This is a genomic window from Actinophytocola glycyrrhizae, assembly GCF_042653545.1.
In the GTDB taxonomy this organism is placed as follows: Bacteria; Actinomycetota; Actinomycetes; order Mycobacteriales; family Pseudonocardiaceae; genus Actinophytocola; species Actinophytocola glycyrrhizae.
Genome location: NZ_JBHSIS010000024.1, coordinates 1 through 111,880, shown reverse-complemented (window position 1 = coordinate 111,880; position 111,880 = coordinate 1). Strand labels below are relative to the sequence as shown.

Genomic DNA, 111,880 nt, shown 5'->3' with positions numbered 1-111,880 from the left:
GCCGCTGCCGCCCTCGCCCGGTGGACTGGCGGGCCGGGTGCCGCCCGCGCCACCCGGCAGCCTGTTCGTGCTCGCCGCCGACGGCGGGTTCGCCGCACCGCCCCGGCCCGCGTTCGAGGTCGTCTTCGGCCGCAAGGAACCGGACGTGCACGTGTGCATCGGCCCGGACGACCCGAGGATGAGCCGCTTCCAGGGCCGCATCACCCGAGGCGGCGGCGAGTGGTGGCTGCGCAACGACGGCAAGCTGCCGATCCGCCTTCCGCAGTCCCGCTTCCTGCTGTCGGGCAACGAGATCCCGCTCGCCGAGGGCTACAGCCCGCTGTTCATCCGCACGTCCAGGCGCCGCGAGCACCTGCTGGAGGTGCGGGTGGTCGGCGCGGGCCGCCGGGACACACTCGTGGGCGCCGACGACCCGACCGACACGGCCGAGCCGGAGGGCTGGCACCTCGACGCCACCGAGCGGCTGGTGGTGACCGCGCTCGCGCTGCGGTACCTGCGGCAGGAGCCGCACCCGCAGCCGCAGTCGTGGAAGCAGGTCGCGATCGACCTGAACAACGCGGTGGGCACCCGGTCGGACTGGACGCACAAGCAGGCGGCGAACGTGGTCCTGAAGGTCCGTGAGCGGCTCATCCCGTACGTGGCGGGGCTGCGGCTGGCGGACTGGGGCGACCCGGCGGGCAACATGGTCAACCACCAGCTGATCCAGGAGCTGCTGCAGACCGCGACCCTGCGTCCCCCTGACCTGCGCCTCCTGGAGACCGGCGCGGACTGAGATGGCTACGCTGGCGCACGATGGACACCGACCCGGACACCACGCCGGACACCAGGCCTGTTCGCAGGCTGCCGCTCGCCCTCGGCATCGCGGCGGTCGTGCTCGTCGCCGACCAGGCCACGAAGTTCTGGGCGGAGCGCACGCTCACCGGCCGCGACCCGATCCCGGTGCTCGGGGACTTCATCCAGTTCCGGCTGCTCTACAACCCCGGCGCGGCGTTCTCCATCGGCGAGAACGCGACGTGGCTGTTCACGATCATCGCGGCGGGCGCCGTCGGCTGGCTGTTCTGGTACCTGTGCAAACCGCTCCCGGTGAGCCACGCGGTCCCGTTCGCGATGCTGCTCGGCGGCGCGACCACGCACCTGCTCGACCGGCTGTTCCGCGACCCCGGGTTCGCACGCGGTCACGTGGTCGACTTCATCGACTACAACGGGTGGTTCGTCGGGAACGTCGCGGACATCGCGCTGACCCTCGGCGCCATCCTCGCGATCATCGTGACCGCGCGGCAAAAAGACCCGGCCGGGTCCTAGAGCACGGGGCCTGCGCCGTCCCGCCACCACGTGAGCAGGTCCTCCCGCGTGTAGCCCTGGAAGGCGAGCCCCAGGATGTCGGTCCGGTCCGAGGTCCAGATCAGGTAGAGGTTCTCGTGGGGACCGGTGCCGCACTGGAGCCTGCCGGTGTCCCCGCCCCGCGCGTAGGGCGCGTCGGCGGCGAAGCCCGGCGGGTTCGCGAGGCAGTCGCCGCCGCTCACCGTGGACTGCGCGGTGTGCGACGCGTCCATCGACGCCTTGTCCGGGAACTGGTAGTAGAAGACGATCGGCGCGCCGGGCGACGGCCCGCACACCACGGCGGCGGTGGCGCCGGTCGCCTCGTTGGTCTCGACCTGCCCGGCCGAGGGCCGCATGCAGTTGTTGCGGGTGTTGTCCGGGACGTGCGCCAGCAGCGCGGACTCCGCGGGCCGCGGGAACGGCGGCGTCGCGGTCTCGTTGACCGCCGCGACGATCGCGGGCAGCGGCAGCCCGTAGGTGCGCTTGAACCACCGCACCAGGTCCGCGGGCGTACCGCTGCCGGTCGCGCGGACCATGAGCCGCAGGGGTTCGAGCGTCCACTCCAGCACCGGCGTGTCCCGCGCGCCCTGGTAGCAGAGCATCGAGCCGAGGTCGACGCTGCGCAGGTCGTATGGCCGGTTGCCGAGGAAGTTCGGCGGGACCTCCGCACCGGTGCAGTCCACGCCGGTCGGCGCGTTCGCGGTCGCGGCGTGCTGGTCGTGGGTGCGCCGCAGCGCGTCGACGGTGCTGAACCGGAAGTAGGACACGGCGGCCGCGCCGTCGCTGACCGGGTCGCAGTCGATCGCCGCCCGCAGGTCGCGGAACGTGGCGAGCGTGCCTGCCCGCGTCCGTTCGCAGCGGCTCAGCTCGACCAGGTCGATCAGCGACTGCTCGGCCGGGGTCGGGAACGCCGGGATCGCCGCCCAGCCCTTCCACTCGTCGACGAGCCGCTGGTCGTCCGCCTCGCGGATCTCGGCCTGCGCGACCGTGCGCCGCTCGTCGTCGGTCCACACGAGACGGGTGGTGCCGCCGTCGGTGTGGCACAGGACGCGGCCGGTCTGGTCGCCCGCGTTGGGGTAGCGGTGTTCCGCGCCGGTCGCGACCGTGCAGTCGCCGCGGTCGCTGGCGATGCCCGACTCCCCCACCAGCCCGCCGTACGCGTTGTCCATAGTGGACCGATCGGGGAACAGGGTGAACCGCACGAACCGGTCGCCGTCCCGGCAGTCCAGCGCCGTCTCGCCGCCGGGCAGGGCAGCGGAGGTCTCGTCGCAGTCCCCGCGCAGCGGCGGCGGGACCCGGAAGACGGGGCTGGCGCCCGCGGTCCCGCCCGCGCCGTTCACCACGAACACCACCGCGGCGGCGACCACCGCGGCGGCCGCGGCGATCGCCGCCGCGGGCTTCCAGTTCACCGTACGGCGCGGTGTTCCGCGCCGCCGCGCCCCGCGCACCCGGCCACCGCTGACCGCGGCGGCCAGCTCGCCGGCCAGCTCCGTGCACGACGCGTACCGGTCCGCTGGCCGCTTCGCGAGTGCCGTCGCCAGCACCTCGTCCAGCGCGGGCGGCAGTTCCGGCCGCACCGACGTCACCGGCGGCGGGTCCTCGTGCCCCTGCGCCCACAGCAGCGCGTTCGTGTCGGAGTGCTGGTGCGGCGCGCGGCCGGTGAGGCACTGGTAGAGCACGACACCGAGCGAGTACACGTCCGCGCGCGGGTCGACGGGCGCCGCGTCGGCCTCGCCGCCGGGGATCAGCTCCGGCGCGAGGTAGCCGGGCGTGCCGACGCGCCTGCCGACCTCGGTGAGCCGCTCACCCAGCACCGGAGCGGCGATCCCGAAGTCGCACAGCCACACCCGGCCCGTCTGTCGTTCGACGAGGATGTTGCCGGGTTTCACGTCCCGGTGCACGACCCCGTTGGCGTGCGCGAAGTCCAGCGCCGACGCGACCGACCGGATCAGGTGGACGGTCCAGGCCAGGTCCGGCGGGCCCGCCTTGAGCAGGTCGCGCAGGTTCGGTCCGTCGATGTAGGGCATGACCAGGTACAGCAGCTCGTCGTCGGCCGGCGCGGAGAAGACCGGGACGATGCCGGGATGGCTCAGGTTCGCGGCCGACAGCGTCTCCCTGCGGAACCGCTCGCGGAACGCGGGCTCGTACGCGAGCGCCGGCGCGATGACCTTGAGCGCGACCTGCCGGTCGCCGAGGTGTTTCTCCTCGGCGAGGTAGATGACGCTCATCCTGGTCTCCGCCAGCTTCCGGATCAGCCGGTACCGCGGCAGTTGCTCGGACAGCTCCGGCTGGCTGGGAAACTGGTCGTCGGTCATGTCGTCCAACCAGACAACTCCCCCCGAGGAGACAGGACTCGCCGTGCCGATCCATGATGCCAGGCGGCTCGTCGCCGTCTCAGCGCTGTCGCTGCTGCTTTCCGCGTGCACGAACGAGGTGGCGGGTGCGCCGATCGGCACCGGGCAGACCGTCGGCTCGAACCCGGCGACGAGCGCGCCGGCCCCGTCCGGCACGGCCGAGCCGCCGCCGACGAACGAGGACATCCCGCCCGCGGCCGACGGCTCGGACGTCAGGGCCTGCTACGACGGAACGTGCGAGGTCGAACTGCGTGCGCCGGTGACGATCCCGTTCGACCCCGGCACCGGTCTCGCGCAGCTGACCCTCACCAGGGTGGACGGCGTGGACGGCGCCCAGCTGTCCGGCACGACCGTCGGTGGCGGCACGGTGTCGGTGTCGGTGTACGCGGACCCCGGCTTCTCGTCGACCGCCACCGTCAACGGTTTCACGATCACGGCGCTGTACACGGTGGACGGTGTGGCGGTGCTGCGGATGTCACCGCCGTCCTGAACCTGCCACCGGTTTCGGGCGCGTCGTCGCGAGGTAACCCGTGGGAATGGCGTTGGCTCCCCACGACAGTTCTCCCGGCACCGAGTCCAGGGACGAGCAACTCGCCCGCAACGTCAGCGAACTGCTGCAGGAACTACGCGTCGCGCAGGCGGGTGTGCAGTTCCTGTTCGGCTTCCTGCTCGCCGTCGCGTTCACCCAGCACTACGCGCGGGCGTCCGGGTTCGAGCAGATCGTGCACCTGGTCGCCGTCGTGTTCGCCACCGCCTCCGTCGCAATGCTGACCGCACCGGCCGCCTGGCACCGGCTGCTGTTCCGGCAGGGGCAGCGCCCGCAGATCCTGCGGGTCGCCAACCAGCTGATGGTGGCCGGGCTCGCGTGCCTCGCGACCGCGATGACCGCGACCGTGCTGCTGCTGTTCAAGGTCGTCGCGGGCCCGGTCGTCGCGGCGGTGTTCGCCACGCTGGTCGGCGTGATGTTCACGCTGCTGTGGTTCGTGCTGCCGCTGCGCGCCCGGGCCAACGGGAACGGCGGCGAGCCCGACGAGCCGTCATCCTAGTTAGCTCGTCAGGTCGTCGTACCACTCGCTGATCGAGTCGCGGTCGACGTCCGGGGCGTCCTCGAGGGTGTCGAACAGGCCGTCCGCGTCGTCGTCCGCGTCGTCGCGGGGCTCGTAGCCGGAGTCGTCCGTCATGCCGGAGTCCTCGGGGGCCACGGGGTCCTCCGCGCCGTCGTCACCCGGCGTGGTCGACGTGTCGTCGCCGCCTTCCGGGTCCGCCGCGGGCTCGTCGGCGCCGGGCTCCGCACCGCCCTCGCCACCGCCCTCGCCACCGCCCTCTTCGTCGCCGTAGGGCTCGTAGCCGTTGTCGTTGTCCGGCTCGGCCGGCTCGACCGGGGTGTCGACCGGCACGTCGTCCGTGCCGGTCGGCGCGGGGGACGGCTGCGGCTCCGGTGCCGGGTCCGGCTGCGGCTCCTGCGTGGTCGGCTGCGCGGCGCCGCCCTGACCGCCGGCGTTCCAGGTGCCCAGGCCGGTCGGGTCGTTGTAGGCGTCCTCCGCGATGCCGTCGTCGTCCCCGTCGAGCAGCGCGGTGTCGGCGACCCCGTCCCCGTCGGAGTCCCACATGACGTCGTCGACGCGGCCGTCACCGTCGAAGTCCAGCGCGACACCGTCCGCGGTGCCGTCGCCGTCCACGTCGACGTCGGCCTCCGAGTGGTGGACGTTCGGCGCTCCTTCTCCGGTGCCGAAGCTGTACTCGATGTCGGGCATGTGCTCCCCCGGGGCTGCTGGTCTGGATCTCGGAAGGTAGATGCGCGGGCCGCGCCGGCGGTTCCGCCGGAAGTCTGCCAGGTTCGGTTTGCTTCGGCGAACAATCCACCTCGGCCGGGAACGGCCGTTCCGACCTCCTCGTCGCAGGGCCGATCATGACCAGGAGGTACTCCGTGACCACACCAGCGGGCTTCGACGACCTGCACCGGCTCGCGGGGGACGCTGCCCGTTTCGCGCGGATCTTCTCCGTCGAGCAGGACGCCGGGCACACGTTCACCGGCCACGACGCGACCGAGCGGGTCGCCGTGTCGGTGACCGCCGACGGCCAGGTCACCGACGTCGAGCTGGCCAGGGACTGGGACCGGGAGATCGACCCGCGCAGCCTCGGCGCCGCCGTCGTCGAGGCGGTCGGCGCCGCGACCGTGAACCGGGTGTCGGCGTGGGCGGACCGCGTGCCCGGCGCAGGCGACGAGCCCGGGGAACCCGCACCGCCCCGCACGCGGGAGCCGGTGACGATCAACCCGTCGACCGCCGCGATCGAGGACCTGCTGTACCTGCTGCACCGCGTCGGGCAGGAGACCGCGCCGCCGGAACGCGGCCGCCGACGGGACCCCGGCCCGGCGCGCCCGGCACCGACGAAGGGCAAGAGCGAAGGCGGTCACGTCGTCGTCGTGCTGAACGGCACGACCGTCGCCGAGGTGCGGGTCGAGACGAACACGATGTGGATCGGCGGCGCCAACCACCTCGAGGTCGCAGGCGAGCTGCGCAGCGCGTTCGAGGCCGCCTACCTGCGCGCGGAGGAGGAGGCCCCAGCCCGCGATGCCGACAGCGCGGTCGCCGAGCTGAAGGCGCTCACCGCCGACCCGCAGGAGTTCGTGGCGAGGCTCTTCGGCCTCGACCGCTGAAAGCACGAGAGAGGGAGGACTCTCCGATGGCCCCGACCAAGGACCAGTACGAGGTGGCGCTGGCCGCGTTGCGCGACGACGCGACGACGTGGACCGGCTGCGCGGACGACCTCGCCGCCGCGAAGTCCACAGCGGACGGTCTCGACCTGGAAGCACTGCACTTCTCGTATCTCGCCGACAAGTGCGGTGTCACGCAGCTCTACGCCGACTTCCAGAGCAAGTTCGTCCGCCTGCTCGGCGAGGGGGAGACCACGTGCCACGCCGTGTCCGACGCGTTGCTGGCCGCGGCACAGACCTACCAGCAGGAAGAAGAAGCGGGCGTGCACAACTTGAACAACGTGTGGTGAGGGAGACATGGGCGGGGTACTGAGCGACGCGGAGTTCCAGGACATCCTCCGGCGGGTAGGGGAGGCACTGAACAAGATTCCCAAGCAGTTCCAGCGGTTGATCGACAACATCAACTCGGTGCTGGACTGGCTGCCCGGGTTCCTGATGGACAGGATCAACGACGCGCTGGGGGCCGTCGGCGACTTCGTCGGCAAGATCCTGACGGAGATCGGCAAGATCATCACGCAGCCGGGGGTGCCGTGGACGCTGTGGACCCACGGCACCACGTGGACCGAGCAGGTCGGCGGCAAGGCCAGCACGTGGCAGGACGTCTTCCACGTCGGCTCGCTCAGGACCGACGACGAGTGGAAGGGCACCTCGGCCGACGCGTACCGCAACATCCTGCCGCTGCAACAGAAGGCGCTCGGCGCGGTGAAGTCCGCGGCCGACGAGATCGACGACCTCCTCATGAAGCTGGCGGTCGCGATCGGCGTCGCGTGGCTCGCGATCGTGGCGGCCGTCGTGTCGTTCGTGATCGAGCTGACCGCGGAGGCGGGTGCCGCCGCGACCGGCGTCGGCGCACCCCCGGCGGCCGCCGCGGCCGGGGTGTCCGCGGCGAAGGTGTGGGGCATCATCGCGGCCGCACTCGCCGTGCTGGAGGCGTTCGTGGCGGGCTCGCTGCTCCCGTCGATCAAGGACCTGAACCAGCGCATCACCAACGACGAGGGCTTCCCCGGCGGCCACTGGCCGAGCCTCACGACCGACATCTCCGACTCGAGCCACCGGGACGACAACGGGCAGAACGCCCCGTGGGAGATGTCCAAGGCCTGAGCGGGAGCACGAGGTGGCGGCCGCCGTGAAGGCGGCCGCCACCTCTGTGAACGGACCCCGGTCGTCCACGAGGGCGCCACCACGTCGCCCGGAACTGTCGGTGCCCGCGTCTACACCGGACAACGGGGACTCGCGGCCGCGAGTTGTCCACAGCCGCCCCGGTTGTCCACAGTCAAGATCGACATCCCCTGACTGCCGGTGAACACTGGTAAACTGGCATGGCGGGACGCCCCCGGGTTCGGGTGGGGGTTGCGTTCCGGCCGGTTCGCGGATTCGGGCGGGTTGGTTCGGCCCGTTTCGTTGCGTTCACGCCACCAGCAGGTGGTTCAGTTCCGCCAGTCGCCGGGTCACCGCTATCACCGCGTACGCGGGCGGCAGCGCCTTCCCCGGCGCGGGCGGCTCGACCCACCGCCACACCTTCCCCGCCGACACCCCGGGGTCGGTCGGGATCACGACGTGGCTCCCGTACGGCGCCACGTCCACTCGCAAATGGGAGAGATCGGCGGTCGTGTTCGGCCGCAGCCGGTCGAGTGGCTTGGTCAGGAAGGTCCAGCGAACGCCGTCCGGGTCGGTGACGACCGGTCCGGACAGCATCGCGATCCCCATTTCCGCGCGCACCCGCGCACCCAGCGTCGCAGGCATCGTCACCGCTTCCACGGTGTGCCCGATCGCGACGATGAGCACCCTGTTGCCCACCTGCACAGAGACCGGCCAGCCAAGTAGTTCCTCGTACTCCGCGCGGCCGTGGGCGAGTTCTCGTAGCCACGACGGCGCCGGCCGGTTCGTGATCGAGATTGTCATGGTCTTCCCCGTAAATTCGAGTCGCACCGGTGAAACCGGCACGAACTCAGACTTTCACGGCACGGATGACCGACGCTGGAATCGGCGTGGAATTCGAGCCCGGGAATTTCGCCGCACGTCACGGCACCCCGCTGACCTGCGCCGTGGCGTGCGTCACACGCCAAAAACCGACCGATGGGTATGTCAATACCGACCGGCCGGCCCTTTTCGATACGAGATCGAACTGCGGTCAGTGAGCAAAGCACCCGTTCAGATCACCGTGCGTCAACACCGCGTCCGTGCCGCCGTACGTCCCGTGAGCGAGGATCTCGGCCGCCGCGGCCGACACGAGCGAGTACGCCGCCACCGCGATCGCGGGCCCCACGCTCACCCGCCGCACCCCCAGCCCGGCGAGCGCGGCGACCGACGGCGCCCCCGGTCCGGCCATCACGTTCACCGGCGCCGGGATCCGCGTCACCAGCTCGGCGATCACGTCCGGGTCGTGCACCCCCGGCACGAACACCCCGTCCGCACCCGCGTCCACGTATACCTTCGCCCGCGCCACCGTCTCGTCCACCCCGCCCGCCGACAGCAGGAACGTGTCGATCCGCGCGTTCACGAACAGGTCCCCGCCGGCGGCCCGCGCCGCCGCGATCCGCTCCGGCGCCGCCACGCGCCCGTCCTCGACGTTGATCCCGGCCGCACCCGCGTCCCGCACCAGCCGCACGGTCCGCGCGACGTCGCCGTACCCGCTCTCGATGTCGGCGGTCACCGGCACGTCCACGGCACGCACGATCCGCGCCGCCGCCGCCACCGCCGCGTCGGCGTCGAGCCGGTCCCCGTCCTGCGCCCCGAGGCTCCACGCGACCCCGGCGCTGGTCGTGGCGATCGCCTCGGCGCCGGCCCGCTCGATGATCCGCGCGCTGGCCGCGTCCCACGCGTTGGGCAGCACGAGCGGCGCGCCGGTGAAGTGTCGTTCCCGAAAGGTCATGGACAGGAACTCCACCAGCGGACGAGTCACCCGTCCGGCAGTTTTCGGACATGAACGTGTCGATGTCCGAAAACGGCCAGCGAGCACCCGCGCGGCCGGGCACGGTGGTGTCATGCGCACGCACACCGTGATGGACACCCCCGTCGGCCCGCTGACACTCGTGGCGAGCGACGGCGTGCTGTGCGGGCTGTACATGGACGAGCAGCGGCACCGCCCGGCGGCGGAGGTCTTCGGCCCCCGCGACGACCGCCACTCCCGCGACGCCATCGAACAGCTGACCGCGTACTTCGACGGCGACCTGAAGGACTTCGACGTGCCGCTCGCCCTGCACGGCACGGAGTTCCAGCGTCGCGTGTGGACAGAGCTGGCCACCATCCCGTACGGCGAGACCACCACCTACGGCGAACTGGCGGAGCGCCTCGGCCACCCGACCGCCGCCCGCGCCGTCGGCCTCGCGAACGGAAAGAACCCGGTCAGCATCATCGTCCCGTGCCACCGCGTCGTCGGCTCCACCGGCAACCTCACCGGCTACGGCGGCGGCCTGCCCCGCAAGCGCTACCTGCTCGCGTTCGAACAGGGCACCCCGGTCCTGCTCTAGCTGGTGGGCGGTCGGGTGCTGGGAAGGCGCGTTGACGGCGTGGCAATGCCCTGAAAGGCGCGTTCAGGGCGCTGGGCGCCCTGAACGGCCCATTGACGACACTTCACGGGGATCGGTCGTCTAGAGGTACTGTCCGGTCCCTCGGATGTGCGGGCCCTCCGGCGTCTCGCCACCGGCACCCGGCGGCAGCCCGCGACGCATCTGCTCCAGCTGCACCCGCGCGGCCATCTGCTGTGCGAACAACGCGGTCTGGATGCCGTGGAAGAGCCCTTCGAGCCAGCCGACGAGCTGGGCCTGCGCGATCCGCAGCTCGGCGTCCGATGGCGTGTTCTCCTCGGTGAACGGCAACGACAGCCGCTCCAGCTCCTCCTGGAGCTCCGGCGCGAGCCCTTCCTCCAGCTCGGCGATCGACCGCGTGTGGATCTCCCGCAAACGATTGCGGGACGCCTCGTCCAGAGGTGCGGCCCGCACTTCCTCCAACAGCTGTTTGATCATCGTGCCGATGCGCATGACCTTGGCGGGCTGCTCGACCATGTCGCCGATCTGCTCGGCGTTCTCGCCGTCCTTCATCGCGGCGGCACCGACGGGCGAGCCGTCCGGGCCCATCACGACCACGTGCTGCGGCTGCTCGTTCTCCTGGCCAGGGTTCATCTGCACGAGTCCGAGGGTAGCCGTCACGAGCACCCCCCAAACGAGCCCCCCGCGCGGCTCCGTACGGTGTGGTGCCATGGCGTTCGACGTCGCTGCGATTCGGGGCTGGTTCCCCGCGTTGGGTGATGGCTGGATCCACCTGGACGCCCCGGCCGGCATGCAGGTGCCGGAGCAGGTCGCCACCGCCGTCTCCACCGCGCTGCGCGCGCCCGTGTCCGGGCCGGGCGGTGTGTTCCCCGCCTCCCAGCGCGCGGAGGCCATCGTCGACGCCGCGCGCCGCGCCATCGCCGACCTCGTGGGCTGCGACCCGGCCGGGGTCGTGCTCGGGCCGAACCCGGCGGTGCTGCTGCAGCGGCTCGCGGAGGCCGTCGGCGCGGGCTGGGTCATCGGCGACGAGGTGGCCGTGTCCCGGCTCGACCACCAGCAGAACATCGCGCCGTGGCTGCGGGTCGCACAGCGGGCAGGCGCGACCGTGCGGTGGGCCGAGATCGACATCGAGACGTGCGAGCTGCCCGCGTGGCAGTACGAGAGCCTGGTCACGCACCGCACGAAGGTCGTGGCCGTGACCGCGGCGTCCGGCGTGGTCGGCACCCGCCCGGACCTGAACAAGATCACCGCGCTGGCCCGCGAGACGGGGTCGCTGGTCGTGGTGGACGCGTCGTCGGCCGCGCCGTTCGTGCCGATGGACATCAAGGCGCTCGGCGCCGACGTGGTCGCCGTGAACGCGACCGCGTGGGGCGGTCCGGCGGTCGGCGCGCTCGCGTTCGCCGACCCGTCACTGCTGGACCGGCTGCCCGCGTGCGCGCTCGGCCCGAACCAGACCGGGCCCGCCAGGATGGAGCTGGGGCAGCACGCGTACCCGCTGCTCGCGGGCCTGGTCGCGTCCGTGGACTACCTCGCGAGCCTCGACGACGCCGCCACCGGCAGCCGCCGCGACCGCCTGCAGACCTCGATCGGCTCGGCCAAGTCCTACCAGGCCGGGATGCTCGGCAAGCTCATCTCCGAGCTGCGCGGCCTGCTGCACGTCACGGTCATCGGCGACGCCATGCGCCGCATCCCGGCCCTCGCGTTCACCGTCACCGACGTCAAGGCGGCCACCGCGATCGTGCACCTCGCCGACCGCGGCATCTGCGCGTTCGCCGACGACGTGCCCAGCGGCGTGTTCGCGGCGCTCGGGGTGGCCGAGGTCGGCGGCGCGGTCCGCGTCGGCCTCGCGCACTACACGACGGCGGCCGAGATCGACGCGCTCGTCGAGGCCGTCGCCGCCCTGACCTCGCTCAGTTAGGCATCCGCAGCAGCAACTTGCCGAACACGTCGCCTTCCTCGAGTTTGCGGTGCGCCTCGCCTGCCTGTTCGACCGGCAGCACGTCGTGCGTGACCGGCCTGACCTCGCCGGCCTCGATCAGCGGCCACAGCATGGCGACCAGCTCCTGGCAGATCGCGGTCTTCTCGGCGACCGGCCGGTACCGCAGGGACGTCGCGGTGACCATGCCGTTCTTCGCCAGCAGCTTGCCGATGTTCAGCTCGCCCTTGACCCCGCCCTGCATGCCGATCACGACCAGCCTGCCGAGCCGTGCGAGCACGTCCACGTTGCGGGGCAGGTACTTCGCGCCCATGTTGTCGAGCACCACGTCGGCGCCCCGGCCGTCGGTGGCTTCTCTGACCGCTTCGACGAAGTCCTGTTCGCGGTAGTTGACCAGGATGTCCGCGCCGAGCTCCGCGCACCGTTCGAGCCGCTCCTCGGAGCCCGCGGTCACCGCGACCCGTGCGCCGAGCGCCTTCGCGACCTGGATCGCGTGCGTGCCGATGCCGCCCGCGCCGCCGTGCACCAGCAGCGTCTCGCCCTCGGTCAGTCCGGCCACCATCACCACGTTCGACCACACCGTTGCGGCGACCTCGGGCAGCCCGGCCGCGGTCACAACGTCCACAGTGGACGGAAGCGGCATGACCTGCCCGGCTGGCACGACGACCTTCGTCGCGTACCCGCCGCCCGCGAGCAGCGCGCACACCCGCTCACCGACCTCGACACCGGTCACGTCGGCACCGAGCGCGGCGACCGTGCCCGCGCACTCGAGACCGGGCACGTCCGTGACGCCGCGCGGGGGCGCGTAGTTGCCCTGGCGCTGCAACAGGTCCGCGCGGTTCACGGCGGTGGCGGCGACCTCCAGCACGACCTCGCCTGGGCCGGGTCGCGGATCGGGTTGCTCCGTCCAGTCCAGTACTTCCGGTCCACCTGGCCGCGTGATCGTGATCGCATGCATGGGGAAACGGTAATCGGTAGTCCATAACGGTACGTGTGCAGGGCTTGACCGGTCCGGAGTTCCCGACAAGGCTGCGCACGCCGGGCGCGGCGATCGAGTTCGGGACGATCCAGGCGCCGGTGTCTGAGCCAGAGACGAGAGGAACCCCTTCATGCCGTCCGCCAAGACGACACTCCGCGCCGGAGTCGCGTTGCTCGCGGCCGCGACCGGCGTCGGTCTCGCAGCCGTACCCGCAGCGGCAGGGCCATCGGCGCTGCCCGCCGTGCCCGACGGGCCCGCGCTGGCCCGCCAGCTGGTCAACAAGGTCAAGGTGGCGAACACCAACCGCCACCTGATCGCGCTGCAGCGACTCGCCGACCGCAACGACGGCAACCGCGGTGCGGGCACCGACGGCCACGTCGCGTCGGCCGAGTACATCGCCACCAAGCTCGAGGCCGCCGGGTACACCGTCGAGCGGCAGGAGTTCCCGTTCGTCTACGACGAGACCCGCGGAACGTCGCTCACCGTGGCCGGGACCGAGTACCCCGTGATCCGGATGAGCTACAGCGAGTCGACGCCGGAAGGCGGCGTGACGAGCACGCTGCACGTGGTGCCGCCGGACGCGACCCCTGGCTGCGAGGCGACCGACTACGCGGGCGCCGAGGGCAAGGTCGCGCTGATCAGCCGCGGCGCGTGCACGTTCGGCGCGAAGGCCGCCGCCGCCGGTGAGGCCGGCGCCGTCGCCGTCGTCATGTACAACAACACCCCGGGTGCTCTGAACGGCACGCTCGGCGCGCCGCTGCCCGGCAGCGCGCCAGCCGGTGGGGTCACGCAGGCCGAGGGCCAGGTCCTGGCGACGCAGCACGGCGCCGAGGTCAGCATCGACCTGCAGGGCTTCATGGAGGACCGCGTCTCGTACAACGTCGTCGCGGAGACCCAGACAGGCCGCCACAACAACGTCGTCATGGCGGGCGCGCACCTGGACAGCGTCGCCGACGGCCCTGGCATCAACGACAACGGCACCGGTTCCGCGGCGCTGCTGGAGACCGCGCTGCAGCTCGGCGGTTCCCCGAAGGTCAACAACGCGGTGCGGTTCGCGTGGTGGAGCGCGGAGGAGCTCGGCCTCGTCGGGTCGGAGTACTACGTGCAGAGCCTCGACTTCGAGGAGCAGCTGAACATCGCGCTGTACCTGAACTTCGACATGATCGGCTCGCCGAACGCGGGCTACTTCACCTACGACGGTGACGACTCCGACGGCGTCGGCGCCGGTGCGGGCCCGTACGGCTCGGCGCAGATCGAGCAGGCCTTCGTCGACTACTTCGACTACACCGGCGTGCCGCTGGAGGGCAAGGACTTCGACGGCCGCTCCGACTACGGCGAGTTCATCCTCAACGGCATCCCGGCCGGTGGCCTGTTCACCGGTGCCGAGGTCGTGAAGACCGAGGAGCAGGCCAACAAGTGGGGCGGCGTCGCGGGCCAGGCCTTCGACCCCTGCTACCACCAGGCGTGCGACAACCTGGGCAACGTCGACCGGGTGGCACTGGACCGCAACTCGGACGCCATCGCGTTCGTGCTGGGTTCGTACGCGATCTCCACGGAGGACATCAACGGTGTCCCGCCGCGCGCGTCCCGCGCCAAGACCCGTGCGGCAGCCGCCCGCGCCGCGACCGTGTCGGTGGCCAAGGCCGAGCCGGACGCCCACGACCACCACGGCGTACTGATCTGAGCTGAGTGAGCGAGTGGAAAGGGGCCGCACCCGACGGGTGCGGCCCCTTCGTTTTGTCGAAGTTCAGTGGTGGTCCGAAGCACCCGGACTGGCGTGGACCCTCTCCGGACAACCAGAAAGGCCTGCCCTGACGGAGAGATCAACATCGTCGAGGCGCGCGGGAGGTGCGTTGTGCGCACTCGAGCGCCCGAACTCCGGCACTACTCCGCAATCGCGACCGAGCCGATGCTGTCGGCTCAACCGCGGGGCCGCAGTGAGCTGCGGTCCACCACCCCCGTTAACTGCATTACCACGGCACCACCTGCCCTTTCCCGGCGGGCCTGCTCAGCCGGCCGTGCCCTCAAGCATGCACCCGTATGCCACCGGTCACAACCCCACAGCACAGCCCTGAACTGGTGAAACTCCCGATCACTGTCCGAAGCGGACAGCAACGCCACACACACGGGGGAAGTCCCCGCAACCCGCCCACCAACGCCCGCTACCCTGCAGTACAGGGAGGCGTGGCAGAGCGGCCGAATGCACCTGTCTTGAAAACAGGAGACCTTCACGGGTCCGGGGGTTCAAATCCCTCCGCCTCCGCAGTGTATGACCAGGTAAAACGTCCCTCGCTGGAGTGTGCGCCAGCCTGGCTGGGAGTGCAGGGTCTCTTTTAGGGTCTCATTCGCCGCCACCGGCGGCTTCCCGTACATGAGCGTCAAGGTGTCCGGCCACCTTTCCTGGCGGTTGCTGGTGCCACCCCATCGGGGGTCGCACCAGTAGCCTGTAGTCCGTCTACTCGGTGTGGAAGGCCAGAACCCAAGAGCGCGACGGCGTCGACCAGCGTGACCAACTTCGACAATGCCATCGACGTCACCGCCGCGACTTCGACGCCTGATCAGTTTCCCTTTCGACGTCGCCGTTTTCGCTGCCTGCGTGAGCCGCGCGCTTGCGCAGGAGCGACTGCTTTCCCTGCCGGCGGGGCAGCAGGCTTCTTTTCGGGCGGTGTGGGCGGATCGATTTCCATGCGGAAGCGCCAGTCACTGAGACGCACACGACAGCCGTCGCGAATGGCACGGTCGAGAGCGCGGGCCCGAAACCAGTAACGCAGCACGAGAGCGAGCGGGACGCAGATTCCCGACGAGACTGCGACGATCAACCCAGAGTTCGCGGACAACCACAGCAACACGGACGCGCTCCACTCTCCGAGTCGGCTTGGCGCTGCTGGGCTCAGCACTTGCGCAACGAGGAGTCGTGGTCGGTCGTGTCGAAATTAGCTGTCGAGCTGTCCTAGATTAAGGCCCAGAAATATGACTGATTACCCGTTCGACGTGCATTGGACCCAGGTGAAATAAGTCACTGACTGAAGGCATCGCGCCTTACTGTCTGGACATCGCGTCCAGCGCCAGCAACCCACCACTGAGTCACCGTTTCGAAGCCTATCACGCACACAACTCGCCCATGCGGTGACACGCAGGTTGCACGGTCCACGCATGACCGACACGACCACCGGTAACCCAGCCGACCCCGTCGGCAGGCGACCCCGCGCCCGCGCAACCCCGCCTGCACCACACTCCGCTCCCGGCGCCGCCCGCGACCGGGCAGCCTGCACCGACCGGGCAGCCGCCTACCGCGCTGGGCGGCGAGAAGACGCTGACGGTCACCCAAACCGAACTCGACGCGATGATCAACGGACGCCTCGATCGGCAGCGCGAAGCGATCGAGAAGTCGTTTGGCGACAAGCTGCTTGGCCTGTTTGGTGAAAGCCTGCGGAGGGCGACGGCAAGGCGTCCGCCGACGATGTGCTCGCACAGGCGCGGCAGATCGTCGTCAGTCGGGCGTGGGATCGATTACGACGGTGATCCCACGCCTGCACCTGATCATTGGCCCCATAGCAGGGTGTTGATCTGTGCCGCGGCGTTCACCTGAATCGAACTGATCACGTGCTGGTAGCGCTTCGCGACCATGGCGTTCGACCAGCCCGTGATCTCCATGACCACCGGCAGCGGTACGCCGAGCAGCAGGAGCACGGTCGCAGCCGTGTGCCGCGCGTCGTGAAGCCGGGCGTCCCGGACGCCCGCGTCAGCCAGTAGCGCCTTCCACTCGTTGTGGTCTGAGCGTGGATCGATCGGCTTGCCGTTCGCTGGGTGAACATGAAGTCGCTCTCGTGCCACAGGTCGCCTGCCAGCTCCCGTTCCGCGGCTTGGGCCTTCTCGTGCTCCAAGAGGATGTCGAACAACTGGTCCGGCAGCCGGACACCGCGCGGCCTCTCCGAGACGACGACCGCTCTGGTGGACGCCGCTCTCAGACGCGAAATCAGCAAGCGCGCGGAGAACGGCCCGTTGGCCGGCCTGAGCTGCATCGCTGATGGCGCAGACGCCCTGTTCGCCAGGGCGATCCTGGACCACGCCGGCACGCTCCACGTCATCGTGCCAGCCCACAAGTACCGCGATGGCCTACCGGAAGAACATCACCCCACCTACGACGCGCTGATCGCGAAAGCTGCGGAGATCATCCGTCTGGACTACGTCGAGTCAGACTCGGCTGCACACATGGATGCCAGTCTGTGCATGCTCGCCGACGCGGACGAGTTACTCGCCGTCTGGGACGGCCAGCCTGCGCGCGGCTACGCCGGAACAGCAGACGTAGTGGACGCAGCCCGTGCCCAGGGCGTGCCGATTACGGTCGTCTGGCCCACAGGCGCAACACGAGACTGAGCGACACCCGCTGTCTCGGTAACGTCGACAGTGTCGATTGCTCTCCTGGTGGAGGGGGTGCTGATCAGTAACGTCCATAAGCAACTGAGGGCGGATGATCGGGTAACCGCTGCGCTGTCAGTTTATCGACCACGGGTATGGTTAGCGCAACGGTACCCGATCAAACATTGCGACCTGGGTGGTTACCGCAGTCGCCGTAGTTGCCCCACATCTATTGTGGTGAGTTGGCTTGAGCTATGAACCGACAGTTGCATGAGCGCGTTCGCCGCGCGTGAAGGTCATGTTCTCGCCGGTGTTCCGGGCCTTCGGCTCGACCCCGGGTCGCCTCGTCGGGCTCACCTTCCTCAAGTGCACGCTCCCGGTAGTGAAACCTGACGAGAATGCGGGAGTAATGTAAGCTTCGCTATAGGCGCGCCAACGTCAGGAGAATTGATCTTGAACTTTTGCAGCTGCGGTCGGAGTAGTAGCGGGCAGTGTCAGAGTTGCGGAACATTACTTTGCGTCGAATGCTTGGCGCCGCGAAATCCGACAATCAACGGCCAGGTGGTAGACTACAAACTCGGCGAGGAGGACATTCGATACAGTGCCTTATTAGCGGGATACCGTAGACGAGGCGACAATCGGGTGTTCTGCCACGAATGTCGCCAGCGCTTTGCGGAGTACGAGCTATCTATTTTGACTACATTAGACTGGCCGACTGATCCCTTCTCGCGAGTCATGGCTCAGCAGGTGCGCGGATATCGATATCGAGACATGCCTAATGAAGTCACCTCTCAACAGTTGATTGAAGGTTGGATTAACTTTGCCAGCCTTGCAAACTATCCTTCCCAGTCGATCGAGCAAATCGAAGAAGTGCAATCGATTTGGGGTCGCACAAGGACAAGACTACGAATGGTCGAAGCGTGGGAGATTTACCGATCTGAAAGCGATTGGGGTGCTGTCACTAGCGCACATATCACATCGGAAGCGCGGTTGCTGGATTGTCGCAGAGTGATCGAGCTAAACTCATCGGCCATGCACCGGATACATCACATGCTTTTCAATAGTGTTAGCACGATAGTTTTAAGGTTTCCTGACCTATACACACTTTCATAAGTGCGCCCCGGTCTACCGGTCAGAGGTCGGTAAGCGGTCGGCTGGTGATGGCGTTGTCGGCATGCACTTGCCAGCATCCAATCGTGCCCACCGGAACCCGAATCGCCGACATCCCCACTCACATCGACCAGCTCATCGACCGTGACCAACCAGTCACCGCCAAAGCACCCATCGGCGCCCTGGTCGCTCGCGTCAAGATCGTCAATTTCACCCACTTCCTCCCGATGATCCGGGTCCACCTTCCGCTCGTGAGGGCATCGCGATATCGCTGGTGGATCTCGGCCCTGCCTACTACACAGTGCTGGTACGACATGACTCGGATCAGTCGCCGTGGTCCACTGCCGCGCTGTCGTCGCACGGCTGGGTCCTCGGCACGGAAACCGGGGCGCTGCTCCTCTGTGGCGCAGGCTCCCTCAGTCGTTGGACGCCACAGCATTCTCAGCACCGCCGCCTGACGGTGACGCCTGGCTGGTACAGCGTCACGATCCGGGGACACCAGCAAGCTGAAGGTCCGGACGACGCCGCGTACGAGTTTGCACTGACTTCCGCGTCGACGCGGCCTGTCTTTCATGCCGACCTGGATCAACCGGTCAGAATCAACGACGACGGCCGTTAGCTTCGATATTCAACTGGACGTGTCACTCCTGCCACACACGTAATGAGACTCGGCATTGGCCTGCCAGCCGGCCGTTTCTCCACCGTTAGTGACGACGGCCAGGACCTGAGCCGGTGCTTTCCGAGACAGTTGGCGACGCCGTGGTCAGGGAAGCATCGCGATGGTGATCGTTTCGGTGCTGGCGAACGGAACCGAGATCTGAACCAGTTGAGCGACTGAGCGGGCCGACTCGGGGTAGCTCGTCGATGGAATTCCCCGCATATTTCCCAACCTGCTCCATTGCGTGCGGTCGATCATGGTCGGGCTGCGGTCGATGCTGGAGGCATGACCGGCGATTTCCGGTGCTTGCGGACCACCGAGCCGGGGGCAAGCGTGCATGGCGCACATCGTGCCGAACGGGGTGGTGCTGGAACCCGGCTCGGCGGTCAACCTTGAACCGGTCAGCGCGTGCTGCGGACTGGTGTTCGCGCCATGAACGATCGGATCGTCGCGTGGGGATCGGTGTGGTCCCAGTACACCGGGAAGCACAGGACACGACGCTGCGTCTGAGTGCGTCCCATGAGGACGGATCTGCCTCGATGGTGTTGTTGGAAAGGGTTTTCGCAGCACCGGATACGACTGGGTGTGGGGTGGCGGGGCCGATGGGTGACGCGACCTCACCGAGCTTGAGCGCGCCGAGAACCTGGTCGCGAGGCAGGGCATCAGCCAGCGCCGGGGCCAGCCGCGCACTGTCGCACCCGGACCTGAACCGTCACGCACCAGACCCCCTTGCCGACAGGCTCTTCATGTTTCGCAGGCAGTGCCGTCGCCGTCCCGGTCCAGGCCGGCGCGGTAGCCGGGCTCGCCGCGGTGGAGAGGCGCGGCGCCGGCCGCTCGGGCCGCGTCGCAGTTCTTGTAGTAGGCGTCGGCGGGTTCCGCTGGTGGTGGCTCGGCAGGGGGAGGCGGCTCGACAGGCGGAGGTTGGACCGGCGGCGGTTTGGGTGCTGGCGGCTGGACGGGCACGACGGGTTCGGTCGGCGGCGGCGGCGGGGGCGGCGGCGTGGTGGTTGTCGTCGTTGTGGTGGTCGTGGGTGGCGGCGTGGTCGTCGTGGTGGATTCGGGGGAGGTGCTCGGGCTGGTGCCGGAGTCGGTGCCACCGCACGCCGTCAGTGCGGCGAGGAGAACAGCGGCCAGCAGTGCGCGCTTCATGCTGGTGACTCGCCACGCCACGCTGTCCCGTTAACGGCTGGCCAGTTGTTGTCATGTCCGTCCGCCGGTCGTGGCACGCGATCGTGGACGTGGTGGGGCAGCGGCCGCAGGAGCTAGGACGGTCGGATGGGAGCGCTCCCATCTTCCGCGGTTCTCCAATCCTCCGGTGTTCGGTCCCTGTCGGGAAGCGGTGACATTACGGGCTGGATGTTGTCGGTGACTCGCGGTACCGTTGGGAGCGCTCCCAGATCGTGTCCCCACTCTGCTCCGAGGAGCCGCACCATGTCGCGACGGCGTTGTCGCCCGGTCACCATGCTGGCCGGTCTGCTAGTTCTGGCCCTGTCCGCGCTTCTGTTGCCATCGGTGGTGGCGGCCGGGACCGCCGCGGCCGGCGAATCCCATCACCGCTCGGTGCCGCTCGCCGAGCTGACCGTGGTGTCCGAACAGGTGGCGTCCGGTCTGCGGCGCCCGATCGCGATCACCGGGCTGCCCGACGGCCGGATGCTGATCGCGGAGAAGAACGGCACGGTCCGCGCCTACCACCCCGACACGGGTCTGGCGGCCGAGCCGGTGCTCGACCTGACCGACCGGATCGACGCGTCGGACAACGAGCGCGGGCTCCTCGGCATCACGCCCGCGCCGAACTTCAGGCGGACCGGGGTCCTCTACGTGGCCTACACGAGCCTGCCCGCCGGTGCGCTGACCCTGGCGCGGGTGCCCATCGGCGCTCCCGGGCAGGTGCAGGTGCTGCTCACCCAGGAACACGCCGAGTACGGCAACCACAACGGCGGACAGGTGGCGTTCGGCCGCGACGGCTACCTCTACTGGTCCCTCGGCGACGGTGGCCACGCGAACGACCCGTTCAAGGCCGGTCAGAACCTCGGCACCCTGCTCGGCAAGATCGTGCGGATCGACGTCAACCGCACCTGCGGGGCGCAGCCCTACTGCGTGCCCTCCGGCAACCCCTTCGTCGGCGTGCCGGGGGCACGGCCGGAGATCTGGCTCTACGGGCTGCGCAACCCGTGGCGGTTCTCCGTCGACCCGGTCGACGGCTCGCTGTGGATCGGTGACGTCGGCCAGGGCCTGGTCGAGGAGATCAACCACATCCGCCCGTGGCAGGGTGGGGCGAACCTCGGCTGGTCCTGCCGCGAGGGCACCCCGGTGTTCGACCCGCAGCAGTGCAGGCCGGGCGTGCGATACACCGACCCCGTCTTCGAGTACGACCATTACAACGACAACTGCTCGGTGACCGGCGGCGTCGTGTACCGGGGGTCCCGGACCCCGGAGGCGTGGGGCACCTACGTCGCGAGCGACTACTGCTCGACCCGCGTGTTCGCCGTGCGTCCCAAGTCCGGCGGCGGCTACGAAACCGCCACGATCGGCAACCTCCCCACCCAGCCGACCGCGATCGGCACCGACGTGCACGGCGAGCTGTACGTGCTCAGTGACCTCCCTGGCTGGCTGAGCCGGGTGCGGTTCGAGCGGGTCCAGGCGGCGAGCCGCTGAGCCCGGATGCCGAAGCCGGCGGGCCGCGCGTGCGGTCCGCCGGCTTCGGGCCTCCTAGCGTTCCGGGTGGCCCAGGTGGTCCAGCACTCGTTCGAAGATCTCCGCCAGTGCGGTCTGATCGGTGGGTTTCAGAAGGTCGATCAGGTGCGCGCGGACGCCTGCGACATGCGTGGGTGCGGTCTCCCGCAGCCGGTCCCTGCCCGCCTCGGTGATCTCCGCGAACACGCCGCGGGCGTCGTCACCGCATTCGACGCGCTGGACCAGGCCCGCGGTCTCCATGCGGGCTATCTGGTGGGAGAGCCTGCTCTTCGACGACGCGACCTCGCCTGCCAGGTGGGCCATGCGCATGCGGCCACCGTCGTGGTCGGACAGTCTGACCAGCACCTCGTAGTCGGCGAGAGCCATGCCGTGACGTTCCTGGAGCTCCCTGCCGAGCTGCTTCCGCAACAGTTCGCTGGCGATGACGTACGCGCGCCAGGCCCGCATCTCGCCGTCGTCCAGCCAGCGCGGTTCTCCTGCGGTCCCGGTCACAGCACCAGGGTAGATCCTTCAACGACTTCCGCGGCAATCCGCGGTCGAGACGACCGCTGGTCACCTCGGCTGTCACGGCTTGCGGTAGATGGAGACGTGCAGCTCGGACTTGGGGCCGAACGGGGTGCCTTTCCAGTCGCTCCAGCGGGCTTCGCGTTCCAGGCCCGCCAGCTGGGCCATCAGGTCCATCTCGTGGTGGGGGACGCTCCTGCCGCCCAACGGGTAGAACCTGGTGCCCGACGGCTCGACGACCATCCACATGCCCGAGTAGTTGCCGGTCACCGGATCGTTCGTGCCGCCGGCGAGGGTGACCCGGTCGGCCTCCACCTTCACCACCGACAGCTTGCCGCGGTCGTCGCTCGGTGGCTTGATCACCACGGTCTCGAGCACGAACCGCCCGCCCGGCCGCAGGTGCCTCGCCGCGTTGCGGAACAGCTCCACCTGCTCCTCCTGCGACTCCAGAACGAAGATCGAGTTGAACGCGATGAACGCGACCGCGAACTCGCGGTCCAGCGACACCGTGGTCATGTCGCCCTCGACCGTCGTGACCTTGACCGTCTTCGCCTTCAGTTTCGCCAGCATCTCGGGGCTGATGTCCACCCCGACCACCTCGACGCCGCGTTCGGCCAGCGGCACCGCCAGCCTGCCGGTGCCCACCCCGAACTCCAGTGCCGGACCGTCCGCCGCGAGATCGGCCAGTGCCGCCACCGCGCCCTCGTCGTCCATCAGGCCCTTGTGCCATTCGTCGTACTCGTCCGCCCAGCGCGCCCCGTACAGGCGCGGATCGAAAGTAGCCATGCCGCCCAACGTGGCAGGGGCGCGGGCGGTCCGCCAATGGTTTCGGGGCGGAACGAAAACCGCGGGGCCGTTACGCCTGGTTTCGTAACGGTTCGGGCGTCGATCCCGGCTGCCCCGCGTTGTTAGAGTGGCTCACTTTCACATGACTGGGGATCGGGGTGTGAGATCTGGTGAGCTCACGCGTTCTCCCTGAGGACACGGCGGAACCGGGCTCGCAGCCACGTCAGGCGACCGATGCCCCGGCGCGGCCGTTCGAGCAGGTGTACCGGGACCACGCAGCACGCGTGTTCCGGTACTGCCTCTCGCAGGTGAGCAACCGGGGAGACGCGGAGGACCTGGCGGCGGACGTGTTCGCCGCCGCGTTCCACGCCTTCGCAGGCGCCGACGTGCCCCTGGAGGCCGAGCCGGCCTGGTTGTTGCGCATCGCGCGCAACGCCGTGATCGACTACCGGCGCAAGCACTCCAGGCGGTCGGCGCTGGTGGCGCGGTTCTTCGGCGGGCAGTCGGAGGCCGACCCGAGGGTCGACGTGGAAGGTGAGGTCGTCATGCGGGACGAGGTGCGCCAGGCGCTCGCCGCGATGGCCCACCTGTCCGACAAGGACCGCACGATCCTCGGTCTGCGCATCGCGGCCGGTCTGAGCTACGCCGAGGTCGGCGCCGTCGTCGGCCTGTCCGCCCACGCGGCGACGATGGCGTGCAAGCGGGCGCTCGCCCGGCTCCAGCGGCACCTGGGGGTGACGCTGTGAGCAAGCACATCGACGAGGACGAGCTGCGGAAGCTCTTCGCCGGGATCGACGCGCCGCCCGGCCTGGACCGGTGGCGCGAGCGCATCGCCGACGTGCACGCCGAGCACCACGAGACCGCCACCGGTGCGGACGGCGCCGTGGTCACCGAGCTGCGGCCACGAACGCACAGGAAACGCTCCCTGGCCGTGGCCGCCGCCGTGGTCGCGGTCGTCGGACTCGGCGGCGCGGTCGTCACGAGCAGGCTCCTCGACACGCCGTCGGACTCCACGATGATCATCGACGGGCCGGAGCGCGCCACAAACTCACCGTCACCGTCACCGCCGACGTCGTCCTCGTCGGCGACGGAACCGCGGCCGTCCGCGGCGAACACCGGCGTCCCGCGGGGCACGACGCTGACCGCGCACCGGGGTGACCTGCGCGTCACGACCGCCGGTCAGGTGGTCACCGGCCTGCGGGTCACCGGCACGGTGATCGTCGAGGCCCCCGGCGTGACGTTGCGCCGCGTGGCCGTGGTCGCCCCGGCCGGCACGCCCGCGCTCCGGCAGCTCGCGGCCGACCTGACCGTCGTGGACAGTGAGCTGTCCGGCGGCGAGTCGTTGTCGCAGCAGGCGAACGGGCTCGTGGTGCACCGCAGCACGCTGACGTCCGGGGTGACGGTCACGAGCGGCGCCGAACTGTACGACAGCTACCTCGCCGGTTCGGCCGTGCGGATCACCGCGGGCACCACCGGGGTTCTGCTGCGCCACAACGTGATGGGCCGGGTGACGATGTCCGTCCCGGACGGTCCCATCCGGGACGTGACCGTCGAGGCCAACGTGCTCACCCAGGTCGACGCGCCGACGGAACCCGGTTCGACCGGCATCCACGTGCTGGACAACCGGTTCCTCGGCGGCACCCCAAGCACCGGCTGGGCCACCGGCGCAGGAGACAACCGGTGGTCCGGCAACGTGTTCGACGGCACCGGCGCGGCCGCGGGCCCGTGACCGGTCAGACCGCGACCGCCTCCTCGGGGCCGAGCGCGGCCAGCAGCCGCTCGAGCACCACGTCCGGGGCGGCGGTGTGCGGCAGCCCGCGCAGGTCGACGGGCTGACACCCGGTGTGCCGGGCCTGCGCGACCAGCTGCCGCAGGTTGTCGGCCATGGTCGCCCGGCCGCTGTCGGTGACCCCGCGCCACGCGGTGATCGGGGTCTCGCGCCGCGCCGCGCGCTCGAACGCGGCACGGTCGGGCCCGGTGAGCTCCAGCGCGTCGGCGAGCAGCCGCACCGAGTCGCGCCGCGGCCTGCTGACCCGGCCCCGCTCCAGGTTCTGGATGCTGCGCGGACTGAGCCCGGACCGCTCGGCGAGGCCCTCCTGCGTCAGGTTCGCCAGGTGCCGCCACCGCTGCACCATGGCCGCGAACGTCTCGCCTGCCGTGCCGACCAAGTCCCCACCCATCGCGCCCCTCCATGAGCTGCCCGAACGCATTTCCTAACCGGTAGTACGCGCGAGCCGGCGAAACCTCACACCTTGGTTCGGACCAATGCGGCCGGTGACGAGAAGTTCGTGCCCATCCGGCAAACGGGTGAATGCCCATGGTCGTTTCTGAGTTAGGGTGCCGCGCGTGCGCAAGTTGCAGATCAGCCGCCGGACCGTGCTCGCCGGCGCCACAGCCACCGCGGCCGCGACGGTCGTCGCGTTCGACCCCGTCAACCTCGGCTGGCTGACCAGCGCCGACGCCGAGACCGACGGCATCCGCGTGCCGCACCTCGACGGTGAGCTGGTGATCGACGAGGAGTCCCGCGCCGAGGCCGCCGACGACTACGGCCACATCGTGCACCGCAGGCCGATCGCCGTGCTGCGCCCGGGATCCGTCCGCGACATCGCCACGGTCATCCGGTTCGCGAACGCGCACCGCCTCAAGGTCGCGGCCAGGGGCCAGGGCCACTCCACGTTCGGCCAGGCACAGGCGGGCGGCGGCGTCGTCATCGACTCCCGCACCCTGGCCACCATCCACCGCATCGGCACCGGCCACGCCGTGGTCGACGCGGGCGTCCAGTGGCTCGACCTGATCAAGGCCACCCTCGCCGGCGGCCAGACCCCACCCGTGGCGACGGACTACCTCGGGCTGTCCGTCGGCGGCACCCTGTCCGTGGGCGGCATCGGCGGCGCCACCTCCCACCACGGCATGCTGGTCGACAACGTCCTCGCGCTCGAAGTGGTGACCGGCACCGGCGACATCGTGCGCTGCTCCCCGTCGATCCGCCCGGACCTGTTCAACGCCGTGCTGGGCGGCCTCGGCCAGTTCGCGGTGATCGCCCGCGCCACCGTGCGGCTGATCCCGGCGGCCAGCACAGCGCGGGTGTACCACCTGTTCTACCCGGACCTGGCGGCGATGACCGCCGCACAGCGCACCGCGCTCGCCGACCGCCGGTTCAGCTACCTCGAAGGCCAGCTGACGCCCACGGAGACCGGCTGGACGTACATGCTCGAAGGCGTCACGTACTACACCCCGCCGTCCGAACCGGACGACGAGGCACTGGTGGCGGACCTCGCGCCGGCCAGTACCGAGATCACGGACATGCCGTACTTCGACTGGCTCAACCGGATCTACGAACTGGTCCAGCAGCTCATGGCGCTGCGCCTGCCCGGCCCGTGGATCAACATCTTCCTGCCGGACGAAGCCACCGACGCGTACGTGACGGAACTACTGGACGAGACCACGCCCGCCGACGCGGGCGGGGTCGTGCTGCTCTACCCGGTGCCCCGCGCACTGATCCGCAGGCCCTTCGTCCGAGTACCCGACAGCCCGGTCGTGTTCCTGCTGGCCCTGCTACGAGCGGTCAGCCCACCCAACGAAGCGGAGACCCAGCGCCTGATCGCGGTAAACCGCGCCCAGTACGACCGAGCCGTCGCCGTCGGCGGCACCCACTACCCGGTAGGTGCCATCCCCCTGACGGAATCCGACTGGAGAGCCCACTACGGCGACCGCTGGCCCGCCTTCCGCGCCGCCAAACACCAGTACGACCCGAGGAACGTCCTCACCCCCGGCCAGGCGATCTTCGGATAGCCCCCACACCCGGCCGCAACCCCCTCGGTAACATGTCCGCACGGGCCGTTAGCTCAATTGGTAGAGCTGCGGACTTTTAATCCGTAGGTTCTGGGTTCGAGCCCCAGGCGGCCCACCGATTCAGTCATTGTGCGAACCACTCCGTTCGGGGCCGTTTCCGCTGGTAGGGTGGGTGCGGCCCCGTCGTTGTTGCGGGGGTTGGGGGATGCGGAAGATTGGGATGAGCCGGTCGGGTCCGGTGATGGTGACCTTGGCGACCAGGGCTTCGACGAGGGCCTTGGTCTGGTTGTGGGTGCCGCTGGTAATGATCTCGGCGATCTGAGCGGCCACCGCCGCCACGGTAGCGGGCTCCGGCGCGGTCGGTTCGTCGTCCAGGGCGAACGCGAGTTCGTCGCGGCGGACGCGGAGGTGCTTGGTCTTGGCGCGTAGTTCGGTGAGTCGATCGGCGACGAGTTCTTCGTCCATGGTGCCGCGCTCGAACGCGGTGAGATAGCGGTCGATGGCTTGTCCGGTCTTGGTGATCTCGTTCTCGACGGCGGCGAGTTCGGCGTTCCGGTCGGCGTTGGTCGCTTGGTGCTGGGTCTGTTCGTGAGCGATGGCGACGGCGATGAGGTCATGTTGAGTGCGGTAGAAACCGGCCAGCGCGTCGAGGACTGCCGCGTCCACAGCGTCGGCGTTCAAGCGCTCGAAGTCGCACTTGCTGGCGTCGTAGCGGGCGAGGTTCCAGCAGGTGTAGTAGCGGTAGGTGCGGTTTCGTCCGGTGGCGCGGGTGCCGATCATGGCCTTGCCGCACAGGGGGCAGCGCAGGCGGCCGGTGAGTACGTAGTCGGAGCCGGACGCGGCGCGGTGGGCGTGGGATTCGCCGCGTGCGTCGAGGATGGCTTGGGCTTGCTCCCACCGTGTGAGGTCGATGATGGGTGCGTGGGTGTCGGTCACGGTGGTCCCCCGGAAGGTCAGCTCCCCCAGATACACGCGGTTGTTCAACGCTCGGTTCACTTGGTAGCCGGACCCATAGGCGTTGCTACGGGGGTTCCGGTCTGTGCGGTGTCGATCAGAAGCGCAGCATGGGGACGGCGTTGAGGTCGATGCCGTAGCGCGCGTAGATCTTGATGGTGTTCTCGCCGGTCAGGTTGTCCTCGGTGTAGCCGAGCAGTCCGGCGACCCTGATCACCTCGTCCTTGGATCCGGCTTCGATCTCCAGGTACGGAGGAATCTGGGGCCAGGTGTCGATCTCGACCTGTGCGGCGTCGAGGATGAAGCTGGTGCGCTTGGTTTCCTGGTAGGACTTCGCGGTGAAGCCCATCACGCCGAGCAGGGCGTTGGTGGCGGCGAAGTCGTCGACGCTCACTTCGATCTCGTGGGTGCCGTCGATGGCGTCGCTGGTGATCTGCTTGACGGTCAGGGTGATCTCGTCGCCGGTGTCGCGCAGCCTGATCCACTTGGACCGGTCGCCGGGGGTGATGTCGTAGACGTAGCGGCGCATGAACCGTTCGCCGAGCTTCTGGCCGCCCTTGTCCAGAATCAGTCGTTCCATGGCTTCGGGGTCGATGTCGAGGATCTTGGCTTCGTGCTCGATGGGCACCGCGGGGCTCCTTCCGAAAGGTGATCGGTGGTTGACGTTATCCGGCACGCCGTGTGGCGAGCCGCTGGTACTCGGCTTCACGCAAGGACAGGATCTCGGAGCGAAGGGGGCTGTTCAGGAACTCGTCAAGGGGCAGGCACAGGTCCATGCGCTGGATGCACACGCCGACCTGGTAGCGGCCGGTGCGGTCGTAGTACAGCCGCACGCCGTAGAAGCCCTCCTGGCAGTCGGTGTCGTTGTTGAACCGGCAACCCGCGCACGTCTCGGGCAGCCGCACCGGCCGGATCTGTTTGAAGAACGACCGCCGCCCGTCGGGCAGCCGGTAGGCGGTGCGCGCGCCAGAGACGCCAGCGGTGATGTAGTGCGCCTCGGCGACCGCGCCGCGCTCGGAGAGAATCCGTTCAATGGCCTCGATCGACACGGTGCCGTGGTCGAGTGAGTTGAGCAGCCGCACCGACAAGTGCGGTGAGTACTCGTCCAGCAGCCTGTGTACGCGCCCGGCGTGACTATGGTCGAGCACAACGATGTTGGCGCTGGCCTTGATGCCGTGTGTCTCGCAGGCGGCGATGGAGCGTTTGAGGGCGTCGAGCTTGCGTTCGGCACGTTCAGGGTTGCGGTAGCGGGCGTGCTGGACCTCGGCGAGTTCGGCTGCGGTGGTGCCGAAGATCGAGAAGTTCACCCGGTCCAACCCTGCGGCGGCGCACTCAGGCAGTACCCGGTCACCGCGTTCGCCGTTGGAGGTCATCCCGACCCGGAATCCGGCGTCCACCGCTATCTTCGTCAGCCGTGCCACGGCGGGATGCAGGGTCGGTTCACCACCGGTCAGGTGCACCTCGGTGAGATCCAGGGCATCGCGCAAGGCGGCAAGGGTGTGGCCGAACTCCTCGTCGTGGGGGATCGCGGCGGGCAGGAACGCCGCGCTGTTGGTCGCGGCGTAGATCGACACGCGCCCGCTTGGGCCGGCAGTGGTGAAGTCACCGAGCAACCGGCGGCGGTTGTCCACCACGACCGGAGTGCCCTCGTTGTGACAGAAGGTGCAGGTCAGGCCGCACGGGTCATGGATCTTCGCGCGCAACGTGGTGTCTTTCTCGACGTGAACCGGGATGCCGCTGACGTACATCGGGACCGCGTCCCTTCGTTGGTTGTGGTCGGTGCGGCGCGGGATGGCGCACCGCGTGCCGGGTGCGGCACGCCGAGCCCGGTCGGGGGTACGGGCGGCGGTCGTGCCACGCCTGGGTGCTCCGGCGGCGCAGGGGGCCGAGGGCGGGAGGTGCCGCGCCCTGCGCCGCCAGAGCGGTCAAGCGGTCTTGTCGGTCGGAGCTGGGTGGTAGAGCTGGGTGTCGGCGTCGTACCGGGCGCGCAGGGCGTTCACGGGCTCACCCGTGCGATGACGGGCAGTGGTGCGGCGCTCGGCGAGTGCGGCGTCTACCTGTCGGCTGCGCTGCGCGAGCCGATCGGCTTCGCTGCGACGTCGTCCCTCGATCTCGCCGTAGGCGATGATCAAGAGCTGGAGAAGCACCGTCACGGAGACGAGTTGCCAGCCACACACGCACATCGGCGCGTCCTTACCCGTCCCGTATGACGTCGTAGTGCGGGCCGATCACGCCAGCCCTGCCGTCTCGATCACCGCGCGGGCCGCCGCGACGACGGCGGTGAACGGCGGCAGCGACGGGCCGTCCAGGGACGGCGGGACCTGCCAGCTCACGACGCCGGACTCCACACGACTGGAGGGCAGCGGGACCAACGTGCCGCAGCGGTGGGGCCACCGCGCCTCGGGCACGGAGCCGGACGAGGTCGACCGGGGTGGACTCGTCAGCGGACTGGGTGAGCAGCAAACAGCGGCGAGGTGTGCCCGGCAGGGCGATCACCGGTCCGGCGAGCAGCCGCACCGTGAGGTAGTGCTGCACCTCCGCACCGAGCGCGGCGGGCAGCTCCACCGCGCTGATCTGATCATTGGTGGTCAGCAGCAGCCGATCACCGGCTGGCAGGACCAGCCACCCCCAGCGGTCGTAGTGGACGGCGGTCGCGGTCAGCCCTGATGCTGGGGGCTGTTGGCGGGACTCATGGGAGTCACCACCGCCCTGTACGGCGGTGATCGTTGGCATGGCCATGTCTCGCCTCCTGGCAACGGTCGGTTGTTGATCCGTCACCACAAGACAAACCCCCAGGTCAGCCCGATAGCAGTCAGGGATACGTTGCACTGTGTCCGCTTGGCATCCGGGGGTCTCACTGGGGTCCCGCTTCGCTCGCGGGGCTTCACACGGCGTCGTCGGTGCGCCACGATCGACTACGGCGAGCAACAGAACACCTACGCAGGATGTGACCGGATGGGCCGCGAAGGCCAAGCGCATGACAGCAACCTCGCGCTGCGTGCACTACTGGACGAGGCGGGGATGAGCAACGCCGCGCTCGCGCGTGCCGTGGTAACGGCGGGCGCGGAGGAAGGCGTCCACGTCGGCACCAACACCACCTCCGTGAAACGGATACTCGACGGCTCCCAGCCGCGCTGGCCGGTGCCCCGGCTCGTCGCCAAGGTGCTGTCCCGGCACCTGCACCGTGAGATCAGCGTCACCGAGTGCGGGTTTGCCGACAGAACTCCCGCATCCGATGATCGCTACGACGGGCTCCAGTGTTCAGGCACACTGGACGGCACAATCCGTACGGTTGTTGAGTTGTCGGGACGGGACATGGATCGGCGCAAGTTCCTGCTGGGCTCCGCCTTCACGGCGGCGGCCTTCTCGGAGCCTGCTCTGTTCGCGCTCACCGTGCCGCCCGCCGAGAACACCGCGCGGGTCGCGGGCAGGCGCATCGGGATGCCCGATGTGGAGATCATCACCGAGAACATCGCCCACCTGCGGCGACTCGATCACCGGTACGGCTCGGGCCGCGTCCGTGAGCAGGTGGTGCAGTTGCTGCATCGTGAAGCCAGCACCGTCATGCACGGCAGCTACTCGGAGAAGACCGGTAAGGCCCTGCTCGGCGCGATCGCCCAAGCCTCCTGGCTGGCCGGTTCGATGGCCGCCGACGTAGGCCGCCACTCGCTGGCCCAGCGCTACTACATCCAGACCCTCAACCTGGCCATGAGCGCAGGCGATCGACTCTACGCCGCCAACGTCCTTTCCCACATGAGCCGCATGACGGTCCAGATCGGCCACGGCGCGATCACCGAATACGATCGGCTGCGTCACGCTCGCCAAGCCATTGCGCTAGCACGCGCCGGTCACCACGTCGCCAACGGCAAGGCCACCCCGGTTCTGTCCGCCCTGCTCCACGCCGTCGAGGCACGCGGGCACGCCCTTCTCAGCGATGGCAACTCCACTCGCACGGCGGTGCTGCACGCCGAACGGTGCTACGAACGCGCCCGAGGGGGCGACGAGCCCGCCTGGCTCGGCTTCTATACCGAAGCCGAACTCGCCGCCGACCTCGGTCGCTGCCTGCGCGACGTAGGCGAGCCCGAGCAGGGCACCCGCCTGATCACACAAGCGATGGACACCTACGAACCGTGGCGGGTCCGCAGCCGGTGCTTCGTGCAAACCGACCTGGCCACCGCGCACCTCGCCGGACGCGACTACGAGCAGGCGGCAGCGCTGGGCCGCGACGCCGTGCGCACCGCCGTCGACGTCAGCTCCACCCGCACACTCGACCGGCTGCGCACGCTGCAACGCCATGTCCGCCCCGTGCGGACCAGCTCACCACGCCTGGTTGAGTTGGACGAGCGGATCACCGACCTGCTGACCCGCAACCGCGCCCGCCGAGACGAGGACCCCGCCGCCTGATGACCAGCGACATCGACTTCGACCGGATCGACTTCGCCGGAGCCCGCGTCTACGCCATCCCTATGCGCGCCCGGTTCCGGGGCATCACCGTGCGCGAAGGGATGCTGATCGAAGGCCCCGCAGGGTGGGGCGAGTTCTGCCCGTTCGCCGACTACGACGACACGGTGTCCGCCTCCTGGCTGGCCACCACCATCGAGCAATGCACCATCGGCTGGCCCGAACCCGTGCGAGACCGCATCCCGATCAACTGCACCGTCCCGGCGGTCGGCCCTGAACGCGCACACGACATCACCGCCTGGTCGGGCTGTCGCACAGCCAAAGTCAAGGTCGCTGACCACCCCGAGTCCCTCACCGAAGATCTCGCCCGCGTCGAAGCCGTCCGCGACGCGTTGGGGCCGAATGGGGCGATCCGAGTGGACGCCAACGGCGTGTGGGACATCGATACCGCCGTCGCGCACATTCGCCAGCTCGATAAGGCCGCGAGCGGACTAGAGTACGCCGAGCAGCCCTGCCGCACCATCGAGGAACTGGCCGCCGTCCGCCGCCAGGTCGACGTGCGCATCGCCGCCGACGAGTCCATCCGCCGCGCCGAGGACCCGATGCGGGTCGCGGTCGCGGGCGCAGCCGACGTAGCGGTGATCAAATGCACTCCACTCGGCGGCGTGCGGCGGTCGCTGCAAGTCGCCGAAGCCGCCGGGCTGCCGTGCGTGATCTCGTCAGCACTGGAGACCAGCGTCGGACTAGCCGCGCAACTCGCCCTCGCCGGGGCGTTGCCAGAACTCGACTTCGCCTGCGGACTGGGCACACTGTCCCTGCTAGAAGGCGACGTGGTGGCCGGTGCCGCATCGCTGCGGCCGGTCGACGGATACCTCCCCGTTCCCTGTACCCCACCGGCACCCGACGCCACCTTGCTCAATACCTACGAGCCGACAGACACCGAACAGGTGGCCTGGTGGCGCGACCGGCTAGCCCGCGTCCGAGTCGAACTCGACCGCGCCTACGCTTCCGACTGAGCGCTACATCAACCCGCAGCGGCACCGGTCAGCTCCGGCAGCCGACCGGTGCCGCCGTGGCCTCGTCGGGTTCCGGCTCGTCCTGCCCAGGGGGTGTCTACGGTTGGCGTGCCGATGAGACAGGAGATGCGATGCACATGGTGGGCGACGTCGACCAGCTGCGTGGCGACGTGCAGGCCATCCTGGACGAGCAGTTCGACAGGTCCGAGGCCGGCGAAGCGGCCGTACCCGCTGCCGACCAGGAAGTTTCGGCCACCTTCGGAGTGGATGTGGCGGGCGTTCCCCAGCGGTGCCAGCTTGTCGACGTCGGCCTATGCGGTACACGCCGGGGCGCGATGCGCGGTTGGGCCTGCAACGACGCCAGTGGATCGCCGCCCTCCAGCATCAGCGGGCAGCGCGTAGGCGGCGACGGCGTGGTGGATCTTGCTGGGCGCAGTGAGCAGGGTCTCCAGTCGCGCCCCGCGAGGGATGGGGCCACAGGCGCTCGGAGTCGAGGTTTCCAAATCCAGCAACAGGATTCGATCGTCGGCGTCCACGACCGCCACGTCGCCGGAAGCCGGGCGCGGGGCAGCACGAGCCGTCGTCCGGCGTCGTGCTGGGCATGATTGCTCTCACGCTGCGGTCGTACGGTGGTGGAGGCCGGATGGTCGGCTGCATGTGATCGTTTCGTCGGCGCGTTCATTCCCGGCGTTTCACACATGATCGCCATCAAAGTGTCGGTCGCTTCGGGCAGGATGTTCGCAGCCACACCCATGAGCGAAGGAAGTGCATGTCCAAGACTGCGGTCGCCCCCGTCGTCCCCTCCGCAGACCTGTCGGATCTCCCCGCCGTCGAGAACACGTCGACTCGACTCACGAGCGTGGAGCTCTTCGCCGGTGCGGGCGGGCTGGCTCTTGGATGCCAGATGGCGGGGTTCAAGTCGGTGGCCACAGTGGAACGCGACAAGTGGGCATGTGACACGGTTCGGGAGAACAAAAGGCGAGGTCACGAACTCGTCGCCGACTGGAACGTCTACGAGGGTGACGTACGCAAGTTCGAATGGTCGGTGGTGACCGAAGATGTCACGCTGGTAGCCGGTGGGCCTCCTTGTCAGCCGTTTTCCACAGGTGGCCTGGCCAAAGCCGCAGATGATCCTCGGGACATGTTCCCCGCGACTGCGGAGATCATCGCTGGCCTGGAGCCGCAGGCTTTCATCATCGAGAACGTCCGAGGGCTCACCCGCACGGCCTTCGCCGATTACTACGAGTACATCCAGCTCAGGCTTGCGCTACCGACCGTGACCGCCAAGCGGGGCGAAGAGTGGATCGACCATCTAGAGCGGCTGCGCGCGGCGATTGAGAACCGTCAAAGCTACGACCTCAACTACCACGTCGTGCCGACGCTCGTGAATGCGGCAGACTACGGCGTACCCCAGCAGCGACACCGGGTCTTTATCGTAGGCTTCCGTGGGGACCTCGACGTCGAGTGGAGTTTCCCCACCGCCAGCCACTCCAAGCGGGCCCTACTTCATTCACAGTGGGTTACCGGCGAGTACTGGGAAGAGCACGAAGTTCCGAAGAGCAAGAGGCCGGAGCGTCCAAAGCTGCAGGTTCCCCAGTACCTCATTGGTGACGAACCGCACCAGCGCTGGCGCACGGTGCGCGATGCCCTAGCGAATCTGCCCGAGCCAACCCTTGGGCGGTCGCAGACAGTCCTTAATCACGAGCTTCAGCCGGGAGCCCGGTCTTACCCAGGTCACACGGGCAGCCCGCTGGACATGCCCGCCAAGGCCCTAAAGGCGGGCGGCCATGGCGTGCCTGGCGGTGAGAACATGCTCAGGAACGTCGACGGCTCGATTCGGTACTTCACGGTCCGTGAGAGCGCCCGCCTCCAGACGTTTCCCGACGACTACGAGCTTCACGGTTCGTGGGGAGAGGCGATGCGTCAGATCGGCAACGCGGTCCCCGTGCTGCTCGGGCAAATTGTCGCCGAGAGCGTTTACAAGGCGTTGATCAAGGAGGAGATCGCCTCATGACTGGGGCTCGGCCCAGCACGCTCAACCTCATGCCGTCCCCGCGGATCCTGGAGATGATTGCCGAGGTCGACCTGCAACTACACCAGTGTCTCGGCGAGTTGGTCGACAACGCGCTGGACGAACTGGTCGAGGCGTCGGCCGAGGATCCGACTCTGGAGCCGCGGATCGATATCACCCTGCCGACCTCCAGCGTCGTCTCCAAGTCCTCGGAGATCTCGGTGGGCGATAACGGGCGCGGCATGTCGCCGGAGCAGTTGCAGGACGCGCTCAGCGCTGGCACGTCGGGTAAGCAGCGCTTCGGCAGCCTCGGTCTGTTCGGAATGGGCTTCAACATCGCCACAGCGCGGTTGGGAACCATGACCGAGGTCAGGACCGGGAGAAGGGGCGATGGTCAGTGGGTCATCGCGGCCATCGACCTCCCGGCGATGCAGCGCCAGTCCACCTACGAGGTGCCTCTGCGTTACGAGGACAAGGCGCGCGAGGAGCACGGCACTCTTGTCACGGTCACCAACCTTCGCGAGGACATGGTGACGCGGCTGAGGAGCACGCGCGCGATCAAGGAGACGATGGGCCACCTCGGGCGCATCTACACCTACATGCTTCGCGACCCCCAGGGCGGTCACTCAGGTGCGGAGTTGATGCGCGGCGCCAACCAACGGTTGTACGTGAACAAGCGCCCAGTAAGTCCGCATCTTCCGTGCATCTGGGATCCGAGCCGCTCGGTGACCTATAAGGGCGGCGAGGTCCCAGCTGTCGCCGACATCGACATCCGGCTCACCAACGCCTTCGCCTGTATGAACTGCGGCCGCTGGTACACCTCGGCCTACGAAAGGTGCGTCGAGTGCGAGAGCACCGACATCGAAGAACGCGAACGACGGATCTGGGGCTGGCTCGGCATCCAGCGCTACGCCGATAAGTCGGACTTCGGTCTGACGTTCCTGCGTCACGGCCGAGCGATCACCTACCAGGACAAGTCCCTGTTCGACTGGGAGACCCCGGACGGCGACTTCGAGCTCGAATACCCGATCGAGCTTGGCATGGGCAGGATTGTCGGCGAGATACACCTCGACCACGCGCCAGTGAACGTCCGGAAGAACAACTTCGACACCTCGTCGCAGGAATGGCGCTTCATGGTCGAAAAGGTCCGCGGTCCGGAGCCTCTGCGGCCGCAGTACGCGAAGCGCTTGGTCGGGCACGAGAACACCTCGCCGATGAGCCGCTTCTTCAACGCCTACCGAGAGAACAAGCCCGGACTTCGTTACCTCGTCCCGGGGAACGGCGAGTCGTCGATTCACGAGGCCGTCAAGTCGTGGGGCGTGAAGTTTCGCAACGGTGATCCCGAGTACCTGACCGACGAGAAGTGGTACGAGGCGGCAGCGAATCACGATCGGATCAAGAACGGCCCGCCACCCGCGCCGCCACTACCGGACGATGACGACGGCTGGCTGGACGAGGAAGGCCTACCCCACCTGGGCAAGGACGATGAGGACTCCGGCGGCGCGTCTGGCGAGGAGCACGAGGCCGACGAGCCGGAGCCGATCAAGCCCGAGACCGAGGAAGAGCGCTTCGCGCGATATCAAGCGGCTGCGACCCTTCTGCCAGACACCGACCGCGAAGTGCGAATCGGGAACGCGCAGCCAGTGCTGCGCGTTTACGTCACGTCCGGTGTCGAGTTGACCAGGGACGGACAGAAGCAGCCGTACGCGATTCGGATCGTCGCCGGCGAGGTCGAGATATACGTCGATCGAGGCACCACCCTGATCGCTCACTACGGCTGGTCACCGATGAACGTCGCGCTGGTCTGCGCGGCTCCCCAACTGAAGAACGTGTACTCGGTCGACGGACCGATCGATCAACTCGTCACGTCGATTCTCGAACAATTCCCCGACCGCCGCGTCAACTCCGCCGCCGTCCGAGCGCGGGCCGACTCGTTGCTTGATGACATGCGTGAGCGTCTTGCTGACCTCGTTTCGAAGGACTCGAACACGTACTGGAGCACCCTGTCCAGTGAGTCCCGCCGGGCTGCGGAAGTCAACGCCGTGAGCATCGCACCAGACATCAACTGGAGCGGCGCCGTAGTGAGCGGAGAGTTCGCACGGTACCTAAGCGCGCAGGGCATCCACGACCTCGTGACGAACAGCCCCAGACTCGTTCTGGACGGTGCGTTGTTCCGGACCACCTACGCGTCCCTCGGCGAGGACACGCGGGCAGACCAGGTGGCGCGTCTCGGAGCGCTTCTCGCTGATCTGCGGCGGATGGCTGCGGGATCGCCAGCGCTTCAGACGCTGGAGTTGGGTCGGCTGCTTCTAACCGCCGACCTGCTCGACGCAGAGATCGTGTCCGCATGACAACCTCGTTTCTCGATCCGCCCTTCCTCGTAGAGGAAGGGCCGAAGGGGTTCACGCGGCAGCTCGAGCGGTTGCTCGGATTGATGGCCTTTACCGACGTGGTAAACATCGACGGCCCCGGTGACAAGGGCGCCGACGTGATCGGTCGACTAAAGGGTGCGGATTGGATCTTCCAGGCGAAGTGGAAGATGTCGGGGTCCGTCGACGCAGACGCTGTGGACGAGGCGCACGCAGCGATGCAGCACTACGGCATCCATCGTGCGGTGGTGGTCACGAACCGGGTCTTTATCCGAAAAGCGCAGGAGCGTGCCCAAGCGTTGCGTGACGTTGGCATCAATATCACGCTCTGGGGTGGGCGCCAGCTGTCAACCCTCTACGAACGTGTTCCGGACAGCGTTAAGCCTTTCAACCTGCACCTTTATCAGGAGCGCGCGGTCGAAGAGTCATGGCGAGCGCTCAGCGACACCGGTGAGGCGCTGGTTTACCTCGCCACCGGGCTCGGTAAGACCGTCGTTGCCGGCCGGGTACTTAGGCGCTTCCTGCTGGCAAACCCAGGTGCGCAGGTGCTGGTCACCGCACATATGGTTGACCTAGTCGAACAGCTCGAACGCGCAATGTGGCGTGATGTTCCAAAGCACATCCCCACGCGCCTTCTGCACGGAACGTCTAAGCCGAATTCGCTCCCGGGAGTGACCTTTGGTGTCGCTCCGACCGCCCGCGACTACATCGAGGCCGGCTACTCACCCGGGCTCGTCATCGTCGACGAGGCGCACCATGTCGGAGAAACCGGCAACTACGCCACGATGCTCGACCGCCTACCGGAGGCGAAGCGGCTCGGCGTAACCGCGACGCCATGGCGAGGCGACAAATACGACATCGAGCAGACCTTCGGTGAGCCGGTCGTACGAGTGTCGATCTCGCAAGGTATGAAGCTCGGCTATCTAGCGGAGGTCAAGTACCGGGTGTTCGCGGACAACATCGACTGGGACTTCATTCGCGATGCCTCAGAGCACGGCTACACCATCAAGGACCTGAACAAGCGTCTCTTCATCCCCGAGCGGGACGACGCCGTCAAGGAGCGCCTGGAGAAGGTCTGGGACCAGACGACGAACCCACGCGCCATCATCTTCTGCCAAACCATTGAGCACGCGGAGCGGATGCGCGATCTGATCGCACTCCGCCCAGGGTGGGAGCGGACCGCGACTCTCCACGCGAACCTGAAGAGTCGAGAACGGCGGGAGCGGCTCCTGAATTTCCGCTCCGGTGAGGTCCCGATCTTGGTGGCGGTGGACATCCTCAATGAAGGGGTCGACGTCCCCGATGTGAACATCCTGTGCTTCGCGCGAGTCACCCACAGCCGGCGAATCTTCGTCCAGCAGCTCGGGCGTGGCCTACGACTCCGTAAGGGAAAGACCCACGTAGAGGTCCTCGACTTCGTCAGCGACATCAGACGACTGGCGGAGGTCTACGACATGCGCGAGCAAGTGTCCGAGGATGAGATCGAGCACGTCTCGATTGGACACAACCAGTTCGTCTTCGAGGATCTGCACGTGCGCGATCTGCTCGAACAATGGATGGCCGATGTCGGTGACCTGGGCGGTGCCGACGACAACGTGCGACTCGAGTTCCCGCCGATCGAGGGGGTTTAGTGGCCAAGGTCCCGGCCGACGTGCGCACTGCGGTCATCGAGGAAGTAGTGCGACGGCTCGACGTGGCGCGATGGGAGGAAGTGTCCTCGAGCGCCGCTAGCGAGATGTACGACCGCTTCGTGAAAGACCCGAAGATCGGGGGGCGGCTGTCGCCGTACATGCCAGCAGAGAAGGTCAGGGTCTGGATCAAGGATGGCCCGGCTAAGGAGTACCGGCGGGCGTTGGAGGGGATCGGGCCGATCGCGTCCTTCACGAAAAGGGCGTATCCCGGACCCGAGTCCGTGGTGCGCCTCGCGCTCGGAGATCAGTGGTTGCCTAAGCCAGACACCATCGAGGAGAAGCCCATGAGGTGCTTCGCCGAGTGTCCCGATGGCCAGTCGATGTTCGTGATCTGGGGGCCACTAAGCGCTCTCCAGGGGCTGATCTGGAACTCCTGTCTGGTCCGTGCCGGGGACTCGTCGAAGCCAATCACCGTCGTCGTCACGAAGCCGAACAGCGCGCGGCTGCCCGCCGACGACTGGAAGTTGGTAAAAGCGCTATGCGACATCGTCGGCGCGGACTGCGAACAAGTCACGTATGCGGTGACACGGAAGCCAGGCTTGTAGTGCGATGGGTGGCTTCGTGGACCGCCGAAGAGATTCGGTTGGCCACGGTCACGGGATCTTCGTGCTCCCAGAATCGAAGTACTAGCCAGCCCGCTGAACTGAACACTTCCGAAGATTCGCGGTCCCGACGCTGGTTGCCTTCGATCTTGTCGGCCCAGAACCGGCTGCGGCTGCCTGTCGCTGGGCGGTAGTGCTCCGGACAGCCGTGCCAGAAGCATCCGTCGATCAAAACTGCGATCCGCTGTTTGGTGAACACGATGTCGACTGTCCGTCGAACTCCAGGGACTGGGCGATAGTTCACCCGATACCGCAGCCCCATCCGGTGAAGCGCGCGACGGACCGCCATCTCCGGAGAAGTGTCGCGTCCACGGGTGTTCGACATCCGCGCGCTCACGGCGGGGTCAACGGCTGGAGGCAAGCTCACCAGCCCATGGTGCACTACGCCGACGTGGGTTTCGAAGTCACCTCGGACGAGGGGTATGCCGGGTCCAACCGCAGCGGTCGTTCGTCAAGGCTGCGTGGGCCGCCGATGGCGGGTGGCAGGTTCCCAGCTTGCTGCCACCTGTGCAGTACCTTCCGGCCGTAGTTGTTCTTACCCGCGATCCGGTCCAGTTCCGCTCCGGTCGGCGCGTGGCCCTTGCTGGTCACCCGCGCGTCGACCGCGATGATCGACTGGGCGTTCCGGGAGCGGGGCATGCACCGGGTGGAGTGGCGGTGCCCGAGCGCGAACACGCGGAGCAGCGCTGTCGCGCGCCGGTTGGGGATGACCAGGGAGGGGACGCTGCGGGAGGCGTTCTCGCTGCACGGGGTGCGGCACGACGTGGAGGTGTGGGCCGTGCTCGCCTCCGAATGGCCCACCGACCGCTGACCGCGACCGGACACCGTCTTCGCCGAAACCGCCCGGAAGGCAGCCCCCACCCGAACCCGGGGGCCACCCGCCTTGCCAGTCTACCGGTGTCCACCGACAGCCGGGGCGTTGTGGATCTTGCTTGTGGACAACTGGTGCGGCTGTGGACAACTCGCCGCGCGAGGGCCTTGCGTGGCGAGCGGGTAGGCGGTGCCGCCTGGATCGATCATGGGCTTGACCTGGCGGGGTGGTGGCGTCCAAGCTGGCTCGCGCTCTCCCTGCTCCGGTGAAGGACGACACCGCGATGACGTTGCCACAGTTTCCTGAGGGGTTTCTCTGGGGCGTGTCCAGTTCGGCCTACCAGATCGAGGGGGCGGTCGACGAGGACGGGCGTGGTCCGTCCACATGGGACACCTTCGCCGCCGTGCCCGGGCGGGTCGCAGGCGGGGACACCGGGCGGGTCGCCACCGACCACTACCACCGGTACTCCGAGGACGTGGCTCTCATGGCGGAGCTGGGGGTCGGGGCCTACCGCTTCTCCGTCTCCTGGCCACGGGTCCTCCCCGCCGGGCACGGGGAGGTCAACCGGAAGGGCCTCGACTTCTACGACCGGCTCGTCGACGAGTTGTGCGCCAACGGCATCGCGCCCGCGGTCACGCTCTACCACTGGGACACGCCGCAGGCGGTCGAGGACGCCGGGGGCTGGCTCGCCAGGGACACCGCCTTCCGGTTCGCCGACTACGCCGACGTCGTGGCCGCGCGGCTCGGGGACCGGGTGCGGATGTGGATGCCGCTCAACGAACCCATGGTGGTCACGCTCTTCGGGTACGCCGTCGGGGCGCACGCGCCGGGGCGGGAGCTGATGTTCGAGGCACTTCCCGTCGCGCACCACCAGCTGCTCGCGCACGGGCTCGCCACGAGAGCGCTGCGGGCGAACGGTGCCACGAGCGTCGGCATCGCCAACCACCACGTGCCGGTCTGGCCCGCGTCCGACAGCCCGGCCGACCGCGGTGCCGCCGACCTCTACGACGTGCTCGTCAACGACATGTTCGCCGCGCCGGTGCTCACCGGCCGGTACCCCACCGACGAGCTGGCCGCCGCCATGCCGGGGCCCGTCGCCGAGGACCTGGCGATCATCGCCGAGCCGCTGGACTGGTACGGCGTCAACTACTACCTGCCCAGCAGGGTCGCGGCGCCCTCGGGCCGGGAGACCGTCATCGACGGGGCCGTCCTGCCGCCTGGGCTGCCGTTCGACTTCCCGGCGATCGACGGGTACCCGGTCACCGACTTCGGGTGGCCCGTCGTGCCGGACGGGCTGCGCCAGACGCTCACCATGCTCGCCGACCGCTACGGCGACCACCTGCCGCCGGTCCACATCACCGAGAGCGGCTGCGCCTACCACGACGAGGTGCACGACCAGCGCCGCGTCGACTACCTCGACGGGCACGTGCGCGCGCTGCACCAGGCGATCGCCGACGGGATCGACGTGCGCGGCTACTTCGTGTGGTCCATTGTAGACAACTTCGAGTGGGCGGCGGGGTACTCGCAACGGTTCGGGCTCGTGCACGTCGACTACGACACCCTCGCCCGCACGAAGAAGGACTCCTTCCATTGGTACCGAGACCTGATCAGAGCACAGCGTTGACGGAACCGACGGTCCCCGTCCGGCCGAGGTGGACCGCCCTCCTCTCGCTGGCCAGCCTCGGCCTCTTCACCGCCTTCTACGGGCCCATCCAGGTCCTGCTCGGGCTCCAGGCCCAGGAGCTGGCGCCAGAGCACAAGGAGGTCGCGCTCGGTGTCGTCTCCGGGCTCGGTGCCGCGTGCTCGGTGATCGCGAACCCGCTGTTCGGCGCCATCTCCGACCGCACCACGTGGCGAATCGGCAGGCGGCTGCCGTGGACCGCGATCGGTGCGGCGGGCGGTGTCGCCAGCCTCGGGATCCTCGCCGGTGCGCCGAACATCGTGATCATGGCGCTGGGCTGGTGTGCCGCCCAGCTCACGCTCAACGCCATGCAGGCCGCGCTCTTCGCCGCCGTGCCCGACCAGGTGCCGCTGCGGCAGCGCGGGATGGTCGGCGGCTGGCTCGGTGTGGGGCAGACGCTCGGCATCGTCGTGGGGTCCGGGCTCGCGGCCGCGGTCGGCGGGATCGCCATGGGCTACCTCGTGTGCGCGGCGTTCCTGGTCGTCACGACCGTGCCGTACCTGTTGCTGCGCAAGGACACCACGATCGAGGCGACCGAACGGCCCCGGCTGCGGGTCCGGGACTTCTGGATCAACCCGGTGCGGTTCCCCGACTTCGGCTGGGCCTGGTTCACGCGGTTCCTGCTGAACCTCGGCAACTCCGTCGCGATCGTGTACCTGCTGTACTTCCTGCAGGACGAGGTCGGTTACGCCGACCCGGACAGCGGTGTCTTCGTGCTCACCGCGATCTACGCGGCCACCCTGCTGTCCACTGTGGTCATCGGCGGGGTCTGGTCGGACCGGGTCGGCAGGCGGCGGGTGTTCGTGTGCTGGGCGGGGAACGTGATGGCGGCGGCGTCGCTGGTGCTCGCGTTCTGGCCGACCTGGACGGGCGCGATCGTCGCGGCGGCCGTGCTCGGGCTGGGCTTCGGTGTGTACCTGTCGGTCGACTTCGCGCTCATGACCGAGGTGCTGCCCGCCGCGACCGACCGGGGCAAGGACCTCGGGGTGATCAACATCGCGAACTCGCTGCCGCAGGTGCTCGCGCCCGTGCTGGCAGCACCCATAGTCACCCACCTCGGCGGGTACCCGGTGCTGTATGTGCTGTCCGCGCTGGTGGGAGTGGCCGGGTCGGTCCTCGTGTACCGGATACGGTCCGTGAACTGAACGCGGAGATTCCACCTTCTGTTCACGCGCTGTTAGAGTTCGCTGAATCATGAACGGAACACACAGTCGCCAGGGCACCACGGCGGTCGACCAGGACGGGGTCCGGGTCGACGCCGGTCAGAAGTCGGTCGTCGACGTGCTGTTCGAGGGCCAGTGGACGTGGTCGTTCAACGCGGAGCGGGACACCCGCCTCGAGAACGGTCACCGGCTCGCGCGCTGGCCGGTGAACCTGCGCCCGTTCCTGCGTGGCACCGGCGAGGTGACGGTCCGGGAGCGGTTCGGCGAGAAGGTGCTGTTCACCGGCGACGTCGCGTTCGACGAGTCGGACCAGCGGGTGCGGATCGTCGACGGCAAGGGCAGGCCACTGATCGTCGACAAGGCCGGCGACATGCAGTGCGGGTTCTCCGAGCGCGGTGAGGCGACCCGCGAGGCGCTGCTCGACGCGATCGAGGACGTGCTGGCCCGCCTGCGCGACGAGGGCGGCGTCGACGCGTTCCTCGCGTTCGGCGCGCTGCTCGGCGCGGTCCGCGACGGGCACTTCATCCCGCACGACTCGGACGCGGACGTCGCGTACCTGAGCCGCCACACCAGCCCCGTCGACGTGGCGCGCGAGTCGTTCGCCATGGAGCGCGTGATGATCCGCGCCGGGTACTGGACGTGGCGCTTCTCCTCCGCCGACTTCAAGGTGATCGTCCCCGACCCGGAGGGCGGCCGCGCGATCGACGTGTTCGCCGGGTTCGTCGTGGACGGCACCTTCTACCTGATGCCCGAGGTGCACGCGAAGGACTTCGACCGCGGGGTGATCCTGCCGCTGGGCGAGGTCGAGCTGGAGGGCCGCCGCATCGCCGCGCCCGCCGACCCCGAGGCGCTGCTGGCGATCACCTACGGCCCGCACTGGCGGATCCCGGACCCGTCGTTCAAGTTCGAGACCCCGCACTGGGTCCGCCGCCGTCTCGACGGCTGGACCAGGGGCAACACGCAGAACCGCAACCACTGGTGGCCCTTCTACTTCGGCCGCGCGCAGTCGACGGTGTCCGAGCAGCCCTCGCCGTTCGCCGAGTGGGTGCACGAACGCGAGCCCGCCGCGCGGGACGTGGTCGACATCGGCTCCGGCACCGGCCGGGACTCGCTGTGGTTCGCGCGGCAGGGCCGGGACGTGCTGGGCTTCGACTACATCCCGGCCGCGACCGAGCGCGCGGGCAAGGCCGCGAAGGCCGAGGGGATCCCCGCGCGGTTCCGCACGTTCAACCTGTACGACACCCGGCAGGTCCTCGCGGCGGGCGGCGAGCTGGCGCACCGCGAGACCTCGCCCACGCTGTACGCCAGGTTCCTGGTGCACGCGCTGGAGGACGCCGGTCGGCACGCGCTGTGGCGCATCGCGAGCATGTGCCTTCGCCGGGGCGGCCGGTTCTACCTCGAGTTCCGCACCGACGAGAACGCCGCCGCCGAGAAGGTGTACGGCGAACACTTCCGCAAGTACCTGCCGGGCGACCAGGTCGTCGCGGAGATCGAGTCCTGGGGCGGTGCCATCGAGCACCGCGAGGAGGGCTACGGGTACGCCGTCTACAAGGATGAGGATCCGCACGTATGCAGGCTGGTGGCAACATGGAAGCGGTGAAGTCGCGGCTGCGTGCCGTGGTGGCGAAGCAGGGCCGCCGGGTCGCGCGGATCGTGGGCGTCGATGACGAGATCCGTCACCTGCACGACCGGATCGCGGTGCTGGAACGCGAGGTCCAGGAGGCCAGGCGGCTCAACCAGCGCATGGCCGAGCTGACCGACGTGGTCGCCGAGGTCCTGGTCCCGGCAGCCGACCGCGACGACAAGGTGCTGGCCGAGAAGCTCGCGACGTACAACCGCGACTCGTTCTAGACGATCGATTCCGTGAAGATCCTGTAAAGCGGCTTGGCGTACGGTCCCGTCATCAGGGCCGATGCCGTGAAGGCGCGTTCACGGCACAACAAGTGTCGTCAATGGGCCGTTCAGGGCGCCCAGCGCCCTGAACGCGCCTTTCAGGGCATTGCCACGCCCGCGCAACCCCAACGGTGGCGTCAGCCCACCACCAAGGGGCTTCCTGCCCGTCCGCGAGGACAAACCCACAACGCCAACCGCAGCCGCCCACCCGATCAATCGTCCAGGGTCGGTTCGCCGATGCCGAGCAGGTTGCCCTCGCTGTCGCGGAACCACGCGGCGCGCTCGCCCGTGCCTGCCGACGGGTAGTTGCCGTCGACCTCGGCGATGCCGCCGACCGTGCGCAGGCCGGGGACCTCGACGTGCTCGAACGTCACGCCGCGGCCACGCAGCTCGGCCACGACCGCTTCGAGGTCGTCGACGGTCCACGCCATCTGGGTGTGCTCGCCGGAGGGCCGCCCGCCCGAGGTGAACAGCGCGAACCTCGTGCCGCCGCACCGGTACAGCAGGCCGCCGGGGCGTTCCTCCGACGGGGTGAGGCCGAGCTTCTCGGCGTAGAACGCTCGTGCCCGGTCGAGGTCCTGCGCGGGAAGGCGGGTGGCGGTCTCGAATCGGTCCAGCATGCCTCCGATCGTGGCGCGGTCCGGCCGCCGGCGCCAGCCCCTTCCGGAATGGACCCCGAGCGGAACTCAGGGAATTCACCCGATCCCCGAATTCGTTCCGGCGGCGATGCTGGTGGCGGGAGAAAGGGGAAGGCTGTGGAGATCACGGGACTCATTTCGGCGATCGTCTTCGGTGTCGCCATCGGAGGGCTCGGGCGTGCGGTGGTGCCGGGGCGCCACCAGCTCTCGCTGGTCGTCACCATCCTCGTCGGCATCGTCGCCGCGGTGGCCGGGACCGGCGTCGCCGGGCTGGCCGGGGTGGCGGACACGGCGGGCATCGACTGGACCGAGATCGCGCTGCAGGTGATCTTCGCGGGTGGTGGCGTTTCGCTACTGGCCCGTTCCCGAGCGCACACGAACGCGAACTAAGCACGCAATTTCGGCCGTTTCGGTCCTGTGCTGCCTCCCCACCTGGTTATAGTCCCCCCGCGACGGTTCAGCGGGTGCCGTCCGGGTGGGGAGGCAGTGGCACATGGGCGACTTCGTCGAAGCCGCGCTGTCCTTTCCCGCCGTCATCTTCACGTTCCTGCTCGCGGCCGTGCTGCTGTACTGGCTGCTCGTCCTCGTCGGCACCCTCGACATCGAGATCGGCGACCTGGACGTCGGCGACGGTCTCGGCCTCGGCGGTGTGCCGGTCACCGTGACCGCGTCCGTGCTGGTCGTCGTCTCCTGGTTCGTCACTCTCGCGGGTGGCGTGGTCACCGAGGGGCTCGATCTCGGCACCGTCGTGACCGTCGTGCTCGGGTGCGGTGTGCTGCTGGTCGCACTGATCTGCGGGCTGTTCGCCGCCCGCCTCGTCGCCGTGCCCCTACGCAGGCTCTACGCTCCCGGTGGGGAGGCGTCCCGCAACGACTTCGTCGGCCGCGAGTGCGTCATCCGCACCGGCACGGTCACCGGTGAGTTCGGCCAGGCCGAGGTCACCGCGCTGGACGGGTCGACCGCGATCGTCCAGGTGCGACAGACCGGCGAACACGAACTGGCGTACGGCAACCGCGCTCTGATCTTCGACCACGACATCGACGGCGAGTTCTTCTGGGTCGCGCCTGCCTGAAAGGAAAATCTGGATGGAAACCATTCTCATCGCGGGCGGCGTGGCACTCGTCGTGCTGCTGATCGTGCTGATCGCCATCAGCCGCCTGTTCCGCAAGGTGGAACAGGGCAAGGCGTTGATCGTCTCCAAGGTCCGCAACGTGCACGTCACGTTCACCGGTGCCGTGGTCCTCCCCGTGCTGCACAAGGCGGAGACCATGGACATCTCCGTGAAGACGATCGAGATCACGCGGACCGGGCAGGAAGGGCTCATCTGCCAGGACAACATCCGCGCCGACATCCGGATCACGTTCTTCGTGCGGGTCAACAAGACCAGCGAGGACGTGATCAAGGTGGCGCAGGCGATCGGCACCCAGCGCGCCAGCGACCAGGGCACGCTGCAGGAGCTGTTCAACGCCAAGTTCTCCGAGGCGCTCAAGACCGTCGGCAAGCACCTCGACTTCGTCGACCTGTACACCAAGCGCAACGAGTTCCGGGACCGCATCCTCGCGGTCATCGGCACCGACCTGAACGGGTACAGCCTCGAGGACGCGGCGATCGACTACCTCGAGCAGACGCCGATGTCCCAGTTGGACTCCAACAACATCCTCGACGCGCAGGGCATCCGCAAGATCACCGAGCTGACGGCGATCGAGCACGTGCGGACCAACGAGTTCCAGCGCACCGAGGAGAAGGAGATCACCAAGCAGAACGTGGACGCCCGCGAGGCGATCCTCGAACTGGAGCGCCGCCAGGCCGACGCGGAGAACCGTCAGCGCCGCGAGATCGAGACCATGAAGGCCCGCGAGGAGGCCGAGACCCAGAAGGTGCAGGCCGAGGAGCGGCTCAAGGCCCAGCAGGCGAACCTGCGCACCGACGAGCAGCTCGGCATCCAGGACCAGAACCGGGCCCGCGAGGTCGCCGTCGCCGAGAAGAACCGCGAGCGGGTCATCGCGATCGAGACCGAGCGCATCGAGAAGGACCGCATGCTCGAGGTCGTGGCGCGCGAGCGGGAGATCGCCCTCGCCAACGCGGCCAAGGAGAAGGAGGTCGAGGTCGAGCGCCGCTCGGTCGCCGAGGTCGTGCGTGAGCGGGTCGCCGTCGACAAGACGGTCGCCGAGCAGGAGGAGAACATCAAGCGCCTCCGTGCGGTCGAGGAGGCCGAGCGCAAGCGGCAGTCCACGATCATCGCGGCCGAGGCGGAGGCGCAGGAGCACCTGGTCAAGGACATCAAGGCGGCCGAGGCCGCGGAGGCCGCCGCCAAGCACAAGGCCCGCGAGGAGCTCACGCTCGCCGAGGCCCGGCAGCAGGCAGCGGACCTCGACGCCCGCGCCAAGATCCGCCTCGCGGAGGGCATCCAGGCCGAGACGGCCGCAGCGGGTCTCGCCGACGTGCAGGTGCGGGAGCGGAACGCGGACGTCATCGAGAAGGAGGGCCGCGCCGAGGCCGTCGTCATCCGCGAGAAGGCGCTGGCCGACGCGGACTCGATGCGCGAGAAGCTGAAGGGCGAGGCCGAGGGCCTCACCGAGAAGGCCGCCGCGATGGCCGCTCTCGACGACGCGTCCCGTGGGCACGAGGAGTTCCGCCTGCGGCTCGAGTCGGACAAGGAGGTGCGGCTCGCCGGCATCCAGGCGCAGCGCGAGGTCGCCGAGTCGCAGGCCATGGTCCTCGCGGCCGGGCTGGAGAAGGCCGACATCGACATCGTCGGCGGCGAGAGCATGTTCCTCGACCGGCTCATGGGCTCGATCACGCTCGGCAAGAGCGTCGATGGGTTCATGAACGGCTCGGACGTGGCGAGCAAGCTCGCCGGCCCGTGGCTCAACGGGGAGGCGAACTTCGCCGACGACATCAAGGAGATCCTGTCCTCGTTCGGCAGCGACGACGTCAAGAACCTGTCGGTCTCGGCCGCGCTGATGAAGATGATGAAGGAGGGCGGCCCGAACGCCTCACGCATCCAGGAGCTGCTCTCCGGCACGCCCGTCGTGACACCGGCACCGGTGGAGCGGGTGCCTGAGATCGCGCAGAAGCCGTGACCTCCACCGTCGACGCGCCGGCCCCCGCCAGCGGGCCGGCGCAGGACGGGCTCGACGCCCGTACGTACGAGGTGCTGCGGCAGCGGCTCGCCGAGCAGGCCGAGGAGCTTGCCCGGCGGGCCGAGGCCCTCAACACGCGGCGCCTCGAGGTGTTCGGCAGTACCGAGCTGCGCCTCGTGGGCGCCGAGCGGATCCGCACCGAGAACAACTGCGTGCCGCGCGACATCGTGTCCATCCCGGACCCCGACGGGGACGCGAGCGGGCTGATGCTGTTCGGCTACAACGTGTTTATCGGTCTCAAGCCGGAGACCACGATCGACGACGTGTTCTCGCTGCACCGGTTCACCCGCGAGGGTGAGGCTTTCCGGTTCGAGGACGCGCCGGGTGAGCGGCCGGAGCTGCTCGGCGACGAGCGGTTCCGCCGCGACTTCACCGAGCTGTACCGGTACTACCGGGAGACGCGGCTGCTGCAGCTGCGGCCGGTGGAGGGCAAGCTGCTCGCGGTCTTCCAGACCGGGCCGCGCACCGAGGACATCAAGGTGCTGCGGTGGACGGTGCGCGCGGACGGCACGCTGTCCTATGTGGACAACGCGGGCGAGCGGGACCACGTGTTCCCGTCGTCGCACGACTTCGAGTGGACCGAGACCACCCGCGACGACCACGTGCTCGGCCGCCACCCGCACATCTCGATCCAGAACGAGGTGTTCATCGAGACGGTCAACGGCAACCTGACCGTCAAGGTCGAGAACAACACCGAGGCGGGCGAGGGCGTCTACACCGAGCCGGTCGACGAGCCGCTGCAGAGCCTCGCGGACGCGGACGTCCGGTACGCGCGGATCGGCCCGCTGATCCTGCTGCGGGTGCTGCCCTACAACGAGACGACCCACCGCTACCTGGTGTTCAACACCCGCACCAAGACGGTGGTGCGGCTCGACGGGATCGGCCAGGCGTGCCAGCGGCTGCCGGAGGACCAGGGCATCATCTTCCCCGGCGGCTACTACCTCGCCACCGGCGTGTCCCGCACGTTCGAGAACACCGTCACCGACGACCTGGAGTTCGAGCGGGTCATCCGGTCGCCCAACGGCGAGGACGTGGTGTACGCGTTCCACGCCCGCCGGGAGGGCCGCACGCTCCTGCTGCCGTACAACGTGATCCGCAAGGAGGTCGCGAACCCGCTGCCCTGCCACGGCTACTCGCTGTTCGAGGACGGCACGCTGGTCGCGTTCCGCGCCACGTCGGAGGAACCGACGCGGGTGCACCCGATGCAGGTGTGGCAGACGCCGTACGTGTCCGACTCGTTCGCGGCGGCCCAGCCCGTCGGCACCGGGCCGCTGGAACGGGTCGGCAACGCCGACCTCGTGCGCGGCATCTCCGACTGCCTGTCCGTCAAGCGGATGATCGACGAGATGGCGCCGTCGACCGCCGTGTTCGAGGGCCTGATCGCGGCGTGCGCGCGGGCGTTCGACAGCTACCACTGGCTCGGCGACCAGGAACTCGGCGACCTGCGCTCGGCCATCACCGACGTGCGGGCGACGGCGGAGCAGGTGCTCGCCGAGTTCGAGAACGTCCAGTCCCTGACCGACACCGCGGCCACCGAGCTGACCAGGGCGGGCGAGGAGATCGCGTCGCTGGTGCGGCGGGTCCGCGGCGAGGCGCCGAAGTCGGCCGACGAGTGGGTGGGGCAGCTCGCGTCGCTGCGCCGCGCGCAGGGCAGGCTCGTCACGCTGCGCGAGCTGCGGTACGTGGACACCACGCGGATCGACGAGCTCGGCACACTGCTGGAGTCCGAACTGGACAGTGCGGCGAAGCGGGCCGTCGAGTTCCTGCGCGGCGCGAACGCGTTCACCGGCTACCACGAGAAGGTCGACGCGCTGGTCGCCGACGCGGCCGCCATCACGACCGTGGCCGAGGCGGGCCCGGTGGTCGAGCGGCTCTCGGAGCAGGCCGCCGGGCTGGAGATCGTCACCGAGGTCGTCGGGTCGCTCGACATCGCCGACGCGACCGTGCGCACGCAGATCCTCGAACGGATCGGCGAGGTGCTGGGCGGTGTCAACCGTGCGCGCGCCACTGTGGACGGCCGGCGCCGCGACCTGCTCGCCACCGAGGGCCGCGCCGCGTTCGCCGCCGAGTTCGCGCTGCTCGGACAGTCGATCACGGGTGCGCTCGCGGTCGCCGACACCCCGCAGCGCTGCGACGAACAACTCGGCAGGCTGCTGCTGCAACTGGAGAACCTCGAGTCCCGGTTCAGCGAGTTCGACGACTTCCTCGCCGAGCTGACCGCCAAGCGCACCGACGTCTACGAGGCGTTCTCGTCGCGCAAGCAGGCGCTCGTCGACGAGCAGTCCCGCCGCGCGGACCGCCTGGTCAGCTCCGCGGAACGGGTCCTGACCAGCATCGCGCGGCGCGTCGCCACACTGTCCACACTGGACGACATCAACACCTACTTCGCGTCGGACCCGATGGTCGCGAAGGTCCGCTCGGTCGCCGGGGAGCTGCGCGCACTCGACGACTCCGTGCGCGCCGAGGAGCTGGACGGCAGGCTGAAGGCGGCGCGCCAGGAAGCGGGCCGGTCACTGCGGGACCGCGCCGACCTGTTCGGCGACGGCGGCGAGACCGTCCGGCTCGGGCGCCACCGGTTCGCGGTGAACACGCAGGCCATCGACCTGACGTTGGTGCCGAAGGACGGCGGCATGTCGCTCGCCGTCACCGGCACCGACTTCCGCACCCCCGTGCGCGACCCGGGTTTCCTCGAGACGAAGCCGTTCTGGGACCAGCTGCTGGTGTCGGAGTCCGCGGAGGTGTACCGCGCCGAGTACCTGGCGACGACCGTGCTCGACGCCGGGGTGCCGGAGGACGCGGACCTCGTCACGCTGGTGCGCACCGTCGCCGAGTCCCGCTACGACGAGGGCTACGAACGCGGTGTGCACGACCACGACGCGGCCGCGATCCTCGAGGTGCTGCTGCGGTTGCGGGCGGGTGCCGGGCTGCTGCGGTACCCACCGGCGGCACGCGCGCTGGCGCAGCTGTTCTGGACGTTCGGCGCGCAGGAGGACGCGCGGAAGGCGTGGACCACCAGGGCGACGTCCCTGGCCAGGGCCCGTGCGGCGTTCGGCCCGGTCGCGGCCATCGCCGCGCTGTGCGACGAGCTGTCGGCGGCGATCGCCGGGTTCCCCCTGGCGGACGGGGACACCGCGCTGGCCGCGGAGTACCTGTTCGAGGAGCTGGCCGCGACCCCGGCCGGGTTCGTGACCAGCGCGGGCGCGCGGCTGATCGTGGAACGGTTCCGCCGCGAGCTCGGCGGCCGCCGCGAGTTCGACGACGACCTGCGCGCACTGGGTGCGGACGTGGTGGCCCGCCACCAGCTCGCGACCGCGTGGCTGACGGCGTTCGTCTCCACATCGGACGAACTGCCGGTCGAGGAACTGCCGGAGGCGGTGGCGCTGCTGCTGTGCGACCTGCCCAGGCACGACTCGTCGGCGGCGGTGTCGGCCACCGTCGAGGGCCTGCTCGGCGCGCACCCGCGCGTGGTGGACCGCAAGCTGACGCTGCGGCTGGACGAGGCACTGGCCAGGACCAGGAGGTTCCGGCTGGAGCGGGTGCCCGCGTTCCGCGCGTACCAGAAGCAGCGCAACGAGCTGCTCGACCGCGAGCGCGCACGGCTGCGGCTGGACGAGTTCAGGCCGAAGGTGATGAGCGCGTTCGTGCGCAACCGGCTGCTCGACGAGGTGTACCTGCCGCTGATCGGCGACAACCTCGCCAAGCAGCTCGGTGCCTCCGGCGACGCGAAACGCACCGACCAGATGGGCCTGCTGCTGCTCATCTCCCCGCCCGGCTACGGCAAGACGACGCTGATGGAGTACGTCGCGAACCGGCTCGGGCTGGTGTTCGTGAAGGTCAACGGCCCGGCGCTGGGCCACGACGTGACCTCGCTCGACCCGGCGGACGCACCCAACGCGACCGCGCGGCAGGAGGTCGAGAAGATCTCCTTCGCGCTGGAGCTGGGCAACAACGCGTTGCTGTACCTGGACGACATCCAGCACACCAACCCGGAGCTGCTGCAGAAGTTCATCTCGCTGTGCGACGCGCAGCGGCGGATGGAAGGCGTGTGGGACGGCCGGACCAGGACCTACGACCTGCGCGGCAAGCGGTTCGCGGTCTGCATGGCGGGCAACCCGTACACCGAGCAGGGCAAGCGGTTCCGCATCCCCGACATGCTGGCGAACCGCGCCGACGTGTGGAACCTCGGCGACGTGCTTTCCGGCCGCGAGGACCTGTTCGCGCTCAGCTACATCGAGAACTCGCTGACCTCCAACCAGGTCCTGGCCCCACTGTCCACCCGGGAGCGCGGCGACATCGAGTTGATGATCCGCCTCGCCCGCGGCGAGGAGGTGCGGTCCGACCAGCTGTCGCACCCGTACTCGGCGGTGGAGCTGGACCAGGTCACCTCGGTGCTGCGCAAGCTGTTGCGGGTGCAGGAGGTCGTGCTGGCGAACAACCAGACCTACATCGCGTCCGCGGCGCAGGCCGAGTCGTCGCGGATGGAGCCGCCGTTCCAGCTGCAGGGCTCCTACCGCAACATGAACAAGCTGGCGGAACGCATCGTCCCGGTGATGAACGACGCCGAACTGGAGATGCTGATCGACGACCACTACCAGGGCGAGGCGCAGACCCTCACGTCGGGCGCGGAGGCCAACCTGCTGAAGCTGGCGGAACTGCGCGGCAGGCTCACCCCGGAACAGGCGGCCCGCTGGGCGCAGGTGAAGACCGCGTTCCTGCGCGACAAGGCACTCGGCGGCGCGGAGGACGACCCGATGGTCCGCGCGGTCGGCGCACTCGGCCTGCTCGCCGACAAGGTGGGCGGGGTGGAAACCGCCCTCCGCGACCGGTAACCCCGAATGCCCTGAAAGGCGCTTTCGGGACGCTCAGCGCCCCGAAAGCGCCTTTCAGGGCACTCACCAGGTGACGGCAGGACGTCCACACCGTAGATGCCGCGGCCGGTGCAGAGCGGCACTTCCTCCGGCGGGACGGCCAGCCGCAGCCGGGAAACCGGTTCAGCCGTGCGGAGAACCCGATCCGCAGCTCGAAACCCAGAACCTACGGTTTCATGATCGACCGTCACCGTCGTCCGCGGTCGGGAGCCAGCTCGGTCAGCGAAGGCCGCTTTAGCCGTCACTGAGCAGGCTATATATTCGATCGCAGATGAAGACGCGCCCGTAATTCCTGCCGGTGAGCTCACGGAGATAACCTGCTTCCACGAGCTTCGAGATGGCCTTGTTGGCAGTCGGATAGCTGACGTCTAGATCACGTCGAACTCGCGCAACCGTCATCACAGGATATCCGATCAGGTTGGTGGCGAGGTTAGCGACAGCAGCACTTCGCGCTCCCGTCTGCTTCATACGCTCAACAACCTCGTTGGAGAACGATATGAGGTTGTTTATCGTATTGGCTGCAGCTTCCGCACGCGCGCGAACAGCTTGAGCAAAAAAGTGGACCCATGGATCAAAATCACCCGTCTTGCTCACGTTGAGTAAATGATCAATGTAATCGTCTCGTCGAGGTTCCAGCCAGGGAGAGAGATTCAAGATCGGATGGGTGATAACTTTCTCTTCAATCAACTGGAGAGTGATGGCCAAGCGGCCGATCCGCCCGTTGCCGTCACTGAAGGGATGGAGCGTCTCGAACTGATAGTGACTGAGCGCAACCTTGACCAACGTCGGCATCTCTTGCTCGGAGTTGATCCACTTTTCCCAGGCGCTGACGCCATCAGCCAGATAAGTGCCATTCGGAGGAGGAACAAACCGGGACTGCTCTACCCCTCGCCCACGATCGCCGATGCAGACCAGTCGCCTACGCAACTCACCCGCGTCGTAGCTATCACCGCGAGTTCGCGAAACCAGTATTTTTTGCAGCTGAGCGACTGTGTTCAAGCAGATTGGTCGGTGCTTTATCAGCTTTAGTCCATGAAGTGCAGCTTCGACATAATTGCGAACCTCGCGAACCTCAGCAGATGGATCCCTGTCGGTGTATTGAGCTTCCAGGACGTCTGCGTACGGCGCGTATGTGCCTTCGAGAGCCGAGGTGCTGACCGCCTCACGAGTCAGGGACGGCTGCACGAGCAGACGAGGGTTCGGCAGCTGGGCCACCCTGGCATCCATCGCCCCAAGGGCCCGGTCGGCCTCACTGATCGCCTTGTAGGTCCCGGGGCGAAGGTCTACTCGCGTGGGCAGAGGATGCGGGACATACGCCCAGTGTCGGAACGTCTGACCGGTACGGGGATCGATCCCGCTGATCGGAACGAGATCGCCGACAGTCGAGCTGCGGAAGTCGTCTACCTGCACTTTTAAAGTCTACCAGCGTTCACGTTACATCGTCCCGGCAGACTGCAAGAGTGTTTGAAACCCGCCTGGAGATTGCAAGGGAACGGCCAAACTCTTTAAATTACAGCCGTGGAATTAAAGGGGTTCGCAGCCAGTTGGCAACTGCGCTAGCCCGTGTCGACTACTACATGTGGTGGTTGATGGTGTCACGACCTACAAGGAGCGGTGTCCTGCCATCCAGTCGACCTGGCGTAGCCCGATCGCGCCGAGTCAAGCGGGCACCTTCCTCCTGGCCGGCGCATTGGGCTGGGTCCCCCCTTGACGCGGTGCGATAGTCCTTGCGGAGGTCGACGGGATGGCAGGACGTTCCCGACGAACCCCGTGGGCTGCGGCAAGGGGACGTGTCAGACCTTGTCCAGCGCCTCCGCGAAGTCGGTCAGGAGGTCCTCCGCGTCCTCGATGCCCACGGACAGGCGGATGAGGTCGTCGGTGATGCCCGCGTTCTCGCGGTCCTCCTGGGACATGCCCGCGTGCGAGGTCACGGCGGGCCGGGTGATCAGCGTCTCCACCCCGCCGAGGCTCGGCGCGACCGCGGGCACGGTCAGGGCCGCCAGGAATGTCTCCGCGGCCCTCACCCCGCCCGCGAGCCGGAAGCTCAGCATGCCGCCGTACCCGCTGAGCAGCTCGCTCGCGTGCGCGTGGTCCTGGTGGTCCGGCAGTCCGGCGTAGTTGACGTGCGTGATCTTCGGGTGGCTCGCCAGGAACTCCGCCAGTGCCTGCGCGTTCGCGTTCTGCTGCCGGACCCGTACGCCGAGGGTCTTCAGGCTGCGTGCGAGGAGGTAGCCCGCGTGCGGGTCGAGGCTGCCGCCGTACAGGTTGAGCGTGTGCCGGACCTTCTCCACCAGCTCGGCCGAGCCCGCGACCGAACCGGCCACCAGGTCGGAGTGGCCGTTCAGGTACTTGGTGGCGCTGTTGAACACCAGGTCGAAGCCCGCGACCGCCGGGCGGAAGTTCACCGGCGACGCGAAGGTGTTGTCCACCACGCTGACGATCCCGTGCTCCCTGGCGAACGCCACGATCTCCCGCAGCCTCCCGACGCGCATCAGCGGGTTCGTGATGGTCTCGACCAGCACGGCCTTCGTGTTCTCCCGCACCTCCCACGACGCCGGGTCGTACGGGTCGATGACGGTGTACTCCCAGCCCAGCCGCTGCGCCTGACCGGTGATGAAGTCGTGGGTGCCGCCGTAGAGCACGTCGTTGACCAGCAGGTGGTCGCCCGCGCCGAGCAGGGTGTGCAGGATCGTCGTCACCGCGGCCATGCCCGACGACGTGGCCACCGCCGCCTCCGCGCCCTCCAGCGCGGCCAGCTTGTCGTGCAGGTACGTCTGCGAGGGCGTCGAGTTCAGGCGGTGGTACTTGATGTCGTGGTAGGACTCGCCCGGCTCGCTGGTGAACACCGTGCCCTGGAAGATCGGGAACACCACCGAGCCCTCGGGACCCGGCACCCGCTCGCCCCCGTGGACCGCGAGAGTGTCGAAACGCATGAAGACCTCCTCGTAGCGGCTGGCCACCCAGCCACGGCCGAGCCTACGTCGGCTTCGAGGCGGTTCCCGGTGGCTGACGACCGCTTGACAGAACGGCCGCGGCCCTGGCCGCCGCGACGAAGTCGGCGATGAGCGCGTGGTCCTTGACGCCCCGGCTGGACTCGACGCCGCTGGAGACGTCGACCCCCCGGGCGCGGGCGGTGGCGGCGGCCGAGGCCACCGAGGCAGGGGTGAGGCCCCCGGCGAGCAGCCACTGCCCGTCGAGGCCCGCGACTGACGCGTAGTCCCAGGACTCGCCGGAACCGGCCTTGGGCGCGTCCACGATGAGGAGGTCGTCGCCGTACGCGCCGACCCGCAGGTCGGGGGCCGAGTACGGGACCGCGCGGATCAGCTGCCAGCGCGGGTCGGCCAGAGCGGTGAAGGCGTCCTTCGGATACGCGCCGTGCAGTTGGACGGCGCCGAGGCCGGTGGCCTCCGCGATCGCGCGGACCTCGTCGACCGGCTGCCCGAGGAACACGCCAACGGTCAGCGTGGCACCGGCCACCGCCACGAGCGCGCCCGCGGTGGCCGGGTCGACCTGGCGCGGGCTCGCGGCGAACACGAACCCGACCGCGTCGGCGCCCGAGGACACCGCGGCGTCGACGTCGGCCGACGTGCGGAGCCCACAGACCTTCACGAACATGCCACCAGCCTACCGACCGGGGAGCTCGCGCGGCTCGTTCAGCCGCCACGGGCAATCTGTACGCAATCTGCGCCCGAATTTCCGGGACCTGTCCCGGAATCCTCGCATAGCATCAAAGGCTTGGATTCCTGAGGCGAGGGGCCGGGGATGTACGAGGGTTTCGAAGAGTTCGTCAAACTGCTGCAGGAACTGGTGCGACGACCCCGGCGCGGCGAGACACCGCCGCGGCAGAGAGGCGCCGACCGGCGCTGGGGACTTCCGCTGCTGTGCCTGGTGCGACCGGAAGGCGCCGCCGGTGTGCTGCAGGACATCAGGGTCTACCTGAGGAACTCGCGCCCCGCCCCGATACCGCACGCGTTGTACGAGTTCCCGCCGGACGCCGCGGCCGAGTCGGCGGCGGCGCCGGAAACCCCGCGTGAACCGGTCACCTACGCCGACCTCGACCACGTGTCCACCGCATTGTTCGACATCGCCAAGCAGTTGCTTGCCGGTCCGCGTCAGAAAAGCGGCCGGATCGGATTCCGCCGGTTCGAACTGGTGCGCTGGTTGATGAAACAGCGGCTCGATCCCGAGCAGATGAGCCACGACGTGGAACTGTCCCGGTTGATCGAGGGCTTCGAGGCGGGAAGGAGAAGGCGGAACCCGCCGCCGGAAAGCCTCCAGCAGGAGCTTCCGTGGTTCGCGCGGCTCACGATGTGGTTGCTGCCGCCGCTGTGGTTCCGGCTGCGGTTGCGCGCTGGTGCGCGCTACCGCTGGTTCCTGCGGCAGCCGTTCCTCGCGCCGAACGACCCGGGCACGTTCCTCGGGTTCGCCCAGCGGATCACCGGCTGGCTGGGCGACCAGGACGGGCGCAAGACCGACGGCGAGTCGACGGAGGAGCTGCTCGGCCTGCTCGTGAACGCGTTCCTCGAGGACGTCCGCGCCGCCTACCGGCGGCGGCCGCGCGGTGCGCGCCGGACCGCGTACCCGGTGGTCCTGCTCGACCGGATCACCAGGCGGAACGGCGGCTACCGGCTGCTGGAGACCGTCAACCGGGTGCGCAACGAGACCGGGTTGTTCGACCCCGTGTTGTTCGTCAGCGCCAGCCGCAAGGTCCCGCCGGACGCCTACCCGCCCGGCAGCACGCCGAGGAACCTGTGGAAGATGACGCGGTCCGATGCCGCGTACCGGTCGTGGCGGGACGCCTTCAGGCGGGCGAGCCGCGAACGGCAGGACGCCGCCTGGTATCTGCCGGTCAGCGTGGCGATCGCCGAGGACCACGACCCGGCGGTGACCCCGTCCGCCGACACGCTGGAGCTGCTGCCGCCGCCGCTGTGGTCCCGAGCCGCTGTGCTGCCGACCGCGGCGGTGCTGGTGGTGGCCCTGGTCGCGGGCGGTCTCCTGTGGCTGGACTGGGTCCGGGAGGAGAGCGAACGCGCATGGCAGGACCGGCATTGCGGCCTCGAGCGCACCGCCCCGTTCGCGGACTACCTGCTCACGGTCGACGGTGAGTGCATCGGGGTCAGCGCGGAACCCGTGCCGGTCTTCCACTCGACCGCCGGACTGCGCGAGGTGCAGGACGTGATCACCCGCCAGAACGCCGAGGCGGAACGGCTCCGCGGGGAGAACTCCCGCCGGCCGTTCGTCAGCGTCGCCTACGTGTCCGAGATGAGCGCCGCCTCGGGCATCCAGCCCGCCGAGATCGAGCGCCTGCAGGGGATCGCGGCACGTCAGCGACGCCAGCTGGACGGCACCGACATCGACCCGCTGGTGCGGATCGTGTTCGTCAACGCGGGGCGGGAGATGCGGCACGGTGCGCGCGCGGCCGCCATGCTCGCGAAGCTCGCCGCCGAGGACCGCACCATCGTCGGCGTCGTCGGCCTCGCGGTGAGCAGCCGTGCCACGGTCGAGACCATCAAGGCGATCGGCAGGGCCGGGCTCCCGATGGTCGCCGCGCCGCTGACCGCCGACGGCATCGAGCGCGAGTCGCAGCTGTACCACCAGATCGCGCCGCAGAACCTGCGGGAGGCGCAGGTGGCGGCCCGGTACGCACGCGCCCAGCTCGGCGTCACCGGCACGGTCACCGTCGTGACCTCCGGCGACGAGGAGGACCTGTACGCCGCCACCCTGTCCGCCGACGCGCGGGAGGAGTTCAAGCGTGCGGGGTTCACCGTGACACAGCGGGTGTACACGCCGAGCCCGGAGCTGGGCACGCATGCCCAGCCCACGCCGCGTGACGTCGGCCAGCAGCTGTGCGGCCTCGACGGACTGGTCTTCTACACCGGCAGGCCGCCCGACTTCGAGCAGCTGCTGGACGGGATCAACCAGACCTGCGGCTCGGACCCGCCGCTGATCCTGGCCGGTGACGACATCTCCCGGTACGTCGCGAACGCGGATCAGCGCGAACAGTTCCCGCTGATCCCGTTCGACTACTTCGCGCTGGCGCCGGGCGGCCAGACCTGTTTCTCCGGCGGCGACCTCAACAACACGTTGCGTGTCCTGTTCCCGGAGCGCTGCGCCAGCACCCGCGACTTCCTCACCGACGACGCCCCGACCGCCTACGACGCGCTCACCGCGATCGTCGTCGCCGTGCACCAGCTACGTGGCACCGCGATCAACCCGGGCGCGGTCTGGCACAAGATCAGCGAGATCACCGGCAGGAACCGCATCGACGGCGCGAGCGGCGTCATCGACTTCGGCCGGGACGGCGCGCAGGTCCCACTGGACAAGTTCGTGGCGATCATGCGGGTGGACGGCCATGGTCCGCCCCGGACGCAGGCCACGTGCGGGCACTACCGTGGGCAGGTCCGCGCACCGTGGTGCCCGTGAGTCACTCGCACGCGGTCGACGCCGGGCACCCTCCTAGCCCGTCCTGCCTTCAGCCACCCATGGCGGAACACCGCCGCCCCCTCGGACGAACCGGGCGTGCAGCAGGAAACTGCCCCACAGCAGGAACATCGGTCCGGCAGGCCAGAAGTACGGCACGTCCATCGCGACCCACCGGAGGATCAGCACCACCGACAGAACCACGGCGACCGCCGCGTGGACCCGCAGCCGGGCCGGGAACCGGTCGCGACCGCGTGCCGGGCGCGGCGCCCGCGGACGGCCCGCTGGCAGGTCGGAGACGAACTCGGCGAGCTCGTGCCGGTACCGGGTCGTGTAGACGTGTTCGAGGCGGTCGTCCGCCTCCTCGATGGTGAGGCGGCCTTCGCCCGCGGCCTCGCCGACCAGCTTCGCGATGCGCTCGCGCTCGGCGTCGGAGGCACGCACCGCCTTCCCGGCATCCTGTCGCTCGTTCATGGCTACCAATGTCGCCTTTCCTGCCCGGGAAATCGTCGGGCCCGCGACGGCACCTGGCCTACCGCAGGCGGATACGCCGGCGGCGGACGATCTGCGCCCCGGGGAGTACCCGCGGGACAAGTACGCTTCGGTACGGCTGGGAGGGGGCGGCATGAGCACGTACCGGCCGTTCTCGTTCCGGACGCTGCACCCGCTCGGCATCGTGGTGCCCATCGCCTTCGTGCAGGTCGTGTTCACGGTCGGCGCCGCGTACGGGCAGGAGATGACCGACCGGATCAACGCGCTGACGATCGCGCTCGTGCTGGCCTCCGCGGTCGCGCTGACGTGGCGCCGCAGCCACCCGATCTGGGCACTCGCCGCGGTGTACGTGCTGGAGACCGCGTACTTCGCGCTGGAGAACCCGTTCGGGCCGATCTTCATCAGCCTCGTGGTGGCGTTGTTGAACGCGACCATGCACGGCGACCGGGTGCCCGCGTGGACCACCGGCTACGTCGGTGCCGTCGTGCTGTTCGCCGCGATGCTGACCCGCGCCGACTCGCAGTTCGGCTGGGGCGGCGCCGGCGCGGTGTTCGCGTGGGTCTCGCTGGTCATGGGCGTGGGCGAGCTGGTGAAGGCGCGCCGTGACCGCGCCGCGCAGGCCGAGGAGGCGCGCGCCGAGCAGGACCGGCGGCAGGCCAGCGAGGAGCGGCTGAAGATCGCCCGCGAGGTGCACGACGTGCTGGCACACCACGTGTCGCTGATCAACGTGCGGTCCGGCGTGGCACTGCACCTGATCGACTCGCGGCCCGAGCAGGTGAAGGAGGCGCTGACCGCGATCAAGCAGTCGTCGAAGGAGGTGCTGGTCGAGTTGCGGAACATCCTCGGCGTGCTGCGTGACGTGGACGGCGCCGCGCCCCGGCACCCGGTGGCGAGCCTCGACCAGCTGGACCGGCTGGTGGAGCGCATGGACACGGCGGGCCTGCCGGTGACGGTCCAGGTCGAGGGCGAGAAGCGGCCGGTGCCCAAGGGGGTGGACGCGGCAGCGCTGCGGATCGTGCAGGAGTCGCTCACGAACACGTACCGGCACGCCGGGCCCACCACCGCCACGGTCACCCTCGGCTACCGTCCTGGCGAGCTTTCGGTGCGGATCGACGACGAGGGCCGCGGCGCCGCGGACTCGAGCACCGGCACCGGCAGCGGGCTGACCGGCATGCGGCAACGGGTCGAGGCGCTGTCCGGCACTTTCTCGGCGGGACCGAGGCCCGGCGGCGGGTTCCGGGTGACCGCGACATTTCCGACAGGGGGCGAAGCGTGACGATCCGGGTGGCGCTGGCTGATGACCAGGCACTGGTACGGGCGGGGTTCCGTGCGCTGTTGGACGCACAGGAGGACGTCACGGTCGTCGCGGAGGCGGCGGACGGCGACGAGGCGGTCAGGCTCGCCCGTGAGCACAGGCCGGACGTGATCCTGATGGACATCCGCATGCCGGGCACGGACGGACTCGAAGCCACCAGGGTGATCTCCCGCGACCCGGCGCTGGCCGACGTGCGCATCCTCGTTCTCACCACGTTCGAGGAGGACGAGTACGTCTTCGAGGCCATCCGCGTGGGAGCCAGCGGCTTCCTCGTGAAGGACACCGAACCGGAGGAGCTGGTGCACGCGGTCAAAGTGGTCGCGGCCGGGGACGCGCTGCTGTCGCCGAGCGTCACCCGCCGCCTGATCGGCGAGTTCGCGAGCAAGGCGAAGAAGGTCCAGTCCCCGGCGGCACTCGATGTGCTGACCGACCGCGAGCGCGAGGTGGTCGCGCTGGTCGGCGCGGGCCTGACCAACGACGAGATCGCCGCCCGCCTTGTGGTCAGCCCGGCAACGGCCAAGACCCACGTCTCCCGCGCGATGATCAAGCTCGCGGCGAGGGACCGGGCGCAGCTGGTGGTGCTGGCGTACGAGTCGGGCCTGGTCCGGCCCGGCTGGGCGGAGTAGCTCGGCCGGCCGGTCCCCGAAAGCGTCCTTCCCTGGAGCGCGTACATCCGCTCAACCAGTCCCCACCGGCTCCGACCACCGGATCCGATGCCCGTACAGCCACCGCGTCCCGGCCGCGCCCGGCTTGGCCATCTTGAGCACCAACGGCAGCACGTGCCGCATCACGGGCCCGAGCGACTTGCCGTCACCATTGCGTTTCCCCTGCTTCACAACACGTTCGACGCGTTCCCGCCGCAACGACTCGTACCGGGCGAACGCGCCACGCACGTCCTCGATGTCCCGCAGGCACTTCGCGAGCGTCACCGCGTCCTCGATCGCCATCGACGCGCCCTGTCCCGACGCGGGGGACGTCGCGTGCGCCGCGTCGCCGATGATCACCATCCGGTCGCGGTGCCACCTCGGCACCTTCGGGAAGTCGTAGGTGTTCCAGCCCGCGAAGATCTCCTCCGTCGCGTTGATCAGGTCCACCGCCGGGCCGTCCTCCCGGGTGAACAGCCCCAGCAGCTTCTCCCGCCACGGCACGCGCGCCAGCTCCTCGCGGGACAGCTCGCGTGGCTGGCGCGGGTTGGCGAACCACCACACGTCACCGGAGGGGTGGACCACGTACGCGTAGAAGCACTTGCGCCCGAACACCATGTGCATCCGGCCGGGTTCGGCGCCGAGGTCGAGCCCGCGCGCGTACCCGCCCGCGTTGAGCAGCGGTACGTATCGTGGTGGTGGCGCGTCCGGGTCGAGGATCGAGCGGGTCGTCGAACGCAGCCCGTCCGCGCCGACCAGCAGGTCACCGCGTGCGGTGGTGCCGTCGGAGAACGTGGCCGTGACGCCGTCCGGAGTGGACGACGCGGACGTCAGCCGCCTGCCGTACTCGATCCGCACGCCGCGGCGCACGGCCTCGTCGCGTAACGCGGTGTAGACCGCGGCTCTGGCGACCGTCTGCGTGACCGTGCCGTCGGGCAGCGGTTCGCCGAACTCGAAGGCCGCGAACGGTTTCCCGCCCATGCCGATGGTCATGGACGGGGTGTCGAAGCCCCGTTCGCGCACAAGCGTGTGCAGGTCGAGCGTGCGCAGCGCGGCGAGGCCGTTGGTCGCGAGCGTCAGGAACGCGCCGACGCCGTCCGCGGCCCGGTCGTACGCCTCGTACACGGTCGCTTCGATACCCGCCTTCCGCAGTGCCATGGCCGTGACCGGTCCGGCGATGCCGCCGCCCGCGATGAGTGCTACAGTCATGTCATGACTATACATAAAATGACTAAGACGTCAATCGCGGTACGGTCTGCGGGTGGCGAGGAGTACTCATCGACGGTCACCGCTGGCGCTCGTGCTGCTGTCGTTGCTGGCGGAGGGGCCGATGCACCCGTACCGGATGCACGAGGTGATCAAGGAGCGCGGCAAGGACCGGGTCGCGAACGTGGCGCAGCGCAACAGCGTCTACCAGTCGATCGACCGCCTCCAGCGGGCCGGTCTCATCACCGTGCTCGAGACCACGCGGGACGAGCGCAGGCCGGAGCGCACGGTCTACGCCATCACGCCCGACGGCTGGTACACCCTGCGCGACTGGACCGCCGACATGCTGTCGAACCCGGCGCGGGACTACCCCGAGTTCCCCGCCGCGCTCGCCTCGCTCATGGTCCTCAGGCCGGAGGACGCCATGGCCCGCCTGGCGCAGCGGTCAGCCGACCTGCGGGCGTCGCTGGCCGAGGACCGGAAAGCCATGGCGGCCGTGCCGGACCTGCCGCGGCTGTTCCTGCTGGACGAGGAGTACTCGATCGCCGTGCGCGAGGCCGAGCAGCGCTGGGTCGACGGGGTGCTCGATGCGCTTCGTTCCGGGGAGCTGACCTGGTCGGAGGAGTGGATCAGGAAGGTCGCCGACAAGTTCGCCTGACCGGTTCATGCCAGCATCGCGACCAGCATGGCGCCGGTGCCGGCGGCCATCGTGGTCTGGCACGCGGTCATCGCCGCGGGCGCGGTGAGCAGGGCGGGCAGGCCGGCGGGTCCGGCGGGCGACCGCCACCGCACGAGCACGACCGCCGATGCGAGGAAGTACGCGGCCAGCGGCCAGCCGACCACCGGGAGCGCCATGCCCGCCATCCCGTCGAGCCCGCCGGACAGCCAGGGCGCTCCGGTGTGCCCGCCGTGTGGCATCGCGGTCAGCATGTAGAGCATCGCGGCCGCGGCGAGCGCGTGGTGCAGGCCGTTGCCGTGCCAGCCGCCGTGCCACCCGGCACGCGTGGTGCCCCTGGAACGCCACCAGGAGCCGGTGAACCAGACGGTCATCAGCAGGAACACGGTCTGCCACGCGGCCATCGGCAGCGGCCCGCCGGCCGGCGACACCATGGCGGCCATGCCCACCGCCATCAGCACGTGCGCCACGTCCACCGCGCGGTGGCAGCCGGGATACGTCTTCGGCGTCCGTGCCGCGGCGACCAGGCGGGCGACGCAGTAGCTCGCCACCGCGACGAACGCCGCGGTGGCGACCCAGCCCAGCGAGTCCCGCAGCCAGTCCATGACCACCTCCTTTCGAGATTCGCAGACGTCTTCGGTACGCGGCTAGCGCACATCCGGGCGATGTTTCGTCACGGACCGTGCGCACTCACTTGCTGTCACCACACAAGGGCCACCGGCGTCACCGTTTCGGTGGCAGCGCAGGTAGTCGCTGGACTAAGTTCATCTGCACATCACGGCATGGTGAGCGCGAGGGGGGCATGGACATCATGAGTGGTCCCGTGGATCACCGATGGTGACCGCTCCTCCGGTCGGTGAGGGGCCGACGGCGCCGGGTGCCCGCCGGGTCCTCAGCCTGCCCGCGACCGCCGTCCGCAGCGTCCGCAAGTCCGCGTCCCGCACGCCGGGCAGGTTGTTCCTGATCGGCGTGAGTCTCGTGCTGCTCTCGGTGCTGACCGGTGCCTTCGGTGCGGTCGCGATGCAACGGAAGCAGAACACGATCGACAACCTGATCTCGCACCGCGAGCCGGTCGCCGCCGCGTCGCAGCAGATCTACCGGTCGCTGTCCGACGCCGACGCGACCGCGGCCAGCGCCTTCCTCGCTGGCGGCGCCATGCCGGCCGAGATGCGCGACCGGTACGACCTGGACATCGCGACCGCTGGTGCGAACCTCGCGAAGGCGTCCGCGGACGTCAGTGGCGTACCGGGGGCTGAGGAGCAGGTCAACGTCCTGTCCCAGCAGCTGCCCGTCTACACCGGACTGGTCGAGACGGCCCGCGCCTACAACCGGCAGGGTTTCCCGGCGGGTGCGGCGTACCTGCGGGAGGCGTCCGGCCTGATGCGCGCGGAGCTGCTGCCCGCCGCGCAGCGGCTGTACGAGATCGACTTCGACCGGCTCTCCGCCGAGCAGGAAGCCGCGAGCTCGGTGCCGTGGTTCTCCCTCGCGCTGGTCGTCGTGCTGCTCGGGGCGCTGATCGCCGCGCAGCGCTACGTGACCCGGCGCACCAACCGGCTGCTCAACGTCGGCCTCGTGGTCGCGACCGGGGCGGTGGTCGTCGGGCTCGTCTGGGGCACGGTCGCGCTGCTGATCGAGTCCTCGCGGGTGTCCGCGGGGCACGACCACGGCAGCGAGCAGGTCGAGGTGATCGTGCAGGCCAGGATCGTGGCGCTGAAGATGCGTGCGAACGAGACCCTGACGCTGGTCGCGCGCGGCGACGGCGGCGAGTACGAGGAGGAGTTCACGAAGCTGGCGGAGGAGCTGAGCGGCGAGGGCGACGGGAACCTGCTGAACCGGGCCAGGGGTCTTGCCGAGGACCAGGAGACACAGAACCTGGTCGACGCCGCGCAGAAGAACGCCGACGACTGGCTCGCCGCCCACCAGCGGGTCCGTGAGCTCGACGACGGCGGCTCCTACCAGGAGGCGGTGTCGCTCGCGATCAGCACAGCGGCCAAGACCAGCGCCGCCACCATGTTCAACCAGCTCGACGACAACCTGATGAAGGCGCTGCGCAACGGCAGGCAGCATTTCGCCGAGGAGACCAGCGCGGCGAGCAACGTGATGACCGGGCTCGCGCCGGGAATCGCGGTGCTGGGCCTGGTCGCGGCAGCAGGGGTGACAATGGGCATCAGGGACCGACTGCAGGAGTACCGGTGAGGGCTGTACGAGCGAACCTCGTCTTCGTGGTGCTGCTGCTCGCCGTGAGCGCGTGCGCGGGCACCGGCCGGCCGGTCGACCTCGCCAACGTCACCTCCGTCGACCGGCCGACCCCGGTCGGCGCCGAGGAGAACCCGCCCGCGTCGTCCGGGTCGTCCGCACCGGCCCCCGACTGCGACCCCACGGCGAGCTTCCGGCCGCAGGGGGACCTGCCGCCGGCGGGTCTGATGCCCGCGGGCACGACGATGAGGGCGATCCAGGACCGCGGCCAGCTCATCGCGGGCGTCGACCAGAACACGTTCCTCTTCGGTTTCCGCAACCCGACGACGAACGCGCTCGAGGGCTTCGACATCGACATCGTCCGCGAGATCGCGAAGGCCGTCTTCGGCGACGCGGGCAAGGTGCAGTTCAAGGTCGTCACCTCCGCGGGCCGCATCAAGGCACTGCAGGACGGTGACGTCGACGTGGTCGTCCGCACCATGACCGCCACCTGCGACCGGTGGAAGGACATCAACTTCTCCGCCATCTACTACATGGCGGGCCAGCGCCTGCTCGTCGACCGCACGTCGAAGGTCACGACCCTCGACCAGCTCGGCGGGAAGAAGGTGTGCGCGGCCAAGGGGTCCACGTCCATCAAGACCATCGCGGCCCACCCGGCCAAGCTGATCCCGGTGCAGGTGGACAACTGGTCGGACTGCCTCATCATGCTGCAGCAGGGCCAGGTCGAGGCGGTGTCGACCGACGACACGATCCTCGCCGGCATGGTCGCGCAGGACCCGAACGTGAAGCTGGCGGGCCCGAGGTTCACCGAGGAGCCGTACGGCATCGGCATCCCGAAGGCGAACGTGGACATGGTCCGCTACGTCAACGGGGTGCTGACCAAGATCATCGCCGAGGGCACGTGGGCGGAGATCTACAACAGGTGGCTGGGTCAGACAGGCGAGCAGCGCCCAGCGCCGCCGACGCCGGTGTACCAGGACTAGGGGGTTGGTGATGACGCACTCGTGTCCCCGCCCCGGTTGCCAGGGCGAGGTGGTGAACGGCAACTGCCAGGTGTGCGGCATCGCGGTCGCCGAAACCGCGGAACAGGCGGCGGCCCGCCTGCGCCGCGAGGCAGAAGATCGTGCCGCCAGCCTCCCGCACGGCGAGAACGGCACTGGCTGGTTCGCGTCCCCGGACACCCTCGACGGCGAGTCCCCACGCGCCCGCGGCGCCCACCGCAAACCGGACGAGGACCCACCGTCGCCGACCCAGCGCCCACCCCAGCCAGGCCCGGCAGGCTCGCAGCCGAACCGGCCGCAAGCCGGAACCGGCGGCGGTGCGGCCGTACCGGCAGACACAGGCGAGGCAGGCCCCTGGCAGCCGAACCCTTCCCAACCGGGCAGTTCACCGGCGGGCACCGGTCATCCGGGAGGTGCGCCGTCCTCGGCCGCCGGGCAAGCGGGTTTCGAGCAGCAGGGTGGCTCGCAACCTTCGGGTGCCGGGCAGGCGAGTAGTTCGCAGCCGCCGTCGGGAACGGGTCCTTCGCCGCGGCCCGCGGACCCAGGGCAACCGGCAAGCGGCGGGAGCCGAGGGGGCCACGGTCAGCAGGGTTCCGCGCAGCCGGGTGGTGGGCAGGCCGGGCCTTCCGCGCCAGGGCGCGGGCAGGCAGGTGCTCCGGGGCCGCAGGGTGGCGGGTTCGGGCCACCAACCGGTTCACAGCCTGGTTCGTGGCAGCCAGGCGGACCGTCTGCCGGTCAGCCAGGTGCCGGACCGTCCGGGTTCGCGCAGCCGACCGGTTCGCAGCCGGGGCGTGGGCCCGCCGGTGGGCCGCAGCAGGGCTTCTCGCAGCAGGGGCCTCCGCAGACCGGCAGGTCACAGCCAGGGCTCGGGCAGCAGGGCACGTCACAGCAGGGCCGGGGCCAGACCGGCTCCGGGCCGCCCGGATGGGCACCCGGGACGCCGCCGGGTGGCTGGGTGCCGCCCGCGCACCAGTCGGTCAGCCAGGCGTCGATCGGATATGCGCGGCCTCCCACCGGTGCCCGGCCCGCGCCGGGACCCGGCATGGAGTGGGCACAGGGGGTGCCCGTGCCGAACGTGGCGCCGCGTCAGCCCGGGGTCCGGCCGGCCACCACGCTCGGGCCCGACGAGCCGTTGCCCACCAGCGTGCTCGACGAGTCGCCGGTCACGCACAGCGTCGAGCCGCCGCCCAAGCATCCCGACTCACCGCCGCCAACGCGTGGCGACAGCCCGCTCAACACCGGGTCGCAGTCGTTCCCCAGCACCGGTCGGCGCACCTCGTCGCGCACGTCCGGACGTGGGCGGCTCGGGGCCGGGCTGGTCGAGGTGCCGGTCGTTCCCGTCAAGGACCCGGCGTCGGCCGTCCTCACCGATCCGGCGGTTTCCGAGAACAAGCGGTTCTGCAGCAACTGCGGTGCGGAGGTCGGTCGCGCGCGGGACGGCAAGCCCGGTGAGACCGAGGGCGAGTGCGCGACCTGCGGCACGTACTTCAACTTCCGGCCGCGCCTGTTCCAGGGTGACCTCGTCGCCGGGCAGTACGAGGTGCTCGGCTGCCTCGCCTACGGCGGCCTCGGCTGGATCTACCTCGCCAAGGACCACAACGTCAGCGACCGGTGGGTCGTGCTCAAGGGCATGATCGACACCGGGGACGCGACGTCGATGGCGTCGGCGGTGGCCGAGCGGCGGTTCCTCGCCGAGGTGGAGCACCCGAACGTCGTCCGGATCTACAACTTCGTCCAGCACCCGGACCCGAAGACCGGCAACCAGGTCGGCTACATCGTGATGGAGTACGTCGGCGGGCAGTCGCTGCGGCAACTCGCCCTCGAACACCACCGCGAGACCGGCAAGGCGGAACCACTGCCGATCGGGCAGGTCATCGCGTACGGGCTGGAGATCCTGCCCGCCATCGGCTACCTGCACAGCATCGACATGCTGTACTGCGACCTCAAGCCGGACAACGTGATCCAGTCCGGCGAGCAGCTCAAGCTGATCGACCTCGGCGCGGTCCGCCAGACCGACGACTACGAGTCGCCGCTGTTCTTCACCCTCGGCTACTCGGCGCCGGAACTGGCGTCGGAAGGCGCGTCGATCGCGAGCGACATCTACACGGTCGGCCGCACGCTCGCCGTCCTGTCGATCGAGTTCGCCGGTTACACGACCCGCCACAAGTACACGTTGCCCGGCCCCGACGAGGAGCCGCTGTTCGCGCTCTTCGGTTCGTACCACCGGGTTCTCAAACGCGCGACCCACACCGACCCGCTGCAGCGGTTCGCCTCCGCCGAGGAGATGGCCGACCAGCTGACCGGTGTGCTGCGCGAGGTGATGGCGCTCGGCACCGGCAGGCCGCGGCCCGGCGTGTCGAACGTGTTCGCGCTGGAGACGCGGACGTTCGGTTCCGGGATGGTCGTCGGCGACCACGGCACGCTGCCCTCGCCGGACCCGCTCGAGGTGGCGTCGATCCTGCCGTTGCCCATGGTCGACACGCACGACCACGCGGCCAGCACCCTCGCGAGCATCACGGCGACCGAACCCGCGGAGATGGCGGCCTCCCTGCAGTCCGCGCCGCAGGACTCGATCGAGGTGCGGCTGCGGATGGTGCGAGCCCGTCTCGAACTGGGCGATCTGCGTGCCGCGCAGGGCGAGCTGGACGCCGCGCGCCGCCTCGCCACCGACCCGGCCGACTGGCGTCCGGACTGGTACCAGGGCCTCATCGCGGTCGCGACCCGCAACCCGGCGGAGGCGTCGGCCGCGTTCGACCGTGTCTACGACGCGGTGCCGGGTGAGGTCCCGCCGAAGCTCGCGCTCGCGATCAGCGCCGAGTACGCGGGCAACTACTTCCAGGCCGCGCGGTACTACGAGCTGGTGTGGCGCACCGACCGCTCCTGGGTGAGCGCGGCGTTCGGCCTGGCGCGGGTGTACCTGGCGCAGGGCGCTCGCGCCGGTGCGATCGAGGTGCTGGAGGCGGTGCCGGACACCTCGAGCCACCACGTCGCCGCGCAGGTGGCCGCCATCAAGATCAAGACGCGCGCGGACGACGCGTCCCGCCTGACCGAGCAGGACCTGCACGACGCGGCCCGCAGGCTGGAGCGCCTGTCACTGGACGCCGAACGCGGTACCGCGTTGTCCGCGGAGGTGCTGGAGGCCGCGCACGCGTGGGTCCGCGCCGGACGGCCGGGCGCGTCCGGCGCGGCCGCGAACCACACGGTGCTGGGCTGCAAGCTGGTGGAGCGCGACCTGCGTTTCGGCCTGGAGCGCTGCTACCGCACGCTGGCGCGTCTGGCGAGCGACCCGGAGCACCGCTACGAGTTGGTGGACAAGGCGAACGCCATCCGCCCGCGAACACTGACATAGCCCACCCGGGCGCAGGCATGCCCTGAAAAGACGCACTAGCTCCGCAGTGACAGCACCGTGATGTCCGGCGGTGCGCCCACCCGAACCGGCGGACCCCAGAAGCCCGCGCCTCGGGTGACGTACAGCTGCGTGCCGTCCACGGTGGACAGACCGGCGACGGCGCCCTGCTGGGCGTCGACGATGTAGTGGAACGGCCACAGCTGGCCGCCGTGGGTGTGGCCGGACAGCTGCAGGGCCACCCCGCGCTTCGCGGCTTCCGACACCTGCACCGGCTGGTGTGCGAGGAGCACGGTGGGGCGGGACGAGTCGCGGCCGGCGAGCGCCTTGTCGAAGTCCGGTCCGTCGTCGACGAGGCGGCCGGAGATGTCGTTCACGCCCGCGAGGTCGAACGCGGCGCCGCCGCGGCGGATCACCGTGTTCTCGTTGCGCAGCGAGTGCAGGCCGAGCCGGTCCAGCTCGCGCAGCCACACGAACGGCTCCTCGAAGTACTCGTGGTTGCCGGTCACGAAGAACGTGCCCTCGCGGGACACCAGGTCGCGCAGTGGCTCGGCGGCCGGCCCCAGTTCGTCGACGGACCCGTCGGCGAGGTCGCCGACGATCGCGACCATGTCCGGGGACGTCTCGTTGATCATGCGGACGATCCGCTCGCTGTGCGCGCGACCGGACAGCGGGCCAAGGTGGATGTCGGACACCACCGCGATGCGGAACCCGTCGAACGCCGGGTCCAGGTTCGGCAGGCGCACCGGCACACGCAGCAGGTCGGGCGGGCCCAGCGCGTTCGCCATGCCGACACCGGTGAGGCTCACGGCCGCCGTGCTCGCGACCAGGCCCGTGCTCCGCGCCAGGAAGAGGCGCCGGCTGACGCCCTGGCCCGCTGACCGGGCGGGGGCCGCCGCTTCGGCGGGTTGGGGGGATTCGGCTGCGGGTGTCGTCTCGGCCGGCGGTGACGCGCCGGGTGGGACGGGGGCCGTCGCGGTGGCTTCCAGCGGGGTTCTTCGGGTCCAGGGCCGCAGGGCGAGTCTGGGGAGTTCCAGCACCAGGAGGGTCAGGAACAGGTAGACGACCAGGCCGAACCAGATGTAGCCCGGCCAGGCGAACCAGCCGGACGCGGCGACGCCGATGAGCCTGGGCAGGGTCAGGGTCGCGAAGACGAGCATGGCCAGCACGACCACCAGCACCGTGAGGACACGGCGGGCGCGGCCGCGCCGCATGGTGTCCTTGACCAGTCGCTTCCAGATGTACCAGTGCATCAACGCGACCAGCGCGCTGAGCATCACGCCGAACATTCGGTTCCTTCTACGGGTTGATGTCGCGGTCGGGATGTACGTCCCGTGGGTCGGCGGTGCCGTGTTCGGTGAAGTGGCTGAAGTCGACGATGACGAACAGGGCCCGCGCGCGCAGGGCGACCGGGCCGTCGGGGGTGTCGAGCCTGCCCTCGGCGCTGGCGTACACCTTGCGGCCCGCGACACCGTCGAGCTTGCCGACGATGTGGAGGGTCGACCCGACCGGTACCGGGCGCAGGAAGTCGGTCTCCAGCTTGCCGGTCACCGCCGGTCTGCGCAGCAACTGCCCGACCGTGGACCCGAGTGTCTCGTCGAACGCGCAGGCCAGCAGGCCGCCGTGGGCCAGGCCGGGCGCACCCTGGTGGGCCTCGGTGACGTGGAACTGGGCGATGATCGTCGCGTCGTGGCCGCTTTCCGTCCGCAGGTGGAGGCCGCCCTCGGTCTCGTCGCCGCAGCCGAAGCAGTGGGCGTAGTGCGGGCCCAGCTTCGTGCCGGGTTCGGGGGCGTCGGGGTGCGGCGCCGGGTGTTCCACCTCGACCGGCGGCCACTTCGGGGATACGCGACTCACTCGTTCAGAGTAGATCGCGTGCCGTGTTGTCCGGATGAGTCGCCCCCGTGACCGCTGGTGCAGTGGTTGCCCAACCCGCGCCCGGGACCGGCTGCAATGGGCGGGTGGACGAGGACGAGGTCACCGTGCTGGACATCGTGGGGCCCGAGCTGGAACGTTGTTCCGCGCTCGCCGACCGGCTCGCGCACCTGCTGCTGCCGGAGGGCTTGTTCAGTTGAGCGACTGTTGTGTCCAGCCGTGCACTCTGTGCTGGAATTGCTGTCCCCAGCCGGTCGCGACGGCCAGGCTGGTGCCCGGGACGGCAGGATCGGGGTGGAGGTAGCCCATGGCGGGCGATCGGATCGACAGTCTCACCGAGGCCAGGCGGCTGCGACGGGAGCACGGGGAAGAGGACGTCGCCTACTTCCTGCCGCGGGTGGCCTCCTTCGGCGACGTGCGGCACGGGGTCACGGGCGTCGGCATGGACGGCATCGAGGCCGACTTCGCCACGTTGCGCCAGGCGGAACGCGACCTCGCCGCCCTGCACGACGACCTGCTGGCCCAACTGAAGGACGCCGCGGAGCTGACCGGCCCGCTCGGCGACGGGACCAGCCCGGTGACCCGGCACATGCGCAAGGCATTCCTCGACCGCGCGGACCTCGACGGCGGGGTGCAGACCGCGCTGCTCGACTACATGGAGGAGCTGATCCTGGTCCGCACCGCGATCGTGGCGACGCTCGGCACCTACGAGGGTGTGGAGAACGACATGGTCGAACGGCTGCGCACCCAGGCCGCCCAGCTGGAGGAGCTCGCCTGATGGACGTGCCCGACGACTACGACCGCGACCGCCGTCACGAGACCTGGCGGGAGGTGCACGGCTGGTCGAAGCGGGCCAGGAAGCGCCGTGCCGACCTGCGCGACAAGCGCAGGCGCAACCGGGATCCGGGCCGGTTCGGCAAGGTCAACTGGGACGCCTACCAGCACGACCAGCTGTTCGACATGATCATGCGCGCGAACGTCGGGGAGATGGCGACGCGGGCCGGGCAGTGGAGCTCGCTCGCGGGCAAGATCGAGGCGACCACCGGTGACGTGCAGCGCGTGATGGAACGCGTGATGGGTGCGTGGCACGGCCAGGCCGCGGTCAGCTCGGCCGCGTCGAACTCGCGGCTCATGGCGTGGGCGGGCACCGCGAGCCAGACCGCGAGCCGCATCGCCGATGGCATGTCCTCCTACACCGACGCGGTCGGCCGCGCCCAGTCGCACATGCCGGACCCGGCGTTCGCCACCGCGGAACGCAACTTCCGCGACGGCTACACCGTCACCAGCACGGGCGGCCCGAGCACCGCGGTCCTGCTGAAGCAGCTCCTGTCCGACGGCCTGGTCAGCCACGAGCAGGCCCGCGCCCGCAAGGCCGAGGCCGTGCAGGTCATGGAGGCCTACGAGGCGCAGTCCAGGGACGTCCACGACACGATGCCGCACTTCACCGACGCGACCCCGACGACCAACCAGGACGTCGGGCCCGGGCCCTCACCGGCTCCCGAACCCGCACCCGATCCGGCGCCGCGCCCGAACCCCGGCCCCACCGCCCCGCCGCCGGGCCACCCGGCTCCGCCGCCGCCAGCGTCCGGCGTGGGCGGCAACTCGTCCACCGCGGCCGCGAGCTTCGGAAACCCGGCACTTAGTGGCGGCCCCGGCGGCGGCCCCGGCGGCACCGGCTACGGCGGCGGGGTCGGCAGCCTCGGCTCCGGCGGGTCCGACATCGTGCGCAACTCACCCGGCTACGGCGGCCCCGGCGGCCTCTCCGGGGTCGGCCCGACGCCGGGCCGGGGCCCCGCGGGCGCGGCAGGCGTGGCGAACGCCGCGCGGGGTGCGGGCGGGCCGGGCGCGTTCGGCGGCATGCCGTTCGGCCACGGCGCGCAGGGCGAGGAGGACAAGGAGCACCGCAACAAGTACGACCAGGGCATGGACTTCCTCGACGACCTGCCGCCCGCCTACCCGTCGGTGTTCGGGGCGTGACCGGCTTCGCGGCCGACCTGCCCGGCATCGCCGCCGCGCAGTCGGCGCTGCGTGCCGCGGCCGACGACCTGGACGTGCCGTTCGCACCGGCCGGTGACGTCGGCCCCGGCAGGCTGGCCGCGGTCGTCGGCGCGCTGCTCGCCGCCGCGGAGTCCGACGTGGCACGGGCCCGCGCGGCGGTCACCGCTCTGGCCGACGACGTGGGCCGGGCGCGGGAGACGTACACGGCGCTGGACAGCGAGGCGGCGAGCCGGTTCGATCAGGGCCCGTGGTGACCTACCGGGGACTTGGCTTCGACCCCACGCCCGGCAGTGTGGACGCGGTCGCGCAGACGGTCGCGCAGCTGCGGGCGGCGGTGGACGCGCTCGCGTCGGTGCCACCCGCCGTGCGCACCGCGGCCCGGCACGCCGCGTCCTGGCAGGGCGCGGCAGCGGACGCGTTCCGCGCGCAGGTGCCATCGGCGGACGTCGGCAGGCTGCGGGCCGCGATCCCCGTGCTGGAGCAGTGGGCGGAGACGCTGGCCGCGAACAAGCGGCGCACCGAGGACCTGGACGCGCGAGCCCGCCGGGCCCGCCGCGCGGTCGACGACGCCCGCGACGCCCTGCAGGACAAGCAGAACGCGCTGGACCTCGCGTCCACCCCGGCCGCGGCGGCGAGCGCGAGCGTCGAGGTCGCCGCGGCGACCGACCGGGTCGCCACGGCGGAGGCGGCGCTGCGGGCGGTGCTGTCGGAGGCGGAGGAGCTGGCGCGCACCCACCTGCGCGCCGCCGACGAGGCAGCCGCCGTCCTGGACACCGGCACCGCGCCGGATGGCGACCGGCAGGCGATCCGCGCGCTGGCCGGTGTGCTGCACCGGTCGTCCCGCGTGTCGGCGTCGCTGGCCGCGCTGGTCACCCCCGGCACGTTCACCACGCCACCAGAAGGCGGGCCCGCGGTCGTCGCCGCGCGGCCGTTCCGTGACACCGTCCGTGGCACCGGTGAGCTGATGGTGCTCGGCGAGACCCCGCTGAGCGGGTCGTGAAGCTCGCCGCCATCCCGGGGATCACCCCGGTGCCGATGCGTTCGGTGGACGCGACGACGACCGCGCTGACCGAGCTGCTCGTGTCCGTGCGCGGCCCGGAGTCGGCGCACGACCCGGGTGTCGCGCTCGCCGCGCGGGACGCGGCCGAGCTGGCGCACGAGAACGGCGCGGGCCTGGTCGCCGTGGTGTCCCACGCGGACGCCGACCCGGCGATCCTCGTCGGCATGGTCGTCATGGCCGACACCCCGCTCGGTCCGGACGCGGCGGCCGAGCTGGCGCGGCACCTGTCCGACGGGGACGGGCAGGACATCCGCGAGGTCACGTCGTCGACGACCACGCGCGGCTACCCGGTGGTGATCGCCGAACGCGTCCTGCTGGCCGGTCCGCCGACCGCGGGCGCCCAGCTGCAGGCTGTGGTCATCGAGCCGGACAGCCGCAGGATGGCCGTGTTCACGCTGCATTCCACGACGGGGCGGGGCTGGCTGGAACTGGCGACCGTGCTGGGGCAGCTCGTGTCGTCGGTGGATTTCGCCGGAACTCATTCGGCGAGCAGTTTGTCCCGGTAGTCCCTTGGTGTTTCCCCGACCACCTTCCGGAAAGTCCGGGAAAAGTGTGCCGCGTTGGCGAAGCCGCATTGTTTGGAGATCTCCCCGATGCCGCGCTTGGCGTGTGCCGGATCGCCGAGTAGTTCTTTGGCGCGGTCGATCCGCAACTGCCGGATCCGGCCGGAAACGCCGTCCCCGTCGTCGAACAACTGGTACAGCCGCCGCCGCGAGATGAACAGCGCTTCCGCGATCCGTTCTGCGGTCAGCGCGGGGTCGGACAGGTGTTCCCTGATATGGGCCACGGCGTCGCGGCGGCGGATGGCGATCGCGTCCGCACGGTTCAGCTCGGTGCGCAACGCGCTGCGCAGCACCAGCTCCGCGAGCCCGGTCAGGTACGGCTTGATCCCGTGTGGGTCAAGGGAGTCCGACACGACGAGCAGGTGTGACACGGCCGCCGCGAACAACGTCTGCAGTGACCGGTCCAGCGGGACCGGCCGGAACATCAGCGGCCGCAGCTCCGCGAAACTGATCGACAGCTTCGCGGTCGAGACGGTCAGCAGGACGGTCCCACTGCGACCGGCGGGCCGCGCCCGCAGCGCGCATTCCGGGAAACTCAGGCTGACCCCGCGCGTTGGCACGTACTTCGGCAGGGAAGCACGCATCACCAGCTGGATCTGTGCCGGTTCCCGCGCGGGCGCCGAGGGCGCGTCGATCGCCATCCGCGCGGCGCTCGCCCCGGACGAGCGGACGACGAGATATCCGGCGGCCACGTCCTCCTCGCCGGTGTTCCCGTCGTCGTCGCCGGCCCGCGCCTCGGTGCGCAGAGCCGACGACAACGTCGTGAACACTCGCGGAGTGGCCATGGGGCCAACCCTAGAAGAAAACTCACACGGCGGACTTGCCCAGCCACTGGTCCCAGGTCAGCGCCCAGTCGTGGTAGTCGCCGTCCTCCGGGCCGAGTTGCTCGGTGCTGCCGACGACCTCGACCGGGTCGCCGGTCATCGCGCTGTCGAAGTAGATCTTCGCGTTGGCCGGGGCCAGGTTCACGCAGCCGTGCGACACGTTCTGCTTGCCCTGCGCCCAGATGGACGGCGCGTACCCGTGGATGAACTCGCCGTTGTTGGAGATCCGGACCGCCCACGGCACGACCACGTTCTCGTAGTTGTACTTCGGGTTGGTCATCGAGTACGACTCGTGCTTGGACATCACCACGTGCGTGCCGCTGTGCGTCACGCGGCCGGGGTCGGACTCCAGCCCGTAGCTCGCCGGGAAGTCCGCGACCTGCACGCCGTCGCGGATGACCACGAGCCGGTGCGTCCGGGTGTCGGCCTTGACGATCTGCGAGCGGCCGATGGTGAAGTGCACGGTGCGGTCCTCGGCGCCGTACGTGCCGTCGCCGAACGGGGTGCCGTACAGCTTCGCCACCATGTTCACCTTCGTGCCGGGTGCCCAGTACGTCTTGGGCCGCCAGTGCGCGGTGCGGTCGTCGAGCCACGCCCACGCGCCCTCGGTCGGCACGGACGTGGTGACGGTCATGACCTTCTGCACGGCGGCCTTGTCGGTGACGGCGCGGTCGAACTTCACGGCGATCGGCATCGCGATCCCGTAGGTCCTGCCGTCGCCGACGTTCAGCGACGCGTCGACCTGCCGGGCGGGCGTGACCGTGGTGAAGGAACCCGAGATCGGTGCCGTCCTGCCGTCGGTGCCCCGCGCGGTGCCCGCCCACGTGTAGGTCTTGCCGTAGCCCAGCGGCTCACCGACCGACCAGGACGTCCTGTCCGCCGACAGCTCGCCGATGACCTGCTTGCCGGTCGGGTTGGTGAGCGTCAGCTCCTCGATGGTGCCGTCGGCAACGCTCACCTTCACCGGCGCCACCGGCGAGACGTCGGCCGCGCCGGACACCGGTTCGAGCGTGATCTTCGCCGGCGGCTTGGGTGCCGCCTGCCCCGCGGGAGCGTCCGAGGACGTCTGCGTCCCCCGCGGGCTCGCCGCGTCGTCGCCGGAACTGCAGGCCGTCATCCCCAGGACGGCCACGATGCCGATTGCCAGTGCGGCTCTCGGTACCCACCGAGACCACCGTCCACCCATTGGTTCCCCCTGTTCCCGCTGCCGCGTCGTGCTCACACCTGTTTCGACGCCTCTGGGTGGATCTGCGTTGGCTCGTTCGTATGTGATGCAGATCACGTGCGTCCACTCGGCCGTATCCAGCGACTATCGATCCGGAGGTGTAATCAGCCGTGTGCAAGTAGTAGTGCCGAGCGTGTTCGTCGCGCTACGCTCTGCCGCGCAGGCCGTTGGTAGTTTCTGTGTTCGTGCTGTACACGCTCGCGGAACGACAAACGCGGGCGTGCCGCTTGTCCGTCGGAAAGTCGGCGGAGGAACGCCCGAGGGGCTGCCGGGGTTGCACGGCGTAACCCCATGCTGATCCTGCGATGGAGGCAGGCGGATGGCACAGGGCACGGTGAAGTGGTTCAACTCCGAGAAGGGCTTCGGCTTCATCGCCGTCGACGAGGGCGGCGACGACGTCTTCGTGCACTACTCGGAAATCCAGGGCAAGGGCTTCCGCACTCTGGAAGAGAACCAGCGTGTCGAGTTCGAGGTCGGTCAGGGCACGAAAGGCCCCCAGGCGACGAACGTACGCGCACTGTAGGTAGCTCAGCGACGAAGGGGCCCCGGTCGGGTGCGACCGGGGCCCTTCGTATTGCTCGTGTGGTTGTCGGGGCTTGCGGTTGGTTCAGCGGCGGGGAAGCTGCTGCGCCTCCCACTCGAGGCGCTGCATGACCCATTCCTGGGCGAGCGCGAGCGGGGAGGTCTGGTTGTGTGCAGCGATCTCCTTGAGCTGCTCGTTCGCCATCAGCGACAGGCGCAGCTGGTAGACCTGCGACCCGCCGAACCGGCGGCCGGAGCCGGTCGTCTCCGGGTCGCCCTCGGGGGAAAGGGCGGCCAGGTACGACTCCAGGTCGTGGTCAGGGAGGGACTCGCCCTGCTCCACCTCGGTGCGATGGCGCCCGGCGTTGGCGGGGTCCGCCGCTGCCTTGGCGCTTGGTCGACTACGTCCAGTGAAAAGCACCAGAGGAGGATAACGAATGGATTGCGGTCTCACCAGCAAAGCAACCAAAATCACTGGTAAGGGTTGCGTCACTCTGGGTATTTGTGCTGCGTGAGCCAGGTGCGGACATGGAGAGGCCCCCGCGCCAGGGGGAGGAACGCGGGGGCCGGAGGGGATCTCCACAGGCGCTGACCGGGGGTGTGTCAGCGATTCGATTGTTGCACGCGCACGCGCCTCGTGCGAGAGGGCGAAGGTGAAAAATTCTAGGGAAATATTCACCTGTTGTTCGCCGCCACGATGAACTCTCCACCCGAGGGCCCGGTGACCAGCGCGGACGCCGGGCCCGTCGGACACAAGCTCCGCCAAGGAGGAGGTTCGCCCGGCCGGGGCGGTTTCTTGTGGACCGATCCCGATGGTGGAGCGGCAAACGTTTCAGTCCGTCAGCCGGTGACCGGTCTCGGCCAACGCCGCCGCCACGCGCGGACGGCTGAGCTCGTCGGCGCTCGTGATCGTCACCGCGCCTGTGGTCAGGTTCACATCCACGTCGGTGACGTGGTCGAGCGCGGACAGCTCCTCGGTGACGGAGCTGGCGCAGTGGTCGCAGGTCATGCCGGCGACCCGGTACACGTTGTAGATCGTGTGCATGGGCACTGGTCTCTGCTTCCTTTCTCGTACGGCCTCCCCACTCAAGTCCTTCGACTGACGGCAGGTCGCGCTTGAGGGACCGGGTGTCCCCCACATGGGTCGCCTTGTCCGAAATGCCTTTGCTGCTGGTCGCGGCGGGAATGCAGGCAGATCGATCGGGGGACCTCGATCAGCGCGCCCACTCAGGCGGGGGCAGCAGGTGGTGATCAGTGATCGGATGGGGCCATTCGAGTGACCCGGCGGTGGTGATCACGAGCACTGTTCGTCGCGCGAGGGCCCAGGAGCCGCCCGCGACTACTTTCCGTGGGGGGCGGATTCACTCCTCGGGGGGCTGTGGTAAGTGGTCCGCGTCTCATAGCCTTCCCCGAAACCTGATGGTCGGGGAGGCGACATGAGTGGCCCAGTCGAAGTTCGCGACTTCCTGTTGCAGCACGAGTCCAAGGACACCGCTCTCAATTTCAGCACCGGCGGTGTGCCTGCCCAGCGGAACGGCGACACCTCACGTGTGTCCGACGAGCAAGTGCACCGAGCACAGCTCGCGGTGGCCCGCGGCGCCCAGAGCGTCGAGGACTGCCGGGAACTGCTGGACATGCTGGGCCTGGTGCCCGGAGAGGACGGGATCCCACCGGTTCGCCGCTGACGACGTCGACCGGCCGGCACGCGGTTCGCCGGCCGGTTGTCGCAGCTAGGAGGGTGTTCGGAGACCCGCTTTGTAGGTGCCCGGAGGCGTGTCATATGCTTTCGATGCTCCAAGCGGGCAGCCCGGGCTCCCATCGTCTAGCGGCCTAGGACTCCGCCCTTTCAAGGCGGCAGCGCGGGTTCGAATCCCGTTGGGAGCACGCTGTACCGTTGTAACAAGCAAGGCCCTGTGGCGCAGTTGGTTAGCGCGTCGCCCTGTCACGGCGAAGGTCGCGGGTTCGAGTCCCGTCAGGGTCGCGGAAGTTCCGGGGTATCCCGGAACTTCTGAGCCAGTGTGGTCCCTGCCTCGGTTGGGGTGGTGGGCCACTTTGGTTTTTCTGGCCAGGTAGCTCAGTTGGTATGAGCGACCGCCTGAAAAGCGGTAGGTCGGCGGTTCGATCCCGCCCCTGGCCACAAGCACAAACGGCCCCCGGCGAAGATCACCGGGGGCTGTCGGGTCTCTTCGGGGTCTCAGTTGCCCTCCCAGAGGAAGTCGTTGAGACTTCTCGCGATGTTGCCCCCCGCAGGACTGCCGTGACATGCCGGTAGCGCTTTGCCATGCTGCTGTTCGGCCAGCCCACGAACTCCATCGCGGCCCGTTCGGGCACCTCCAGGAGCAGCAGCACCGTGGCGGCGGTGTGCCGAGGTCTGTGGTGGTCCTTCTCATCGCCGGTAGGCGAGGCGCCGACTGCACGGCACGGGTGCCAGGCGTCCGCTGGGGGCGGGACGAACAGCATCTGACCAGCTTCAGAGAAGCTGTTGAGGTGATCCTGGCTTGGCGACCGGCAGGTCCGACAGAACTGGACTCACGCTGCGCCAGTCACCTCGAACGATGTGACCCAAGGCCTGGCGGTGGGGTGCGGGTCCTCCACCTCGTCGAGGTACAGGCCAACCGCCTCTGACAGGTTGGCTACGGCTTCGTCGATGGTGTGACCCTGACTGGCTACGTCGGCTTCGAGGCATTGAGCGACGAACCAGTCGTCCTCTTGGTGGACGGCGGCAGTGAAGACCTGGGACATGGCACCAAGGGTAGATGGAACACCCCAGGCTGTCCGACGGAAGTGCTACGTCGTCCGCGTGGTCGGCTCGTTGTCGTCGGCTGGGCCGTCGGGGAGCTGTCCGGGACGGCCACCGATGGCGGGGGGGGGGTGGCGGTATGCCATCGACAACCCGCACGGGGTCGGGTGGAGCCGCTAGTGTGCGCGCGTGCGCACCACCTTTGGCACCATCCTCGTTCTGCTCGGTTGCCTGCTCGCCGCGCCGGCCGTGGCGGCCTACGCGCTCGTCGGGGAGGTGACCGACCGGCAGCGGTACCTCGACGCGGTCGAACCGCTCGCCGACGATCCCGAGATCCAGGCGTCCGTCACCGAGCAGATCAACGCGGCCCTCGCGGGCAAGGTGCCGGAGTCGGCGCGGTCGCTGGTCGACCAGAGCGTTGCCTCGTTCGTCAGGAGCGACCAGTTCCGGCAGCTCTGGATCTCCGTGAACCAGGAGGCCCACCCCGAGGTGCTCGCCATGCTGCGGGGTGAGGAGGGCGGCAGCCTCAGCGTCCAGGGTGACGCGATCGTGCTGGACCTCGGTGACGTCGCCGCCCAGCTGCGGGAGCGGATGACCACCGAGGGGGTGCCCTTCGCGGAGCAGATCCCGCCGATCGACGCGTCCGTCGAGCTGATCTCGCGGCCCGCGGTGCGGCAGCTGGTGCCCGCGTTCGACCTGCTCGAGACGCTCAGCGTGGTGCTGCCGATCGTGACGTTGCTCCTGCTCGTCGGCGGGGTGCTGATCGCGGCGCGGCGGGGGCGGGTGCTGATCGTCGGCGGCATCGGGCTCGTCGTGACGATGTTGCTGCTCGTGCTGTTCCAGTTCGTCGCCCGCAGCGAGGTGACCGCGCGCAGTCCCCGGCCGGAGCTGGCCGGCGCCTTCTACGACGCGCTGACGAGCCAGGTCATGACCATCGCGTGGATCGCGTGCGGGGTCGGCGGGGTCGCCGTGATCGTCGGCGGGATCGCCTCGGCCGCGCGGTCGAGGCGGGCGGCGTCGCCACCGCCGCGGCGGCGGGCGTCCTTCTCGCGCTGACCTGTCGATCCCGGCCCGCTCCACTCGTGTGGTACCCGACGAGAGGAGACATCTGTGTTCAGCCGCGAGGAACTCGACTACCTGCGTTCGCAGCCGTTGGCCCGGCTCGCCACCCTCAACGCCGGGGAGCGGCCCGACGTCGTGCCCGTCGCCTTCGAGGTCGACGAGACCGGGTTCTGGGTCGGCGGCGGCGCCACGGTCGGCGGCACCCGCAAGATCCGCAACGTCGTCGCCGGGCGGCGGCGGGTCGCGCTCGTCGTCGACGACCTCGTGTCGATGGACCCGTTCGTCGCGCGAGGGGTGCGGGTGTACGGGACCGCGGGCGAGCCGGTGGCGCGGACCGGGCTCGTCGGACCGGGGACCTACGTGCGGATCACCGCCGAGGTGTCGTGGAGCTGGAACCTCGACGGGCGGCCCGCGGGGGACGAGTGGTACGGGATGGCGCGAACGGAGCATTCCGCCCACCGACAATTGTGAAACTGGGCTGGTCACCTGGGTTACCCGACCGATAACAAACCGTGAGCAGTTGTTCGTCACAGTGGAACGACTCACTGTGCGTGTAACGGCGCCCCGGTTCCGAGCGAATCAGTGAACGCGACCTCGGGGCGGCAGGGGCAATCCGAATCGTTGGGTCGCAACGACATTCGGCCATTCGCGGGCTTTCGGGGACGCCCAGACAACCCGCCGTACGCGCGTGCGCGCAGACGGCTGGGGGGACCACGATGCGTGACCAGTTAGGCGCCCCACGGCGGAGACCGGTGATCCTGCGGGGCCTGTCTGCCAACCGCCGACTCCCGCAGGAACCGTCCCGGCCACCCGTCGGCGGGTGGGAGCCCCGGTATCGCCGGTACGTGATCACCAGTGACGTACTGGTCACGATCCTCTCCGCGGTCGCCGTCGGCGGGCTGCTCAGCGTCGGCGGGGCGGCGCTGTTCAAGGACCTCACGCTCGGCTTCCTCTCCGTCGTCTCCGTCATCTGTTCGCTCGCCGTGAACCGGGCCTGGCATCCGACCGTCCTCGGCCAGGGCGCCGAGGAATACGTGCGTCTCAGCCGCGGCATGTTCGCCGGCGCGGTCGCGCTCGGGCTCGCGGGCCTCGCCACCGGGGTCGTGTCGACCCGGCCGTGGGTGTTCATCGTCATCCCGGCCACCGCCGTGGTCGCGTTGCTGGCCCGCTACCTGCTGCGCCAGCTCCTGCACCGGTTGCGCTACGAGGGCGAGTGCCTGCTGCCCGTGATGGCCGCGGGCGGCGTCGACACCGTCCGGGACCTCATCGCCCGCACCAAGGCCGCCCCGCACGTCGGGTGGCGCGTCGACGCGATCTGCACCGTCGACGGCGAGGGTGACAGCGGCATGGAGGTCGACGGCGTCTCCGTCATCGGCACCCTCGACGAGCTCGCCGACCACGTCCGCCGGGGCGGCTACCGCATCGTCGCGATCACCGCCGACCCGTACTGGACGCCCCGCAGGCTGCAGCAGCTCGCCTGGAAGCTGGAGGGCAGCGGCGCGGAGATGGTGGTGGCGCCGACGTTGATGGAGGTCGCCGGGCCGCGGCTGCACGTGTCCGGTGTGCTCGGCATGCCGTTGTTGCGGGTCAGCGCGCCCGCGTTCACCGGGGTCCGCCGTTTCGTGAAGGGCGTGGTCGACCGGATCGGCGCGGTCCTGCTGCTGACGGTGGGCCTGCCGGTGATGGCGTTCGCCGCGGCCGCGGTCGCCGTCGACAGCCGGGGCGGGGTGTTCTACAAGCAGCGCCGGGTCGGCAAGGACGGCAAGGAGTTCACGATCCTCAAGTTCCGCACGATGGTGCGGGACGCGGACCGGATCAAGAAGGACCTCGCGGACGCCAACGAGGGCGCCGGGGTCCTGTTCAAGATGCGCCGCGACCCGAGGGTGACCAGGGTCGGCGCGGTGCTGCGGCGGTACTCGATCGACGAGCTGCCGCAGCTGTTCAACGTGCTCACCGGCGCCATGTCGCTGGTGGGGCCTCGCCCGCCGCTGCCGGAGGAGAGCGCCCGCTACGAGGCGGATGTGCGGCGGCGGCTGCTGGTGAAACCGGGTCTGACCGGTTTGTGGCAGGTCAGCGGACGCAGTGACCTGCCGTGGGAGGAGGCGGTCCGGCTGGACCTGCGGTACGTGGAGGACTGGTCACTCGCGCTCGACGCGATGATCCTGTGGAAGACCTTCCGGGCTGTGCTCGGTGGTCAGGGGGCTTACTAGACATGACATGCCGTTTGTGTGGCTCGGGCAACCTCGCCAGCGTTGTCGACCTCGGTGCCACTCCACCCTGTGAGCTGTTCCTGTCGGCCGATGCGGTCGACGAACCCGAGATGACCTACCCGCTGCACCTGCGGTTGTGCACGGAGTGCCTGCTGGCGCAGCTGCCGCCGCTGATCACCCCGGAGGAGACGTTCACCGAGTACGCGTACTTCTCGTCGTACTCCGACTCCTGGGTGCGCCACGCCAAGGACTTCGTCGACGCGCAGGTCGCGCGGATCGACCCGGGGTTCGTGGTCGAGGTCGCGTCCAACGACGGTTACCTGTTGCAGCACGTGGTCGCGCGTGGCATCCGCTGCCTCGGTGTCGAGCCGTCGGTGAACGTGGGCGAGGCGGCGCGGGACAAGGGCGTGCCGACGCTGACCGCGTTCCTGTCGCCGGAGACGGGGCAGGCGGTCCGCGACGAGCACGGCCCGGCCGACCTGGTGGTCGCCAACAACGTGTACGCCCACATCCCCGACGTCGTCGGCTTCACCAGGGGCCTGCGGGCGCTGGTCGCCGACGACGGCTGGGTGTCGATCGAGGTGCAGCACCTGCTGACGCTGATCGAGCACAACCAGTACGACACGATCTACCACGAGCACTTCCAGTACTACACGGTCGCGTCCGCGCAGCGTGCGCTCGCGAGCGGCGGTCTGTCGCTTGTGGACGTCGAGCTGGTGCCGACGCACGGCGGCTCGATCCGCCTGCTGGCCCAGCCCGCCGAGCGCGCGGGCGAGCCGACCCAGCGGGTCACCGACGTCCTCGCCAGGGAGAAGGCCGCGGGCCTGCACGAGCTGGCGGGCTACACCGAGTTCGCCCAGCGGGTGGCGAAGGTGCGCCGCGACCTGCTGCGCTTCCTGGTGGACGCGGTCGACGCGGGCAGGACCGTCGTCGGCTACGGCGCGCCGGGCAAGGGCAACACGCTGCTCAACCACTGCGGCATCCGCCCGGACCTGCTCCAGTACACAGTGGACCGCAATCCGTACAAGCACGGCCGGTACACGCCCGGCACGCGGATCCCGGTCCTGCCGCCGGAGCAGATCGCGGTGGACCGGCCGGACTACGTGCTCGTGCTGCCGTGGAACCTGCGCAAGGAGCTGACCGCCCAACTGTCCTATGTGGGCGACTGGGGCGGGAAGCTCGTCTTCCCCATTCCGCACCTGGAGATCGTCGAGCCATGAAGGTAGTTCTGTTCTGCGGCGGCTACGGCATGCGGATGCGCAACGGTGCCGCCGACGACGTGCCCAAGCCGATGGCGATGGTCGGCCCGCGTCCGCTGATCTGGCACGTGATGCGCTACTACGCCCATTTCGGGCACACGGAGTTCATCCTGTGCCTCGGCTACGGCGCGCATCACATCAAGCGGTTCTTCCTCGAGTACGAGGAGACCACCTCCAACGACTTCGTCCTCCGTGGCGGCAGGCCGGAGCTGCTGTCCACCGACATCGCCGACTGGACGATCACGTTCGCCCAGACCGGTGTCGAGTCGGCCATCGGCGAGCGGCTGCGCCGGGTCCGGGACCACCTCGACGGCGACGAGATGTTCCTCGCCAACTACGCCGACGTGCTCACCGACGCCCCGCTGCCCGCGATGATCGACCGTTTCGCGGACTCCGACGCGGGCGCGTCGATGATGGTCGTGCCGCCGCAGTCGTCGTTCCACTGTGTGGAGATGGGCACCGACGGCATGGTGGGCGCGATCACCGCGGTCAGCGAGATGCCGCTGTGGGAGAACGGCGGCTACTTCGTGCTGCGCCAGGAGGTCTTCGACCACATCCCGGAGGGCGGCGACCTGGTCGCCGACGGTTGCGGTGAGCTGGCCAAGCGCGGGCGGCTGCTCGCCTACCCGTACCGCGGCTTCTGGCAGCCGACCGACACGGTCAAGGAACGCACCATGCTCGACGACGGCTACACGCGCGGCGTCCGCCCATGGGCGCTGTGGGAGCGGGTGCCGGCGTGATCGGTCTCGGCGCGCGCGTGGCGAAGGTGGTCGCGCTGGGGGCGCACTGCGACGACATCGCGATCGGCGCGGGCGGCACACTGCTCACGTTGTGCCGGGCCAACCCCGGTCTGCGGGTCGACGCGCTCGTGCTGTCCGGCGGCGGCACGGACCGCGAGAACGAGGAGCGGGAAGCGCTGCGCGCGTTCTGCCCAGGCGCGGAGCTGGACGTGACCGTGCACAAGCTCCCCGACGGCCGCCTCCCGGCGCACTGGGACGAGGCCAAGTCCGCGCTGGAGGAGCTGCGTGCGCACACCGACCCGGACCTGGTCCTCGCGCCCCGCACGGAGGACGCGCACCAGGACCACCGCGGCCTCGCACGGCTGGTGCCGACGGTCTACCGGAACCACCTGGTGCTGGGCTACGAGATCGTCAAGTGGGACGCCGACCTCGGCCGCCCCACCGCCTACCAGCCGCTGACGGCGCAGACCGCCGAGAAAAAGGTGGCGCTGCTGCAACAGCACTACCCCTCGCAGCGACACCGTCCCTGGTATGACCGGGAAGCCTTCCTCGGGCTCGCGCGCATCCGCGGCATCGAATGCCACGCGCGGTACGCGGAGGCGTTCTCGGTGCACAAGCTGACACTCGATTGGGAGGGCTAGCCATGCGAGTGCTGCTCACCGGACACAAGGGTTACCTCGGCACGGTCATGGCGCCGGTGCTCACGGCGGCCGGGCACGAGGTGCACGGCCTCGACTCCGGCCTGTTCGCGCCCTGCCTGCTCGGGCCCGCGCCGGTCGACCCGCCCGGCCACACCGTGGACCTGCGGGACGTGCACCTGTCGCACCTGGAGGGGTTCGACGCGGTGATCCACCTGGCCGCGCTGTCGAACGACCCGCTCGGCGCGCTCGCGCCGGATCTCACCTACGACATCAACCACCACGCGTCCACCAGGCTCGCCCGCCTGGCCCGCGACGCCGGGGTGCGCCGGTTCCTGTACGCGTCGACGTGCTCGGTCTACGGCGCCTCCGGTGGTGGTGACCTGGTCGGCGAGGACGCGCCGTTGCGGCCGGTGACCCCGTACGCGGAGTCGAAGGTGCGGGTGGAGGACGACCTGCACGACCTGGCCGACGACGACTTCACGCCGGTCTACCTGCGCAACGCCACCGCGTTCGGCTTCTCCCCGCGCCTGCGTGCCGACATCGTGCTGAACAACCTGGTGGGCCACGCGTTCCTGTCCGGTGAGGTGCTGGTGCTCTCCGACGGCACGCCGTGGCGCCCACTGGTGCACGCCGCCGACATCGCCCGCGCGTTCGCCGCCGCGCTGACCGCACCGCGGGAAGCCGTGCACGACAGGGCGTTCAACATCGGCACCGAACGCAACAACGTGACGGTCGCGGAGATCGCGAACGAGGTCGTGGAGGCGGTGCCGGGGTCGACGCTGCGGATCACCGGCGAGGCGGGCGCCGACCCGCGTTCCTACCGCGTCGACTTCGCCCGCTTCCGCGCGGCGGTCCCCGGGTTCGACTGCGAGTGGTCGGTCAAGGCGGGCGCGGTCGAGCTGATCGAGGCCTACCAGCGGCACGGCCTGACCAAGGTGGCCTTCGAGCGCCGCTTCACCCGCCTGGCCTGGCTGAAGGACCGCACCGCCGCGGGCGCGGTGAACGAGACGTTGCGGTATGTCTGAGGGTGACCGGATGCACGCTCTGGTGCGGCGGTTGTACCCGCTGTGCCGGAGCATCACCGGCGACGGCCTGCGCCAGACCCTGGCCGTCGTCGGCGAGCACCTGGACCTGACGGTCCACGAGGTGCCGACCGGCACGCGGGTGCTGGACTGGACCGTGCCGCAGGAGTGGAACATCCGCGACGCCCACATCTCCCGGGACGGCAAGCGGATCGTGGACTTCCAGGCGCTGAACCTGCACGTGGTCGGCTACAGCGTGCCGGTGAACCGGACCATGCCGCTCGCGGAGCTGCGCAGCCATCTGCACACGCTGCCCGAACAGCCGTGGCTCGTCCCGTACCGCACCTCCTACTACGCGCCGACGTGGGGGTTCTGCCTCGCACAGTCCACACTGGACGCGATGCCGGACGGCGACTACGAGGTGGTGGTCGACTCGACGCTGGCCGACGGGTCGCTCACCTACGCCGAGCACGTGGTGCGGGGCCAGGTCGACGACGAGGTCATCGTGTCCTGCCACGTGTGCCACCCGTCGCTCGCCAACGACAACCTGGCCGGGGTGGCGGTCGCGGTCGAGCTGGCGAAGTCACTGGACAACCCGTACCACACCTACCGTTTCATCTTCGCGCCCGGCACCATCGGCGCCATCACCTGGCTGGCCCGCAACGACGTGGACCGCGTCAGGCACGGCCTCGTCCTCGCCTGCGCCGGTGACCGCGGGGCACTGACCTACAAGCAGAGCCGCAGGGGTGACGCCGAGATCGACCGCGTCCTCGCGCACGTGCTCCGCGACCGGCCACACGAGATCCGCGAGTTCTCCCCGTACGGCTACGACGAGCGCCAGTACTGCTCACCCGGCTACGACCTGGGCGTCGGCTCGCTCACCCGCACCCCGTACGCGGGCTACCCGGAGTACCACACCTCCGGCGACGACCCGGACTTCGTGACGCGGGAGTCCATGGTGGACACGCTCACGGTGTGCCGGGAGGCCGTCGGCGTACTGGATCGGAACCGGCGCTTCGTCAACCTGAGTCCGTACGGCGAGCCGCAGCTGGGCAGGCGCGGCCTGTACTCCTCGCTCGGTGGCCGCAGCGACGCGAAGGACGCGCAGCTCGCGATGCTGTGGGTGCTGAACCTGTCCGACGGCGACCACGACCTGCTCGCGATCGCCGACCGGGCCCGGCTCCCGTTCACGGCCGTCGCCGCGGCGGCGGACGCCCTGCACGCCGCCGGACTCCTTCAGGAAGCGACCTGTTCGACACCGAAGGACGCCTAGATGGGTGGTATCGCACGGCGCCTGTCGTGGGGGCTCGGTGACCAGGCCGTGTCCAGCATGACCAACTTCGTGGTCGGCGTGTTCGTCGCCCGCGAGCTGGGGGTCGCCGCGTTCGGTGTGTTCAGCCTCGCCTGGGTCACCTACGGCGTCGTACTCAACGTCTCCCGCGGTCTGGCCACCGACCCGCTGGTCGTCCGGTACAGCGGGGTGTCCACAACGGACTGGCGGCACGCCACCAGCCGCGCCGCGGGCACCGCGGTCGCCGTCGGTGTCGCGTTCGGGGTGGTGTCGGCACTCGCCGGGTTCGCCATCGGCGGCACGCTGGGGTCCGCGTTCGTCGCGCTGGCCGTCGTCATGCCGGGCATGCTGCTGCAGGACAGCTGGCGGTTCGCGTTCTTCGCAGCCGGGCAGGGGCACAAGGCGTTCGTCAACGACGTCGTGTGGGCCGTCGCGATGATCCCGTTGCTGCTGCTGGCTTCCGCGCACGGCAACGTGTGGGGGTTCGTGCTCGCCTGGGGTGGCGCGTCACTGCTCGCCGCCGGGTGCGGCTGGCTGCAGAGCGGGATCGTGCCGCACTTCTCCGGCGTCAGAACCTGGTTGCGCAGGCACAAGGACCTCGGCTCCCGCTACCTGGTGGAGAACGTCGGCAACTCCGGGGCTTCCCAGCTGCGGATGTACGGCCTGGGCGCCATCGCGGGCCTCGGGGACGTCGGCGCGGTCCGCGGCGCCGAGCTGCTGCTCGGCCCGTTCCTCGCGCTGCTGATGGGACTGAACCTGGTCGCGGTGCCGGAAGCGGCCCGCGTCCTGCGCCGCGCACCCGGACGCCTGGCCCGTTTCTGCCTCACCCTGGGCGGGGTGCAGGCCGTCGCCGCCGCGACCTGGGGCGCGATCCTGCTGTTCTTGGTGCCGGACGTGCTCGGCAGGCTCGTGCTCGACGACGTGTGGGACCACGCGCGACCGCTGATCCTGCCGGTGTCCCTGTCGGTCACCGGCGCGGGCATCGTCGCGGGCGCGGCCGCCGGGCTCCGCGCACTCGGCGCGGCGAGCAGAAGCCTGCGGGCCCAGCTCGTCGCGTCGGCCGGGTACCTCGGCTTCGGGCTCGTGGGCGCGTGGCTCGGCGGCGCGGTCGGCATGAGCTGGGGCTCCACCGCCGCCATGTGGCTCGGCGCGGGCCTGTGGTGGCTGCAACTGCGCGCGGCGCTGCGCGAACACACTCCCGAACCCGAACTCGTGGAATCGAGGACACCATGACGCGGACCAGAGCCCCGAGACTGACCGTCGGCCTGCCGGTCTACAACGGCGAGGAGTACCTCGCGGAGTCCCTCGACGCGCTGCTCGGCCAGTCCTTCGAGGACTACGAGCTGATCATCACCGACAACGCGTCCACCGACGGCACCGCCGGCATCTGCAAGCGGTACCTCGCGAAGGACTCCCGCATCAGCTACCACCGCCTGCCGGAGAACATCGGCGCTGCGGGCAACCACAACCACGTGTTCACCCTCGCCAGGGGCGAGCTGTTCAAGTGGGCCTCCCACGACGACCTGTACGGTCGTACTCTGCTCGAACGCTGTGTCGGGTTCCTCGACGACCACCCGGACTTCGTCCTCGCGCACTCGTACAACGCGACGATCGACAGCCAGGGCCGGATCATCGAGCCCTACGACTACCGCATCCCCACCGACTCGCCGTCCGCGGCGGAGCGGTTCCGCGGCCTGCTGCACGCCCCCGGCGGCGACGACTTCTACGGCGTCATCCGCACCGCGTCCCTGCGGAGGGTCAGGCCGCACGACAGCTACCACCACGCGGACCGCACGTTCGTGATGGACATGGCCATGCAGGGCCGTTTCCACCAGGTTCCGGAGCTGCTGTACTTCCGCCGCGACCACGAGACCCGTGCCGAGCGCGCCAACCCGAGCATCCGCAGCCGCTGCGCGAACCTCGACCCGAAGCGCGCCAGGGGTTTCAACCCGGCGCCGCGCCTGCTCGCCGAGTACGCCCTCGGGTACGTCACGTTGATCCGCCGCGCGCCGATCAGCCGCGCGGAGAAACGGAAGTGCTACCGCCACCTGGCCGAGTACCTGCGGAGCAGGCTCACCAGGAAGGTCGTGAGCGCCGACAGCAGACCGGCGGAGGCGCCGAAGAACCAGGTCCTGTCCATCGAGGGCATCGTGCCGAGAGGGGCGCACCGGTGAAGGTCGGTCTGTTCGGGTTGCTCGGCGCGGGGAACATGGGCAACGACGGCTCACTGGAGGTCGTCCTCGCCTACCTGCGCACCAGCCACCCGTCCGCCGAGCTGAGCGCCATGTGCTCCGGTTCGGACGTGGTCGAGGCCCGCTACGGCATCCCGGCCGCGCCGCTGTACTGGTACTACACGCGCGACCGCGAACCCGGTCTGCTCGTGCGGGTCGGCCTGAAGTCCTTCGGCAAGGTCCGGGACGCGGCCCGGCTGCTGCGCTGGGTGCGGCGGCAGGACGTGGTGATCGTGCCGGGCGCCGGTGTGCTGGAGAACACGCTTCCCCTGCGGGCGTGGGGTTTCCCGCTGTCGATGTTCCTGCTCAGCCTCTTCGGCAGGCTCACCGGCACCAAGGTCGCGTTCGTCAACGTCGGCGCCAACATCATCCGGCAGCGCGTGATGCGCACGTTCTACCGGTGGGCGACCCGGCTCGCGCACTACCGCTCGTTCCGCGACTCCCTGTCCAGGGACGCGGTGGGCGCCATGGGCGTGGACACCTCCCGCGACGAGATCTACCCGGACCTGGTGTTCGCGCTGCCCAACCCGGACGTCGCGCCGGAGCCCGGCACGGTCGCCGTCGGCATCATGGACTTCCACGGCAGCAACGACGACCGGGCCCGCGCCGAGCAGATCCACCGGACCTATGTGGACGGTATGCGTGCGTTCGTGCGCGGGCTGGTCGAGAGCGGCCACCGCGTGCGGCTGCTCATCGGCGACGAGGTCGACGAGACGGTCGTCGCGCGGGTGCTCGCCGAGCACCCGTCCGGCGCGGTGACCTACGAACCCATCAGGACCCTCGGCGACGTGATGGCGCAGATCGCACGGGCCGAGGTGGTCGTCGGCACGCGCTACCACAACGTGCTGTGCGCGTTGAAGCTGGCGAAGCCGACCATCTCGGTCAGCTACTCGGCGAAGAACGACCGGATCATGGCGGACATGGGTCTGCGCGAGTACACACAGGACGCCAGGACCGTCGACGTCGACCGGTTGACGGCGCAGTTCACGGCGGTGGCGGCCGCCGAGGACCGCGTCCGGCCGCTGCTCGAAGAGCACGTGGCGCACAAGACCGCGGCCCTCGCGCGGCAGTTCGAAGTGTTGTCGGCATGTCTGGGAATGCCGGCGGAGGTGACACGGGAGGTGGTTTCTTGAACTTCAGGGCTGGAGAACGGCGGCACGGGTCCGTTCGTCCCCCGAATGTCGCGGCGTGCGTGCGGAAGGTGGGCAGCAGGGCGGAGGACCTCGTACAGCGGGTCCTCACCAGGGTCGGGCTGTCCCATTCGGAGTCGCGGATCGCCGCGGACGCCCAGACGTACTGGGCGTCGGCGGGCAGCGCGTCGTGGAAGGCGAACTCGCACTGGCGGGACGCACACGTCTTCGACGACGGCGACCTGTGGCACGAGATCGGCAAGCGGCACCTCGACATGTTCGAGCGCGGCGCACGCGCGGTCGGGTTCGACCGGCCACTGGGGCGGGTGGTGGAGTGGGGCTGTGGCGGCGGCGCCAACGCCGTCCACTTCGCACCGAAGGCGCGTGAGTTCGTCGGCGTCGACGTGGTGCCGGAAACACTGGCGGAATGCGCTCGGCAGGTCGCCGCGCGCGGCGGCACCCCGTTCACCCCGGTGCTCGCCGAGGTCGCGCACCCCGAGCGCGTCGTGGCGGAGATCGGCACCTGCGACCTCTTCCTCTGCTTCTACCTGTTCGAACTGATCCCGACACCCGAGTACGGCGAACGGTTGCTGCGGATCGCGTCCCGCGTGCTCGCCCCCGGCGGCCTCGCGCTGATCCAGGTGAAGTACCACGAAGGCGACTTCTGGTCGCGTCCGCGCCGCCGTGGTTACCGCACCAGCGTGGCGGGCATGACCACCTACTCCGTCCCCGAGTTCTGGCAGCTGGTCGCCGACAGCGGCCTGCGGCCAGAAGGCGTGACACTGGTCCCGGAGAACGAGCTGGACCGCCGTTACGCGTACTTCCTGGTGTCCAAGGGAGAACGACCGTGAAAGCCATCCCCGTGCCCGAGATCGCGGGCGCCTACCTGTTCGAGCCGACACCGCACGTCGACGAACGCGGGTTCTTCAGCCGTACCTTCGACGCCGAGGTCGTCCGGTCGGCCGGCATCGACCCGGACGGGTTCGTGCAGGACAGTGTCTCGCGGTCGGCCCTCGGTGTCCTGCGCGGCATGCACCTGCGGTCCGGGCGCGGGGAGGCGAAGCTCGTCCGCTGTTCCCACGGCCGCGTGTTCGACGTGATCGTGGACCTCCGCCCGGACTCGCCGACGTTCCGGAACCAGAAACACCTGGAGCTTTCCGGCGACACACAGGTGACGCTGTACGTGCCCGCCGGTTGTGCGCACGGGTTCCAGGCGCTCACCGACCCGGCCGACGTTTCCTACCGCATCGACCGCGCGCACGACCCGGCGGAGGACGTGGCGATCGCGTTCGACGATCCCGAGCTGGCGATTCCGTGGCCGCTGCCGCCCGCGTCGCTGTCGCGACGGGACATGGGGGCGCCGACCCTCGCGGCGGCTTTGTCGTCGGCACAGGGAAGGACCTAGACCGATGGACTTCACCCGTTCCGTCGAGGCGAACAAGCGCCTCAACGACATGGTGCCCGGCGGCGCGCACACCTACGCCAAGGGCGAGGACCAGTACCCCGAGGGCATGGCGCCGGTGTTCGTACGCGGGCGCGGCGCGCACGTGTGGGACGTCGACGGCAACGAGTTCATCGAGTACGGCTCCGGGTTGCGCGCGGTGAGCCTCGGGCACGCGCATCCACGTGTCGTGGCGGCGGTCCGTGCGCGGCTCGAGCTGGGCGGCAACTTCGTGCGGCCCAGCACGATCGAGGTCGAGGCGGCGGCGAAGTTCCTCGCCACGGTGCCGACCGCGGAGATGGTCAAGTTCGCCAAGAACGGGTCGGACGTCACCACCGCGGCGGTCCGTCTCGCGCGTGCCGCCACCGGTCGCACGGTGATCGCGCTGTGTGCCGATCAGCCGTTCTTCTCCACCGACGACTGGTTCATCGGGACCACCGCCATGTCGGCCGGTATTCCGGCGCAGGACGTGGTCACGTTCCCGTACGGGGATCTCGCGGCGGTGGCGCGGCTGTTCGACGACCACGACGTGGCGTGCCTGGTTCTCGAGGCGGCGACGCAGACCGATCCGCCGCCCGGTTACCTGCAGGGGCTGCGTGAGCTGTGCACCGCACGTGGTGTCGTCCTGGTCTTCGATGAGATGATCACCGGTTTCCGCTGGTCGGAGGCCGGTGCACAGGGTGTGTACGGCGTGACGCCGGATCTTTCGACCTTCGGCAAGGCGCTCGGCAACGGGTTCGCCGTGTCCGCGCTCGCGGGCAGACGCGAGTTGATGGAGCTGGGTGGGCTTCGGGACTCCCGTGAACGGGTGTTCCTCCTGTCCACCACGCACGGTGGTGAGACGCATTCGCTGGCCGCCGCCATGGCTGTCATGGACACCTACGCCGAGGAGGGTGTCGCCGAGCGGCTCCATGCGATCGGTGCGCGGCTCGCCGCGGGGGTGCGGGAGGCCGCCGCCGCGGCCGGGGTAGCGGAGCACGTGGTCGTGCGCGGGCGGGACAGCAACCTGGTGTTCGCCACGCTCGACCGGGACGGTCGGCCTTCCCAGGAGTACCGGACGTTGTTCCTGCGCCAGTTGATCCTGGGTGGGGTGGTCGGGCCGTCGTTCGTGGTCAGTGCCGCGCTGTCCGACGTCGACCTCGACCGTACGGTCGAGGTCGTCGGCGCGGCTTGTGCCGTGTACCGGCAGGCGCTCGACGCCGGTGATCCGTCGCCTTGGCTTGGTGGCCGGCCGGTGAAGCCGGTGTTCCGTCGGTTCGCCTGATCGTCGTTGAAGTGCCCTGAAAGGCGCGTTCAGGACGCCCGGTGCCCTGAACGCGCCTTTCAGGGCACCGGCCCGCCGCCCTGCGGGGCGCTCCGGGGTCAGCGCGCTGGGTAACATGCCGGTGACGCATCCCTCCGGCAGGGCGGTGGCGCGTGAGCGGGGACCTGGGCAGCACCGAGCGGGAACTGCTGCGCGCCGGTGCCCGGTACTCCCTCAACCTGCGGTGCGCGATCTCCGCGGTCGCCGGGCTGGTGTCCATCACGGTCGACACCACGCCGGAACCGCTGGTCACCGTGTTCGTGGTGTTCGGGTTCGTGGCGTGGACGGTGTACTACGCCCACCGCTTCCCCAACCGCGGGCGCTGGCTGGTGCCGGTGGACGTGGCCGTGGTGTGTGCGGTCTGCCTGACTCAGGTGTGGACGGTGCCCGCCGGTTCGATGCTCGGCATCACGTGGGTCATCGCGGTCATCGGGATCACCGTCATCGCCTACGCGTGGCTGCTGTCGCTCGTCGCGCACGCGGCCGCGACCCTGACGGTCATGACCGCGTTCCTCGCGGGTGCCGCCATCGCCGACTCGCCCGGCTGGCTCGACGTGTTGCCGTTGCAGCTGTGGACGGTGATCGAGGCCGGTCTGTCGCGGGCGCTGTACGTGCTGGTGCGCAAGGGGGCGCGCGACGCGGACCAGGCGGTGGCCCGCAGCGAGCAGGCACGGCGGGACGCGGCCGTCGCCGAGGCCCGGCGCGCCGACGAACGTGAGTACCTCGCCGCGTTGCACGACACCGCGTCGGCGACGCTGCTCATGGTCGGGTCCGGGGTGGCGGACCGGCCGGACGCCAACCTGTCCGCGCAGGCCGCCCGCGACCTGGCGGCCATCAGCGGTGACCACGCGTCCCCGGCCGGTGAGGTCGACCTGGTCGCGCACCTGCGGGACGCCGCGCGCCACCTGCCGCTGACCGTGCGGTGGGACGTGCCGACGTTCCTCACCGTCCCAGCCGCCGACGCGGTCGCGCTCGCGGGCGGGGTTCGCGAGGCGTTGACGAACGTGGTCCGGCACGCGGGGGTCGACGCGGCCACCGTGTCGGTGCGGCTCGCCGACGACACGATCCACGTGGAGGTCGCCGACGAGGGCACCGGTTTCGACCCGGCCCGCGTGCACGGCCACCGCTACGGGGTTACCCGCTCGATCCTGGAACGCCTCACCCGCGTGGGTGGTTCCGCGGCGGTGATCAGCAGCCCCGGCAACGGAACCAGTGTCCGGCTGACCCGTCCGTTCTCGGTCGCCACGGACACCGTCGGCGACGTCGAGACGATCAAGTCCGGGGTCGGCACCGCGCTGCGGTGGTCGGTCGTGGTGATGAACCTGATCATCCTGTTCGGTCTCGACGTGCCGAGGCTCGTCGCCAACAAGCAGCACTACCCGTCGGTGGCCACGCAGGTGCTGACCCTGGTGGTGCTCACCGCGGTGACGCTGGTCGTGGCCTGGCACCTGTGGCGGAAACGCCCGCTCGGCCTGTGGCGCTGGCCGCTGGTGGCGGTCGTGTTCGCGGTGTCGGCGCTGTGCACCGCGTCCATCCCGCCGGAACTGCGGCTGGGCATGGCGCACTGGTCGGAGGGCGACGCGGCGTGGACGCTGCTGCTGCTCTTCCTCGACTTCCGGGTGGGCGTGATCGCGGTGGCGCTGGCCGCGCACTACGCGATGACGTTCACGCAGACCGCGCTCGGCGGCGACGCGGCCATCACGTTCGCCGAGGCGGTCATCGCGACCGTCGTCGTGTTCAGCTACCAGTTGGCGGTCGGGGTGGTCACGGTGGTGCTGCGGCCGGTCGCGGTGACCGCGGCGGCACTCACGTACCGGGAGGAGCGGCTGCGGACCGAGCGGGCGGTGGCCGAGCAGGTCCACCGCGACCGCACGGAACGCTACGCGGCCCTCGCCGACTCGACCGCCCCGCTGCTGGCCGCGCTCGCGTCCGGCGAGGCCGACCCCGGCGAACCGGTGTTCCGGCGGGCGTGCGCGGTGGAGGCGGCGCGGGTGCGGCGGCTGCTCGCGGAGGACTCGAGCGTGCCCGACCAGCTCTCGCACGAGCTGCGGGCGTGTGTGGAGCTGGCCGAGCGCAACGGCGTCACGGTCCAGTTCGCGGAGCGCGGCGAACGACCGCAGGTGCCCAAGGCGGTGCGCCGCGCGCTGACCGACCCGGCCGTCGCCGCGCTGGCGACGGCGGCCAGCACCGCACGCGTGACGGTCATCGGCGCCGCCGACGAGGTCACGGTGTCGGTGGTCGCGGACGCGCCTGCCGAACTGGTGCCGACGACCGCCGACCCGGCCATCAAGGTGTCCACCACGGACAATGGGGGCAAGCTGTGGATCAAGACGACCTGGCGGCGAACATGATCGACGTGGTGGTGGTCGACGATCACCCGGTGGTCGTGGCGGGCGTGCGGGCGTGGTGCGGGCTCGCCGACCCGCCGATCCAGGTGGTGGCGTCCGGCCCGACGGTGGCGACGGCGTGGGTCGGCCCCGGCGCCGAAGCGGACGTGGTGGTGCTGGACCTGCAGCTCGACATGACCGGTCCGGCCTACGGCGAGCTGAAGCGTCTCGTCGACGCGGGCCGCACGGTCGTGGTGAGCACGATGCGTGACGACCAGGAGACCGCGCTGACCTGCCTCGACATCGGCGCGTTCACCTACCTCACGAAGGCGGAGGGCGAGTCCCACCTCGTCGCCGCCATCCACGCGGCGGCCCGGCACGAGCCGTACACCCCGCCCGCGCTGGCCGGCGCGCTCGGCACGGACACCAACCCGAACCGGCCGAAGCTGTCCGAGCAGGAGGTCAACGTCCTGCGCGAGTGGTTCCACTGCGAGTCGAAGAAGTCGGTGGCGGACGCACTGAACATCACGGTCAACACCGTGAACACCTATCTGACCAGGGTGCGGGCCAAGTACGCCAGCGCGGGCCGCGCCGCCCCGACCAAGGCCGCGCTGGTCGCGCGCGCCCTCCAGGACGGCCTGGTGACGATCGACGAGCTATGAGGTACGAACGTGTCTCATTAACGGGACGGAATCCGCTCTACCGTGGACCACGGTAGGAACATCATGCGTGGCACCGAGCGGAAGCACCCAGCTCCACAGGCGACGGCGACCCCCATTGGTCAGTCGTGGGGAGCACTCGGTGACGGCGGCACGGCCGGTGCGCCGCCGCGCGCAGGGGAGAGACGTTCCTGCCCCGGACGGTCGTCCGCCGCGGCAGGGGCAAGCCCGGCAGGACGACCGTCCTAGCCTGGCCCGCCTCTCCGGAGTTCGAAGTGTTGGTCGCGTTCCGGCGCCGGTGCGGATATCGAGGTGGATGGTGGCTGAGTTTCGTCACGTTCCCCTGAGGTGGCTGCTGGTGAGGCGTGGACTTCGCACAAGGAACCGGGGGCGTGCCTCAGCGTCCCGGCACCCGGTCGATCGTCAACGCGACCGCGGGTACGACGGCGAGGGCGGTGAGGAACCCGCCGAGCGTGTCGGTCGGGTAGTGCGCGTTGAGCAGCACCTGCGCCCACGCCATCGCCAGCGCGACCACCACGGTCACCACCGCCAGCACCACCGGCCCGGCCCGTGCCACCACCAGCATCGCGACGAGCGCGCACGCGGTCACGAACGCCGTGTGGCCGCTGGGAAACGCGAGGAACCCGTCGTTGATCGTCCGTCCCACCAACGGTTTCATGCCGGTGGTGACGGCCACGACCAAGGTGGGGGCCACTACCGCGAGCACCACGCCGCGCCGGTTTCCGGCCCGCAGCAACACGATCACGAGTGTGGCGAGCACCACCACCGCGCCGACGGGTTCCGCGGTCCAGTCGACGACCAGCGCGAGCTGCCGCCACGGCGACCCGGCCTCCCGCAGGTGGTCCCGGATCCCGACGTCGACGGCCGCACCGACGGACTCCCCCGCGTACAGAAAACCGAGGCCCACCAGCCCGATGGCCGCCAGCACCGCCGTCACACCGAGCGGCGCCCCCAGTCGCGCGGGCACCACACGCGTCTCCGATTCGACCCGCACACCGGGGAAGTCGTCGAAGCGGTCACGATTGTTTCTCCGGAGGTAACGGCGGCGGGTGGTTCCCCGAAGCCACAGTGGAGCGCGGGAAGGGAACACGACATGCGACTGCGCACCACGGACATCTCCGCACGCACCATCGGCGGCGAGACCATCGTGCTGGACCTGCCGAACTCGCAGTACTTCGCGATCACCGGCGTCGGCAGCCGCGTCTTCGAACTGCTGGGAGAGGAACGCACCCTCGACGACCTGGTCACGACGGTCGTCACCGAGTTCGAGGTCGACGAGCCCACCGCTCGCCGCGACGTCGAGGCGTTCGTCGACCGCCTCGGCCGGGCACGACTGCTGGCATGAAACGCCACCTGCGGTTCGCGCTGGAACTGGTGGTGGCGTGCTACTGGCTGGCCAGGACCGAACGGGGCCTGCGCCGGACCGACCTCCCCAGCGTCTGCCGGACACTGGGCATCGCGTGCGACCTGAGCAGTGCCGCCCCACCGGCCACCGAACGCGCGGTGCTGCCCCGCAACACCCGCACCCCGGTGCACGCGTGCCAGTACGCGGTGGCGCACTGGCCACCCGGCAACACGTGCCTGCGCCGCTGCCTGGTGCTGGGGCGACGCCTGCGCCACCTGGGCCCGGTCCTGCGCATCGGCGTCCGCAGGGGCGAAAGTGGCGAGTTCGTGGCCCACTCGTGGCTGGAGATCGACGGCCGCACCCTCGACCCCGAGTCGGCCCGCTACGCGACCCTGGGGACGGTATGACCCACAGGTACCACGCCTACGGCCTGGGCATAAGAAGCGACGTCCCCCTGCCCTTGCCGCCCGGCACCGGCGCCCCGAACCTGGTCCTGCGCCGGGGCCCGGACCGCGAGATCCCCCACGAACGACCGCCCGGCGAACGCCTGGCGGAGGTGGCCCGCCCCGACCACTCGATCTTCTACACCCTCGCCCGCGGCCCCCGCACCGTGTTGCGGTACCCGGGCCTGTGCGACTTCGACGGCGACGACAAGCTGGAACGCGTCACCGTGCACCTGCACCCGGGCGCCGACGACGGTCTGCTCCCGGTCCTGATCTCGGGCGCGGTGCTGGCCGTGCACCTGATGCTGCACCACGCCCTGGTCCTGCACGCCAGCGCGGTGCGGGTCGACGACGGGGCAGTGGCGTTCGTGGGCTCGTCCGGCATGGGCAAGTCGACGCTCGCCGCCGCCCTGTGCGCCCTGGGCTGTGCGCTGGTGTCGGACGACCTGCTGCGCGTGGACAACGGCATGGTCCACCCGGGCGGCACGGAGAACCGCCTGCGCGAGAACGCCAGAGAGCTGGCGACCGGCGACACCTACGAGACGGCGGACGGCCGCCTGGCCCTGCGCCCGAGAACCCTGGTCGACGCCCCGCTGCCGTTGGCGGCGTGCGTGATCCCCCGACCGAGCCGGGAGGTCAGGGCGGTGGCACTGCGCCGCCTGGGCGCGGCGGAGGCGTTGCTGCGCCTGAGCCGCTACCCGAGGGTGCTCGGCTGGCGGGACGCGGCGTCGATGGCCGCGACGTTCCAGGGGCTGGGGGACCTGGTGGAGCGGGTACCGGTCTTCGAGGCGACCATCCCGTGGGGCCCACCCTTCGAAGAAGGCGTGCTGGCGGACCTACTGGCCGCGCTTCACCCACTCGACCAACGCGCCTAACAGAGGCGTAGCCAACCGAGGCCAGTCCGGGCCCCCACAGGCCCGGCCAGTGCCGTGAAAGGCGCGTTCACGGCACAACAAGTGCCGTGAATGGGCCATTCACGGCACTGAGCGCCGTCAATGCGCCTTTCACGGCACCGCCAACGCCGTCAACGCGCCTTTCACAGCACCGAAGCCAGGCGCTCCGCGCCCGACCCCGCCAAGCGGGCCCTGCCTGCGCAACCCCGACGGTGGCGCAAGCCCGACCCGCCCAAACCGCCGCCGACAAGCCCCTCCGCCACCCCCGAGACCTGCCCGTCCGGCGAGGACAAGACCACCGAACGCCAGCCCCCGGCTTTGCCGAAGCCCTGTGGTCGCGGAGGCGTTACGTGTCGCCCTTCAACCGCTTGATCAGCGCCCCCAACTCCGGCGTGGCCAACTGGGGCCCACCAGGCTGCTTGCTGTCCCGTAACGCGGCCAAATCGTGCCGAACCTCAACACACTGGCCGCCGGTGTTGCTCTTGCTCGACTTGCGCCACATGCTCACAACTCCTTCATCAGCTCGCTGATCAGCTTACGGCTGTCACCCCGGGACAGGGCCAGCTTGTCGAGCCGGTCAAGCGTCTTCGTGTAGAGAGCCACATCGTCGTCGTGGAGGAAGAAGGCTCCCGAAGCCAGCTCGACGTGCACCACGGGTTTCGTGTTCGGGAACGCCATCCACAACCACGAATGCAGGAGCAACACCCCCGTCTGGTGTGCCGGGATAACCCGCACTCCCAGGGCCCTGTCCTGCGCCCCCAGCAGATGCTCCAGCTGATCCTTCAGAGCCTTGGGGCCGCCGTACGGCGTCCGGATCGCGGACTCGGTGATGTAGGCCGCGTATTCGAGGTTCCCGAGAATCTGCTGCCGCCGCAGGCGAACCATCCAGCGGGTCTCCAGGTCTTCCTGCGGCACGCCGTCGGCCCGCATGATGGCCATCGCCGTTTCGTAGGTGTGCAACAGCCCGGGGATCGCCGCGATGGACACGTCCACGAGTTCCATGGCGTCGGCTTCGTAGCTCGCCAACGCGCCCGTGTAGCTCGGAACGCCCGGCAGCGACCGATCCCACCAACCCGACGAGGACCCGGCCTGGATATCCGCCAGCATCTCTTCCCGTTCTCTGACGGGAATCCGCCACGCGGTGAGAAGCGTCGCCACCTCGTCTGTGGTGACCTGCCGGAGCCCCCGCTCGGTTCGGCTGAGCCGACTGGGCGCCCACCCGGCCATCTCGGCAGCACGTTCGAGTGAAATTTCGGCTCGGTCCGTGCGGATGGACCGCAGTTTTGCTCCGATTATGCGGTCGCGGGCTCGCGGGTCGTTCCTGCTCATCCTGTCCCCCCTGGCAATCAGGTACGTTCGGTCCAGAAGGACCGTAGCGTCTGATTGCATGACAGGCCTGAGTGTGAGTTCGTATGTAACCGTTCGAGACCACTGCCCCATGCGTCACCGGGTGATCGACAGCGACGTCGTCGAGTTCGCCTTCGGCGGCCTCCGCGACCCGTTCGAGTTCGCGTTCGACGCCACCGCACTGCGTGCGTTCCTGCGCCTCGGCGCGACCGCCCTCGGGGAGATGGACGAGCGTGGGCAGGCACCGGCGCAGTGACTCCGGCGTCCTGGAAGCGGCTGCCCAGTACGAACTCCTCGTCATCGCCCTCCGGCGGCACCGCCCCGGCGAACGCTCAGGCCTCTGCCTCGCCTGCGGCGTCGGCTGGCCGTGCGTGGCGATCTGGCTGCCCCTCGGACATCAGCGGTGACAGCCAGGTCCCTGTGCGATGTGGCGGGGCCATGCTGTGTTGTCAGCCCGCCATCGCGTGCAGCGAGGCCGCGCCGTCCCGTGCCGCGGCGACCGCCCGATCGAATGCGGCGCCGCTCATGACCTCGGCGAACCTGTGAATCGTCGGAACCACCAGCTCGCCCGCAAGCGAGGCCGGACCGATTCCTCCGCCGAAGTAGGACTGCGCCTGGTCCTGGCATCGCACTGTTACGACGGGAATGCCCATTCCCAGGGCCATCCCGACCTCCACGTGCGTGCCGAAGCTCTCCTCCAGCAGGGCGATCACCAGGTTGCTTTCCTTCACAGCGGACAGGCATTCCCGCACGACGTCACCAGCCGTTATCCGGCGGGCGCCCCATGCGCTGACATCACGATGGGGCAGGAACACGGACCAGCCTTTGGCACGCAGGGCCTGCTCGGCAGCCAGTAATGCCCCACGCCACTCGGAGTTGCCACTGATCATGCCCATGGTGGCGTTGGCACCGACCGCGTTCTCGGTCTTGGAAGTGAAGGGCCCTGCCAGATACACCTGGCCGACGTTGTCCGCTGTCGGGCTGCCCATCGTCGAGTCGGCCTCCTCGCTGCTGTGGCGCAACACGGATCAGCGCACCGTCGTCGCAATGGTGCCGCAGCGCCGCCGGAGAAACCAGCCGACGCGCGAAGTTCGCGCCATCGTGGCCGGCTGTCACCCAGCTGTGCTCACAGGTCACGGATCAAGGTTTCGAGTTCGAAGATGTCGCTGATGTTCCTGGCGTTGATCTCGATCGACTGGCACCAGGCGAGTGCGGCGTCCAGCGCTGACCTGTCCGCGGACGGCGGCAGTTCGCTGGCGAGCAGCACCGATCGCGCGTCCGGGAGATCTACGGCGTATGCGGTTCTGAGCAGGTTTGCCGTGGTCCGGTCATTCTCGTCGAGATACGAGAGGTAGGACGGTACTCCTTCGTGGGACAGACGCAGATCCGACGACGCCATTATCGCGCCGACAAGGCACGTCAGTGCGTAAGCTCGACGAGGTCGGCCGTTCAGTTGCGCCGCGATCGCATCGGCCAGCAGCATCTGCGTGTAGAAGATCTTGTTGCCGCGTTGGATAGCGGCCAACTTCCCACGTGCCGCGAGTTCGGTGAGCCTCTCGGCACGTTCGGCCCTGTCGTCGGTGCCCCACATGATGTCGACGGCGGACAACGCAAGGTTCACAACCTCCTGCTTGTCGCGCAACAGCCGCGGATAGCCGGTCAGCAACCCGGTGTGCTTGGTGAGCAGCGTGGAGAAATGGCGGCGCGCGGCTGCATCCGCACGAACGAAGCCGGTGTCGGCGGCCAACTGGCTCGCCTCGCTGCCGATCGCGGACGCCACCTCGTATGCCTGCTCGTCGTCCGAGTACCCCGGTGCCTGTTCGTAGGTGCCGACGCACAGCTCCAGCACAGACCGACGCCGTGCTGGACTGAGCTCCCGTGCGACGTGGAGCGCCATCCGGAGGTCGATCAACGCGGCAAGGCCGCGATGGTCCGCTGTCGCGCTCCGCCCGGCCAGGGCGCGCGCCTTTCTGAGCAGCGCCAGTCCGTCGCGTTGATCACCGCGCTTGAAAAGCAGCCGTGCCAACAGGAACTCCAGTTCAGCGACGCGTAGGGTGTCGAGGCCGAACTGCTCCGGTTGCCGGATCGCCGCCAGAAAGGTGGCGTCTACCGGGACTCCGGAGTAGAACAGTCCGGAGGCTACCTCCCACAGGTCGTGCAGGCCTCCGGGGCTGCCCAGCAGGCGCGTCATCAGACGCCCCACCAGCAGACTCTCCGGTTGCGATGAGTTGTCGAGGCGACGGGTCACGCGCAGTGCGTAACCCGCTCGCGCGAGGTACCGGCGGACGGTGTCGATGGGGACCGCATAGACCCGGTTCGCGATACCTCCGATGTTGCGGCGCACCACCATCCCGTAGGCATGCGCCTCGCGGGTGTCGGCGTCGCACACCGGTGCTCCCGACATACCACGCAAGCCTGCGTAGGCAAGGCTTCCGACGTGGTCGGCCGACGCGGATGGTTCCAGGAAGCCAAGGTCGTGGATAGTGACGGCCATCATCTGTTCGCCGGTGAGACTCTCCAGACCGGTGTGCCACCCACGCAGTGAGCCGATCCGCGTGTCCAAACCGGACATCGCGCCGCGGATGACCACCGCGCCGCTCGGGGCCGGGCTGACGCAGTCCAGCGGCTCTCCGAGGTGTCGCCCGACATAGAGCAGCCCGACGTCCGGCGCGGACGTAGGACAGAGGACGACATCAGCCTGGTGGCACCGTCCCGCGCGGTCCACCACGAGAACCGTGTTCCCCCGTCGTGCGTCGACGGCGAGACCGTGCGCGGTGGTGACGAGATAGGTGCCTGTCCGGTCGGAGTCCAGGATCGGTGCACGAAAGCAACTGCCCAGCACGTGGCCCTCGCCATCGGTGACCACCAGGACCGCGTCATCCAGGCTCGAGGCGACCATCGGTCACACCGTGGCGAGCAGTCCGCCGTCATCCTGCCGGATCAGCAGTGGCGGGCGCCCCCGGGCTGTACCCAGAAGCCAGCCGATCGCGTCCGGCACTGCCGTACCGGTCGCACGGTCCGCGAACTCCCTGACGACCGCTTCCTCCGATGGCCGGACGTCGTGGATGTTGGCGTTTCGGACCATCATCAGGACCGCCCAGCGCAACCGGTCCGTCTCGCTCCGGCCGAAGCAGACGCCCTGACGACACAGCTTGACGAAGGTCGCGCACGCAGCGGTGAGCACGCCAGACACCGCACCTGACACGGCCTGCCCGGTTGCCGCGCTCGCGATCAACGACGGGACGAGAACCTCCACGAAATCGATGATCGGCCGGTTGTCGCCGGATGCCGCGAACCGGAACGGGCCGATCGACACGGCGGTGAGGTTGGTCTCCTGAGCGACCAGCAGGTTCGCGTCGGCCAGCACCCGGCAGCATGGCCAGAAGTCCACCGCCGTCGCGCGATCGTCGTTGACCGCGTTCCATGCCGTCGCGAACATCGCCGCGACGTCGGTGCCGGTGTCCACATCGCGGTAGCTCATCGTTGGTCGGCCGACACGTCGTCAGTGCTCGAGTGACCCGATGTGGCCGACGAGCCTCTTGCAGGCGTCCGAGACGTCGTCGGTGTCCAGTACCAGGTCGAGGAGCACCGTCCGCGCAGTTTCCACCTGGTCAGGCTTCATGGCCACGATGAGTTTCCGCATGGCGACCGCGTAGCCGAGTTCCAACGTCGTGCTGGGACCGAGATAACCGTCCGGGTTGACGATGAAGACCACGTCCGCCTTCTCGATCCGGTTCAGATGCGCGAAGGTGGCGCCTTTCCAGGCCAACTCGTGGCACTCGGCCGGTTGTCCGGCGAACAGCTCGCCGATCTTGTGCAACGGGGGTGCCAGTACCAGAGCTCCCTGGTCACGGAGCAGCTCCGCGGCCTCGAAGATCTCTTTTCGCTTCTTCCCACTGCCGCAGAGTGTGATGGTCCGCATGATGTCTCCGTCCTTGTTCAGAGTTTGTCCAGCTCGTCGATCGCGGGTTTGTACTGATCGCCGAGCATCTGCCTGCGAAGCAGGCGCGATCTGGTGATACTCGATCCGTCCCGGGCGATTCCGTCCCGCACCAGCCGTGTGGCATGGGCGAAGAACGCCGTGTCGCCTCGGCCTGCGAGAACACGCTGGTGCACCATCTCGCGGGGCGTTTGTGTCGACAGCGTGAGGCCATGACCACAACCCGAACCTTCCGGCTGGATGTCGCTGTGTGCGACAGCTCGCACGATGGCGTCCTCGTCGATGTCGAAGAATGGCCGGACTACCTCGGTGCCGTCCGGAAAGTCCCAGCGCAGTGGTTGTCGAGGTGGTTCGTCGGTGCCGACCCTGGAGGTCGAGACAAGGGCAGCGATTGCCCGCAGCAACAGGTGGTCCGGCTCGGTCTCGTAGTCGGCCGCCGCGGCGACCAGTTCCGACACCAGTGACTCGAAGTTCGCGCGTTCGTACCTGGTGTGCCCGCGATCGAACCGGTCGATGTGCAGCAACGACTCCTTGAGCAGAGAAGCCGTCGCGTCGGTCATGTGGTGCGCGAAGGCGACCTGGCCGGCGCCGAACCTGTCGGCCGCGGCGTCGAGCAGCATCACTTTGACGCTGTAGCAGTACGTGCACGGTGTGGCAGTCGCCTTGTTGCCGGTGCCGAGGGAATCCAGCACCGTGAGCCCACGGCGCACTGTCGCCGCGCCGGACCCGAGTGCCTGAGCTCTCGCCTCGCGGGCGTTGACGACTTCGGGACGGATGCCGACCGCGTGAGCCCGGCGCCGGATTCGGTCTGCCCAGCCCTGTTCGTAACCCATGTCGATCGTCACCGCGCGGAGGGCTGTTCCCAGCTCGCGCAAGGTCAGGCACAGCAGTAAGGAGTCCTTGCCTCCGGACAGCGCGACGACGACCGGGCGGGACCGGTCGAGCAGGCCGTACCGGTCAATGGTGTCCGCGGCGGATTTCAGCAGCTGAGTCGGCAACTGGTTCCCCATGACCGCCTACCTTTGCTGGGCTTCGAGCGGTTAGTCGACGGGACGGTTCAATTGTTCTCCCTCCCGGGGCTGGTGTTATGGACAATTAGTGGCCAATTCGCCGGGTTGGTGTGCAACGCATGTCAGACGTCGGCCACACAGCCCATCTTCTTGAGCCTTGTGGGCGAAATCGCCCGTTCGAGTTACGGGCCTTTGTCGCGTGAGACGACGTCAGTGGTCAGACCATGTTCAGCGGTAGGCCGCCGACTGCAACCGGTACAGCTCCGCGTACTGGCCTGCCGCGGCCATCAGCTCGTCGTGGGTGCCGCACTCCACGACCCGGCCCGCGTCCATGACGTAGATCCGGTCCGCCATGCGGGTGCTGGAGAACCGGTGCGAGATCAGCAAAGCCGCCCGGCCGCCCAGCGTGGCCCGCACGTTCGTGAACAGCTCGTGCTCGGCGCGGGGATCCAGCGCGGCTGCGGGCTCGTCGAGCACGATCAGCGGCGTGTCCCGGTGCAACGCCCTCGCGAGCGCCACCCGCTGCCACTGCCCACCCGACAGGTCGACACCCTCGTCGAGGTCACGCCCCAGCATGGTGTCCATGCCGTCCGGCAACGCCCGCACGGTCGGCGCCAGCCCGGCGGCCCGCGCGGCGGCCTCGGGATCCGCGCCGTCACCGCTGATGACGATGTTGTCCCGCACGGTCATCTGGTACCGCACGAAGTCCTGGAAGATGACCGTCACCGAGGCACGCACGTCCGGCGCGGGCACCGCCGCGCCGTCCCAGCGCCGGACCCCGGCGTCCGGCTCGTAGAGCCCGGCGACGATCTTGGCGAGCGTCGTCTTGCCGGACCCGTTCTCGCCGACCAGCGCGACCACCTCACCGGCGCGGATCTCCAGGTCCACCCCGTCGACCGCGGGCCGCTCCTGCCCCGGGTAGCTGAACCGCGCACCACGTACGGACACCCGGTCGGTGAGGTCGTGCCTGTGGCCCCTCGGTGCGGCGGGTGGTCCACTCGCGACGAACCGCTCCAGGTCGGCGAGGAACGGCGCCGACTCGAGCAGCCCGCCGATCGACCCGAACAACGTCCCGAGCTGACCGCTCAGCAACCGCACGGCGATCGCGGCGGCACCGGCCTCGGCGAGATCGATGCGTCCTGTCCGTACCAGTTGGACAATCGCCAGCAACGCACCGGTCAGGGCGGTCGCCACCCCGAGCGTGGTGAGCGCCGCGATCAGCTGCCTGCGCCGGACCTGCTTGCGCAGCGCCGCGTTCACCTCGGCGTTGAGCACGTCGCGCCTGGCGCGCAGCGGCCCGGTGGCGTCGAAGGCGCGGACCTCGGCCGCGTAGGGCCGCTGCGTCAACAGCTCCTGGAGGTAGTGCCGCCGCCGGAACAACGCGGTGAGCCGCTGCGCGAACGCGAACTCGGTGCGGCTTGCCCAGCGCGCCAACAGCACCGCGGGCACCCCGGCGGCGAGCAGGAGCGGCAGCAGCAACGGCTCCACGGTCAGCAACACGACCGACATCGCGGTCACCCCGAGGAGGCTCCCGGTGAGCCCCAGCAACGCTGCGGTGACAGCGAAAGGCCGCGTGAGCGCGTGCTGCCGCACCCGTTCGAGCGCGGTGGCGAACCCGGTCGACTCGTACGTGACGAGGTCGGCACGGGCGGTCGTGTCGAGCAACCGGTCCCACACGCGCTGTGACACCCGCTCGCCGAGCATCCGGTGCTGCTGTGTCTGGAGTGGACCGACCGAACCGGACACCGCGGTCGCGAGCGCGAGCAGCAACAGAGCCGGGGTGAGCCCGACAGTGGCGTGTTCGGGGGTGAGCAGTGCGTCGAAGGTCGACTTGCCCGCCGCCACCACGCCGAGTGCCGCGACGGCTCCCAGCAGCTGGTAGACGGTGGCGAGCACGGTGCCACCACGATCGGCGCGCCGCACCTCCCGCGCGGCGGCGACGATCAGTCGTGGGGTCCTCACCAACCGGCGCATGTACACAAGGTCTGATTACGGACCGCTTTCGTTACTGCTCAGACGGTTTCGGTGCGTAATGATTCCCGCGGACCGGCGACGTAAGGGGCACACCACGAGGAGGTGAGAAGCATGCGCCAGCCCTACGAAGCGCCGGAGATCACCGCACTGGGGTCGTTGTCCGACCTGACCCAGGCAAACCTGTTCGGGCAGTCCAGCGACAACCTGACCTGGATCCTCCCGATCCTCGGCGACCGCGACGACTACTCGTGATCCAGCCGGTGACGGGTCCGCCCATCCCGGGCCCGTCACCCCCGCTGGCTGGGAGCAGCCTTTTGACGCTGTACACAATGGACCCGCTGGAGGTGGCGGGCGGCTGGGTCAACGGCTACGACCCGGTACCGATGCCACTGTCGATGCCCCTGGCGGGCTCCCCTCGGCAGGTACTGGACCGGCTGCTGCTGCCCCACCTGGAGCGATCCCCGTGCCTGGTGGCGTTCTCGGGTGGCCGCGACTCGTCGGTGCTGCTGGCGGCCGCGGTGGCACTGGCACGCCGCGAAGGGCTCCCTGTGCCGACCCCGATCACACTGTCCTACCCGGACGCGACGGACACGGACGAGTCCGAGTGGCAACAGGTGGTCCTGGACCACCTCGGTGTGCCGGACCGCATCACCGTGACCGTCCACGACGAACACGACCCGCTTGGCCCGGTGGCCACCCCGGTGCTGAGACGGCACGGCCTGATCTGGCCGCCGAACATCGCCCCGACACTGCGCATGATGACCCTGGCCAGAGGCGGCACGCTGCTGACGGGTGAAGGCGGCGACGAGGCGTTCGGGTTGAAACGCGTGACCCCGCTGACGAAGCTGCTGAAGTCCCGGGGACGGGTCTCCCCGAGGGTCTACGCGGACGTGCCCAAGGCCCTGGCACCGGCGGCACTGCGCCGCCGCTCGCACCTGCGGGACCGCTACCGCAGACCGTGGCTGCGCCCGGAGGTGGAAGCCGAACTGGCCCGCAGGGACGCGGCGGACCTGGCCGCGTTCAGTCTGCACGCGGGTCACAACACGTGGCAGTTCGCGACCCGCCGCTGCGCACGGATCGGCTACGACACCGTCCGCACCTTGGGCGACGAACTGAACGTGGCCTACGTACAGGCCTTCGCGGAGCCAGCGCTGGTGGCCGCGGTGGCGACGACGGGCGGCTTCCTTGGCTGGACCGGCAGAGCCGCGACCATGCGCGCCCTGTTCGGCGACCTCCTCCCCCGCGAGGTACTCGAACGCCGCTCCAAGGCCCTGTTCGCGAACGCGGTGTTCACCGGACACACCAGGGAGTTCGCCCGCACGTGGAACGGCACCGGCGTGGACACGACGCTGGTGAACCCGGAAGCCCTGCGCGACAACTGGTTGTCACCCACACCGCACGCCCCGTCGATGTCGCTACTGCAGCAGGCGTGGCTGGCCCAGTACCGGGGTGGTTTGGTGCCCTGAAAGGCGCGTTCAGGGCGCTGAGTGCCCTGGCTCGAAAATCGGGGGTGATCAGGGCGTGGGGCAGTGCCCTGGCTGAGCGGAGCGAGGT

The 111,880-nt window shown here is 69.5% G+C and carries 110 protein-coding genes and 5 tRNA genes (1 of these 115 cut by a window edge); 73 read left to right on the top strand and 42 right to left on the bottom strand.

Going from position 1 to position 111,880, the window contains the following annotated elements; translation table 11 throughout:
* Positions 1–772, top strand: the 3' portion of a protein-coding gene (locus tag ACFPCV_RS35260; RefSeq protein ID WP_378061450.1) for an FHA domain-containing protein. It extends 20 nt beyond the left edge of the window; only the last 772 of its 792 coding nucleotides appear in the window; the start codon falls outside the window, past its left edge; it ends in the stop codon at positions 770–772.
* A gap of 20 nt (positions 773–792) precedes the next feature.
* On the top strand, positions 793–1,302 hold the full coding sequence (locus ACFPCV_RS35255) for a signal peptidase II (RefSeq protein WP_378061449.1): 510 nt from the start codon (positions 793–795) through the stop codon (positions 1,300–1,302).
* Here the strand turns inward: ACFPCV_RS35255 and ACFPCV_RS35250 are convergent.
* Positions 1,299–3,635 (bottom strand): serine/threonine-protein kinase, encoded by a 2,337-nt coding sequence (locus ACFPCV_RS35250; protein ID WP_378061448.1) that lies wholly within the window; start codon positions 3,633–3,635, stop codon positions 1,299–1,301. The genes ACFPCV_RS35255 and ACFPCV_RS35250 overlap by 4 nt on opposite strands.
* A 43-nt stretch (positions 3,636–3,678) precedes the next feature.
* Here ACFPCV_RS35250 and ACFPCV_RS35245 point away from each other — a divergent pair, with 43 nt between their 5' ends.
* Together ACFPCV_RS35245 and ACFPCV_RS35240 are read left to right on the top strand one after the other, a co-directional pair.
* Entirely contained in the window at positions 3,679–4,164 is a 486-nt protein-coding gene (locus tag ACFPCV_RS35245) for a hypothetical protein (protein ID WP_378061447.1), read from the top strand.
* Positions 4,165–4,210: 46 nt separating this feature from the next.
* Positions 4,211–4,720, top strand: coding sequence for a DUF6328 family protein (locus ACFPCV_RS35240; RefSeq protein WP_378061446.1), 510 nt, complete (start codon positions 4,211–4,213; stop codon positions 4,718–4,720).
* Here the strand turns inward: ACFPCV_RS35240 and ACFPCV_RS35235 are convergent, their stop codons facing one another.
* On the bottom strand, positions 4,721–5,428 hold the full coding sequence (locus ACFPCV_RS35235; RefSeq protein WP_378061445.1) for a hypothetical protein: 708 nt from the start codon (positions 5,426–5,428) through the stop codon (positions 4,721–4,723).
* A 173-nt stretch (positions 5,429–5,601) separates the two neighbouring features.
* Between ACFPCV_RS35235 and ACFPCV_RS35230 the strand changes: the two genes are divergently transcribed.
* Genes ACFPCV_RS35230 through ACFPCV_RS35220 form a run of 3 tightly spaced genes read left to right on the top strand, consistent with a single transcriptional unit; the run spans position 5,602 to position 7,491 of the window.
* A complete protein-coding gene (locus ACFPCV_RS35230) occupies positions 5,602–6,333 on the top strand; it encodes a hypothetical protein (protein WP_378061444.1) in 732 nt (243 codons plus the stop codon).
* Positions 6,334–6,359: 26 nt separating this feature from the next.
* Entirely contained in the window at positions 6,360–6,680 is a 321-nt protein-coding gene (locus ACFPCV_RS35225) for a hypothetical protein (RefSeq protein ID WP_378061443.1), read from the top strand.
* A 7-nt stretch (positions 6,681–6,687) separates the two neighbouring features.
* Positions 6,688–7,491, top strand: coding sequence for a hypothetical protein (locus tag ACFPCV_RS35220; protein WP_378061442.1), 804 nt, complete (start codon positions 6,688–6,690; stop codon positions 7,489–7,491).
* A gap of 306 nt (positions 7,492–7,797) precedes the next feature.
* Here ACFPCV_RS35220 and ACFPCV_RS35215 read toward each other — a convergent pair whose 3' ends face one another.
* The gene (locus ACFPCV_RS35215) at positions 7,798–8,292 is read right to left on the bottom strand and encodes a hypothetical protein (protein WP_378061440.1); all 495 of its coding nucleotides are present in this window, start codon (positions 8,290–8,292) and stop codon (positions 7,798–7,800) included.
* A 229-nt stretch (positions 8,293–8,521) separates the two neighbouring features.
* Positions 8,522–9,292, bottom strand: a complete 771-nt coding sequence (locus tag ACFPCV_RS35210) for an isocitrate lyase/PEP mutase family protein (protein WP_378061438.1) — start codon at positions 9,290–9,292, stop codon at positions 8,522–8,524.
* Positions 9,293–9,374: 82 nt separating this feature from the next.
* Between ACFPCV_RS35210 and ACFPCV_RS35205 the strand changes: the two genes are divergently transcribed.
* A complete protein-coding gene (locus ACFPCV_RS35205; RefSeq protein ID WP_378061437.1) occupies positions 9,375–9,860 on the top strand; it encodes a methylated-DNA--[protein]-cysteine S-methyltransferase in 486 nt (161 codons plus the stop codon).
* 120 nt (positions 9,861–9,980) lie between these two features.
* Here the strand turns inward: ACFPCV_RS35205 and ACFPCV_RS35200 are convergent, their stop codons facing one another.
* Entirely contained in the window at positions 9,981–10,511 is a 531-nt protein-coding gene (locus tag ACFPCV_RS35200; protein ID WP_378061721.1) for a bacterial proteasome activator family protein, read from the bottom strand.
* A 76-nt stretch (positions 10,512–10,587) separates the two neighbouring features.
* Here ACFPCV_RS35200 and ACFPCV_RS35195 point away from each other — a divergent pair, with 76 nt between their 5' ends.
* Entirely contained in the window at positions 10,588–11,796 is a 1,209-nt protein-coding gene (locus ACFPCV_RS35195) for a cysteine desulfurase-like protein (RefSeq protein WP_378061436.1), read from the top strand.
* Here ACFPCV_RS35195 and ACFPCV_RS35190 read toward each other — a convergent pair.
* On the bottom strand, positions 11,789–12,772 hold the full coding sequence (locus ACFPCV_RS35190) for an NAD(P)H-quinone oxidoreductase (protein ID WP_378061435.1): 984 nt from the start codon (positions 12,770–12,772) through the stop codon (positions 11,789–11,791). The genes ACFPCV_RS35195 and ACFPCV_RS35190 overlap by 8 nt on opposite strands.
* A 151-nt stretch (positions 12,773–12,923) precedes the next feature.
* Here ACFPCV_RS35190 and ACFPCV_RS35185 point away from each other — a divergent pair, with 151 nt between their 5' ends.
* Both ACFPCV_RS35185 and ACFPCV_RS35180 read left to right on the top strand, forming a co-directional pair.
* Complete coding sequence (locus ACFPCV_RS35185) at positions 12,924–14,477, top strand: M28 family metallopeptidase (protein WP_378061434.1); 1,554 nt, start codon at positions 12,924–12,926, stop codon at positions 14,475–14,477.
* A gap of 494 nt (positions 14,478–14,971) precedes the next feature.
* Positions 14,972–15,056 (top strand) — tRNA-Ser (locus ACFPCV_RS35180).
* Between the two features lie 1,277 nt (positions 15,057–16,333).
* Here ACFPCV_RS35180 and ACFPCV_RS35175 read toward each other — a convergent pair.
* Positions 16,334–16,627, bottom strand: coding sequence for a tyrosine-type recombinase/integrase (locus ACFPCV_RS35175; protein WP_378061433.1), 294 nt, complete (start codon positions 16,625–16,627; stop codon positions 16,334–16,336).
* A 54-nt stretch (positions 16,628–16,681) separates the two neighbouring features.
* Between ACFPCV_RS35175 and ACFPCV_RS35170 the strand changes: the two genes are divergently transcribed.
* Both ACFPCV_RS35170 and ACFPCV_RS35165 read left to right on the top strand, forming a co-directional pair.
* A complete protein-coding gene (locus ACFPCV_RS35170) occupies positions 16,682–17,170 on the top strand; it encodes a hypothetical protein (RefSeq protein WP_378061432.1) in 489 nt (162 codons plus the stop codon).
* Positions 17,171–18,536: 1,366 nt separating this feature from the next.
* Complete coding sequence (locus ACFPCV_RS35165) at positions 18,537–18,881, top strand: hypothetical protein (protein WP_378061431.1); 345 nt, start codon at positions 18,537–18,539, stop codon at positions 18,879–18,881.
* Positions 18,882–19,025: 144 nt separating this feature from the next.
* Here the strand turns inward: ACFPCV_RS35165 and ACFPCV_RS35160 are convergent, their stop codons facing one another.
* A complete protein-coding gene (locus tag ACFPCV_RS35160; RefSeq protein WP_378061430.1) occupies positions 19,026–19,310 on the bottom strand; it encodes a hypothetical protein in 285 nt (94 codons plus the stop codon).
* Positions 19,311–19,664: 354 nt separating this feature from the next.
* Positions 19,665–20,069 carry an excalibur calcium-binding domain-containing protein gene (locus ACFPCV_RS35155; RefSeq protein ID WP_378061429.1) on the bottom strand — a complete coding sequence of 135 codons (405 nt, stop codon included), beginning with the start codon at positions 20,067–20,069 and terminating at the stop codon, positions 19,665–19,667.
* Positions 20,070–20,351: 282 nt separating this feature from the next.
* Here ACFPCV_RS35155 and ACFPCV_RS35150 point away from each other — a divergent pair, with 282 nt between their 5' ends.
* A complete protein-coding gene (locus ACFPCV_RS35150; protein WP_378061427.1) occupies positions 20,352–21,575 on the top strand; it encodes a PQQ-dependent sugar dehydrogenase in 1,224 nt (407 codons plus the stop codon).
* A gap of 54 nt (positions 21,576–21,629) precedes the next feature.
* Here the strand turns inward: ACFPCV_RS35150 and ACFPCV_RS35145 are convergent, their stop codons facing one another.
* Positions 21,630–22,106 (bottom strand): MarR family winged helix-turn-helix transcriptional regulator, encoded by a 477-nt coding sequence (locus ACFPCV_RS35145; protein ID WP_378061425.1) that lies wholly within the window; start codon positions 22,104–22,106, stop codon positions 21,630–21,632.
* Between the two features lie 72 nt (positions 22,107–22,178).
* On the bottom strand, positions 22,179–22,904 hold the full coding sequence (locus ACFPCV_RS35140) for a class I SAM-dependent methyltransferase (protein WP_378061423.1): 726 nt from the start codon (positions 22,902–22,904) through the stop codon (positions 22,179–22,181).
* Between the two features lie 170 nt (positions 22,905–23,074).
* Between ACFPCV_RS35140 and ACFPCV_RS35135 the strand changes: the two genes are divergently transcribed.
* The gene (locus tag ACFPCV_RS35135) at positions 23,075–23,650 is read left to right on the top strand and encodes an RNA polymerase sigma factor (protein ID WP_378061422.1); all 576 of its coding nucleotides are present in this window, start codon (positions 23,075–23,077) and stop codon (positions 23,648–23,650) included.
* Positions 23,647–24,633, top strand: coding sequence for a hypothetical protein (locus ACFPCV_RS35130; RefSeq protein WP_378061420.1), 987 nt, complete (start codon positions 23,647–23,649; stop codon positions 24,631–24,633). The genes ACFPCV_RS35135 and ACFPCV_RS35130 overlap by 4 nt, the downstream gene beginning before the upstream one ends.
* 4 nt (positions 24,634–24,637) lie before the next feature.
* On the opposite strand, the gene ACFPCV_RS35125 is transcribed toward ACFPCV_RS35130, so the two are convergent.
* Positions 24,638–25,084 (bottom strand): helix-turn-helix domain-containing protein, encoded by a 447-nt coding sequence (locus ACFPCV_RS35125; RefSeq protein ID WP_378061419.1) that lies wholly within the window; start codon positions 25,082–25,084, stop codon positions 24,638–24,640.
* A gap of 166 nt (positions 25,085–25,250) precedes the next feature.
* Between ACFPCV_RS35125 and ACFPCV_RS35120 the strand changes: the two genes are divergently transcribed.
* Positions 25,251–26,696, top strand: a complete 1,446-nt coding sequence (locus tag ACFPCV_RS35120) for an FAD-binding protein (protein WP_378061418.1) — start codon at positions 25,251–25,253, stop codon at positions 26,694–26,696.
* A 42-nt stretch (positions 26,697–26,738) separates the two neighbouring features.
* Positions 26,739–26,811, top strand: a tRNA-Lys gene (locus ACFPCV_RS35115).
* Positions 26,812–26,816: 5 nt separating this feature from the next.
* Here ACFPCV_RS35115 and ACFPCV_RS35110 read toward each other — a convergent pair.
* The 5 genes from ACFPCV_RS35110 to ACFPCV_RS35090 form a co-directional block, all read right to left on the bottom strand.
* The gene (locus ACFPCV_RS35110) at positions 26,817–27,668 is read right to left on the bottom strand and encodes a recombinase zinc beta ribbon domain-containing protein (protein ID WP_378061719.1); all 852 of its coding nucleotides are present in this window, start codon (positions 27,666–27,668) and stop codon (positions 26,817–26,819) included.
* 79 nt (positions 27,669–27,747) lie between these two features.
* Complete coding sequence (locus tag ACFPCV_RS35105) at positions 27,748–28,278, bottom strand: class IV adenylate cyclase (RefSeq protein WP_378061417.1); 531 nt, start codon at positions 28,276–28,278, stop codon at positions 27,748–27,750.
* A 37-nt stretch (positions 28,279–28,315) separates the two neighbouring features.
* On the bottom strand, positions 28,316–29,398 hold the full coding sequence (locus tag ACFPCV_RS35100) for a radical SAM protein (RefSeq protein ID WP_378061415.1): 1,083 nt from the start codon (positions 29,396–29,398) through the stop codon (positions 28,316–28,318).
* A gap of 177 nt (positions 29,399–29,575) precedes the next feature.
* Complete coding sequence (locus tag ACFPCV_RS35095; protein ID WP_378061414.1) at positions 29,576–29,803, bottom strand: hypothetical protein; 228 nt, start codon at positions 29,801–29,803, stop codon at positions 29,576–29,578.
* Between the two features lie 40 nt (positions 29,804–29,843).
* Positions 29,844–30,389 (bottom strand): hypothetical protein, encoded by a 546-nt coding sequence (locus ACFPCV_RS35090; protein WP_378061413.1) that lies wholly within the window; start codon positions 30,387–30,389, stop codon positions 29,844–29,846.
* Positions 30,390–30,605: 216 nt separating this feature from the next.
* Between ACFPCV_RS35090 and ACFPCV_RS35085 the strand changes: the two genes are divergently transcribed.
* From ACFPCV_RS35085 to ACFPCV_RS35055, 7 genes are all read left to right on the top strand, one after another.
* The gene (locus tag ACFPCV_RS35085; RefSeq protein WP_378061412.1) at positions 30,606–32,054 is read left to right on the top strand and encodes a hypothetical protein; all 1,449 of its coding nucleotides are present in this window, start codon (positions 30,606–30,608) and stop codon (positions 32,052–32,054) included.
* On the top strand, positions 32,054–33,067 hold the full coding sequence (locus ACFPCV_RS35080) for an o-succinylbenzoate synthase (protein ID WP_378061411.1): 1,014 nt from the start codon (positions 32,054–32,056) through the stop codon (positions 33,065–33,067). The genes ACFPCV_RS35085 and ACFPCV_RS35080 overlap by 1 nt, the downstream gene beginning before the upstream one ends.
* A 131-nt stretch (positions 33,068–33,198) precedes the next feature.
* Positions 33,199–33,672 (top strand): hypothetical protein, encoded by a 474-nt coding sequence (locus ACFPCV_RS35075; protein WP_378061410.1) that lies wholly within the window; start codon positions 33,199–33,201, stop codon positions 33,670–33,672.
* 164 nt (positions 33,673–33,836) lie between these two features.
* On the top strand, positions 33,837–35,081 hold the full coding sequence (locus ACFPCV_RS35070; protein ID WP_378061408.1) for a DNA cytosine methyltransferase: 1,245 nt from the start codon (positions 33,837–33,839) through the stop codon (positions 35,079–35,081).
* Positions 35,078–37,429 (top strand): ATP-binding protein, encoded by a 2,352-nt coding sequence (locus tag ACFPCV_RS35065; RefSeq protein ID WP_378061407.1) that lies wholly within the window; start codon positions 35,078–35,080, stop codon positions 37,427–37,429. The genes ACFPCV_RS35070 and ACFPCV_RS35065 overlap by 4 nt, the downstream gene beginning before the upstream one ends.
* Entirely contained in the window at positions 37,426–39,078 is a 1,653-nt protein-coding gene (locus tag ACFPCV_RS35060) for a helicase-related protein (protein ID WP_378061406.1), read from the top strand. Before ACFPCV_RS35065 ends, ACFPCV_RS35060 begins: the two co-directional genes overlap by 4 nt.
* Entirely contained in the window at positions 39,078–39,683 is a 606-nt protein-coding gene (locus ACFPCV_RS35055; RefSeq protein ID WP_378061405.1) for a hypothetical protein, read from the top strand. Before ACFPCV_RS35060 ends, ACFPCV_RS35055 begins: the two co-directional genes overlap by 1 nt.
* Here ACFPCV_RS35055 and ACFPCV_RS35050 read toward each other — a convergent pair.
* Positions 39,649–40,065 carry a very short patch repair endonuclease gene (locus ACFPCV_RS35050; RefSeq protein ID WP_378061718.1) on the bottom strand — a complete coding sequence of 139 codons (417 nt, stop codon included), beginning with the start codon at positions 40,063–40,065 and terminating at the stop codon, positions 39,649–39,651. The two genes, ACFPCV_RS35055 and ACFPCV_RS35050, sit on opposite strands and share 35 nt — an antisense overlap.
* A 204-nt stretch (positions 40,066–40,269) precedes the next feature.
* On the opposite strand from ACFPCV_RS35050, the gene ACFPCV_RS35045 reads away from it, so the two are divergent.
* The 5 genes from ACFPCV_RS35045 to ACFPCV_RS35025 all read left to right on the top strand — a co-directional run bounded on the left by ACFPCV_RS35045 (position 40,270) and on the right by ACFPCV_RS35025 (position 45,246).
* Complete coding sequence (locus ACFPCV_RS35045) at positions 40,270–40,551, top strand: GNAT family N-acetyltransferase (RefSeq protein ID WP_378061403.1); 282 nt, start codon at positions 40,270–40,272, stop codon at positions 40,549–40,551.
* Positions 40,552–40,834: 283 nt separating this feature from the next.
* Entirely contained in the window at positions 40,835–42,175 is a 1,341-nt protein-coding gene (locus ACFPCV_RS35040; RefSeq protein ID WP_378061402.1) for a GH1 family beta-glucosidase, read from the top strand.
* Positions 42,172–43,377: an MFS transporter gene (locus ACFPCV_RS35035; protein WP_378061401.1), complete on the top strand. Its 1,206-nt coding sequence runs from the start codon at positions 42,172–42,174 to the stop codon at positions 43,375–43,377. The genes ACFPCV_RS35040 and ACFPCV_RS35035 overlap by 4 nt, the downstream gene beginning before the upstream one ends.
* Positions 43,378–43,426: 49 nt before the next feature.
* Positions 43,427–44,995 (top strand): class I SAM-dependent methyltransferase, encoded by a 1,569-nt coding sequence (locus ACFPCV_RS35030; protein WP_378061400.1) that lies wholly within the window; start codon positions 43,427–43,429, stop codon positions 44,993–44,995.
* Complete coding sequence (locus ACFPCV_RS35025) at positions 44,983–45,246, top strand: DUF6752 domain-containing protein (protein WP_378061399.1); 264 nt, start codon at positions 44,983–44,985, stop codon at positions 45,244–45,246. The genes ACFPCV_RS35030 and ACFPCV_RS35025 overlap by 13 nt, the downstream gene beginning before the upstream one ends.
* A gap of 254 nt (positions 45,247–45,500) precedes the next feature.
* On the opposite strand, the gene ACFPCV_RS35020 is transcribed toward ACFPCV_RS35025, so the two are convergent.
* Positions 45,501–45,908 (bottom strand): VOC family protein, encoded by a 408-nt coding sequence (locus ACFPCV_RS35020; RefSeq protein ID WP_378061397.1) that lies wholly within the window; start codon positions 45,906–45,908, stop codon positions 45,501–45,503.
* Positions 45,909–46,043: 135 nt separating this feature from the next.
* Between ACFPCV_RS35020 and ACFPCV_RS35015 the strand changes: the two genes are divergently transcribed.
* The 4 genes from ACFPCV_RS35015 (at position 46,044) to ACFPCV_RS35000 (ending at position 53,898) form a co-directional block, all read left to right on the top strand.
* Positions 46,044–46,316: a GlsB/YeaQ/YmgE family stress response membrane protein gene (locus ACFPCV_RS35015; RefSeq protein WP_378061396.1), complete on the top strand. Its 273-nt coding sequence runs from the start codon at positions 46,044–46,046 to the stop codon at positions 46,314–46,316.
* Positions 46,317–46,419: 103 nt separating this feature from the next.
* Positions 46,420–46,998 (top strand): hypothetical protein, encoded by a 579-nt coding sequence (locus ACFPCV_RS35010; RefSeq protein WP_378061394.1) that lies wholly within the window; start codon positions 46,420–46,422, stop codon positions 46,996–46,998.
* A 13-nt stretch (positions 46,999–47,011) separates the two neighbouring features.
* Positions 47,012–49,009 carry an SPFH domain-containing protein gene (locus ACFPCV_RS35005; protein WP_378061392.1) on the top strand — a complete coding sequence of 666 codons (1,998 nt, stop codon included), beginning with the start codon at positions 47,012–47,014 and terminating at the stop codon, positions 49,007–49,009.
* Positions 49,006–53,898 (top strand): DNA repair ATPase, encoded by a 4,893-nt coding sequence (locus ACFPCV_RS35000; protein WP_378061391.1) that lies wholly within the window; start codon positions 49,006–49,008, stop codon positions 53,896–53,898. Before ACFPCV_RS35005 ends, ACFPCV_RS35000 begins: the two co-directional genes overlap by 4 nt.
* A 273-nt stretch (positions 53,899–54,171) precedes the next feature.
* On the opposite strand, the gene ACFPCV_RS34995 is transcribed toward ACFPCV_RS35000, so the two are convergent.
* From ACFPCV_RS34995 to ACFPCV_RS34985, 3 genes are all read right to left on the bottom strand, one after another.
* Positions 54,172–55,347 carry a Fic family protein gene (locus tag ACFPCV_RS34995; protein ID WP_378061389.1) on the bottom strand — a complete coding sequence of 392 codons (1,176 nt, stop codon included), beginning with the start codon at positions 55,345–55,347 and terminating at the stop codon, positions 54,172–54,174.
* Positions 55,348–55,730: 383 nt separating this feature from the next.
* Entirely contained in the window at positions 55,731–56,870 is a 1,140-nt protein-coding gene (locus ACFPCV_RS34990) for a trans-sulfuration enzyme family protein (RefSeq protein WP_378061387.1), read from the bottom strand.
* Between the two features lie 43 nt (positions 56,871–56,913).
* On the bottom strand, positions 56,914–57,552 hold the full coding sequence (locus ACFPCV_RS34985) for a phosphoribosylanthranilate isomerase (RefSeq protein ID WP_378061385.1): 639 nt from the start codon (positions 57,550–57,552) through the stop codon (positions 56,914–56,916).
* Positions 57,553–57,699: 147 nt separating this feature from the next.
* Here ACFPCV_RS34985 and ACFPCV_RS34980 point away from each other — a divergent pair, with 147 nt between their 5' ends.
* The gene (locus tag ACFPCV_RS34980) at positions 57,700–60,360 is read left to right on the top strand and encodes an ABC transporter substrate-binding protein (RefSeq protein ID WP_378061384.1); all 2,661 of its coding nucleotides are present in this window, start codon (positions 57,700–57,702) and stop codon (positions 60,358–60,360) included.
* 33 nt (positions 60,361–60,393) lie between these two features.
* Here ACFPCV_RS34980 and ACFPCV_RS34975 read toward each other — a convergent pair whose 3' ends face one another.
* Positions 60,394–60,831, bottom strand: coding sequence for a DUF1707 SHOCT-like domain-containing protein (locus ACFPCV_RS34975; protein WP_378061382.1), 438 nt, complete (start codon positions 60,829–60,831; stop codon positions 60,394–60,396).
* Positions 60,832–60,982: 151 nt separating this feature from the next.
* On the opposite strand from ACFPCV_RS34975, the gene ACFPCV_RS34970 reads away from it, so the two are divergent.
* Positions 60,983–62,125: a sensor histidine kinase gene (locus ACFPCV_RS34970; RefSeq protein ID WP_378061380.1), complete on the top strand. Its 1,143-nt coding sequence runs from the start codon at positions 60,983–60,985 to the stop codon at positions 62,123–62,125.
* Entirely contained in the window at positions 62,122–62,790 is a 669-nt protein-coding gene (locus ACFPCV_RS34965) for a response regulator transcription factor (RefSeq protein WP_378061378.1), read from the top strand. Before ACFPCV_RS34970 ends, ACFPCV_RS34965 begins: the two co-directional genes overlap by 4 nt.
* A gap of 51 nt (positions 62,791–62,841) precedes the next feature.
* Here ACFPCV_RS34965 and ACFPCV_RS34960 read toward each other — a convergent pair whose 3' ends face one another.
* Positions 62,842–64,017 carry an FAD-dependent oxidoreductase gene (locus ACFPCV_RS34960; protein WP_378061376.1) on the bottom strand — a complete coding sequence of 392 codons (1,176 nt, stop codon included), beginning with the start codon at positions 64,015–64,017 and terminating at the stop codon, positions 62,842–62,844.
* Positions 64,018–64,069: 52 nt separating this feature from the next.
* On the opposite strand from ACFPCV_RS34960, the gene ACFPCV_RS34955 reads away from it, so the two are divergent.
* Positions 64,070–64,672 carry a PadR family transcriptional regulator gene (locus ACFPCV_RS34955; protein ID WP_378061374.1) on the top strand — a complete coding sequence of 201 codons (603 nt, stop codon included), beginning with the start codon at positions 64,070–64,072 and terminating at the stop codon, positions 64,670–64,672.
* 5 nt (positions 64,673–64,677) lie between these two features.
* On the opposite strand, the gene ACFPCV_RS34950 is transcribed toward ACFPCV_RS34955, so the two are convergent.
* A complete protein-coding gene (locus tag ACFPCV_RS34950) occupies positions 64,678–65,295 on the bottom strand; it encodes a DUF5134 domain-containing protein (RefSeq protein ID WP_378061372.1) in 618 nt (205 codons plus the stop codon).
* A 229-nt stretch (positions 65,296–65,524) separates the two neighbouring features.
* Between ACFPCV_RS34950 and ACFPCV_RS34945 the strand changes: the two genes are divergently transcribed.
* The 3 genes from ACFPCV_RS34945 (at position 65,525) to ACFPCV_RS34935 (ending at position 71,236) form a co-directional block, all read left to right on the top strand.
* Positions 65,525–66,886, top strand: coding sequence for a hypothetical protein (locus tag ACFPCV_RS34945; protein ID WP_378061370.1), 1,362 nt, complete (start codon positions 65,525–65,527; stop codon positions 66,884–66,886).
* A complete protein-coding gene (locus ACFPCV_RS34940; protein ID WP_378061369.1) occupies positions 66,883–67,869 on the top strand; it encodes a glutamate ABC transporter substrate-binding protein in 987 nt (328 codons plus the stop codon). Before ACFPCV_RS34945 ends, ACFPCV_RS34940 begins: the two co-directional genes overlap by 4 nt.
* A 1,060-nt stretch (positions 67,870–68,929) precedes the next feature.
* Positions 68,930–71,236, top strand: a complete 2,307-nt coding sequence (locus ACFPCV_RS34935; RefSeq protein WP_378061367.1) for a serine/threonine-protein kinase — start codon at positions 68,930–68,932, stop codon at positions 71,234–71,236.
* A 35-nt stretch (positions 71,237–71,271) separates the two neighbouring features.
* Here ACFPCV_RS34935 and ACFPCV_RS34930 read toward each other — a convergent pair whose 3' ends face one another.
* Together ACFPCV_RS34930 and ACFPCV_RS34925 are read right to left on the bottom strand one after the other, a co-directional pair.
* Positions 71,272–72,522, bottom strand: a complete 1,251-nt coding sequence (locus ACFPCV_RS34930; RefSeq protein WP_378061365.1) for a metallophosphoesterase — start codon at positions 72,520–72,522, stop codon at positions 71,272–71,274.
* A 10-nt stretch (positions 72,523–72,532) separates the two neighbouring features.
* Positions 72,533–73,087, bottom strand: a complete 555-nt coding sequence (locus ACFPCV_RS34925; protein ID WP_378061364.1) for a PaaI family thioesterase — start codon at positions 73,085–73,087, stop codon at positions 72,533–72,535.
* 325 nt (positions 73,088–73,412) lie between these two features.
* On the opposite strand from ACFPCV_RS34925, the gene ACFPCV_RS34920 reads away from it, so the two are divergent.
* The 5 genes from ACFPCV_RS34920 to ACFPCV_RS34900 are packed head-to-tail and all read left to right on the top strand — an operon-like array spanning position 73,413 to position 76,669.
* Positions 73,413–73,883, top strand: a complete 471-nt coding sequence (locus ACFPCV_RS34920) for a hypothetical protein (protein WP_378061362.1) — start codon at positions 73,413–73,415, stop codon at positions 73,881–73,883.
* Positions 73,883–75,082, top strand: coding sequence for a PPE domain-containing protein (locus tag ACFPCV_RS34915; protein ID WP_378061360.1), 1,200 nt, complete (start codon positions 73,883–73,885; stop codon positions 75,080–75,082). Before ACFPCV_RS34920 ends, ACFPCV_RS34915 begins: the two co-directional genes overlap by 1 nt.
* Positions 75,079–75,357: a hypothetical protein gene (locus ACFPCV_RS34910; protein WP_378061358.1), complete on the top strand. Its 279-nt coding sequence runs from the start codon at positions 75,079–75,081 to the stop codon at positions 75,355–75,357. The genes ACFPCV_RS34915 and ACFPCV_RS34910 overlap by 4 nt, the downstream gene beginning before the upstream one ends.
* A complete protein-coding gene (locus ACFPCV_RS34905) occupies positions 75,351–76,103 on the top strand; it encodes a hypothetical protein (RefSeq protein WP_378061356.1) in 753 nt (250 codons plus the stop codon). The genes ACFPCV_RS34910 and ACFPCV_RS34905 overlap by 7 nt, the downstream gene beginning before the upstream one ends.
* The gene (locus tag ACFPCV_RS34900; RefSeq protein ID WP_378061355.1) at positions 76,100–76,669 is read left to right on the top strand and encodes a hypothetical protein; all 570 of its coding nucleotides are present in this window, start codon (positions 76,100–76,102) and stop codon (positions 76,667–76,669) included. The genes ACFPCV_RS34905 and ACFPCV_RS34900 overlap by 4 nt, the downstream gene beginning before the upstream one ends.
* Here the strand turns inward: ACFPCV_RS34900 and ACFPCV_RS34895 are convergent.
* Positions 76,642–77,511 (bottom strand): helix-turn-helix domain-containing protein, encoded by an 870-nt coding sequence (locus tag ACFPCV_RS34895; RefSeq protein WP_378061353.1) that lies wholly within the window; start codon positions 77,509–77,511, stop codon positions 76,642–76,644. The genes ACFPCV_RS34900 and ACFPCV_RS34895 overlap by 28 nt on opposite strands.
* 22 nt (positions 77,512–77,533) lie before the next feature.
* On the bottom strand, positions 77,534–78,736 hold the full coding sequence (locus tag ACFPCV_RS34890; RefSeq protein ID WP_378061351.1) for a L,D-transpeptidase: 1,203 nt from the start codon (positions 78,734–78,736) through the stop codon (positions 77,534–77,536).
* Between the two features lie 358 nt (positions 78,737–79,094).
* Here ACFPCV_RS34890 and ACFPCV_RS34885 point away from each other — a divergent pair, with 358 nt between their 5' ends.
* A complete protein-coding gene (locus ACFPCV_RS34885) occupies positions 79,095–79,298 on the top strand; it encodes a cold-shock protein (RefSeq protein WP_133905397.1) in 204 nt (67 codons plus the stop codon).
* A gap of 84 nt (positions 79,299–79,382) precedes the next feature.
* Here the strand turns inward: ACFPCV_RS34885 and ACFPCV_RS34880 are convergent, their stop codons facing one another.
* Both ACFPCV_RS34880 and ACFPCV_RS34875 read right to left on the bottom strand, forming a co-directional pair.
* Positions 79,383–79,718, bottom strand: a complete 336-nt coding sequence (locus ACFPCV_RS34880; RefSeq protein ID WP_378061349.1) for a hypothetical protein — start codon at positions 79,716–79,718, stop codon at positions 79,383–79,385.
* A 411-nt stretch (positions 79,719–80,129) separates the two neighbouring features.
* On the bottom strand, positions 80,130–80,342 hold the full coding sequence (locus ACFPCV_RS34875; RefSeq protein WP_378061716.1) for a heavy-metal-associated domain-containing protein: 213 nt from the start codon (positions 80,340–80,342) through the stop codon (positions 80,130–80,132).
* Between the two features lie 391 nt (positions 80,343–80,733).
* Between ACFPCV_RS34875 and ACFPCV_RS34870 the strand changes: the two genes are divergently transcribed.
* The 4 genes from ACFPCV_RS34870 (at position 80,734) to ACFPCV_RS34855 (ending at position 81,434) form a co-directional block, all read left to right on the top strand.
* Positions 80,734–80,982 (top strand): hypothetical protein, encoded by a 249-nt coding sequence (locus ACFPCV_RS34870; RefSeq protein WP_378061347.1) that lies wholly within the window; start codon positions 80,734–80,736, stop codon positions 80,980–80,982.
* A 126-nt stretch (positions 80,983–81,108) separates the two neighbouring features.
* Positions 81,109–81,181: transfer RNA gene (locus ACFPCV_RS34865), tRNA-Glu, on the top strand.
* 23 nt (positions 81,182–81,204) lie between these two features.
* Positions 81,205–81,278, top strand: a tRNA-Asp gene (locus ACFPCV_RS34860).
* 82 nt (positions 81,279–81,360) lie between these two features.
* Positions 81,361–81,434, top strand: a tRNA-Phe gene (locus tag ACFPCV_RS34855).
* A 26-nt stretch (positions 81,435–81,460) separates the two neighbouring features.
* On the opposite strand, the gene ACFPCV_RS34850 is transcribed toward ACFPCV_RS34855, so the two are convergent.
* Positions 81,461–81,757, bottom strand: coding sequence for a tyrosine-type recombinase/integrase (locus ACFPCV_RS34850; RefSeq protein ID WP_378061345.1), 297 nt, complete (start codon positions 81,755–81,757; stop codon positions 81,461–81,463).
* A gap of 69 nt (positions 81,758–81,826) precedes the next feature.
* Positions 81,827–82,039, bottom strand: coding sequence for a type II toxin-antitoxin system HicB family antitoxin (locus tag ACFPCV_RS34845; protein ID WP_378061343.1), 213 nt, complete (start codon positions 82,037–82,039; stop codon positions 81,827–81,829).
* Positions 82,040–82,226: 187 nt separating this feature from the next.
* On the opposite strand from ACFPCV_RS34845, the gene ACFPCV_RS34840 reads away from it, so the two are divergent.
* The 16 genes from ACFPCV_RS34840 (at position 82,227) to ACFPCV_RS34765 (ending at position 99,356) form a co-directional block, all read left to right on the top strand.
* Positions 82,227–83,093 (top strand): hypothetical protein, encoded by an 867-nt coding sequence (locus tag ACFPCV_RS34840; protein WP_378061341.1) that lies wholly within the window; start codon positions 82,227–82,229, stop codon positions 83,091–83,093.
* A 54-nt stretch (positions 83,094–83,147) separates the two neighbouring features.
* The gene (locus ACFPCV_RS34835; RefSeq protein WP_378061340.1) at positions 83,148–83,570 is read left to right on the top strand and encodes a PPOX class F420-dependent oxidoreductase; all 423 of its coding nucleotides are present in this window, start codon (positions 83,148–83,150) and stop codon (positions 83,568–83,570) included.
* Positions 83,571–83,815: 245 nt separating this feature from the next.
* On the top strand, positions 83,816–85,309 hold the full coding sequence (locus tag ACFPCV_RS34830) for a sugar transferase (protein WP_378061338.1): 1,494 nt from the start codon (positions 83,816–83,818) through the stop codon (positions 85,307–85,309).
* 2 nt (positions 85,310–85,311) lie between these two features.
* Positions 85,312–86,529, top strand: a complete 1,218-nt coding sequence (locus ACFPCV_RS34825) for a class I SAM-dependent methyltransferase (protein WP_378061336.1) — start codon at positions 85,312–85,314, stop codon at positions 86,527–86,529.
* A complete protein-coding gene (locus tag ACFPCV_RS34820; RefSeq protein ID WP_378061334.1) occupies positions 86,526–87,308 on the top strand; it encodes a sugar phosphate nucleotidyltransferase in 783 nt (260 codons plus the stop codon). Before ACFPCV_RS34825 ends, ACFPCV_RS34820 begins: the two co-directional genes overlap by 4 nt.
* Positions 87,305–87,949, top strand: coding sequence for a PIG-L deacetylase family protein (locus tag ACFPCV_RS34815; protein WP_378061332.1), 645 nt, complete (start codon positions 87,305–87,307; stop codon positions 87,947–87,949). Before ACFPCV_RS34820 ends, ACFPCV_RS34815 begins: the two co-directional genes overlap by 4 nt.
* A gap of 2 nt (positions 87,950–87,951) precedes the next feature.
* Positions 87,952–88,974 (top strand): NAD-dependent epimerase/dehydratase family protein, encoded by a 1,023-nt coding sequence (locus tag ACFPCV_RS34810; RefSeq protein ID WP_378061331.1) that lies wholly within the window; start codon positions 87,952–87,954, stop codon positions 88,972–88,974.
* Positions 88,967–90,244, top strand: coding sequence for a DUF4910 domain-containing protein (locus ACFPCV_RS34805; RefSeq protein WP_378061329.1), 1,278 nt, complete (start codon positions 88,967–88,969; stop codon positions 90,242–90,244). Before ACFPCV_RS34810 ends, ACFPCV_RS34805 begins: the two co-directional genes overlap by 8 nt.
* On the top strand, positions 90,245–91,495 hold the full coding sequence (locus ACFPCV_RS34800; RefSeq protein WP_378061327.1) for an MATE family efflux transporter: 1,251 nt from the start codon (positions 90,245–90,247) through the stop codon (positions 91,493–91,495).
* Positions 91,492–92,436 (top strand): glycosyltransferase family 2 protein, encoded by a 945-nt coding sequence (locus tag ACFPCV_RS34795; RefSeq protein WP_378061326.1) that lies wholly within the window; start codon positions 91,492–91,494, stop codon positions 92,434–92,436. Before ACFPCV_RS34800 ends, ACFPCV_RS34795 begins: the two co-directional genes overlap by 4 nt.
* A complete protein-coding gene (locus tag ACFPCV_RS34790) occupies positions 92,433–93,626 on the top strand; it encodes a polysaccharide pyruvyl transferase family protein (RefSeq protein WP_378061325.1) in 1,194 nt (397 codons plus the stop codon). The genes ACFPCV_RS34795 and ACFPCV_RS34790 overlap by 4 nt, the downstream gene beginning before the upstream one ends.
* A gap of 59 nt (positions 93,627–93,685) precedes the next feature.
* Positions 93,686–94,474: a class I SAM-dependent methyltransferase gene (locus tag ACFPCV_RS34785; RefSeq protein ID WP_378061324.1), complete on the top strand. Its 789-nt coding sequence runs from the start codon at positions 93,686–93,688 to the stop codon at positions 94,472–94,474.
* Positions 94,471–95,028, top strand: coding sequence for a dTDP-4-dehydrorhamnose 3,5-epimerase family protein (locus ACFPCV_RS34780; protein WP_378061323.1), 558 nt, complete (start codon positions 94,471–94,473; stop codon positions 95,026–95,028). Before ACFPCV_RS34785 ends, ACFPCV_RS34780 begins: the two co-directional genes overlap by 4 nt.
* 4 nt (positions 95,029–95,032) lie before the next feature.
* Positions 95,033–96,328 carry a glutamate-1-semialdehyde 2,1-aminomutase gene (locus ACFPCV_RS34775; protein ID WP_378061321.1) on the top strand — a complete coding sequence of 432 codons (1,296 nt, stop codon included), beginning with the start codon at positions 95,033–95,035 and terminating at the stop codon, positions 96,326–96,328.
* Positions 96,329–96,480: 152 nt separating this feature from the next.
* Positions 96,481–98,718: an ATP-binding protein gene (locus ACFPCV_RS34770; RefSeq protein WP_378061320.1), complete on the top strand. Its 2,238-nt coding sequence runs from the start codon at positions 96,481–96,483 to the stop codon at positions 98,716–98,718.
* Positions 98,688–99,356: a response regulator gene (locus ACFPCV_RS34765; protein WP_378061318.1), complete on the top strand. Its 669-nt coding sequence runs from the start codon at positions 98,688–98,690 to the stop codon at positions 99,354–99,356. The genes ACFPCV_RS34770 and ACFPCV_RS34765 overlap by 31 nt, the downstream gene beginning before the upstream one ends.
* 394 nt (positions 99,357–99,750) lie before the next feature.
* On the opposite strand, the gene ACFPCV_RS34760 is transcribed toward ACFPCV_RS34765, so the two are convergent.
* Positions 99,751–100,341 carry a phosphatase PAP2 family protein gene (locus ACFPCV_RS34760; protein WP_378061316.1) on the bottom strand — a complete coding sequence of 197 codons (591 nt, stop codon included), beginning with the start codon at positions 100,339–100,341 and terminating at the stop codon, positions 99,751–99,753.
* Between the two features lie 126 nt (positions 100,342–100,467).
* On the opposite strand from ACFPCV_RS34760, the gene ACFPCV_RS34755 reads away from it, so the two are divergent.
* From ACFPCV_RS34755 to ACFPCV_RS34745, 3 genes are read left to right on the top strand one after another with little or no spacing between them, the layout of a single operon-like run.
* Positions 100,468–100,719: a PqqD family protein gene (locus ACFPCV_RS34755; protein WP_378061315.1), complete on the top strand. Its 252-nt coding sequence runs from the start codon at positions 100,468–100,470 to the stop codon at positions 100,717–100,719.
* Entirely contained in the window at positions 100,716–101,126 is a 411-nt protein-coding gene (locus tag ACFPCV_RS34750) for a lasso peptide biosynthesis B2 protein (protein WP_378061314.1), read from the top strand. Before ACFPCV_RS34755 ends, ACFPCV_RS34750 begins: the two co-directional genes overlap by 4 nt.
* Positions 101,123–102,037: a hypothetical protein gene (locus ACFPCV_RS34745; RefSeq protein ID WP_378061312.1), complete on the top strand. Its 915-nt coding sequence runs from the start codon at positions 101,123–101,125 to the stop codon at positions 102,035–102,037. The genes ACFPCV_RS34750 and ACFPCV_RS34745 overlap by 4 nt, the downstream gene beginning before the upstream one ends.
* Before the next feature lie 364 nt (positions 102,038–102,401).
* Here the strand turns inward: ACFPCV_RS34745 and ACFPCV_RS34740 are convergent, their stop codons facing one another.
* Together ACFPCV_RS34740 and ACFPCV_RS34735 are read right to left on the bottom strand one after the other, a co-directional pair.
* Positions 102,402–102,557, bottom strand: coding sequence for a DUF397 domain-containing protein (locus ACFPCV_RS34740; RefSeq protein WP_378061311.1), 156 nt, complete (start codon positions 102,555–102,557; stop codon positions 102,402–102,404).
* 2 nt (positions 102,558–102,559) lie between these two features.
* Complete coding sequence (locus tag ACFPCV_RS34735) at positions 102,560–103,384, bottom strand: helix-turn-helix domain-containing protein (protein ID WP_378061309.1); 825 nt, start codon at positions 103,382–103,384, stop codon at positions 102,560–102,562.
* 109 nt (positions 103,385–103,493) lie between these two features.
* Between ACFPCV_RS34735 and ACFPCV_RS34730 the strand changes: the two genes are divergently transcribed.
* Positions 103,494–103,658, top strand: coding sequence for a hypothetical protein (locus ACFPCV_RS34730; protein ID WP_378061308.1), 165 nt, complete (start codon positions 103,494–103,496; stop codon positions 103,656–103,658).
* Positions 103,659–103,851: 193 nt separating this feature from the next.
* On the opposite strand, the gene ACFPCV_RS34725 is transcribed toward ACFPCV_RS34730, so the two are convergent.
* The 6 genes from ACFPCV_RS34725 to ACFPCV_RS34700 form a co-directional block, all read right to left on the bottom strand.
* Positions 103,852–104,427 carry a nucleoside 2-deoxyribosyltransferase gene (locus ACFPCV_RS34725; RefSeq protein ID WP_378061307.1) on the bottom strand — a complete coding sequence of 192 codons (576 nt, stop codon included), beginning with the start codon at positions 104,425–104,427 and terminating at the stop codon, positions 103,852–103,854.
* 101 nt (positions 104,428–104,528) lie between these two features.
* Complete coding sequence (locus tag ACFPCV_RS34720; protein WP_378061305.1) at positions 104,529–106,301, bottom strand: hypothetical protein; 1,773 nt, start codon at positions 106,299–106,301, stop codon at positions 104,529–104,531.
* A 3-nt stretch (positions 106,302–106,304) separates the two neighbouring features.
* Entirely contained in the window at positions 106,305–106,868 is a 564-nt protein-coding gene (locus tag ACFPCV_RS34715; RefSeq protein ID WP_378061304.1) for a hypothetical protein, read from the bottom strand.
* 36 nt (positions 106,869–106,904) lie between these two features.
* A complete protein-coding gene (locus tag ACFPCV_RS34710; protein ID WP_378061303.1) occupies positions 106,905–107,324 on the bottom strand; it encodes a hypothetical protein in 420 nt (139 codons plus the stop codon).
* A 17-nt stretch (positions 107,325–107,341) separates the two neighbouring features.
* Entirely contained in the window at positions 107,342–108,352 is a 1,011-nt protein-coding gene (locus ACFPCV_RS34705) for a tRNA lysidine(34) synthetase (protein WP_378061302.1), read from the bottom strand.
* Positions 108,353–108,580: 228 nt separating this feature from the next.
* On the bottom strand, positions 108,581–110,326 hold the full coding sequence (locus tag ACFPCV_RS34700; RefSeq protein WP_378061301.1) for an ABC transporter ATP-binding protein: 1,746 nt from the start codon (positions 110,324–110,326) through the stop codon (positions 108,581–108,583).
* Positions 110,327–110,437: 111 nt separating this feature from the next.
* Here ACFPCV_RS34700 and ACFPCV_RS34695 point away from each other — a divergent pair, with 111 nt between their 5' ends.
* Both ACFPCV_RS34695 and ACFPCV_RS34690 read left to right on the top strand, forming a co-directional pair.
* Positions 110,438–110,578, top strand: coding sequence for a lasso RiPP family leader peptide-containing protein (locus tag ACFPCV_RS34695; protein ID WP_378061299.1), 141 nt, complete (start codon positions 110,438–110,440; stop codon positions 110,576–110,578).
* Between the two features lie 77 nt (positions 110,579–110,655).
* Positions 110,656–111,792 carry an asparagine synthase-related protein gene (locus tag ACFPCV_RS34690; RefSeq protein ID WP_378061297.1) on the top strand — a complete coding sequence of 379 codons (1,137 nt, stop codon included), beginning with the start codon at positions 110,656–110,658 and terminating at the stop codon, positions 111,790–111,792.
* Positions 111,793–111,880 lie beyond the last annotated feature (88 nt).

Coding starts and splice junctions, on each gene's coding strand:
- ACFPCV_RS35250 (WP_378061448.1), bottom strand. CDS start 3,635: ATGACCGACGACCAGTTTCCCAGCCAGCCGGAGCTGTCCGAGCAACTG.
- ACFPCV_RS35025 (WP_378061399.1), top strand. CDS start 44,983: ATGGAAGCGGTGAAGTCGCGGCTGCGTGCCGTGGTGGCGAAGCAGGGC.
- ACFPCV_RS34810 (WP_378061331.1), top strand. CDS start 87,952: ATGCGAGTGCTGCTCACCGGACACAAGGGTTACCTCGGCACGGTCATG.
- ACFPCV_RS35235 (WP_378061445.1), bottom strand. CDS start 5,428: ATGCCCGACATCGAGTACAGCTTCGGCACCGGAGAAGGAGCGCCGAAC.
- ACFPCV_RS34690 (WP_378061297.1), top strand. CDS start 110,656: ATGGACCCGCTGGAGGTGGCGGGCGGCTGGGTCAACGGCTACGACCCG.
- ACFPCV_RS34870 (WP_378061347.1), top strand. CDS start 80,734: ATGAGTGGCCCAGTCGAAGTTCGCGACTTCCTGTTGCAGCACGAGTCC.
- ACFPCV_RS35075 (WP_378061410.1), top strand. CDS start 33,199: ATGCACATGGTGGGCGACGTCGACCAGCTGCGTGGCGACGTGCAGGCC.
- ACFPCV_RS35205 (WP_378061437.1), top strand. CDS start 9,375: ATGCGCACGCACACCGTGATGGACACCCCCGTCGGCCCGCTGACACTC.
- ACFPCV_RS34750 (WP_378061314.1), top strand. CDS start 100,716: ATGAAACGCCACCTGCGGTTCGCGCTGGAACTGGTGGTGGCGTGCTAC.
- ACFPCV_RS34825 (WP_378061336.1), top strand. CDS start 85,312: ATGACATGCCGTTTGTGTGGCTCGGGCAACCTCGCCAGCGTTGTCGAC.
- ACFPCV_RS34695 (WP_378061299.1), top strand. CDS start 110,438: ATGCGCCAGCCCTACGAAGCGCCGGAGATCACCGCACTGGGGTCGTTG.
- ACFPCV_RS35020 (WP_378061397.1), bottom strand. CDS start 45,908: ATGCTGGACCGATTCGAGACCGCCACCCGCCTTCCCGCGCAGGACCTC.
- ACFPCV_RS34975 (WP_378061382.1), bottom strand. CDS start 60,831: ATGAACGAGCGACAGGATGCCGGGAAGGCGGTGCGTGCCTCCGACGCC.
- ACFPCV_RS34875 (WP_378061716.1), bottom strand. CDS start 80,342: ATGCACACGATCTACAACGTGTACCGGGTCGCCGGCATGACCTGCGAC.
- ACFPCV_RS35195 (WP_378061436.1), top strand. CDS start 10,588: ATGGCGTTCGACGTCGCTGCGATTCGGGGCTGGTTCCCCGCGTTGGGT.
- ACFPCV_RS35150 (WP_378061427.1), top strand. CDS start 20,352: ATGTCGCGACGGCGTTGTCGCCCGGTCACCATGCTGGCCGGTCTGCTA.
- ACFPCV_RS34745 (WP_378061312.1), top strand. CDS start 101,123: ATGACCCACAGGTACCACGCCTACGGCCTGGGCATAAGAAGCGACGTC.
- ACFPCV_RS35185 (WP_378061434.1), top strand. CDS start 12,924: ATGCCGTCCGCCAAGACGACACTCCGCGCCGGAGTCGCGTTGCTCGCG.
- ACFPCV_RS34710 (WP_378061303.1), bottom strand. CDS start 107,324: ATGCGGACCATCACACTCTGCGGCAGTGGGAAGAAGCGAAAAGAGATC.
- ACFPCV_RS35140 (WP_378061423.1), bottom strand. CDS start 22,904: ATGGCTACTTTCGATCCGCGCCTGTACGGGGCGCGCTGGGCGGACGAG.
- ACFPCV_RS34990 (WP_378061387.1), bottom strand. CDS start 56,870: ATGCGTTTCGACACTCTCGCGGTCCACGGGGGCGAGCGGGTGCCGGGT.
- ACFPCV_RS34915 (WP_378061360.1), top strand. CDS start 73,883: ATGGACGTGCCCGACGACTACGACCGCGACCGCCGTCACGAGACCTGG.
- ACFPCV_RS35240 (WP_378061446.1), top strand. CDS start 4,211: ATGGCGTTGGCTCCCCACGACAGTTCTCCCGGCACCGAGTCCAGGGAC.
- ACFPCV_RS35220 (WP_378061442.1), top strand. CDS start 6,688: ATGGGCGGGGTACTGAGCGACGCGGAGTTCCAGGACATCCTCCGGCGG.
- ACFPCV_RS34945 (WP_378061370.1), top strand. CDS start 65,525: ATGGTGACCGCTCCTCCGGTCGGTGAGGGGCCGACGGCGCCGGGTGCC.
- ACFPCV_RS34820 (WP_378061334.1), top strand. CDS start 86,526: ATGAAGGTAGTTCTGTTCTGCGGCGGCTACGGCATGCGGATGCGCAAC.
- ACFPCV_RS35125 (WP_378061419.1), bottom strand. CDS start 25,084: ATGGGTGGGGACTTGGTCGGCACGGCAGGCGAGACGTTCGCGGCCATG.
- ACFPCV_RS35010 (WP_378061394.1), top strand. CDS start 46,420: ATGGGCGACTTCGTCGAAGCCGCGCTGTCCTTTCCCGCCGTCATCTTC.
- ACFPCV_RS34930 (WP_378061365.1), bottom strand. CDS start 72,522: ATGTTCGGCGTGATGCTCAGCGCGCTGGTCGCGTTGATGCACTGGTAC.
- ACFPCV_RS34755 (WP_378061315.1), top strand. CDS start 100,468: ATGCGACTGCGCACCACGGACATCTCCGCACGCACCATCGGCGGCGAG.
- ACFPCV_RS34980 (WP_378061384.1), top strand. CDS start 57,700: ATGTACGAGGGTTTCGAAGAGTTCGTCAAACTGCTGCAGGAACTGGTG.
- ACFPCV_RS35040 (WP_378061402.1), top strand. CDS start 40,835: ATGACGTTGCCACAGTTTCCTGAGGGGTTTCTCTGGGGCGTGTCCAGT.
- ACFPCV_RS35050 (WP_378061718.1), bottom strand. CDS start 40,065: ATGTCGAACACCCGTGGACGCGACACTTCTCCGGAGATGGCGGTCCGT.
- ACFPCV_RS35030 (WP_378061400.1), top strand. CDS start 43,427: ATGAACGGAACACACAGTCGCCAGGGCACCACGGCGGTCGACCAGGAC.
- ACFPCV_RS34935 (WP_378061367.1), top strand. CDS start 68,930: ATGGAGTGGGCACAGGGGGTGCCCGTGCCGAACGTGGCGCCGCGTCAG.
- ACFPCV_RS34845 (WP_378061343.1), bottom strand. CDS start 82,039: ATGTCCCAGGTCTTCACTGCCGCCGTCCACCAAGAGGACGACTGGTTC.
- ACFPCV_RS34850 (WP_378061345.1), bottom strand. CDS start 81,757: ATGCTGTTCGTCCCGCCCCCAGCGGACGCCTGGCACCCGTGCCGTGCA.
- ACFPCV_RS35190 (WP_378061435.1), bottom strand. CDS start 12,772: ATGCATGCGATCACGATCACGCGGCCAGGTGGACCGGAAGTACTGGAC.
- ACFPCV_RS34970 (WP_378061380.1), top strand. CDS start 60,983: ATGAGCACGTACCGGCCGTTCTCGTTCCGGACGCTGCACCCGCTCGGC.
- ACFPCV_RS34705 (WP_378061302.1), bottom strand. CDS start 108,352: ATGGGGAACCAGTTGCCGACTCAGCTGCTGAAATCCGCCGCGGACACC.
- ACFPCV_RS35225 (WP_378061443.1), top strand. CDS start 6,360: ATGGCCCCGACCAAGGACCAGTACGAGGTGGCGCTGGCCGCGTTGCGC.
- ACFPCV_RS34805 (WP_378061329.1), top strand. CDS start 88,967: ATGTCTGAGGGTGACCGGATGCACGCTCTGGTGCGGCGGTTGTACCCG.
- ACFPCV_RS34885 (WP_133905397.1), top strand. CDS start 79,095: ATGGCACAGGGCACGGTGAAGTGGTTCAACTCCGAGAAGGGCTTCGGC.
- ACFPCV_RS35170 (WP_378061432.1), top strand. CDS start 16,682: ATGTCGAACAACTGGTCCGGCAGCCGGACACCGCGCGGCCTCTCCGAG.
- ACFPCV_RS34775 (WP_378061321.1), top strand. CDS start 95,033: ATGGACTTCACCCGTTCCGTCGAGGCGAACAAGCGCCTCAACGACATG.
- ACFPCV_RS34795 (WP_378061326.1), top strand. CDS start 91,492: ATGACGCGGACCAGAGCCCCGAGACTGACCGTCGGCCTGCCGGTCTAC.
- ACFPCV_RS34800 (WP_378061327.1), top strand. CDS start 90,245: ATGGGTGGTATCGCACGGCGCCTGTCGTGGGGGCTCGGTGACCAGGCC.
- ACFPCV_RS35070 (WP_378061408.1), top strand. CDS start 33,837: ATGTCCAAGACTGCGGTCGCCCCCGTCGTCCCCTCCGCAGACCTGTCG.
- ACFPCV_RS35255 (WP_378061449.1), top strand. CDS start 793: ATGGACACCGACCCGGACACCACGCCGGACACCAGGCCTGTTCGCAGG.
- ACFPCV_RS34890 (WP_378061351.1), bottom strand. CDS start 78,736: ATGGGTGGACGGTGGTCTCGGTGGGTACCGAGAGCCGCACTGGCAATC.
- ACFPCV_RS34730 (WP_378061308.1), top strand. CDS start 103,494: ATGCGTCACCGGGTGATCGACAGCGACGTCGTCGAGTTCGCCTTCGGC.
- ACFPCV_RS34985 (WP_378061385.1), bottom strand. CDS start 57,552: ATGTTCGTGAAGGTCTGTGGGCTCCGCACGTCGGCCGACGTCGACGCC.
- ACFPCV_RS35090 (WP_378061413.1), bottom strand. CDS start 30,389: ATGGCCATGCCAACGATCACCGCCGTACAGGGCGGTGGTGACTCCCAT.
- ACFPCV_RS35215 (WP_378061440.1), bottom strand. CDS start 8,292: ATGACAATCTCGATCACGAACCGGCCGGCGCCGTCGTGGCTACGAGAA.
- ACFPCV_RS34700 (WP_378061301.1), bottom strand. CDS start 110,326: ATGCGCCGGTTGGTGAGGACCCCACGACTGATCGTCGCCGCCGCGCGG.
- ACFPCV_RS34895 (WP_378061353.1), bottom strand. CDS start 77,511: ATGGCCACTCCGCGAGTGTTCACGACGTTGTCGTCGGCTCTGCGCACC.
- ACFPCV_RS34920 (WP_378061362.1), top strand. CDS start 73,413: ATGGCGGGCGATCGGATCGACAGTCTCACCGAGGCCAGGCGGCTGCGA.
- ACFPCV_RS35080 (WP_378061411.1), top strand. CDS start 32,054: ATGACCAGCGACATCGACTTCGACCGGATCGACTTCGCCGGAGCCCGC.
- ACFPCV_RS34960 (WP_378061376.1), bottom strand. CDS start 64,017: ATGACTGTAGCACTCATCGCGGGCGGCGGCATCGCCGGACCGGTCACG.
- ACFPCV_RS35005 (WP_378061392.1), top strand. CDS start 47,012: ATGGAAACCATTCTCATCGCGGGCGGCGTGGCACTCGTCGTGCTGCTG.
- ACFPCV_RS35155 (WP_378061429.1), bottom strand. CDS start 20,069: ATGAAGCGCGCACTGCTGGCCGCTGTTCTCCTCGCCGCACTGACGGCG.
- ACFPCV_RS35200 (WP_378061721.1), bottom strand. CDS start 10,511: ATGAACCCTGGCCAGGAGAACGAGCAGCCGCAGCACGTGGTCGTGATG.
- ACFPCV_RS35065 (WP_378061407.1), top strand. CDS start 35,078: ATGACTGGGGCTCGGCCCAGCACGCTCAACCTCATGCCGTCCCCGCGG.
- ACFPCV_RS34950 (WP_378061372.1), bottom strand. CDS start 65,295: ATGGACTGGCTGCGGGACTCGCTGGGCTGGGTCGCCACCGCGGCGTTC.
- ACFPCV_RS34830 (WP_378061338.1), top strand. CDS start 83,816: ATGCGTGACCAGTTAGGCGCCCCACGGCGGAGACCGGTGATCCTGCGG.
- ACFPCV_RS34740 (WP_378061311.1), bottom strand. CDS start 102,557: ATGTGGCGCAAGTCGAGCAAGAGCAACACCGGCGGCCAGTGTGTTGAG.
- ACFPCV_RS34720 (WP_378061305.1), bottom strand. CDS start 106,301: ATGGTCGCCTCGAGCCTGGATGACGCGGTCCTGGTGGTCACCGATGGC.
- ACFPCV_RS35085 (WP_378061412.1), top strand. CDS start 30,606: ATGGGCCGCGAAGGCCAAGCGCATGACAGCAACCTCGCGCTGCGTGCA.
- ACFPCV_RS35060 (WP_378061406.1), top strand. CDS start 37,426: ATGACAACCTCGTTTCTCGATCCGCCCTTCCTCGTAGAGGAAGGGCCG.
- ACFPCV_RS35100 (WP_378061415.1), bottom strand. CDS start 29,398: ATGTACGTCAGCGGCATCCCGGTTCACGTCGAGAAAGACACCACGTTG.
- ACFPCV_RS34735 (WP_378061309.1), bottom strand. CDS start 103,384: ATGAGCAGGAACGACCCGCGAGCCCGCGACCGCATAATCGGAGCAAAA.